Annotated in this window: 69 protein-coding genes, 1 tRNA gene and 1 pseudogene; 24 read left to right on the top strand and 47 right to left on the bottom strand. The window is 69.0% G+C overall.

All coding sequences use genetic code 11. The features are described from left to right. The first annotated feature begins 146 nt into the window (after positions 1 to 146). A complete protein-coding gene (locus ACFXN1_RS00355) occupies positions 147 to 611 on the top strand; it encodes a hypothetical protein (RefSeq protein WP_379444761.1) in 465 nt (154 codons plus the stop codon). 81 nt (positions 612 to 692) lie between these two features. Here ACFXN1_RS00355 and ACFXN1_RS00350 read toward each other — a convergent pair whose 3' ends face one another. From ACFXN1_RS00350 to ACFXN1_RS00340, 3 genes are all read right to left on the bottom strand, one after another. After that, positions 693 to 2,429, bottom strand: coding sequence for an ABC transporter ATP-binding protein (locus ACFXN1_RS00350; RefSeq protein ID WP_379444763.1), 1,737 nt, complete (start codon positions 2,427 to 2,429; stop codon positions 693 to 695). Then, the gene (locus tag ACFXN1_RS00345) at positions 2,426 to 4,420 is read right to left on the bottom strand and encodes an ABC transporter ATP-binding protein (protein WP_379444765.1); all 1,995 of its coding nucleotides are present in this window, start codon (positions 4,418 to 4,420) and stop codon (positions 2,426 to 2,428) included. Before ACFXN1_RS00345 ends, ACFXN1_RS00350 begins: the two co-directional genes overlap by 4 nt. A 94-nt stretch (positions 4,421 to 4,514) precedes the next feature. Further along, positions 4,515 to 5,372 carry a DUF4190 domain-containing protein gene (locus tag ACFXN1_RS00340; protein ID WP_379463456.1) on the bottom strand — a complete coding sequence of 286 codons (858 nt, stop codon included), beginning with the start codon at positions 5,370 to 5,372 and terminating at the stop codon, positions 4,515 to 4,517. A gap of 94 nt (positions 5,373 to 5,466) precedes the next feature. Here ACFXN1_RS00340 and ACFXN1_RS00335 point away from each other — a divergent pair, with 94 nt between their 5' ends. Beyond that, positions 5,467 to 6,435 carry an RluA family pseudouridine synthase gene (locus ACFXN1_RS00335; RefSeq protein WP_379444768.1) on the top strand — a complete coding sequence of 323 codons (969 nt, stop codon included), beginning with the start codon at positions 5,467 to 5,469 and terminating at the stop codon, positions 6,433 to 6,435. A 46-nt stretch (positions 6,436 to 6,481) separates the two neighbouring features. Continuing rightward, on the top strand, positions 6,482 to 7,246 hold the full coding sequence (locus tag ACFXN1_RS00330) for a CPBP family intramembrane glutamic endopeptidase (protein ID WP_379394453.1): 765 nt from the start codon (positions 6,482 to 6,484) through the stop codon (positions 7,244 to 7,246). A gap of 132 nt (positions 7,247 to 7,378) precedes the next feature. Here the strand turns inward: ACFXN1_RS00330 and ACFXN1_RS00325 are convergent, their stop codons facing one another. From ACFXN1_RS00325 to ACFXN1_RS00310, 4 genes are all read right to left on the bottom strand, one after another. Then, positions 7,379 to 7,789, bottom strand: a complete 411-nt coding sequence (locus ACFXN1_RS00325; protein WP_379444770.1) for a hypothetical protein — start codon at positions 7,787 to 7,789, stop codon at positions 7,379 to 7,381. A gap of 211 nt (positions 7,790 to 8,000) precedes the next feature. Continuing rightward, entirely contained in the window at positions 8,001 to 10,163 is a 2,163-nt protein-coding gene (locus ACFXN1_RS00320) for an MMPL family transporter (RefSeq protein WP_379444772.1), read from the bottom strand. Positions 10,164 to 10,198: 35 nt separating this feature from the next. Continuing rightward, a complete protein-coding gene (locus tag ACFXN1_RS00315) occupies positions 10,199 to 10,756 on the bottom strand; it encodes an EXLDI protein (RefSeq protein WP_379394447.1) in 558 nt (185 codons plus the stop codon). Positions 10,757 to 11,025: 269 nt separating this feature from the next. Further along, on the bottom strand, positions 11,026 to 12,012 hold the full coding sequence (locus ACFXN1_RS00310; RefSeq protein ID WP_379444774.1) for a LysR family transcriptional regulator: 987 nt from the start codon (positions 12,010 to 12,012) through the stop codon (positions 11,026 to 11,028). 87 nt (positions 12,013 to 12,099) lie between these two features. Here ACFXN1_RS00310 and ACFXN1_RS00305 point away from each other — a divergent pair, with 87 nt between their 5' ends. Beyond that, positions 12,100 to 12,492 (top strand): DUF5997 family protein, encoded by a 393-nt coding sequence (locus ACFXN1_RS00305; protein ID WP_379463466.1) that lies wholly within the window; start codon positions 12,100 to 12,102, stop codon positions 12,490 to 12,492. Positions 12,493 to 12,551: 59 nt separating this feature from the next. Here the strand turns inward: ACFXN1_RS00305 and ACFXN1_RS00300 are convergent, their stop codons facing one another. Continuing rightward, positions 12,552 to 15,926, bottom strand: a complete 3,375-nt coding sequence (locus tag ACFXN1_RS00300; protein WP_379444775.1) for an FAD/NAD(P)-binding protein — start codon at positions 15,924 to 15,926, stop codon at positions 12,552 to 12,554. A 79-nt stretch (positions 15,927 to 16,005) separates the two neighbouring features. Continuing rightward, a complete protein-coding gene (locus ACFXN1_RS00295; RefSeq protein ID WP_379444776.1) occupies positions 16,006 to 17,205 on the bottom strand; it encodes an MFS transporter in 1,200 nt (399 codons plus the stop codon). Between the two features lie 139 nt (positions 17,206 to 17,344). On the opposite strand from ACFXN1_RS00295, the gene ACFXN1_RS00290 reads away from it, so the two are divergent. The 4 genes from ACFXN1_RS00290 (at position 17,345) to ACFXN1_RS00275 (ending at position 21,292) form a co-directional block, all read left to right on the top strand. Then, on the top strand, positions 17,345 to 17,803 hold the full coding sequence (locus ACFXN1_RS00290) for a MarR family winged helix-turn-helix transcriptional regulator (RefSeq protein WP_379444778.1): 459 nt from the start codon (positions 17,345 to 17,347) through the stop codon (positions 17,801 to 17,803). 311 nt (positions 17,804 to 18,114) lie between these two features. Continuing rightward, on the top strand, positions 18,115 to 18,531 hold the full coding sequence (locus ACFXN1_RS00285) for a hypothetical protein (RefSeq protein WP_379394435.1): 417 nt from the start codon (positions 18,115 to 18,117) through the stop codon (positions 18,529 to 18,531). A gap of 5 nt (positions 18,532 to 18,536) precedes the next feature. After that, on the top strand, positions 18,537 to 20,795 hold the full coding sequence (locus tag ACFXN1_RS00280) for a caspase domain-containing protein (RefSeq protein ID WP_379444779.1): 2,259 nt from the start codon (positions 18,537 to 18,539) through the stop codon (positions 20,793 to 20,795). Between the two features lie 101 nt (positions 20,796 to 20,896). Further along, entirely contained in the window at positions 20,897 to 21,292 is a 396-nt protein-coding gene (locus tag ACFXN1_RS00275) for an extradiol dioxygenase (RefSeq protein ID WP_379444780.1), read from the top strand. Positions 21,293 to 21,358: 66 nt separating this feature from the next. On the opposite strand, the gene ACFXN1_RS00270 is transcribed toward ACFXN1_RS00275, so the two are convergent. From ACFXN1_RS00270 to ACFXN1_RS00210, 13 genes are all read right to left on the bottom strand, one after another. Continuing rightward, the gene (locus tag ACFXN1_RS00270; RefSeq protein ID WP_379444782.1) at positions 21,359 to 21,949 is read right to left on the bottom strand and encodes a hypothetical protein; all 591 of its coding nucleotides are present in this window, start codon (positions 21,947 to 21,949) and stop codon (positions 21,359 to 21,361) included. Between the two features lie 249 nt (positions 21,950 to 22,198). Further along, a complete protein-coding gene (gene rpsQ, locus ACFXN1_RS00265; protein ID WP_354830578.1) occupies positions 22,199 to 22,495 on the bottom strand; it encodes a 30S ribosomal protein S17 in 297 nt (98 codons plus the stop codon). Further along, positions 22,492 to 22,731, bottom strand: coding sequence for a 50S ribosomal protein L29 (gene rpmC / locus ACFXN1_RS00260; protein ID WP_040855205.1), 240 nt, complete (start codon positions 22,729 to 22,731; stop codon positions 22,492 to 22,494). The genes rpsQ and rpmC overlap by 4 nt, the downstream gene beginning before the upstream one ends. Further along, entirely contained in the window at positions 22,731 to 23,147 is a 417-nt protein-coding gene (gene rplP / locus ACFXN1_RS00255; protein WP_040804212.1) for a 50S ribosomal protein L16, read from the bottom strand. Before rplP ends, rpmC begins: the two co-directional genes overlap by 1 nt. Positions 23,148 to 23,150: 3 nt before the next feature. Then, on the bottom strand, positions 23,151 to 23,957 hold the full coding sequence (rpsC, locus tag ACFXN1_RS00250; RefSeq protein WP_354830580.1) for a 30S ribosomal protein S3: 807 nt from the start codon (positions 23,955 to 23,957) through the stop codon (positions 23,151 to 23,153). Continuing rightward, the gene (gene rplV, locus ACFXN1_RS00245) at positions 23,958 to 24,359 is read right to left on the bottom strand and encodes a 50S ribosomal protein L22 (RefSeq protein WP_040855202.1); all 402 of its coding nucleotides are present in this window, start codon (positions 24,357 to 24,359) and stop codon (positions 23,958 to 23,960) included. Next, positions 24,356 to 24,637: a 30S ribosomal protein S19 gene (rpsS, locus tag ACFXN1_RS00240; protein ID WP_019931198.1), complete on the bottom strand. Its 282-nt coding sequence runs from the start codon at positions 24,635 to 24,637 to the stop codon at positions 24,356 to 24,358. Before rpsS ends, rplV begins: the two co-directional genes overlap by 4 nt. Positions 24,638 to 24,651: 14 nt before the next feature. Continuing rightward, positions 24,652 to 25,482: a 50S ribosomal protein L2 gene (rplB, locus tag ACFXN1_RS00235; RefSeq protein WP_379381512.1), complete on the bottom strand. Its 831-nt coding sequence runs from the start codon at positions 25,480 to 25,482 to the stop codon at positions 24,652 to 24,654. A gap of 33 nt (positions 25,483 to 25,515) precedes the next feature. Continuing rightward, entirely contained in the window at positions 25,516 to 25,821 is a 306-nt protein-coding gene (rplW, locus tag ACFXN1_RS00230; protein WP_014981657.1) for a 50S ribosomal protein L23, read from the bottom strand. Continuing rightward, the gene (gene rplD / locus ACFXN1_RS00225; protein ID WP_356996883.1) at positions 25,818 to 26,489 is read right to left on the bottom strand and encodes a 50S ribosomal protein L4; all 672 of its coding nucleotides are present in this window, start codon (positions 26,487 to 26,489) and stop codon (positions 25,818 to 25,820) included. Before rplD ends, rplW begins: the two co-directional genes overlap by 4 nt. Beyond that, positions 26,486 to 27,151 (bottom strand): 50S ribosomal protein L3, encoded by a 666-nt coding sequence (gene rplC / locus ACFXN1_RS00220; RefSeq protein ID WP_379394427.1) that lies wholly within the window; start codon positions 27,149 to 27,151, stop codon positions 26,486 to 26,488. The genes rplD and rplC overlap by 4 nt, the downstream gene beginning before the upstream one ends. 14 nt (positions 27,152 to 27,165) lie before the next feature. Beyond that, the gene (gene rpsJ / locus ACFXN1_RS00215) at positions 27,166 to 27,471 is read right to left on the bottom strand and encodes a 30S ribosomal protein S10 (RefSeq protein WP_003938093.1); all 306 of its coding nucleotides are present in this window, start codon (positions 27,469 to 27,471) and stop codon (positions 27,166 to 27,168) included. Between the two features lie 494 nt (positions 27,472 to 27,965). Continuing rightward, a complete protein-coding gene (locus ACFXN1_RS00210; protein WP_379394425.1) occupies positions 27,966 to 28,397 on the bottom strand; it encodes a hypothetical protein in 432 nt (143 codons plus the stop codon). Positions 28,398 to 28,609: 212 nt separating this feature from the next. Here ACFXN1_RS00210 and ACFXN1_RS00205 point away from each other — a divergent pair, with 212 nt between their 5' ends. Both ACFXN1_RS00205 and ACFXN1_RS00200 read left to right on the top strand, forming a co-directional pair. After that, complete coding sequence (locus tag ACFXN1_RS00205; RefSeq protein ID WP_379394423.1) at positions 28,610 to 29,086, top strand: hotdog fold domain-containing protein; 477 nt, start codon at positions 28,610 to 28,612, stop codon at positions 29,084 to 29,086. Between the two features lie 73 nt (positions 29,087 to 29,159). Then, positions 29,160 to 29,705, top strand: coding sequence for a DUF5666 domain-containing protein (locus tag ACFXN1_RS00200; RefSeq protein WP_379444553.1), 546 nt, complete (start codon positions 29,160 to 29,162; stop codon positions 29,703 to 29,705). Positions 29,706 to 29,784: 79 nt separating this feature from the next. On the opposite strand, the gene ACFXN1_RS00195 is transcribed toward ACFXN1_RS00200, so the two are convergent. Further along, the gene (locus ACFXN1_RS00195; RefSeq protein ID WP_379394419.1) at positions 29,785 to 30,108 is read right to left on the bottom strand and encodes a hypothetical protein; all 324 of its coding nucleotides are present in this window, start codon (positions 30,106 to 30,108) and stop codon (positions 29,785 to 29,787) included. Between the two features lie 172 nt (positions 30,109 to 30,280). On the opposite strand from ACFXN1_RS00195, the gene ACFXN1_RS00190 reads away from it, so the two are divergent. Beyond that, entirely contained in the window at positions 30,281 to 31,513 is a 1,233-nt protein-coding gene (locus ACFXN1_RS00190; protein WP_379444555.1) for a lycopene cyclase family protein, read from the top strand. A 21-nt stretch (positions 31,514 to 31,534) separates the two neighbouring features. Here the strand turns inward: ACFXN1_RS00190 and ACFXN1_RS00185 are convergent, their stop codons facing one another. The 4 genes from ACFXN1_RS00185 to ACFXN1_RS00170 form a co-directional block, all read right to left on the bottom strand. Beyond that, complete coding sequence (locus ACFXN1_RS00185) at positions 31,535 to 32,563, bottom strand: SDR family oxidoreductase (protein WP_379444556.1); 1,029 nt, start codon at positions 32,561 to 32,563, stop codon at positions 31,535 to 31,537. A 70-nt stretch (positions 32,564 to 32,633) separates the two neighbouring features. Continuing rightward, on the bottom strand, positions 32,634 to 33,533 hold the full coding sequence (locus tag ACFXN1_RS00180) for an ABC transporter permease (RefSeq protein ID WP_379381494.1): 900 nt from the start codon (positions 33,531 to 33,533) through the stop codon (positions 32,634 to 32,636). Beyond that, positions 33,530 to 34,339: an ABC transporter permease gene (locus ACFXN1_RS00175; protein WP_354830636.1), complete on the bottom strand. Its 810-nt coding sequence runs from the start codon at positions 34,337 to 34,339 to the stop codon at positions 33,530 to 33,532. The genes ACFXN1_RS00180 and ACFXN1_RS00175 overlap by 4 nt, the downstream gene beginning before the upstream one ends. Continuing rightward, the gene (locus ACFXN1_RS00170) at positions 34,336 to 35,358 is read right to left on the bottom strand and encodes an ATP-binding cassette domain-containing protein (RefSeq protein ID WP_379394413.1); all 1,023 of its coding nucleotides are present in this window, start codon (positions 35,356 to 35,358) and stop codon (positions 34,336 to 34,338) included. The genes ACFXN1_RS00175 and ACFXN1_RS00170 overlap by 4 nt, the downstream gene beginning before the upstream one ends. A gap of 332 nt (positions 35,359 to 35,690) precedes the next feature. On the opposite strand from ACFXN1_RS00170, the gene ACFXN1_RS00165 reads away from it, so the two are divergent. Beyond that, entirely contained in the window at positions 35,691 to 37,172 is a 1,482-nt protein-coding gene (locus tag ACFXN1_RS00165; protein ID WP_379394411.1) for an aldehyde dehydrogenase family protein, read from the top strand. A 25-nt stretch (positions 37,173 to 37,197) separates the two neighbouring features. Here the strand turns inward: ACFXN1_RS00165 and ACFXN1_RS00160 are convergent, their stop codons facing one another. Then, entirely contained in the window at positions 37,198 to 38,448 is a 1,251-nt protein-coding gene (locus tag ACFXN1_RS00160) for a TetR/AcrR family transcriptional regulator (RefSeq protein WP_379394409.1), read from the bottom strand. A gap of 129 nt (positions 38,449 to 38,577) precedes the next feature. Here ACFXN1_RS00160 and ACFXN1_RS00155 point away from each other — a divergent pair, with 129 nt between their 5' ends. Then, on the top strand, positions 38,578 to 39,372 hold the full coding sequence (locus ACFXN1_RS00155) for an enoyl-CoA hydratase-related protein (RefSeq protein ID WP_379444557.1): 795 nt from the start codon (positions 38,578 to 38,580) through the stop codon (positions 39,370 to 39,372). Between the two features lie 9 nt (positions 39,373 to 39,381). Here the strand turns inward: ACFXN1_RS00155 and ACFXN1_RS00150 are convergent, their stop codons facing one another. From ACFXN1_RS00150 to ACFXN1_RS00120, 7 genes and pseudogenes are all read right to left on the bottom strand, one after another. Next, positions 39,382 to 40,632: an Nramp family divalent metal transporter gene (locus ACFXN1_RS00150; RefSeq protein ID WP_379444558.1), complete on the bottom strand. Its 1,251-nt coding sequence runs from the start codon at positions 40,630 to 40,632 to the stop codon at positions 39,382 to 39,384. Between the two features lie 131 nt (positions 40,633 to 40,763). Then, entirely contained in the window at positions 40,764 to 41,756 is a 993-nt protein-coding gene (locus ACFXN1_RS00145) for an alpha/beta hydrolase (protein WP_379382087.1), read from the bottom strand. A 147-nt stretch (positions 41,757 to 41,903) separates the two neighbouring features. Then, positions 41,904 to 56,768 (bottom strand): annotated as a pseudogene (locus ACFXN1_RS00140) (amino acid adenylation domain-containing protein); the annotation flags it as partial. Between the two features lie 325 nt (positions 56,769 to 57,093). Further along, positions 57,094 to 64,443 (bottom strand): amino acid adenylation domain-containing protein, encoded by a 7,350-nt coding sequence (locus ACFXN1_RS00135; protein ID WP_379443693.1) that lies wholly within the window; start codon positions 64,441 to 64,443, stop codon positions 57,094 to 57,096. A gap of 261 nt (positions 64,444 to 64,704) precedes the next feature. Continuing rightward, positions 64,705 to 72,030 (bottom strand): amino acid adenylation domain-containing protein, encoded by a 7,326-nt coding sequence (locus ACFXN1_RS00130; protein ID WP_379443694.1) that lies wholly within the window; start codon positions 72,028 to 72,030, stop codon positions 64,705 to 64,707. Positions 72,031 to 72,246: 216 nt separating this feature from the next. Next, positions 72,247 to 73,227 carry a LuxR C-terminal-related transcriptional regulator gene (locus ACFXN1_RS00125; protein WP_379394399.1) on the bottom strand — a complete coding sequence of 327 codons (981 nt, stop codon included), beginning with the start codon at positions 73,225 to 73,227 and terminating at the stop codon, positions 72,247 to 72,249. Between the two features lie 59 nt (positions 73,228 to 73,286). Next, the gene (locus ACFXN1_RS00120; protein WP_379394397.1) at positions 73,287 to 74,126 is read right to left on the bottom strand and encodes a M23 family metallopeptidase; all 840 of its coding nucleotides are present in this window, start codon (positions 74,124 to 74,126) and stop codon (positions 73,287 to 73,289) included. A 197-nt stretch (positions 74,127 to 74,323) separates the two neighbouring features. On the opposite strand from ACFXN1_RS00120, the gene ACFXN1_RS00115 reads away from it, so the two are divergent. Together ACFXN1_RS00115 and ACFXN1_RS00110 are read left to right on the top strand one after the other, a co-directional pair. Further along, the gene (locus ACFXN1_RS00115) at positions 74,324 to 75,367 is read left to right on the top strand and encodes a nitronate monooxygenase (protein WP_379443695.1); all 1,044 of its coding nucleotides are present in this window, start codon (positions 74,324 to 74,326) and stop codon (positions 75,365 to 75,367) included. 57 nt (positions 75,368 to 75,424) lie between these two features. Then, positions 75,425 to 75,817 (top strand): SCO5389 family protein, encoded by a 393-nt coding sequence (locus tag ACFXN1_RS00110; RefSeq protein ID WP_354830660.1) that lies wholly within the window; start codon positions 75,425 to 75,427, stop codon positions 75,815 to 75,817. Between the two features lie 81 nt (positions 75,818 to 75,898). Here ACFXN1_RS00110 and ACFXN1_RS00105 read toward each other — a convergent pair whose 3' ends face one another. Both ACFXN1_RS00105 and ACFXN1_RS00100 read right to left on the bottom strand, forming a co-directional pair. After that, positions 75,899 to 77,464 (bottom strand): protein kinase, encoded by a 1,566-nt coding sequence (locus ACFXN1_RS00105; protein ID WP_379443696.1) that lies wholly within the window; start codon positions 77,462 to 77,464, stop codon positions 75,899 to 75,901. A 98-nt stretch (positions 77,465 to 77,562) separates the two neighbouring features. Further along, positions 77,563 to 79,182: an acyl-CoA synthetase gene (locus ACFXN1_RS00100; RefSeq protein ID WP_379443697.1), complete on the bottom strand. Its 1,620-nt coding sequence runs from the start codon at positions 79,180 to 79,182 to the stop codon at positions 77,563 to 77,565. 218 nt (positions 79,183 to 79,400) lie between these two features. On the opposite strand from ACFXN1_RS00100, the gene ACFXN1_RS00095 reads away from it, so the two are divergent. Beyond that, the gene (locus tag ACFXN1_RS00095) at positions 79,401 to 80,210 is read left to right on the top strand and encodes a class I SAM-dependent methyltransferase (protein WP_379394389.1); all 810 of its coding nucleotides are present in this window, start codon (positions 79,401 to 79,403) and stop codon (positions 80,208 to 80,210) included. Between the two features lie 20 nt (positions 80,211 to 80,230). Here ACFXN1_RS00095 and ACFXN1_RS00090 read toward each other — a convergent pair whose 3' ends face one another. Continuing rightward, positions 80,231 to 81,166, bottom strand: a complete 936-nt coding sequence (locus tag ACFXN1_RS00090; protein ID WP_379443698.1) for a helix-turn-helix domain-containing protein — start codon at positions 81,164 to 81,166, stop codon at positions 80,231 to 80,233. 71 nt (positions 81,167 to 81,237) lie between these two features. Here ACFXN1_RS00090 and ACFXN1_RS00085 point away from each other — a divergent pair, with 71 nt between their 5' ends. Next, positions 81,238 to 81,573, top strand: a complete 336-nt coding sequence (locus ACFXN1_RS00085) for a cupin domain-containing protein (protein ID WP_379443699.1) — start codon at positions 81,238 to 81,240, stop codon at positions 81,571 to 81,573. 112 nt (positions 81,574 to 81,685) lie between these two features. After that, a complete protein-coding gene (locus tag ACFXN1_RS00080; RefSeq protein ID WP_379443700.1) occupies positions 81,686 to 82,066 on the top strand; it encodes a YybH family protein in 381 nt (126 codons plus the stop codon). Between the two features lie 69 nt (positions 82,067 to 82,135). Here ACFXN1_RS00080 and ACFXN1_RS00075 read toward each other — a convergent pair whose 3' ends face one another. Further along, positions 82,136 to 83,773, bottom strand: coding sequence for a long-chain fatty acid--CoA ligase (locus tag ACFXN1_RS00075; protein ID WP_379446305.1), 1,638 nt, complete (start codon positions 83,771 to 83,773; stop codon positions 82,136 to 82,138). A gap of 543 nt (positions 83,774 to 84,316) precedes the next feature. Between ACFXN1_RS00075 and ACFXN1_RS00070 the strand changes: the two genes are divergently transcribed. Both ACFXN1_RS00070 and ACFXN1_RS00065 read left to right on the top strand, forming a co-directional pair. Further along, positions 84,317 to 85,786, top strand: a complete 1,470-nt coding sequence (locus ACFXN1_RS00070) for a flavin-containing monooxygenase (RefSeq protein ID WP_379446304.1) — start codon at positions 84,317 to 84,319, stop codon at positions 85,784 to 85,786. A 139-nt stretch (positions 85,787 to 85,925) separates the two neighbouring features. Further along, positions 85,926 to 85,998, top strand: a tRNA-Arg gene (locus ACFXN1_RS00065). Positions 85,999 to 86,021: 23 nt separating this feature from the next. On the opposite strand, the gene ACFXN1_RS00060 is transcribed toward ACFXN1_RS00065, so the two are convergent. The 6 genes from ACFXN1_RS00060 to ACFXN1_RS00035 are packed head-to-tail and all read right to left on the bottom strand — an operon-like array spanning position 86,022 to position 90,632. Further along, the gene (locus ACFXN1_RS00060; RefSeq protein ID WP_379446303.1) at positions 86,022 to 87,224 is read right to left on the bottom strand and encodes a tyrosine-type recombinase/integrase; all 1,203 of its coding nucleotides are present in this window, start codon (positions 87,222 to 87,224) and stop codon (positions 86,022 to 86,024) included. Between the two features lie 4 nt (positions 87,225 to 87,228). Then, a complete protein-coding gene (locus ACFXN1_RS00055) occupies positions 87,229 to 87,582 on the bottom strand; it encodes a helix-turn-helix transcriptional regulator (RefSeq protein WP_379446301.1) in 354 nt (117 codons plus the stop codon). Next, a complete protein-coding gene (locus ACFXN1_RS00050; RefSeq protein WP_379446300.1) occupies positions 87,582 to 88,304 on the bottom strand; it encodes a hypothetical protein in 723 nt (240 codons plus the stop codon). The genes ACFXN1_RS00055 and ACFXN1_RS00050 overlap by 1 nt, the downstream gene beginning before the upstream one ends. Next, positions 88,301 to 89,302 carry a hypothetical protein gene (locus ACFXN1_RS00045; RefSeq protein WP_379446298.1) on the bottom strand — a complete coding sequence of 334 codons (1,002 nt, stop codon included), beginning with the start codon at positions 89,300 to 89,302 and terminating at the stop codon, positions 88,301 to 88,303. The genes ACFXN1_RS00050 and ACFXN1_RS00045 overlap by 4 nt, the downstream gene beginning before the upstream one ends. Then, positions 89,299 to 89,931, bottom strand: coding sequence for a hypothetical protein (locus tag ACFXN1_RS00040; RefSeq protein WP_379446297.1), 633 nt, complete (start codon positions 89,929 to 89,931; stop codon positions 89,299 to 89,301). The genes ACFXN1_RS00045 and ACFXN1_RS00040 overlap by 4 nt, the downstream gene beginning before the upstream one ends. After that, positions 89,928 to 90,632: a hypothetical protein gene (locus tag ACFXN1_RS00035; RefSeq protein WP_379446295.1), complete on the bottom strand. Its 705-nt coding sequence runs from the start codon at positions 90,630 to 90,632 to the stop codon at positions 89,928 to 89,930. The genes ACFXN1_RS00040 and ACFXN1_RS00035 overlap by 4 nt, the downstream gene beginning before the upstream one ends. A 326-nt stretch (positions 90,633 to 90,958) precedes the next feature. On the opposite strand from ACFXN1_RS00035, the gene ACFXN1_RS00030 reads away from it, so the two are divergent. From ACFXN1_RS00030 to ACFXN1_RS00015, 4 genes are all read left to right on the top strand, one after another. Then, a complete protein-coding gene (locus ACFXN1_RS00030; RefSeq protein WP_379446509.1) occupies positions 90,959 to 91,804 on the top strand; it encodes a GntR family transcriptional regulator in 846 nt (281 codons plus the stop codon). Next, a complete protein-coding gene (locus tag ACFXN1_RS00025) occupies positions 91,801 to 92,454 on the top strand; it encodes an HAD family hydrolase (RefSeq protein ID WP_379446510.1) in 654 nt (217 codons plus the stop codon). Before ACFXN1_RS00030 ends, ACFXN1_RS00025 begins: the two co-directional genes overlap by 4 nt. Positions 92,455 to 92,997: 543 nt before the next feature. Beyond that, positions 92,998 to 93,309 carry a PadR family transcriptional regulator gene (locus ACFXN1_RS00020; protein WP_379446511.1) on the top strand — a complete coding sequence of 104 codons (312 nt, stop codon included), beginning with the start codon at positions 92,998 to 93,000 and terminating at the stop codon, positions 93,307 to 93,309. After that, positions 93,306 to 93,920 carry a hypothetical protein gene (locus tag ACFXN1_RS00015; RefSeq protein WP_379446512.1) on the top strand — a complete coding sequence of 205 codons (615 nt, stop codon included), beginning with the start codon at positions 93,306 to 93,308 and terminating at the stop codon, positions 93,918 to 93,920. Before ACFXN1_RS00020 ends, ACFXN1_RS00015 begins: the two co-directional genes overlap by 4 nt. Before the next feature lie 268 nt (positions 93,921 to 94,188). Here ACFXN1_RS00015 and ACFXN1_RS00010 read toward each other — a convergent pair whose 3' ends face one another. Then, the gene (locus tag ACFXN1_RS00010) at positions 94,189 to 94,881 is read right to left on the bottom strand and encodes a hypothetical protein (protein WP_379446513.1); all 693 of its coding nucleotides are present in this window, start codon (positions 94,879 to 94,881) and stop codon (positions 94,189 to 94,191) included. A gap of 1,892 nt (positions 94,882 to 96,773) precedes the next feature. Continuing rightward, the coding region (locus tag ACFXN1_RS00005; protein ID WP_379463455.1) for a hypothetical protein at positions 96,774 to 97,052 on the bottom strand (279 nt) is incomplete at its 5' end.

Below are 97,052 nucleotides of genomic sequence, written 5' to 3'. Positions count from 1 at the left end.
GTGTCTCCACCGCTTCTCCGTCCCAGTTGCTCACTGTTGTCTGCCTCGCACAACCCACCAACCACTTTAGGTTTGCATAGCCTTACCTTATATTGCTTGGCAGCGCTTGCGAAGCGCTCGTGACGAAAACGATTGGACTGGAAACCATGCCCCGTACCTCGCGCCTCCTCGGTGCCGCCCTCGCCACCGCCGCCCTGCTCGCCGGAACCGGCGTCAGCGCCGTCACCGCCACGGCCGCACCGGCTTTCGCCCCCGTGCGCACCGCCGCCCCGAGCACCGGCGACCTGAAGGCCAAGCTGCAGACCGCCCTCAACACCGGCGCCCCGGCCTCCACCCGGGCCGCCGAGCTCGAGGCCGGCGAGGCCGGACTGCCGCTGCTGGACCAGATCGGCACCGCCATGAACGCCGCCCCGCCGAGCTTCCGCTGGACCATCCTGGGCCCGGTCACCGAGAACGGCGACACCCTCTCGGCCACGCTGCAGACGGCCGTGGACGGTTTCGATCCGTTCACCTTCCCGCTGACCTGGAAGCTCGTCGACGGCGACTGGAAGCTGTCCCGCGAGGGCGAGTGCACCGTCGCGAGCGTCGCCATGCTGCCCTGCAGCCTCTGACCCGTCGACAATGACTCCGACAATTCGAGAGTGACCCACCCCGAACGGCCCCGGACTCGCGCGGAATCCGGGGCCGTCCGGCTACGCGGGCACCGGCGCCAGACGCCAGCCGGAGGCACGGGTGCGCTCGGTCCAGAAGGCGGCATAGCGGCCGCCGAGCGCGAGCAGCTCGGCGTGCGTACCGCGCTCGACGATGCGACCGCCGTCCATGAACAGGATCTGATCGGCGTGCGCGATGGTCGCGAGACGATGCGCCACCACGAGAACGGTTCTGCCACGGGTGAGTTCGTGCACACCGCGCACCACCGCCGCCTCGTTGTGCGGGTCGAGGGCGCTCGTGGCCTCGTCCAGCAGCACGATCGGAGCAGCCTTGACCAGGGCGCGGGCAATCGAAACACGCTGGCGCTCACCACCGGACAGCGCGGAGCCGCCCTCGCCGACCGCGGTCTGCCAGCCGTCGGGCAGCCGGTCGGCGATCTCGTCCACCCGCGCTACCCGGGCGGCCGCGAGGACCTCGGCATCGGTCGCGTCCGGACGGCCCGCCCGGATGTTCTCCAGCACAGAGCGATCGAAGAGGTAGACGTTCTGGAAGACCAGCGCCAGCCGGTTCAGCAGGGTCGCCGCCGGCTGCTCACGAACATCGTGACCGCCGACCACGACACGACCGGAATCGGTGTCGTGGAAGCGGGCGGCCAGGCGCAGCAGCGTGGATTTGCCCGCGCCGCTGGGGCCCACGATGGCGGTCGTGGTGCCGGGTGCCGCGGTGAACGAGATGTCCTGCAGCACCGTCCTGTCCGGGCCGTAGCCGAAGCTGACCCGATCGAACTCCACCTGCGGGGCACCCGGCGGCACCGGTGAATCCGGCTGCGGCAGTGCCGGTTCCGCCAGCAGCGCGCTCACCCGGTCAGCCGCTGCGGCGGCGGAGCGCAGGGCGCCACCCAGCTGCGCGGCCTGGGTCAGCGGCTCGATGAAACGGGAGCTCACCGCGATCAGGGCGATCGCCGCGGCGGCGGAGAGTGCGCCGTCGGTCGCCCGGCCTGCCACCAGGTAGACCAGCACCAGGAAGACGGCCTGCACCACCAGCGAGAACACGATCAGGCCGGGCACCGCGGCGATCAGCAGGCCATCGGCGGCCCGGCGCTGGCGGGCCAATGCCGCGTCCAGCGCGCGATTACCCGCGCCGACCGCGCCCAGCGAACGCAGCACCGGTTGCGCCTGCGCGAATTCCAGCACCCGGGCGTTCGCCTCGGCGGCGGCCTCGTGCATGCGCTCATCGGCGGCGACATAGGAGCGGTTGGCCCACAGATTCACCAGGAACAGCACCGGGGCCGTCACCAGCATGGCCAGCGAAATACGCCAGTCGACGACCAGCATGCCCACCGCCACACCGAGCGGAACCAGTACGCCGGTCAGCATTTTCGCCAGCAGATAGGCGATCAGGCCCTGCACCTCGCGGACGTTCTCGACCATCACCCGCGACAGCTCGCCCGCGTGCCGGTCGTCGAACCAGCCCAGTGGCAGGGCATTCAGGTGATCGCCGAGCCGGGTCTGCAATCCGTGCTGCATGCCCACACCGACGCGCAGGCCCAGCACCGACTGCAGGTAACCGAACACCACGACCCCGGCCACGGCCAGCGCCAGCCACAGCGTCCACCACCAGGCCCGGCCCAGATCCTTGTCGAACAAGGCCTGCAAGACCGGCACCAGCAGCACATAGGCGGCGGCCTGCGACAGCGCCTGGACCACGATGGCCAGCAGCAGTCGCGGTGTCAGCCGCGCGAACTCACCCGGCACGAGGCCGAGCACCTTGCGGATCATCGATTGCCCTCCTCAGCAACGGCGGACAGGCCGGCCTTCGTCCCGGCCCGGCCGTCCCCGAGATCGCCTGCCACCGGGTCGGTTCCGTCCGACCACGCGCCCGAAGGCCGATCGGCACTCCCGGCGGCGCGGTCGGCGCCGGCGACGGCCTCCAGGGCCGCCTCATTGATTTCCCAGAGCCGCTGGTAGACCCCGCCCGCGGTGTGCAGACTGGCGTGGTCACCCCGTTCGACCAGGGTTCCGTTCTCCAGCACCAGGATTCGGTCCACGCCGGTGATGGTGTGCAGCCGGTGCGCGATGACCAGCACGGTGCGACCGGCCACCAGTTCGGCCAGCGCGTCCTGCACCGCCGCCTCGGATTCGGGGTCGGCGAAGGCGGTGGCCTCGTCCAGCACCAGGATCGGGGTGTCGGCCAGCAGGGTGCGGGCGATCGAAAGCCGTTGCGCCTCACCACCGGACAGCACGGCGTCCACCCCGATCTCGGAGTCGTAGCCGCGCGGCAGCGCCAGGATGCGGTCGTGGATGCGGGCCGCGCGGGCCGCACGCTCCAGGGCCGCGGCATCGGCGCCAGGGCGGGCCAGCCGCAGATTGTCGGCGATGGTGCCGCGGATCAGGCGGACGTCCTGGAAGACGAATCCGACCGTGCGATAGAGCTCTTCGCTCGGGAAGTCGCGAATATCGCGGCCGCCGAGGGTGATCCGGCCCGCGTCCACGTCGTAGAAGCGCGGCAGCAGCTTGGCCAGCGTCGACTTGCCGGAACCGCTGGGGCCCACCAGGGCGGTCATGGTGCCGGGCGCCAGCTCGAGGTCGAGGTCGCGCAGCACCTGATGGTCGGCGCGGTAGCCGAAACTCACGCCCTCGAAACGGATCAGCCCGGCGGGAGCCTGCTGCGGTGCGGAATCGCCCGTGCCGGACGCCAATTCGGCGGTCTGCAGCAGATCGTGCAGCCGCAGCGCCGCGTCACCGGCCGTGCGCAGCGCCTGGGTGCCGTAGCCCAGACCCAGCAGCGAACTGCCCAGCCCGAGCCCGACCAGCAGGAACGGCAGCACATCCAGCGGCTCGATCCACTCGAGGCCCACGCCCGCGAGCCCGGCCACTACGACCAGCAGCATGACGAACACCGGCGAGACCACCGTGTCCGAGATCGACTGCACCGTCATCACCGGCAGTTTCAGCCGCCGCAGCCGCTCGGTCTGCTCCTCGACGGCGGCCCGGAACTCGCTGTGCGCCCTGCCCGCTCGCCCGAAGGCCCGCACCACCTGGATGCCGTCCACGAATTCGACGGTCGCGGCGCGGGTGCGCTGCTCGGCGGCGTTGTAGGCCAGCAGGCGTTCGCGGCCGGGCTCGTCCAGCATCGCGCGCATGCACAGCGCGTAGACGACCAGCGGCAGCAGCAGGATCAGCGTCAGCCGCCAGTCCACGGTCGCCAGGTAGACCAGGGTGACCAGCGGGACCGTCACCGAACCGACGAAGTCCAGCCGCGCATGCGCCACCAGATAGTGCAGCGCCTCGACATCGTCCTGGAGGTACTTCTTCACCTCGGTGGAGGTGCGGGCGCCGAACCAGCCCAGCGGCACCCGGGTCAGCTTGTCGGCCAGCAGCCGGCGCAGGGTCAGCTGGTAGCGGGCGTCCACGGCGTGCGACCAGGTCAGCGCGACCGCCTGCAGCACCGCCCGGACCACCAGCACCAGCACCGCGATCAACAGCAGCCGCCACACCCGGTCGGTGCCGGGCGCATCCCGCAGCAGCTCACGGCAGGCCGAGACGATCAGCAGGAACGGCAGCACCGAGCACACCGCGGCGACCGCCACGATCAGCCCGGCCACCGTGAGCGGGCCGCGCACCGGGGCGAGAATCTCCTTGCGCGCGGCGGCCTCTCGCCGCCGGCGCGCCTTCACCTCCGCTTTCGCGTCGGGCCCGCCCGGGTCGGCTGCCGCCGGGCCCGGATCGATGGCGTGCGCCTCGACCGCGGGCGGTGACTCGACCGTCATCAGTCCGCCTCCCACCTTCCTCGGTGCGGCGCTCCCACGAACACCGGCGAGAAGATAGGTTAGGCTAACTTTTCTTGAACGACCATACCGCCGGTCAGCGCGGCACCTTTCCGGTCAGCTTCTTGCCGCTCGCGTCGTGGACCATGCACGTCGCGCGGCCATTGAGCTTGTTCCACTGGGTCTCGTTGGCCGGGTAGAGAATGAAGGTCTCCAGCTGGTCGTACATCGAGCTCTTGCTCAGCTGCTTGTCGATCTCGTCCAGGCAGGCGTCATTGGCCTGCTGGAACGAGGCATCCAGCGAACCCGGCCAGGAACCGGTCAGATGCACCTGGGCGATCACCTCGGCATCGTGCGCGGCATCGCAGGGCAGCACCGTCACCTTGCGAATGTGGTTGTTCTCCTCGACGGTCTGCAGGCAGTCGCCGACCTTCACCTCGTCGACCGAGATGGAGGTGGGCGAATCCGGCAGGGCCGAGGTGCGGGTCGTATTGTCCTGTGACGCAGAGGTATCCGAGCTGTTCACCGCGCCCACGGCGAACAGGATCACGACGATCAGCGCCCACACGCCGGAGGCGACCAGGCCACCGATGGCCAGCCCCTTGCCGTTCTGATTGCGCTGCTTGATCTGGGTCAGCGCGATGATGCCGAACGGGATGGCGAGCAGACACGCGCCGAGCAGGCCGAGGATCAGGGCGGCGATGGCCAGGCCATTGGTGCCCTGCGGAGGCGGCGGAGCCATCGGATAGCCCGGCGGCATCGGCTGATACCCGGGCGGGTAGCCGGGCTGACCGCCCTGGCTGTAATCCCACTGACCCGGCTGGCCGTAGGCGGGCTGAGCGTATCCCGGCTGCGGCTGGCCGTATTCCGGTTGCGGGGGTTGTGGAATCTGGCCGTAGTCCGGCTGACCGGGCTGGCCCGGATACCCTTGCGGCTGTTGGTCGTTCGGGTACACGAGACCCCCGATCACTCGTTTCGACCCGGACATTCCGGGCGTTGGCCAACCGTACCCCCTGGTCCGGACAAACTCGGGGACTAGGGTTTGGCGAGTGAGACGCAGGCAGCAACCACCGCTACCCAAGCGGCACGGGCTGGACCCGGCCCGGTTGCGGCTACCCGAGGACGGCGACTGGGCGACCATTCGTGACCACCTCGTGGAGCGATTGCCGCGGGTACACCCCGAACGCATCGACGAACTGCTGTCCACTGGCGGCATCGTGGATCTGGACGGCCCGATCACCCTCGACACGCCGTACGCCCCCGGCGGCGCGGTGTGGTTCCACCGCGATCTGCCGGACGAGACCGAGGTTCCGTTCCCGATCGGCATCGTCTACCGCGACGACGACATCCTCGTCGCGGACAAGCCGCACTTCCTCTCGACCATCCCGCGCGGGCAGCACATTCTGCAGACCGCCCTGGTGAAACTGCGCCGCGACCTGGACCTGCCCGATCTGGTGCCCGCGCACCGGCTCGACCGGGTCACCGCCGGGCTGGTGCTGTTCATCGTGAATCCGGCCGTGCGCGGGGCATATCAGACCATGTTCCACAAGCGGCTGGTACACAAGGAGTACGAGGCCGTCGCGCGCTTCGATCCAGAGCTCGGACTGCCGCGCACGATCATCAGCCGGATCGTCAAGGAGCGGCAGGTGCTGCGCGCCTACGAGACCGCGGGCGAACCGAATGCGGAGACCCTCGTCGAATTGACCGAGCAGCGGGACGAATTGGGGCGCTACCGGCTCCGGCCGCGGACCGGGCGGACGCATCAGATCCGGCTGCACATGAACAGCCTCGGGGTCCCGATCCTCGGTGACGACTTCTATCCCGAACTCACCGACAAACCGGTCGACGACTACACCCGGCCACTGCAACTGCTGGCCTCGGCACTGGAATTCATCGATCCGATCACCCGGGAACCGCGCCGCTTCGACACCGCGCGCACGCTGCAGGCCTGGGACGATCCCGAGGGCTGGGCGAGCGGACGAGCGCCGGCCGCCGGGTATTCCGCACAGCGGGATTAACCACAATCGAAGGCCGTTCCAAGAATCCGCTCGTAGACTGGCCGGGATGTCGCGAAACGATAACGGCGCGGTCGCGGTGCTCCCTGACCCGCCCACGCTGCCCGGCCACAAGCTGCACGCCTACGTGGATGTGGCCGTCGTCGTTGTGGTCCTGATCTGCACGAATCTCATCGCGCACTTCACCAACCGGTGGGCCGGCATCTTCACGGTGCCGATTGCCGCACTGGTGCTGGTCGCCCTGGTACGCCGCCGCGGGTTGGGCTGGGAGGACCTCGGCCTGTCGCCGCGACAGTGGCGGCGCGGGTCGCTGTGGGCGCTGGCGGCGGTGGGCGTAGTGCTCGCGGCCGTGGTCATCGGCGCGGCGCTGCCGATCACCCGCCCCTTCTTCCTGAACGACCGCTACGCCGCGGTCTCGGGCGCGCTCATCGCGTCCATGATCGTGATCCCATTGCAGACCGCGATCCCGGAGGAGCTCGCCTTCCGCGGCGTGCTGCACGGCACCCTGGACCGGGTGGCCGGGGCACGCGGGGTATTCGCGGCGGGATCAATGCTGTTCGGGCTCTGGCACATTGCCTCATCGCTGGGATTGACCAGCGGGAACAAGGGACTGACCGGATTCCTCGGCGGCGGCCCGGCCGGACAGCTCCTCGGCATCGGGCTCGCGGTCCTCGCGACCGCCGGGGCGGGCGTGGTCTTCACCTGGCTGCGGCGCCGCAGCGGCAGCCTGCTCGCGCCCATCGCACTGCACTGGGCGGTGAACGGCGCGGGCGCGCTGGCCGCGGCCGTGGTCTGGCACGTGACCGTGCACTGACCGCGGCCGGGCGCGCGAACGCAGAGGGGGCCGGCTGACCTGGGAACAGAGGATTATGGTCAGCCGGCCCGGGACGGTTCGGCGGGTCGGGCCCACACCGAACCGAGTCTTTTACGAGCCGGGGAAGCTCTGCTACGAGCCCAGGAAACCGAGCGGGCCCGCGCCGCAGGTGGCGCTGCCGGTCAGGGTGGGCTCGAGGACGTTCACCTTCAGCTCCCAGGCCGAACCCTGCAGGGTCGACAGGGTGTGGGTGCCCGCGCTGTGCGGGGTCCACTGAATGGTGGCCTGCCCGTTGCTCGGGCTGATCGGGCTGCCCGAGATGATCGCGCCATTGTCGTAGAACCAGGCCTGGATCCAGTTGTCGTAGGTCGCGGTGATCTGGTACACGCAGCCCATGTAGATATTGCGGGCGTTCACCGACAGGCCGGTGGGTACGGCCGAGGCGGTGGAGGCGGTCAGGCCCACGGAACAGGCCATCGCGGCGACGGCGGTGAGGCCGACGCCGGCCCGCCGGGCGATGCGCTTGCTCAGGGACACTGTCATGTCTTCAACTCCTTGGTGCCAACCCGCTTCGATGCGGTCCGGCGAACTGTATCGGTTGTCCAGTTCATTGCGTGGCACTTTTGAGAAAATACTGAAACACGTTTCTGTCAGACGCGGTCTCATGCAGGTCAGCGGCATGATCGCAGCAACGAGATCGGCCCGCCTCCCCGGAGGAGAAGCGGGCCGAATCGTTCGGAGCAAACTCGGATCGTCAGCGGCGAGCGTCACTCACCACATCGGACGGCGTCCATTCCGCATCCCACTGCGGCTGCTGCTGTTCCGCATCACCGCCGTGGCCCGGCCACCAGGCGCGGCGGCCGATCAGCGCGGTCACCGCGGGGGTGAAGAACATCGCCATGACGAACGCGGCGATGGCGATGCCGACCGAGATGGCGAAGCCCATCTGCGACAGGGTGTCGTTGCCCGCCAGCATCATCGAGGCGAAGGTGCCCGCCAGGATGACACCGGCCGCCGCCACCGTCGGGCCGGTGTGACGCAGGGCCAGGGCGGCCGCGCGGTGCGGATCGTGGCCCTCTCGCGCCTCCTCCCGCAACCGGGCGACCATGAGGATGTTGTAGTCCGTCCCGAGGGCGACCACGAACAGGTACATGATCAGCGGCAGCGTGAAGATCAGACCCGAATCCCCCTGCAGATGCTGGAAGACCAGCACCGCCGAACCCAGCGTCGCGGCGAAGCCGAGGAACACCGAGGCCATCAGGTACCAGGGCGCCACCACGCTGCGCAGCAGCAGGGCCAGCACGATCATGATCAGGATGGCCGCCACCGGGAACACCACCATGTAGTCCCGGTTCATGGCGTGCTGGAAGTCGACGAACACCGAGGTCATGCCGCCCACCACCGCCGAGGTACCGACCGGGGCCGCCGCATGCGCGGCATCCCGGAGCGGACCCTTCACGGTCTTCAGGGCCGCATCGGATTCCGGCTTGTCGGACAGCGTCACCTGATATTCGGCGACCGTCTTGTCGGCCGACAGTGCCGGCTGCGGACCCACCTCGCCCACACCGTGGACGTGCAGTGCCGCTCCGAAGGCGTTCAGCTCGTCAGCGCTCAGCGCGCCGTGCTCGCTGCGCAGATACACCTGCGAGGGCTGGGTGCTGCCCGCGGGCATGCCCTTGAGCAATTCCTTGCCGTAGACCACGGATTCGGAGCTGCCCGAGGTCGAACCCGAGCTCAGGTCGAAGGTCGGATTGAAGCCGAAGGCGAAGACGCCCAGGGCGATCAGGACACCACCGGACGCCACGGCGAACAGGCCCGGCCGCTTGCCCAGCGCGCCACCCACGGCCGCGAACCGAGCCCCGGTCGGCTCCACCTGCCAGGCCTTCGAGGGCCAGAAAACCTTGGTGCCCAACAGGGAAACGATCGCGGGGATGAGCGTGAGCCCGGCCAGCAGCGCCACCGCGACCGCAATGGCCAGGGCGATACCCATGGACCGGAACATGCCCAGGGTGGACAGCGTCAGCGCGCCGAAGGCGATGATCACCGCCGCGGCCGCCGAGGTGATGGCCTCACCGACCCGGGTGACCGCGCTGACCACGGCCGTCTTGGCGTCCTCACCGGCGCGCAGGCGCTCCCGGAAGCGGAACATCAGGAAGAGGATGTAGTCCGTGCCGACGCCGAAGAGCACCACGACCAGCAGCGACTGCACCGAGCTGTCGATCTTGAGGTCGAAGGTGTTGCTGGCGATCGCGATCAGACCGCTGGCCAGCGGGGACACCGCGATGAAGATGACCAGGATGGGCAGCAGCGCGATGATCGGGCTGCGGAAGATGAGCAGCAGCAACACCAGGATCAGCACCACGGTCGCCACACCGATGATGATCAGGCCCTTGGTACTGGAATCCTGCTGATCCAGGGTCTGGGCGGCAGTGCCGGTGATGCCGGCCTTCAGGTCGGTGCCGTTCACCTGTTCCTTCAGTGCGTCCCGGAGGGACTTCACCGCGTCGGACTGGTGGGTGTCATTGGCGCTGGTGACCTTGGTCATCTGCACCGCGACCACCTCGACCGCCCGGTTCTCCGCCGGGGGTACCACCTGGATTCCGGTGACATCCTTGATGTTCCGTTCCGACAGCTTGGTCGCGGCGGCGGCCACCGCAGTCGAGTCGGCATCGGTCATCGGGGCTCCGTCGGAGCGTTCGAAGACGATGAGCGCAGCGGGAGTATTGCTGTTGGGAAATGCCTGCTGCTGCAACTTCGCTGCCTGGATGGATTCGTAATGCGAAGGCAGGAAGTCGGATTGGTCGGTGGTGGCGGTGAGCTTCGGCGCGGTGGCGACGACCGCGACAATGGCGATCAGCCACGCGGCGATCACCAGCCACGGGAATCGGACGACGAAGCGCCCCAAGCGGGAGAACATGCGGGAGAAGTCCTTTCCGGGTTCGGCCGCGTTATTCAGATGTCGAGGACCTGCGAGGAGGGGTTCTCCACCACGTCGGCGACGATGCGATAGACCTTCGCCGGAATACGGTCGCGCAGTTCCGTGAGCGAGTCCACGATCTCCAATGTGAAGTCGCCGTAGCCATCCTCGCCCAGGCCGAGGAATTCGCGCCAGTTCTTAAATCCCTTGGCCCAGTCCGTGAATACCGCAAGATCCGACTGGTCGGAACTGTGCCGGGCGGTGAGGAACTCCTCCTTCCGCTCGCGCGCGGCGTTCTTGGAGGCCTGGGCGAAATCCGACCACTCGACATAGTGCCGGTGGACGACCAGCTTGCCCTTGCGGCTCAGGAAGACCTGCACGGACTCGCTGCCCTCCTTGGTCACATGCTGGGCCTCGGCCAGCAACCGGCCGACGAAGCGCTGGGTGCGGCCACCGCCGGGGCCGACGCGCAGCGTGATCTCGCGCATGCCCTCGGGCAGCGGGTCCGGCACCAGATCGGTGCCGGTGGCGGCCGGGGCCTCCGGGGCGTCCTGCGGGTCGGCGTCGTTGGACTTGTCCATATCGAGGGCCATGGGGTGCTCCAAATCATCAGTGAATGCGCATATGGGCATGCATGTACAGCACGGCGCCGTGGGTCGATACCCGCTGTGCCGCTGCACTTCTCAGGGTTCCGGACGGTCATTCCCCGTCTTCAGCCACTATAAGTAGACGTATACGTATAGCGCAACCCTGACTCGACCCTGAACTTTCTCCAGATGCTTCCCTGAGCATCCGGACACGAAAGAGCCCGCCTCCCGAACGGGAGGCGGGCCCTCGCGTGTCGTCCGCGCGGAGCTGCGCGCTAGCGCCCACGCCGCTTGCCCGGCTTCTTCGCACCGCCCTGCTTCGGCTTCGCGGCGGTCTGCGGCTTCTTCCCCCCGGCCTGACTGCGCGTCCCGCCCGCCTTGGCCACACCCGTCCGCTTGGGCGAATTCTGTTGCCGCGCAGGCTTGTCCGGCTGCTGCCCGGACGGCGAACGGGAACTGCGCTGGGAGCGGCCGCGCACCACACCCACGAACTCCTCCACCAGCTCGGTGGTGCGGTCGGCGGGCCAGGCCAGCGCGATCTCGGTCTCGGGCACATCGGTGACGGTCCGGTAGACCAGGTCCTTGCGGTGGTGCAGGCGGGCGATCGAGTGCGGCACGATGGCCGCCCCGCTCACCGCGGCCACCAGCTCCATGGTCATGGCGGCGTCGTCCAGGTCGGCCGCGTCCTGCATGCGCTCATCGGCCAGATCGGCCGTGGCGACCTGATCGAACAGGGCGATCGGATGATCCTTGGGGACGACCACGACCGGGACCTCGCGGTAGAGCGGAATCGCGCTCACCCCATCGCGATCGATGGGCAGCCGCACGAAACACATGTCGACCGCGTCCGTGCGCAGGGCCTGCTCCTGCTCCTTCATCGGGATCGGCGTCAGCTCCAGCGCGACCTCGGGGAACCTCTGGCGCCAGATGCGCTCCCATTTGGTGACGGTCACGCCCGGGACGAAGCCGACGCGCAGGCGGTCCGCCGCGGCCGGTGCCGGCTCCGGCTCCGCGGCCGCGGCGGCCGCGATGAGGGCGCGGGCCTCGTCCAGCAGCACCCGCCCGTCCTCGCTCAGCTGGGTGGGCTGCGCGCCCGGCACGAACAGTCTGGTTTCGAGCTCTTCCTCCAGCTCGATGACCGTCCCGCTCAAGCGCTGCCGCGAAATACCGAGGCCACGCGCCGCCCGGGCGAAATGCAATTCCTCGGCAACCGCGACGAACCAGCGCAGGCGCGTCAGATCGATGGACTCCAACCGGCTCATGGCGTCCACGGTATTGCACCGGCCAGCAGGTTCACCCCACCCGCCCGATACCCTTGATCGGTGAGCCCGGACAAGAACCCCCAGACCATGAAGCCGCTCACCGCGGCGAACAAACTCGGCATCTACCTCCCGGCAACCCCCGCGGAGTTCCGGAACTCACCCGTCACCCGCGCCCAGCTCGAGGAACTGCGCACCGATCCCCCGCAGTGGCTGCTCGAGCTGCGGGCCAACGGCCCCTTCCCGCGCGATGTGGTGGCCCGCAAGCTGGGCATCTCCAACTCCGGTCTGGCCCGTGCCGGCGTCGCCGACGCCCTCACCGCGGACGAGATCGCGGCCCTGCTGGCCGACCCGCCCGAATGGCTGCTCCGCGAACGGGAGAATCTGGTCGCGGTCCGCAAGGAAGCCGAGCGCGTCAAGGAGAAGGAGGCCGCCCGCCGCGCCGCCTCCAACCGCCCGCCCAAGAACCGCTTCGGCAACTGAACACGACGCCCCGGCCCGGTCATCTGCGCTGAACTCCCTTCCGCCACCGCCGAATCGGATCAGATCCGGCGCAGCACCCGGTCGACCAGGTCGGGGGCCGCGCCGAGATAGTTCTCGGGGCGGAGGAGTTCGGCCAGTTCGGGTTTGGTCAGGTGCAGGGCGATATCGGGGCATTCGGCGAGGATGTCGGCCAGCGGCCGGGTGGTGGTCCGCGCCTCGAAGGAGGCCGCCTGCAGGGCCTTCTTGGCGATCGGCTTGCCGAGCAAGGGGGCCAGGCGAATCGAGAGGCGTTCGGCGACGATCTGACCCTCGGTGAGCGAGAGGTTCTCGGTCATGCGGTCGGCATCGGCCATCAGGCCCGCGGCGAGTTCGACCGCGGTGTGGGCGGCGCCGCCGACCAGGAGCAGGCATTCGCGCAGCGGCTGCCATTCGGCGTGCCAGGCGCCGGCGGGACGCTCGTCCTCGGCCAGCAGCGCGCCGAACAGCGTCGAGGCCAGCGCGGGGACCTGCAGCGCCGCCGCACGAATCATGGTGCTCAGCACCGGGTTTCGCTTCTGCGGTATGGCCGAGGATTCGCCGCGGCCCGGGGCGGCGGGCTCGAGCAGTTCGGCGGTCTCGTTGCGGGACTGGGAGATCACGTCCACGGCCAGCTTGCCCAGGGTGCCGGAGGTCAGGGCCAGCGCCGCGGCCAGATCGGCGATCGGGGTGCGCGCGGTGTGCCAGGGGGTGGCGCTCACGGTGAGGGAGAGTTCCGCGGCGAACTCGCGGGTGAGGCGCTCCATGATCTCGCCGGCGGGCGCCTGCGACAGTTCCGAATCCGCGCAGCGCGCGCATTCGATATAGGACGCCAAAGTGCCCGCCGCGCCGCCCAATTGGACCGGCAGCGTGCCGCGCACGCGGTCCAGGCGTTCACGGGCGTCGAGCAGGCCCTGCATCCACACCGCCACCTTCGCGCCGAAGGTCGTCGGCACCGCGTGCATGGCGAGGGTGCGGCCGGCGATCGGGGTGGTGCGGTGGCGGCGGGCCAGCTCGGCCAGGGAGCCGACCATGGTGTCCAGGTCCGCGATGAGCACGGACAGCACCCGGGCGGCGATCACCATGGTCGCGGTATCGAGAATGTCCTGGCTGGTGGAGCCGTAGTGCACGTAGTTCGCACTCACCGGATCCACATCCGCCACCGCGTCGTGCAGGCGCTCCACGAAGGTCACCACCGGATTCGCGGCGCCGCGCGAGGCCTGCGCGATCTCGCGGGCGTCGAACGCGTGCTCGCGCACCGCCACCGCCAGATGATCGGTGACGGTGTCGGGCACCATGCCCAGTCGGGCCTCGGCGCGCGCCAGCGCCAGCTCCACCTCCAGCATGGCGTCGATCCAGGCGTCGTCGCTCAGCAGGGACTCCACCGGCGTGCCCACCCCGACGGGGGCCAGCAGACCACATTCCAGCGCCATGTCATCGTGCCTTTCACTGTCGTGCTGGAGTTCGAAATGCCGCTGCACCCCATGCTGATCCGGCGGGATCGCCGGGCCCTCGTACCGGTGGGCGGTGAGGATCTCGCGGGCGATGGCATCGCCGTCGGCCAGCGTCACCGAATTGACCCCGGGGCGCGCGCCCGCCGCCGTCACCCAGCGCACCGCCTCGGTCGGCACTCCGAAGGCGTAGCGGCGCGGGTGGATTCGCCCGATCGTGTCCACTGGATGGAACGAACCCGGCGCGAGCGCCAAGCCGCCGGTGCGGTAGCGGCTGCCGTCCGGGGAGGCGATGACGTAGCCGCGCACCTCCTCGCGGTGCAACAGGTTGCGCAGCAACGGATCCGCGGTGCGATGCAGGTCCGGTGCGGGCATCCAGGCATCGATGAGAGTCTGTGCCGACGCCACCGAATCACCCACCAGGGGTGAATCGGCGACGAAGCACTCGTGCCTGGTGTCCGCCCGGACCCGCATGCCGGGACCGGCGACTCGCACCACACCCGCGCGAATCAGTGCCGCCAGTTCCGAAATCCGGTGCGCCGGTGGCCCGATGGACAGGAAGGCGTTCATCGGCGTGTACCAGCAATCCAGGTCGTCGCGGTAGGAGGAGCCCGTGATGCCGCCGTGGTCGACCACCAGCCGGACCTCATTGCGCAGGTCGCGCAGGACATCCAGCGCCGCCTTCACCGGGCCGTGCACATTGCCCAGGCGGGCCTGCTGCACATCGGCGTCGAGGTAGGCCAGCAGCCAGGCGTGGAAATCCGCGGGATCGGTGAAGCAGCGGCCGCCGGCGGGGTCGGCGAGTGCGCTCCAGTCCCAGCGGTCCTGCGGGGGCACGCCGAAGCGGTTCAGCAGTTCCTCGGCGTCCTCGGCCGTCGGGGCGATCAGGTAGCGGTCGCGGAAGGAGGCCAGGCGGTGCGGGCTCACCCGGTCCGCGATCAGGCGGGTGTAGTAGACCGATTCGACCTCGCGCGCGATATGCGGCCAGACGTCGCGGCGGAAGGAGACGTCGCCGAATTTCCGTGCGCGGTGGCGTAATCGGGCGATGCGGTCGGCGTTGAGCAGCAGCGGCCCGTAGCGGCCGGCCACCCCCTTCTGATGCTCGCCGCGCGCGTGATGCGGGACGCCGCGGCGGCAGCCGGTGACGATGAGCGGCTCCCGGCCCGAGGCGACGTACTCCAGCCCGGCCTCGGACTCCTTGAACCGGCCGCCGCGACCCACCGTCAGCAGGGCGAGGTAGTCGAAGAAGGTCAGGCCCAGGCCGCGGATGATGACCGGGTCCCCCTCGGGAATGCGGTCCAGATCCACATCGGCGGCATTGCCGGGCGGAATGTAGGTGAGGCCCAGGCGATCCGCGGTGTCGGCGAGCGAACCGCACGTGCCGGGCGGCGATTCGGCCAGGTGGCCCTGGGTGAGCACCACCGCGTGCAATCCGTGCACGTGTTCGCCGGTATCGAGTTCCAGTTCCTGGAATCCGCCGGGGCCGTCGCGCATATCCACCACGGTTGCCACGATTTCGCTCACCCGCACCCAATCGGCGTATCTGTCGCGGGTGCGCTCGAAGGCCCAGCGCAGGTAATGGCCGTAGAAGGCGCGTGGCGGATAGCTCTCCGGGGAAATCCGCAGGGCCGCACCGAAAGCATCGCTGGGCAGGCTCGCGAAATTGCCGATCTTCGCCAGAAAGTTCGACCATTCGTAGAGGCTGGGGCCGCGTTCCACCGGGCCCGCCATCTCGACGGTGTCGTCGGTGAATATGGTGACCTGCTCGGCGACCGTGTTCATGAGCAGGTGCGCGGGCTGGCCGGTGCGCCAGACCGCGCCGGTACCGACCCGCGTCGCATCGATGAGCACCAGTTCGACGCCGGCCGAGATGCCTAACTGCCGAGCGTTGGCGCAAATGCGTTCGAAAACATTCAGACCTCGCGGTCCCACTCCAACAATGGCGATCCGTAAAACATTGTCGAGCATGCAAACTCACCGATCGCGCTCGATTAGCCGCGCCCGAATCCGGACACGTCGGCGAGGTTAGCGCGGCGCGGACAAGCGCTCAAGAATGGACGGTACGGTACGCCTGGTTCGTCTGGAATGTCGAAAACTGCTGTGCGGCACGGCGCTCCAGCGCCTCCGACAGGCAGGCCAGCAGCAGCGCCGAAACCGCCAGCGCGGCACCGACCCAGTTCGGGGCGGTGTAACCGAATCCGGCCGCGATCACCAGCCCGCCCAGCCACGCCGAGATGGCATTGCCCAGGTTGAACGCACCGATATTCATGGCCGAGGCCAGCGTCGGCGCCGCGTGCGCCTGATCGAGCACCCGCTTCTGCAACGACGGCACGGTCGCGAAGCCGAGCACGCCGATCACGAAGATCGTCACGGCGGCCCCGATCCTGTCGTGCGCGGTCACCGTGAACAGACCCAGCGCCACCGCGAGCCCCGCCAGCGGCGCGACCAGCATGAGCATCGGCGCCCGGTCGGCGAACCTGCCGCCCACCAGGTTTCCGGCGAACATGCCGAGGCCGAACAGCACCAGGAGCCAGGTCACCGACCCGTCGGCGAAACCGGTCACCTCGGTCATCATCGGGGCGATATAGGTGATGGCCGCGAACACGCCACCGAAACCCAGCACCGTCATGGCCATGGCCAGCAGCACCTGAATGTTCCTGAAGGCGGCCAATTCGTGCCGCAGGTGCACGCCCTCCGGCCTGGGCAGGTCCGGCACCAGCTTGGCCACGCCCACCAGCCCGGCCACGCCCAGCGCGGCGACCACCGTGAACGTGCTGCGCCAGCCGACGGTCTGGCCCACCAGGGTGCCCAGCGGCACGCCCACCACATTGGCGACGGTGAGGCCGGTGAACATCAGGGCGATAGCCCTGGCCTTCTTGTCCGGCGCCACCAGATCGGCGGCCACCACCGAGCCGATGCCGAAGAACGCGCCGTGCGCCAGCGAGGCGACCACCCGGCCCAGCAGCATGACCCCGAAGACCGGGGCGATGGCGGACAACAGGTTTCCGGCGATGAACAATCCCATCAGCAGCATGAGCATGCGCTTGCGGGAGATCTTGGTGCCGAGCGCGGTCATCACCGGCGCACCGAGCATGACGCCCAGCGCATAGCCGGTGACCAGCCAGCCGGCGGCCGGGATGGAGACGCCGAAGTCCGCGGCGACCTCGGGCAGCAGGCCCATGATCACGAATTCTGTGGTGCCGATCCCGAAGGCCCCGATAGCGAGGGCGAGCAGCGCGAGTGGCATGGACACACCTTCCGAGCAAAGAGTTGCAAGAGCACTTTACGTGCGCCAACAATAGTTGCAGACGCACATTACTTGCAAACGCTGGCTATTGCAGAGTTGGTCTATCCTGGTGGGAGCCCCTCCGACCCGAGGAAACGCGATGACAGCCACCGATCCCGCCATGACCGCCCTGGCCCAGGGCTGGTGTGCCCTCTCCCTGCTGCACGGCACGATCGAGGCCCACATCGAACGCGCCCTCCAGTCGGCCCACGACCTCAGCGTCCGCGAGTACTCCCTGCTCGACGTCCTCTCCCGCCAGCACGACGGCGACGGCGGCATGCTGCAGATGAAACAGGTGGCCGACGCCGTCGTCCTCTCCCAATCCGCCACCACCCGTTTGGTCACCCGACTCGAGGACCGCGGCCTCCTCACGCGTTACCTCTGCCCCCACGACCGCCGCGGCATCTACACCAAGGTCACCGACGCCGGCCACGAGCTCCTGGAGGCGGCCCGCCCCACCAATGCCACCGCCCTCCGGGAGGCGCTCACCACGGCCTCCCGCAATCCCGAACTGGCGCCGCTCGTCCACACCCTCGAATCCCTCCGCACCCCAGCCTGATTCCCGGGACCGACCCGCGTCGCGGAAGCCTGCGATAGCTGTCCGCAAGTAGTCGGCTACCTACATCACGCAGCGAAGGGTCGACTCGTGGGTTGTCGATCTTGTTGTGCCACAACGGACTCGGTCCGCCGCGCGGGCGATGGCCAGCACCATCCCGCTGCGGGCGATGGCATTGCGCGAGCCGCATTGCCCGTTTTGCCAGGTTCGGGTAGTCGCGTACCCGTGAGACGCCGGATACGAGCGATGAGAATCGGTCTTGTCGATTCACATCCTGGTCGGCGTCGGCCGTCCAGGCGGGAAAGAGGTTTCCGATGGGTATCGCGCAGAACGACCACCGCGGCGTGACAGTTCGAGTATCGATGGCCGCCACGGAGATCGACGACGAGCGCTTGGACCGGCAGACCCGGATGCTACGGGCGGAGCTGGCCGCGATGGACGGCGTCGAATCGGCCGCGCTGGCACGGGACAGCGCCGGAACGGCACCGGGTACGAAGGTGGCCGACCCCGTCACGATCGGCGCGATCGTGCTGGCGCTGAGTGCTTCCGGCGGGGTGTTCACCACCCTGATCGAGACGGTGCGGGACTGGCTGGGCCGCCACCCGGGCACCCACCGGGTGACGGTCACGATCGACGGCGAGAGCATCGAACTCGAGGCCGCGAGCGGTGACCAGCAGCGCGCACTGGTCGACGCCTATATTCGCCGCCACGGCGGCGTCGCGGCGGGGTGACGGCAATGACCGGCCGATTCGCCCTGGTAGTGGCGACCTACACGTTCCACGATCCCGGATTGCGGCAGTTGACCGCGCCCGCGCACGATGCCGAGGCACTCGCCGAGGTGCTGGCCGACCCCGCGATCGGCGGGTTCGAGGTCACCACGTTGATCAACGAGCCGCACCACGTGGTCGGTGCGGCGATCGGCGATTTCTTCTCGGACCGGCGGCGCGATGATCTGACGCTGTTGTACTTCAGCGGGCACGGACTCAAGGACGACGCCGGCAAGCTCTACCTCGCCATGACCGACACCCGCACGCTCAACCCCCTGTTCACCTCGGTCCCCGCGGATCAGATCGACTACGCCATGACCGGATGCGACTCCAACCATCAGGTGCTGATCCTGGACTGCTGCTACAGCGGCGCCTTCCCCGTCGGCACCATCGCCAAGGCCGACGACCAGGTCCATGCCCTGGAAACCTTCAGCGGCCGCGGCCGGACCGTGCTCACCGCCTCCGACGCCACCCAGTTCGCCTTCGAGGGCAACACTCCGCACGGACAGGCGACGCAGTCGGTGTTCACCCGGCACCTCGTCGCCGGTCTGCGCGACGGCGGCGCCGACCTCGACCAGGACGGCGACATCACCGTCGACGAGCTCTACAGCTACGTACACGACCATGTCGTCGCCGAACGCCCCCGCCAGCGGCCCAAGAAACAAGACAATATCGAAGGCCGCACCCTCCTGGCCCGCAACCGCAATTGGCAAGTACCGCAACATATTCGAACCGCACTCGACAGTCCGGCCGTCCGCGATCGGCGCAACGCGCTCGATGACCTGGACCAGCTGCACCGCACCGGCGGCGCCATTGTCCGGTCCCGCGTCCGCGACGCCATCACCCGACTCCTGGACGATGACAGCCGCGCCATCGCCGCCGCGGCCGCCCACTGGCTCGACACCAACCCCACCGGCACGGCAACGCCGCCGGCCGGTGACGGCACCGACACAGCCATGCAACCCGCCCCCGACCCGGTCGGCGAGACCACCCCGGCAACGACGCCGGGGCGCGGCACCGACGCCGCGGAACACGAAGACGCGCCGACCATCGCCCAGGTGTTCAGTGAACCCGGGCCGCCTCTCTCACCGGAACACCGGACAATCGAACGCTGCGACAGCAGTGCCCGACGCAGGCTCCGCGACCGGAAATGGGTCATACCCCGGAAATGGGCCATACCGATGACAGCCGCCGCTGCGACGATCGCTTGTGTAGTCGCGGTGGGCGGCTGGCACCTCGCCCAAACCGGCGTGGCCGGGCACCCCATCGCCGGACAAACAGCACTCCGAGGGCCCGACATCGACTTGCTCAAACTGATCGGCTCGAACGGCAGTCACCGCCGCAACTGCTTCCACATCGACCCGGACCCGGGCCAGATCGCGCATATCGCCTGTGAAACCACCAAGGCAGCGGGCGCGCCCTTTACGCAGTTCTACCGATTCTCCAACGCCGACAAACTCACCGACTTCTTCCAAACGATCGGTCGGACATTGCATACCAGCAACTGCCCGGGCGACCCGCCAGGACCGGACGCGCCCGTCTTCGACAATCTGCACAAACTGGTAGGGCGCAAGACCTGCGGCCTCGATCATTCGGTCAGCCCGGCCGCGTCGGTGCTGAACGTGACGGACGAACCCGACCTCGCGATCGCCATTTTCGCCTACCTGCCTACCGACTGGACATCACCTCTCGCCGAACAATTACGCGACTACGAGGCGGCCCGGGGCTACCGACAGTTCCTGGCGCCGGACGTGGCGAACGACCCGGACGTATTCACCGACGCCGACAGAAACCTGCTGCCGCTTCTCGGGCAGGACTTCACCCCCACGAACTGCCGGCACGCAGACCCATCACAACCCGCGAACGCGGAAATCGACTGTGACACACCGGTGAACTACCCCAGCGCAGGGTTCCTGAGCTATCCCACCGCCAACGCAGCGAGAACGCTGTACCAAACCGTGGTCAACCTGCATTCGGGCCACGCCTGTGACGGTCGGCCGGGACAGGACAGCATCTGGACCCGAAACAACCAACCGATCGGCCGGTTTACCTGTTATCCGTTCCCCGGCGACCCGATCCACCCCGACGACCACCAGCCCTGCCTGCTCGCGACCCTCGACGGCCACCCCGTCGTGGCCCTGTACTGCGCCAAGGCCACGGGAGCACCCCCGACCGCGATCACCACCGAACCAGAGCTGCTCGCCTGGTTCCAGAAAGAGGCAGGCTAGTACCGCAACGGCACCGGGACTCATATGAGTCGGTATCTGCAGCGGCGGTAGTACGACCAATTCGGCACGCCCGCAACAAGTTCCGGACGTAGGTTCGGGGCATGCCTCTTGGACATCTCGGGATCAATGTCAGCGATCTGGCGGGTGCGCGGATGTACTACGACGAGCTGATGCCGCTGCTGGACTATGAACCGCTGCTCGCCGACGACACCCAGTTCGCCTACTGGCCCGCGGCGCAGAAGATCGGTACCTACGTGTTCTTCTACCCGGCGGCGCCGGGCGAGTATTCGCGGGCGCTGCCGGGACTTCAGCACCTGGCGTTCATGGTGCCCACGCGCGCGGCGGTACGGCGAGTGCACGAGTGGGCGGCCGGGCGCGGAGACGAAATCCTGCACGCGCCACAGGAATTCCCGCAGTACCCGCCGCCCTATTACGCGACGTTATGGACCGGCTTCGACGGGATCATGCTGGAGGCGGTCTGCCACAAGGACGCGTGAGGGCTCTGGAGACGCGTAGGCCCGCTCCGGGGGAAGCGGGCCTACGAGTTTCGGTTCGACCGCGCATCAGCAGTAGTAGCAGACGCCGTTGGCCGGGAGTTCGGTGAAGCAGGAGTTGCAGACCGCCTTGCGGGCCTCGGGTTCCGGCTTCGGGGTGAAGACCGGGCCGGCGGGAGTGACCCGGCGGGGCGCGCCGCCATTGCGCGGAATCAGGGGCGGGATGCCGCCGTCGGAGGGGATGTCCGCGCCGTAGGCGGCGTAGCACTGCCAGCGGGCGTAGGCGGCATGCACCTCGAGGTCGGCCGGGACGGGCAGGTGGGCCAGTTCCAGCACGTACTTGTAGCTGTCGCTCACCTTGTGGTTCTGCTTGACGCACAACGCCGTCAGCGGCGGCTCGCCGGCATTGTGGCAGCGGCGCGCGACCTTGCGCAGGATCGCGTCCATCCAGGTGCGGGTGGGGGCGTCGGTACGGATGCCCGACATCTCCTGCGCACGTTCGGCCAGCTCATTGATCGTGACGAAATGTCCGTAGCCGGAAGCACACTCGGCCAGTACCTCGTGGGCGGCCAGCGCCCACGCCACCGCCGCGTCGCGGAATGTCACCGCGGTCCGGTCGTCGATCCGCCAAGCCCCGGAAGTTGTTGCAGCATCCCTCATAGCCACACAAAAATAGCGCTTCACCGTGGCGACACGCCAATTCCGTTCGGATATATAGGGTTTCAGTTTGATCACACTACCGGCCGGTCACGCATAGGACTTCTCGACCCGCAGAAAAATACTCACAAGAGATGGACTCGGTCCTCCCGATAAGAAGCGGAGTCCACTTCACCCACCAAACACACCGGCCCGCTTCCCTATTGGGAAGCGGGCCGGTGTTCTATGACTCGATCAAGTCATGGAGCAGGCTTACTTGGCCTTCTCCAGGACCTCGACCAGACGCCACCGCTTGGTGGCGGACAGCGGACGGGTCTCCATCAGCTGCACGCGGTCGCCGACACCGGCGATCTCGTTCTCGTCGTGGGCCTTCACCTTCGAGGTGGTGCGGATGATCTTCCCGTAAAGCTTGTGCTTCACGCGATCTTCCAGCTCGACCACGATGGTCTTGGTCATCTTGTCGGAGACGACGTAGCCGATGCGCACCTTGCGCTGGCCCCGCTCCTCCTGCTTGGCCGGCGTCTTGGCCGGGCCCTTGGCGTCACTCATGCCGCGTCTCCCTTGCCTTCAGGACCGGAGGCCAGGCCGAGCTCGCGCTCACGCATGACCGTGTAGATGCGCGCGATCTCGTGGCGGACCACACGCAGGCGCCGGTTGTTCTGCAACTGGCCGGTCGCCATCTGGAAGCGCAGGTTGAACAGCTCTTCCTTGGATTCGCGCAGTTTCGCGACGAGCGCGTCATTGTCGAGCTCGCGGAGCTCTGCGGCCGGATTGGCAGTAGCCATCAGAACTGCTCCTCTCGGGTCACGATCCTGCACTTCATCGGGAGCTTGTGCATCGCGCGGCGCAGGGCCTCACGAGCGGTCTCCTCGTTCGGGTAAGAAAGCTCGAACATGACCCGACCGGGCTTCACGTTCGCGATCCACCACTCCGGCGAACCCTTACCGGAACCCATTCGGGTTTCGGCCGGCTTCTTGGTGAGCGGGCGGTCCGGGTAGATGTTGATCCAGACCTTGCCGCCACGCTTGATGTGGCGGGTCATCGCGATACGAGCGGACTCGATCTGACGGTTGGTCACGTAGGCGGGCTCCAGGGCCTGGATGCCGAACTCGCCGAACGAAACCGCGGTGCCGCCCTTGGCCATACCGGAGCGCTTCGGGTGGTGCTGCTTACGGTGCTTGACCTTGCGGGGCATCAACATAGGTCAGCCCTCCTGGTTCTCTGCCGGAGCCTCCGCGACAGCAGTCGCGGCACGCCCGGCCTCAGTGCTGGTCGCGGTGGTGCCCTGGGCGCCGCTGCGACGGGGACGGCTCGGACGCTCGCGACGCGGGCGGTCGTCACGCTCGCGGCCGGACGGGGCCACCGCGGTGACCTCACGCTTGCCGCCGACGATGTCGCCCTTGTAGATCCAGACCTTCACGCCGATGCGGCCGAAGGTGGTCTTCGCCTCGTACAGGCCGTAGTCGATGTCGGCGCGCAGCGTGTGCAGCGGCACCCGACCCTCACGGTAGAACTCCGAGCGCGACATTTCCGCGCCGCCGAGACGGCCGGAGCACTGCACACGGATGCCCTTGACGTTCGGCGAACGCATGGCCGACTGGATGGCCTTGCGCATCGCGCGACGGAACGCCACACGGTTCGAGAGCTGCTCGGCCACACCCTGAGCAACCAGCTGCGCATCCGACTCGGGGTTCTTGACCTCGAGGATGTTCAGCTGAACCTGCTTCTTGGTGAGCTTCTCCAGCTCGGCGCGAATGCGGTCGGCCTCGGCGCCACGACGGCCGATCACGATGCCCGGACGCGCGGTGTGGATGTCCACACGCACGCGGTCACGGGTGCGCTCGATCTCGACCTTCGAGATGCCGGCCCGCTCCATGCCGGTGGCGAGGAGCTTGCGGATCGCGACGTCTTCCTTCACGTAGTCCGCGTACTGCTTGTCCGCGTACCAACGCGACTTCCAGTCGGTGGTGATACCGAGGCGGAAGCCATGGGGATTGATCTTCTGTCCCATTTACTTTGCCCCTCCCTTCCGGCGGCTACGAGTGGCAGCGCCGGCGGTGGGCACGCTCTCGACCTCGATGGTGATGTGGCTGGTGCGCTTGCGGATCCGGAACGCGCGGCCCTGGGCACGCGGCTGGAAACGCTTCATGGTCGCGCCCTCGTCGACGTACGCGGTCGAGATGACCAGCGTGGCCGGGTTCAGGCCGAGGTTGTTCTCCGCGTTGGCGGCGGCCGAGGCCACCACCTTGGCGACCGGCTCGCTCGCGGCCTGCGGCGCGAACTTCAGGATGTTCAGCGCATCCTCGACACGGCGGCCACGGACCAGGTCCACGACTCGGCGGGCCTTCATCGGCGTCACGCGAACGTGCTTGGCGGTCGCGCGCGCGGTCGGGTTCTGAGTTTCAGTGCTCATCGCCGCTTGCTCTTCCGATCTTCCTTGACGTGGCTCTTGAACGTGCGAGTCGGCGCGAATTCACCGAGCTTGTGTCCAACCATGTTCTCGGACACGAACACCGGCACGTGCTTGCGGCCGTCGTGGACCGAGAACGTGTGGCCGATGAAATCCGGGATGATGGTGGAACGACGCGACCAGGTCTTGATGACCTGCTTCGTGCCCTTCTCGTTCTGGACGTCCACCTTCTTGAGGAGGTGTTCGTCGACGAACGGGCCCTTCTTCAGGCTGCGTGGCATGTCTAACCTCCTCCTTAACGCTTCTTGCCGCGGCGGCGGACGATGAGCTTGTCGCTGGGACGGTTGGGCTTACGGGTGCGGCCCTCGGGCTTGCCCCACGGAGAGACCGGGTGGCGACCACCGGAGGTCTTACCCTCACCACCACCGTGCGGGTGGTCGACCGGGTTCATGACCACACCACGGACGGTCGGGCGGACGCCCTTCCACCGCATACGGCCGGCCTTACCCCAGTTGATGTTCGACTGCTCGGCGTTGCCGACCTCGCCGATGGTGGCGCGGCAGCGCACATCGACGCGACGGATCTCACCGGAGGGCATACGCAGGACGGCGTAGGCGCCTTCCTTACCCAGCAGCTGGATGGACATGCCCGCGGCACGAGCCAGCTTGGCGCCGCCGCCCGGACGCAGCTCCACCGCGTGGACGGTGGTACCGGTCGGGATGGAACGCAGCGGCAGGTTGTTGCCCGGCTTGATGTCCGCGCCGGCGCCCGACTCGATCTTCGTGCCCTGGGCGATGCCCTTGGGCGCGATGATGTAGCGCTTCTCGCCGTCGGCGAAGTGCAGCAGCGCGATGTTGGCGGTGCGGTTGGGGTCGTACTCGATGTGCGCGACCTTGGCCGGGATGCCGTCCTTGTCCAGTCGACGGAAGTCGATCAGACGGTAGGCGCGCTTGTGGCCGCCACCCTTGTGACGAGTGGTGATGCGGCCCTGCGCGTTACGGCCACCGGTCTTGGTGAGCGGACGCAGCAGCGACTTCTCGGGGGTCGTGCGGGTGATCTCGGCGAAGTCCGAGACCGAGGCACCGCGGCGACCCGGGGTTGTCGGCTTGTACTTACGGATTGCCATGAGTTCTTCTCTACTTTCTGGAGCTCCAGCCGCTTACGCGACCGGACCTCCGAAGATCTCGATGGGCTTGCTGTCGGCCGAGATGGTCACGAGCGCGCGCTTGGTGTCCTTGCGCTTGCCGTAACCGAAGCGGGTCCGCTTGCGCTTGCCCTGACGGTTGGCGGTGTTGACGCTCGTGACCTTCACACCGAAAACCTTCTCAACGGCGATCTTGATCTGCGTCTTGTTCGAGTCCGGGTGCACCAGGAAGGTGTAGGTGCCTTCTTCGATCAGTCCGTAGGACTTCTCGGAGATCACCGGCGCGAGCAGGATGTCGCGGGGATCGGCGATGGTGGTCACTTGCTCTCCTCCTGTGCAGCTTCGGCGGGGCCGTGCACGAAGGCGTTGAGCGCCTCGACCGAGAACACGATTTCGTCGCTCTTGAGAACGTCGTAGGTGTTCAGCTGGTCCGGGGCGATCGGGTGCACGCCCTGCAGGTTCGCCACGCTCTTCCACGCGGTGACATCTTCACGGCCGACGACGACCAGGATGTTCTTCCGCTCCGACAGCTCGGCGAGGAAGGACTTGGCCGACTTGGTCGACGGGGTCTGTCCCGAAACCAGTTCGGTGATCACGTGGATGCGCTCGTTGCGAGCCCGGTCCGACAGAGCGCCACGCAGCGCGGCGACCTTCATCTTCTTGGGCAGGCGCTGGGTGTAGTCACGCGGCTGCGGGCCGTGGACGGTGCCACCGCCGGCGAACTGCGGCGCACGGGTCGAACCCTGGCGCGCACGGCCGGTGCCCTTCTGGCGGTACGGCTTCTTGCCACCACCGCGGACCATGCCGCGGGTCTTGGTGGCGTGCGTGCCCTGGCGAGCCGCGGCCTGCTGGGCCACGACGACCTGGTGCATCAGCGCGATGTTCGCGGTCACGTCGAAGATCTCCGCGGGGAGCTCGACGGTGCCCTCGGTCTTGCCGCCAGCGGCCTTGACCGTGAGCGTCAGGTTGGTCTTGGTCTCGGTGCTCATGCCCGGGCACCACCCTTCACTGCACTCTTGACGATCACGATGCCGCCGGTGCGGCCCGGGATCGCGCCCTTGATCAGCAGCAGGCCGTTCTCGGCGTCCACCTTGTGGACCGAGAGGTTCTGCGTGGTGACGCGGTCGTTACCCATGCGGCCCGACATGCGCATGCCCTTGAAGACACGGCCCGGGGTGGAGCAACCACCGATGGAACCCGGACGGCGGTGCACAGCCTGCGCACCGTGCGAGGCACCCTGGCCACGGAAGCCGTGGCGCTTCATGGTGCCCGCGAAGCCCTTGCCCTTGGAGGTGCCGGTCACGTCGACATAGCCGCCTTCTTCGAAGACGTCAGCGTTGAGCTCCTGGCCGACCTCGAGGTTCGAGACATCGGCGAGGCGGAGCTCGGCGATGTGGCGGCGCGGGGTGACGTTGGCCTTGGCGAACTGTCCGGAGACCGGCTTGTTCACCTTGCGCGGGTCGATGGCGCCGTAGGCGACCTGGACGGCGGAGTAGCCGTCACGCTCGACCGTGCGGATCTGGGTAACGACGTTCGGGCCCGCCTTCACGACGGTCACGGGAACGACGCGGTTCTTCTCGTCGAAGACCTGGGTCATGCCGAGCTTGGTGCCCAGGATGCCCGCGGCCGGACGGCTCTTGTTGTCAGTCATATTCGAAGTCCCCGTCACTGAATGTTGACGTCGACGCTGGCCGGCAGGTCGATGCGCATCAGGGCGTCAACCGTCTTCGGCGTCGGGTCGAGGATGTCGATCAGCCGCTTGTGCGTACGCATCTCGAAGTGCTCGCGCGAGTCCTTGTACTTGTGCGGCGAGCGGATGACGCAGTACACGTTCTTCTCGGTGGGCAACGGCACCGGGCCGACGACGCGGGCACCGGTACGGGTCACCGTCTCGACGATCTTGCGCGCAGACGCGTCGATCGCCTCATGGTCGTAGGCCTTGAGCCTGATGCGGATCTTCTGTCCCGCCACGCTGAGTGTCCTTTTCTCCGCTTACGTTGTGGTCCAAGAGCTTTCGCTCTCACACCACCCTCATTTGCACAGCCCGAACACACGAAGACGCATCAGCCACCACACGACCGGCCACCTGGGCCCGATCCATCGCCGCTGTTCATCTGTCATGGTTCATCCGGTCCACGCGGTCGGGCGTGTCGCTCCGCCGCCCATTCCTCGGCCCGGACCAAAATCCTGTAAGCCTCGGAACATTGTTCCGGACGCACCCACGCCGCAATCCAGCGGGGTGCAAAATTGGGTCTTGCTCACCCACGACCAGCGCCGATCCAACGGAAAAGACGCAACCCGGTGTGGGCAACCCGAACAGTATGCCTCGAGTCCCCAGCCCACTTCAAATCGCCCCCTCCCCCACCCCGGACTCGATGGCCCTGGTCACACCGGGTCGAGCCGCCCGGCCCGGAGAGCGTGATGGCCGATGCGGAACTCTGCTCCCGCACCGGCCATTTCACACTTCAGCGGTCGCGAAGGTACTGGAGGTAGTAGTCCCAGCCGCCGAGGTCCTGAATCAACAGGAAGTTGCCACCGTGATGCACGGCGGGGTCGACCAGGGCCAGGCCGACCTGTCCTCCGGGAGTGTCGGCGGCCTCACCGACGACCTGGGTCAGGCTGCCGTACAGCTTGCCGTCGACCATCGGAATCTCCGAGTAGTACGGGTCGAGGGCGATCCGGTTGTTGGCCCGGTTGATCTGGTCGATCGCCGCCGGGATCCAGGTGTTGGACAGGGCCACGGTCTCGTCGTGGTCGAGGTCAACGCCGACGTAGATGCCGCCGCCCGGATTGATGTACGGCGTGAACGCCGCGGCCGAACCGGCGGATGCGGTGGCGGCGAGGGCCGCCCCCGCGAGTGCGATGCCAACGGTGGCCACCGCGGTGCGAATACGCATGATTTCGAGAACTCCTGATTTCCCCGATAGCCGACCCGTGTGGCGTCGGCTCCCAGCCGCACCTCCGGCGCGGCCAATCCAGATAACAAGCAACCAGTTGGTTTCGCGCGGCGAGGCAAGCCGCCTACCGATTCGCTGACCTATTCGCGGGAGTCCGAGAGCTGGACCGGAGGAAAGCTTCCCCATAACTTACTTTTGAGTAAGATACCGGTATGGCCAAAGAGACCGCTACATATCGCGGGTGGAAGAAGCTTCCCGACAATCGGATCGGGCACACGTTGTTCTCGCTCGGGATGGTGGCGCGGGTGCCGTATTTCGGGACCGTGCTGCCGAGCGTGGTGCGGCTGGAGCCGGGGCTGTGCGAGGTGACCGCACCCAAGTGGTTCGGGATTCACAATCATCTGGGGACGTTCCACGCGATCGCGGCGTGCAACCTGGCCGAGGTGGCGATGGGCATGCTGTCGGAGGCGACGGTGCCGGAGACCCATCGGTGGATCCCCAAGGCGATGAACGTGCAGTATCTGGCGAAGGCGAACTCGGGACTGCGGGCGGTCGCGAAGTTGCCGGAGGTTCCGGATTTCTCGCAGATCACCGAGGGGCGGGATCTGGTGGTGCCGGTGTCGATCTTCGACCGGTCGGGCCTGGAGGTCGTGCACGCCGACATCACCACCTGGGTGACGCCGAAGTAGTCACACCCGACTGGAAGTGACTCACCAGCCGACGCCGAGGAACCTCACAGCCACCATCAATAGCGTTGCGGCCATGACAGATTCAATTCCCGCCGCGGCCAGTTCCCACCCCCTTCCGGGACGACGCCGGCCCGGTCGTGTCACCCTCTCGGTGGCCGGCGCGGCGCTGGCCCTGGCGGCCACGCTGGGCCTGGCCGCCTGCGGGTCCAGCGATCACAACTCCGCGGGCGGCGGCAATCAGCAGCAGGAACCCGGCGGACACCACGGTGACGGCCAGGGTGGTCAGGGCGGCCGGGGCGTCGGCGGCAAGATCGCCAGCGAGGGCTCCGGATCCTGGGTGATCACCAAGCAGGACGGCAGCACCGAGACCGTGAACATCTCCTCCACCACGGAATTCGGCACCAAGGCGAAGAGCGAGACCGCCGCGCAGTTCGCGGTCGGCGATCAGATCATGGTGCAGGGTCAGGAATCCAACGGCACCATTGCCGCGACCCGCATCGCTCACGCCCGCGAGCACGCCAATATGAATGGGACGCCGCCGAATTCGCCCGGCGCCACCCCGCCGGCCGCACCCGGCGGTACCCCGCCCGCGGCGCCGTCGTCGACGCCGGCCAAGTGAGCCGCTCCGTCACACCGAACCTTCGATGGCCGGCAAGTCCGTTGTGCCGCAATGGACTTGCCGCCACTCCCCAGCTCTTTCATTCACCGACCGGGGTACTCATCAGCATGACCAGGGCCGCGAAACCCAGCCCGATCGGCACCACCGCCAGCACGATCCGCACCGCCCACGGCGCCCAGTAGGCGACGACCCATTGCGCGGTCACCGCGAGCAGCCCGAACAGCAGCAGCTGCTGCGCGTCGTGGAGGTGGCCGAAGGTATTCGGGCAGGAGTCACGGCCGTTGCACGAGTCGGTGGCGAACCCGCTGAGCACGAAGAGCGCGAAGTAGACGGGCAGGCCGAACCCGAACAGCACCGACGACGCGGTCGGCGGCACCCACCAGTACCGCTTGCCGGTGTTCATTCCGCTTCTCCCCCATCGCATCGCATCCGCCGGTCGGCCACGGCACGCACGATAGCAAGCGCCAATAACCGCCGAAGGGTGGCGCGCGCGGCGGCGATTCGGCCGCACAGCGCGGGGGTGCGAAGTCGGAGTCGGCCTGGCGGGGCCGGGACGCGACTGTTTGAATGCGGGTATGAGTGGCCGTGAGGTCGGCGGGGCGGCCGACGTGTGCGTGGTGGGGCTCGGTCCCACAGGGCGGGCGCTGGCGCATCGCGCCATGGCGGCGGGTATGCGGGTGGTCGCGGTGGATCCGCGGCCGGCACGGCTGTGGGCGCCGACCTTCTCGTGCTGGGTGGACGAGCTGCCGGAGTGGCTGGGGCACGGCGCGATTGCCAGCCGCATCGAGGCGCCCGCGGTGTGGACCACCACCGAGCACCGGATTCCCCGGCCCTACTGCGTGCTGTCCAAGCAGGGCCTGTTCGACGCGCTGCCGCTGGACGACGCGACGGTCATCGCGGGCCGCGCGCGCACGGTGGAGGCGCACCGGGTGGAGCTGGCCGACGGTACCGAGGTGCGCGCCGCCACCGTGTTCGATGCCCGCGGCCAGGCCGCGCCGGGCGCCCGGCGCACCGCCAGCGCGCACGGCATCTTCGTGGACGAGGACACCGCGGCCCCGATGGTGACCGCCGGTGAGGGCCTGCTGCTGGACTGGCGCGACGAGAACGGCGCGGGCCCGGACGAGCCACCGTCGTTCCTGTACTCGGTGCCGCTCGGCGACGGCACGGTGATCTTCGAGGAGACCAGCCTGGGCCTGCGCGGCGGCATGCCGCAGCACGAGCTGCGGCGGCGCACCCTGAATCGGCTGGCGGCGCACGGGATTCGGCTGCGCGGCGACGAGCCGACCGAGGCCGCCCACTATCCGCTCGACGAGCTGCCGCCGAAAGCCGGTCGCGGCCGGGTGATTCCGTTCGGCTCGCGCGGCGGCATGATGCATCCGATCACCGGTTACTGCGTGGCGGATTCGCTGGCGCTGGTGGACACCGCCCTGGCCGCGGTGCGCCGCGGCGACGATCCGGTCGAGGCGCTGTGGCCGTGGCAGGCGCGCCTGGTCTATTGGATGCGCATGCGGGGCGTGTACGGCCTGGGCCGGCTGACGACCGCGCAGTCCATCGCCATGTTCGACGCGTTCTTCACCCGCCCGCCCCGGCAGCAGCGCGCGCTGCTGTCGGCACACGCCGACTACTCGGCGCTGGGTACGGCGCTGTTCATGACGGTCGGCACCACCCGGCCGTTCCGCTGGCGCTACGACCTGGTCGGCTGGCGGAACCGGAACCGCTGGGTGGGTTGGGATTACGGCCGCCCGCGCCCCCTGGACGACCTGCTGCTACCCCGGGGGGATCTGCTACCCGGGGACACCGCGCAGTAGCACGCCGGACCGAGGTAGGGCTCAGACCCAGTTCTCGATCCAGTACTTCCAGACGATCGCGGCGTAGGCGGCCAGTGGCGGCACCTTGATATCGGTGCCGGCGAGCGCGGCCGCGGTGCGGCGGGAGTCGAAGCGGCAGGACAGTTCGGTGTCCTCGATGACGTCCATGGGGATGCCGACCTGGCGCAACACCCAGCCCATGCCGGGCACGCGCAGGGTGAGGTCGAGGGTCTGCTTGGGCATGACCTGGATGAGATGCGGCGCCCCGGCCTCGTCGGCGAAGAGGTTGAAGACGTCGGCGACGCTCTGCTCGCGCGGATCCGCCAGGTGGTAGGTGGTGGGTGTGTCGCCGGGCCGGTGCGCGATGTGGTCGAGGGCGCGGGCCACGAAATCGACGGGCACCAGATTGGTTTCGCCGAGTTCGGGCGCGATCACGGGCAGGATGCGGGGCAGCTGCGCGGCCATGCGCAGCAGCCGGAAGAAGTAGTAGGGACCGTCGACGCGGTCGATCTCGCCGGTGCGGGAATGGCCGATCACGATGGCGGGCCGGTAGATCCGCCACGGCACCGCGGTCTGCTCGCGCACGTCCTGTTCGGCCCGCAGCATGGCCCGCTGGGAGCGGGTGGGGAGCAGTTGCCCGACGTCGGTCATGTCCTCGGTGAACAGGCCCTCCCAGGCACCCGCGACGCGCACCGTCGAAACATGGTGCAGCCGTCCGGCTTCCAGCGCCGCCGCGAGTTCGGCGACCCGCCGGGTGCCGCCGCCCGCGCCGCGGGTGTCGAAGCCGGCGGCCAGGTGGAAGACGTGGTCGATCGAACCGCGGTGCGCCGCAATCCAGCCCGTGTCGATGCCGAGCCCGGGCGCGCCGAGGTCGCCGCGCACCGGGCGCACCCGGTCGGCGGCGCCCCAGTCGCGCAGGCAGCGGTTGAAACGCAGCACGGAGTCTTCGCCCGGGCGCACCAGGACGTGGACGTCCGCGCCGCGTTTCAGGAGTTCGGGAAGCAGAAATCGACCGATGAACCCAGTTGCCCCGGTAACCAGGTAAGTCATGGCGCCCACCTTAACGTGACGCACGCCACTCCAACTCCGGTGCGGCCCCGGGGAAACGGGTCGGGCGTGTCTAGGCTCCGGTCTCCGCCGCCCGCCGGTACCCGCGGATCGCGGGGTAGGCGCACACCACGATCATGCCGACCGACCACGCCACGGTCTTCCACAGCGGTGTCGCGATCGGCCCGTCGTAGGACAGTCCGCGCATGGCGTCGATGGCGGTGCTCATGGGCTGGTTCTCGACCGTCTTCTGCAGCCAGACCGGGTAGGCGAACACCGGCACGAAGCCGGAGTTGAAGAACATCAGCAGGGTGTTGACGATGCCGATCAGCGAGACCAGCAGCACGCCCTCGGTGAGCGTGGCGAGCGCCGTCACCAGCACCGCGAACCCGATGGCGAACAGGATCGGAATGCCCAGCATGGCAATCGAAGCCGCGGGCCCGTACCAGAACCGGAAGCCGATGCACACGCCCACGGCGAGCACGAACAGCGAGGTGATGAGCACCCGCAGCGCCTCGGCCAGCAGCCGCCCGGTGAGTCCGGCCGCGCGATGGATGGGCATGGTGTAGAACCGCCCGAGCAGTCCGGTGGCCTTCTCGGTCTTGAAGCCGAGCGCGCTCACCACCGAACCGGACATGGCCGCGACCAGCATGACCATCGGCACGGTGCCGTAGATGCTGGGCATGCCGGTGGCCTGGGTGATGGAGTCGCCCAGCACGATCCGGAACATGATCAGCGTGGCCGCCGGGTAGACGAGGGTCTGGATAGTGGTCGCGGGATCGCGCATCCAGCCGATGAGCAGGCGCTTGCACTGAATCAGGCTCTGTTCCAGCCAGATCGAGAGCGCGCGCTCCGACCGCGGTTTCACCACGGGCAGCGGCTGATGTCCCGCCCACGATTCCACTTCGACCGCCGAATCCTTTTCGACCACCGAATCCTGTTCGTCCACTCGGGCCGTCACCGCACTGCTCATGATCGCCTCACACTCGCCCAGATCGCCATCGGCGTGAAGACGACCGCGAGGCCGCCCAGCCACACCAGTGGCACCCACAACACCTGCCAGGTCACCCCGTGCTCGGCCATGTCGCGCAGCGCGAAGGAGAACTGCGAGATGGGCTGATTGCGCACGAACGGCCGCACCCAGGCGGGGAAGCCGGACTCGGGCACGAAGCCGCAGGACAGCATGCCGAAGATGAGGGTCGGCAGGGTCAGGGCCTGGCTCAGCGATTCGGGGCTCTTGGTCAGTGACCCGAGCCCGTCGGCGCCGATGGCCAGGATGGTGCCGACGGCGAGGGAGAACACGCAGAACAGCACGGCCTGTCCCCAGCCGGCGACGAATCGGAAGCCGATCAGGTGGCCCCAGCCCAGTGCCGCGATGAGCGAGACCACCGAGCGCACCAGGCCCGCGGACAGCCGGGACAGCAGCGGCACCAGCTTGCCGATGGGCATGGTCTGCATGCGGGTGTTGAGCCCGGTCATGGCCTCGAACGCGGCCAGCTGCGCGTTCGACATCATGGTGAAGGACATGGTCTGCAGCACGATGATCGGCATGACGAACTGCGCGTAGTGGATGCCGCGGACCTGCATGACGTACTTCAGCGGCAGGTAGAAGCCGAGGGTGAACACCAGCGGCACGATCACCGCGACGGCGAGTTCGCCCTTGGTGGCCATCACCCAGACGACGCGGCCGGTGAGCGCGCGCCACTGGGCGAAGCTGCTGGGCCGGGCGGGTGGTACGCCGGCGAACAGGTCGGCGGCGTCGGCCGCGGGGGCACTCATGCCACGCCCGCGGTGTCGGCCGTGTCGGCGGCGGCCTCGTGGCTGCCGGAGTGCCCGGTGAGCGAGAGGAAGACGTCGTCGAGGGAGGGCCGCCGCAGTCCGATGTCGGCGAGCTTGACGCCGACGGCGTCGAGCCGGCGCAGGGCCTCCGACAGGGTGGCCGCACCGTTCGGGGCGGGGATCGAAAGCCGGTCGCCGCCGGCCATATCCGCGCGGACCGCGTCGGGCACCAGATCGCCGAGCGCGTCGGCGACGGTGGTCAGCTGGGTCGGGTCCAGCGGCACGACCTCGCAGTAACTGCCGCCGGTCTTCTCCTTGAGGGCGTCGGCGGTGCCCTCGGCGATGACCGTGCCCTTGTCGATCACGATGATGTTGTCGCTGAGCACGTCGGCCTCTTCGAGGTACTGCGTGGTCAGCAGGACGGTGATGCCCTGGTTCTTGAGGGCGGTGACGAGATCCCAGACGCCCTGGCGGCTGCGCGGGTCCAGGCCGGTGGTGGGTTCGTCGAGGAACACCACCTCGGGCCGGACCACCAGGCCGCAGGCGATGTCGACGCGGCGGCGCATGCCGCCGGAGTAGTGGCGCACCGCGCGGCGGCCCGCGCCGGTGAGGTCGAATTCCTCGAGCAGGTTGTCGGCGCGCTGCCGGGCGGCCTTGCGCGGCAGGCCCATCAGGCGGCCGAAGAGCTCGAGGTTCTCGCGACCGGAGAGGTTCTCGTCGAGGGCCGCGTACTGGCCGGTCATCATGATCGATCGGCGCACCGCGGCGGGGTCCGAGCGCACGTCGTGCCCGGCGATGCGGGCGATGCCGGAGTCGGGGCGCAGCAGGGTGGACAGGATCTTGACCGTGGTGGTCTTGCCCGCCCCGTTGGGGCCGAGAATGCCGAGGACCTGTCCGCGGGCGGCGGTGAAGCTGATCCCCTGCAGCGCGTGCACCTCGCCGAAGGACTTACGGACGTCTTCGACGAAAACGGCCGGATCATCGGGTGCTCCGGGTTGCGGTCTGTCCAAGCTGGGCATCAACTCTCCACTATCGACTGGTCGGGCTGAACGATGTCGCCCCGTGCGGCGGGTCCCCACATCCCGCGGGGATAGGTCGTTACCGCCCGCCGGGATGATCCACACCGCCGGGCGTGATGTTACCGGCGCATCCCAAACAAGGCCGTTTCTTTGTCGAAGCAGCATTCTCCAAACTGTGTGCTTGGTCACAAACCGGAGGGTTCCGGCATAGCTGCTGATCCAGGCGCAGACCGGCCGGTATGCGGCAATTTCGCTACCTTGTCGCATCTGCGACTCGAACCATAGTCTGGCGTTGGCGGGGAGAGACATTCACAGGCCACGAGAGGTTGACCATGGCCGAGTCGGCGCAGCCGGCAACAGGGCGCGCCGGTGCGCGCCGATCCAAGGTGCTGACGTCCTTCGACCCACGGACCGGGGAGGTCGTCGGCGAATACGCCAGCATGGGCGCGGGCGAGCTCACCCGGACCGTCCGTTCGGCACGCAGTGCCGAACAATGGTGGGCGGCACTGGGATTCGACGCGCGCAAACGCTGGCTGCTGGACTGGAAACGCAGCCTGGCCCGCGGCACCCGCGATCTGGTCGAGCTGATCAGCAGCGAGACCGGCAAGCCGCGCATCGACGCGGCCATCGAGGTGACGCTGGCGGTGGAACATCTGGATTGGGTTGCGCGGCATGCGGAGAAGACGCTGGGCCGCAGCACCCGGCTGGGCGCCGCACTGCGCCGCGAGGCGGCCGGCACCGTCGGCTACCTGCCGCTGGGCGTGGTCGGTGTGCTCGGCCCCTGGCAGAATCCCGTTCTGACACCGATGAATTCGATCGCCGGTGCGATGGCGTCGGGCAATGCGGTGGTGTTCAAACCCAGTGAGCTGACCCCCGGTGTGGGCGCCTGGCTGGCCGACACCTGGAACCATCTCGCCCCGAATCAGCCTGTGCTGCAGGTGGTCACCGGTGACAGCGGCACCGCCGCCGCCCTGTGCCGCGCCCGCGTGGACAAGCTGGCCTACGCCGGATCCGGCGCGGGGGCCCGGGAGGTGGCCACGCTGGCCGCGCAGGCGTCCACCCCCCTGCTCGTCGAGCAGGGGGGACGCGGGTCGATGGTGGTCCAGGTCGACGCCAAGCTCGACACCGCCGCGGCGGCCGCGGTGTACGGCGCCATGGCCAATTCCGGTCAGCAGCCCGCGGGCGTGCAGTGCGTGTACGTGGCCGACTCGGTGTACGAACCGTTCCTGGAGCTGGTGGCCGATCAGGCCCGGCGGCTGCGCCCGGGCGCGGATCGCCGCGCCTCCTACGGCCCGATGATCCTGGACGCCCAGATCGACGTGGTGCGCCGCCAGGTGCGCGACGCCGTCACCCGGGGCGCGCGGCTGGTGGTCGGGAGCCTGGAGTCGATCCGCGAACCGTATATCGAGCCGATCGTGCTCACCGAGGTGCCCGAGGTGAGCACCGCGGTCACCGGGGACGCGGTCGGGCCGGTGCTGGTGGTGAATCGGGTGGCCACCATGGACGAGGCCGCCGATCGGGTGAACGCCGCCGAAAGGCCGCGCGCCGTCTCGGTTTTCACGCGTGACACCCGCAGCGTCCCGGAGTTCGCGGCCCGGCTGCGCAGCGAGCTCATCACGGTCAACGCGGCCCCGGTCTACGGGGTCAACGGGCCGGGCCGCATTCGCGATCCGCGCACGCTGCGGGAATTCGCGCGGCCGCAGACGATCACCGAGAAGCATCCGCCGGACCAGATCACCTCGGGCACCTTCGAGAAGCATCCGCGCCGTCTGCGGGTGGCCCGCGCGCTGTTCCGGATGCGGCACCGGGTCTGACGGTGGAAGTGGCTGCCGCCGGAGGCTATTCGGCGGCGGGCACGCCCAGCAGCACGGCGCGCATGAGCGCGCTCACCCGGGCCAGGTTCTCGGGTCGCCCGTCGAAGCGGATGCGCCGGCCCACATCGATGACCTGGGCGATGGCCGCGTGCACCCGGAAGCGCGCTTCGACCTGGTCGCCCTCGAGCAGGTTGGCCCATTCGAGCACGTTCTGCCGCTGCACCGAGCGCAGCCGATGCTGTTCGGAGGCGGGCAGATTCGAGAATTCGGAGAAGTAGACCGGCAGGATCTCGGGCATGGCGAAGGTCATGCGGGAGAACCGGTCGGCGATCCGCACGGCCGCGTCGGCGCGGCTGGTGGCCTCGGCCAGCGCCTCGTTGTTGCCGATGGCGACCCGTTCGCCGGTGCGGTGGAAGGCGGCGGCCAGCAGGTCGGCCTTGCTGGCGAAGTAGCGGTAGACGCTGGAGGCGTTGATGCCGGCGGCGGCGCCGATCTCCTCGATGCTGGCCTCGTGGTAGCCCTGCCGTCCGAAGATGCGGATGGCCTCGGTGAGCAGCTGCTCGCGTTTGGAGATGACGGGCAGGCCGCGCACCAGCGGGTCGCCGGTGGCCGGGGCGGGCGCGGGCGGCAGTTCGCAGCGCAGCAGGTCCCAGCAGATCTCGGTGATCAGGTTGACCAGGCGGGTGGTGGACAGCGCGGTGCGGTGCGCGGTGATGGAGCCGATGGCGCTCAGTACCGCGGCCGCGCGCAGCTCGATGTCGGCGGTGTCCGCGTCGGGGTACAGCTGGGCGATCGCGGCGGCCAGGGTGGCGCGCAGTTCGTCGTAGATGACGCGGATGCGGTCGCGGTCCGCGCGTTCCAGGTAGCGGCGCTCCCACCGGTACAGCCCGCCCTCGCGGCGCACGTCGATGGTGTACTCGGCGATGCCGCGGATCAGCGCGGTGAGTCGCGGTTCCGGTTCCAGCTCGGGATGGTCGGCGGCCTTGGCGGCGTCCAGCAATTGCTGTGCGCCCATTTCCGCGGCGGCCACCAGCAGCGCGTATTTATTGGTGAAGTGGCGGTACAGCGCTGGACCGGAGATGCCGACCTCGGCCGCGATCTCGTCCACGCCGACCGGATGGTAGCCACGTTCGGCGAACGCCCGGGCCGCTACCCGCACGATTTGGGCCTTGCGGTTCTTGGGACGGCGGCGGGGACCGGGTTCGCTGTCGGATGGCCCGGAGTTACTGTCCGGTCGCGCGGAAGCGAGGGTTGCCTCGCTGCGATCGGCGACCATACAGTTTCTCCTTCTCGACGAACACCGGCTGTTGACAGTGCCGGACGAACCCCCCTAAGTTAACCACAATTCGCAAAGCCGAACACAGTCTGCGGCATCGCCGCCGCATATATATCTGGGGAGCGCCCGATGACCGACATCGCGACCACGCCGGGGTACACAGCGGTTCAGGACGGGCGGGTACTGCATATCACCATCACCAATCCCAAGCGTAAGAACGCGCTCAGCTACGACACCATGGCCGGCCTGGGCAATACCGTGCTCGCGGCTGCGCAGGATCCGGCCGTGCGGGTCATCGTACTGACCGGCGCGGGCGGCGACTTCTGCACCGGCGCGGATCTGGCCGCCGCCCCGGGCGAGAAGGAACGCGGCATCACGCCCGAGATGACCATGGACGTGGCCAACCGGATGATCAAAGCGATCGTCGACTCCCCCGTTCCGGTCGTCGCCCGGGTCAAGGGCGCGGCGGCCGGGGTGGGCGTGGCCTTCGCGCTGGCCGCCGATCTGGCCTACGCGTCCGAGGACGCCTACCTGTTGCTGGCCTTCATCAATATCGGCCTGATGCCCGACGGCGGCGCGGCGGCCATGGTGGCGGCCGCGGCCGGTCGCCCGCTGGCCGCGGAGATGGCACTGCTCGGCGAGCGGCTCCCGGCACGAAAGGCCGTGGAGCACGGCCTGATCGCGGGCGTGTACGGCGACGAGGAGCTCGACGCCAAGGTGGAGGCGGCCGTCGCCAAGCTCGCTCACGGTCCGCGCCGCGCCCTGGAGCTCACCAAGCGCGCCCTCAATGCGGCGGCGCTGACCTCGCTCGACGCCGCCCTGGCCGCCGAGAAGGCCGGCCAGTGCGAACTGCTCGGCTCGGCCGACTTCGCCGAGGGCGCGGCCGCCATGCTGCAGAAGCGCCGGGCGGTCTTCGCCGAATAGCGCGGCGCGTCAGCCCTTTCCGGCGACGGTCAGGTAGATCAGCACCACGTTCAGGGCGGTGATGACCGCGGCCACCAGCCAGGCCAGGCCGGTGGTGACGCGGTGGTTGACGTTCGCGCCCATGAGCCCGGCATCGCTGGTGAGGCGCACCAGCGGGATGAGCGCGAACGGAATGCCGAACGACAGCACCACCTGCGAAATGATCAGGGCGCGAGTGGGATCGACCCCCAGCGCGAGCACCACCAGGGCGGGAATCAGCGTGATCACGCGGCGCACGGCCAGGGGAATGTGCCGGTCCAGCAGGCCCTGCATGATCATGGCCCCCGCATAGGCACCTACCGACGTGGACGCCAGTCCCGAGGCGAGCAGGCCGACCGCGAGCAACAGCCCGGCCACCGGGCCGAGCACCTGCTGGACCGCGGCGTGCGCGCCCTCGATGGTGTCCACCCCGTCGCGGCCGCGCAGCGTGCTCGCCGCCATCAGCAGCATGGCCAGGTTCACCGTGCCCGCCAGCAGCATGGCCAGGCCGACGTCGTACCGGGTGATGCGCAGCAACCGGTTTCGCGAGGCGCCCACCTCCGGATGCCCGTGCCGGTCGCGGGCCATGCCGGAGTGCAGGTAGACCACGTGCGGCATGACGGTCGCACCGATCATGGCCGCGGCCAGCAGCACGCTGCCGGAGCCGTCGAAGCGGGGCACCAGGCCACCCACGGTTTCCGAGGGCGACGGCGGCGAGAACACCAGGGAGGCAAGGAATCCGATCGCGATGATGCCGAGCAGGCCGGTGATGACGCGCTCGAAGGGCTGCTGCCCGTGGAGATTCTGGATCAGCAGCAGGATCATCGACACGATGCCGGTGATGATGCCGCCGATCATGAGCGGCAGTCCGAACAGCAGGTTCAGCGCGATCGCCCCGCCCACCACCTCGGCGAGGTCGGTGGCCACCGCCACGGTCTCGGCCTGCGCCCAGTACGCGAGCCGCACCGGACGGCCGGACTTCTCCCGCACCACCTCCGGCAGCGACTTGCCGGTCACCAGGCCGAGTTTCGCGGACAGGAACTGGACCAGCCCGGCCATCACATTGGCCATGACCACCACCCACACCAGCAGGTAGCCGTACTGCGCACCGGCGCTGATGTTGGAGGCGACATTGCCCGGATCGACGTACGCGATGGCGGCGACGAAGGCCGGACCGAGCAGCACCGCGGCCGACCGCGCTCGCTGGAACGGGCTGCGCTGATCGGCCAAGGTGGTACTCACACACCGAGTTTACGGGTACCCGAACTTTTTGTTTAGCCCTTCCTACCAAGCTGTGACCACAGCCATAACGCGCAACAGCCCGGCACCGTGTCGGTGCCGGGCTGTCTTGCGTTGTCCGCGTGGACTTTCGGTCAGATACCGAGGCCCTGGGCCAGGACCGGCCACGAGTTGATGAACTCGTCGTTCCAGTAGCCCCACGAGTGGGTGCCGGTGGCCCGGAAGTTGTAGGTGGCCGGGATGCCCAGCGAGTTCAGCTTGTTCGCCAGGTTGTGGCTGCAGAAGTTGGTGCCGGCCTCGATCACGCCACCGATGATGATCTGGTTGGCGAGGCCGTAGGCGCCGGGCAGCGCGTACGCGCCGTTGAGGGTGTCGTACACGCCGGGCAGACCGCTACCGGAGGAGATGTAGAGGTTGATGCCGCGCAGCTTGTCGGCGTTGATGACCGGATCGTGCTGGGCCCACTCGGGCGAATCCGCCGGGCCGTACATGTTCTCGAGCTTGCCGCCGCCCCAGGTCTCGACGGTCAGGCGCATGAACTCCTGGCCCTGCGGGTCGGCCATCTGGGCGCAGCCCGAGTAGGCGGCGACGGACTTGTACAGGTCCGGCTTGGCCTCGGCCAGGGTGAGCACGGTGGTGCCGGAGGTGGAGATGCCGGCGATGGCGTTGACGCCGTTGGTTCCGAGGGCAGCGTCGATCAGCGGGGGCAGTTCCTCGCTGAAGAAGGTGGTCCACTTGTTGCGGCCGAGGACCGGATCGTCGTTGTCCCAGTCCTGGTAGTAGGACCACTTGCCACCGATGGGCTGCACGACATTGACGTTCTTGTCGCCCAGGAAGCCGTTGACGATATTGGTCTTCTTGACCCAGGAGGCGTCGTCCTGACCGCCGCCCGCGCCATTGAGCAGGTACAGGGTCGGGCGCGGCACCGAGGTGTCCGCGGGCCGCTGCACGTCGACCGGGTAGGTGGCGCCCATGGCCGCGGAGTAGACATAGAGCCGGATGTTCCGGTCGTCCTTCATCTCGGCCTTGGTGATCTTCGAACCATCCGCCGAGACCGGATCGGCCAGCAGCTTCTTGCCGTCGATGATCGGGTCAGCGGAGGCGGTGCCGCCACCGACGCCGGTCATCAGACCGGTGAGAACCGCTGTGGCAGCAAGGAAGGCCGCGGCTCGCAGCCCGCGCCGCCCGTTCCGGACATGTCGACGAATCAATGTTTCGCACCTTCATCTCGTGTCGAATTCAGCTGATACTACGGGTCGGTCACACCGCGGGCGTCAGCGCCCGTGCTCGGCGAGTCCACCCAGCGCCTGCACCCAGCCCTCCACCAGTTGCTTGACCTGGTCCAGGCCGAGCACCGTGCCCACGAAATCGAAGCGGGCGATCAGGCCGTCCTGGCTGGTGTCGACGGTGACGTCCAGGTACAGGTCGTCGGCGACCGGTTCCGGGTAGACCCGGGCCGGGCGCAGGTCACGGTAGCGGAAGCCGATGCGGCCCACCGGAAGTACGGCGATCTCCGCCTCCGTCTCCGGGTTCAGGTGCCGCAGCAGCCCGAAACCGACTCCCCGCGAGGGTACTTCGCGGGCCCGGTCGCGGATCTGCTCGATCACCGCGCCCGCGGTCGGGCCGCCGGCCCGCACCTCGGCGAGGTCGACGCCGTCCAGGCGCAGCGGGAACGGGTAGGTGGTGCTGAACGCGCCGACCGTTCGCAGTCCGGCCGGATCGCCGGGGGTGCGGCCGTCGGCGATCAGCCGCACCACCGAACCCAGTGTGTCGCGCAGGGTTTCGGCACCCGGGTCGAGCAGGGTGGCGGCCAGGGCGGCCAGCAGCACGTCGTCGATGCTGGCGCCGTAGCGGCGCGCCACGCCGTCGACGGCCGCCGCGCCCTCGCCGGTGATGGACACCGAGACCCGGCCGCGGGCGCCGGAATCGGCGTCGCCGAGCACCAGCTCCGGCGACACGCCCTCCGCGACGTCGGCGAGCCGGCCGCGCCACCAGTCCAATTCGTCGATGGTGTCGGCGTCCAGGGCGCGTTCGGCCAGCGCGCGGGCGATGCCGAGCGGGTGGGCGTCCGCGCTGTGCGGGGTGGCGTGACCGCCGGACCAGGAGGCGGTGAGGTCCTCGATGACGGTGCGCCAGGAGGCGTCGTCCACGACCAGGCCGTTGGCGACCACGACGAGCACGGCGGCGGGCCGGTCCTGCGGGTCCTCCGCCGGGTCGGTCGCCACGTTCTCCACCAGCACGAAGCGCATGTTGTACCCCTTCTCGGGGTCCAATTCGGCGGCAGCGGCGTGGATCACGGCCTCGATGGGGTCACCGACGGCCTCCAGGTTGGGGTCGATCTGCCAGACCACCGCGGCGCCGCGCGGCTGGGCGGCCGGAATGTCGAGCGCCACCGCGTCGCCATTGCGGCGCAGTCGTGCCCACAGGCCCGGATGCCGGTCCAGCAGTCCGGCGACCGAGCGGCGTACCCGGGTGCCGGAGATGCCCGCGGCGATATCGAGGGTGATGGCCCGGACCCAGACCCCGGACGGCTCCACCTCGAGCAGGCCCATGGCGCCCGCGGGCAGCGGCGAAACCTCGCCCACCGCACTGAGTCTCGGCCCCATGACCGGGTTCTTGACGGCCACGCGCGGCAGCGCGGCCGGTGCGGTCTCCTCGGGCGCGGCCGTCACGTCGTTCTGCGGTGCGACGGCGGCGGCCGGACTCACCGGCTCGGGCTCGGCAACCGGCCGGAACGCGATATCGGGATCCGGCTCGGACTCCCGGACCGATTCGGGTTCGGCGGCCTGTTCCGGATCGCGCAGCTTCACCGACCGCTCGAGATCCTCGGGCCGGATCACCGGCAGCACCGCGGTGGTGGCCCAGTCGACCTCGAGCTCCTCGGAATGCCCTGCGGCGGACATGGATTCGTCTGTGGCGGACGCCGGCTCGCTTGGAGCGGACACGGCGTCGTCACGGGTGCCGGCCACGGGCCGGGCGCGCAGGTCCTCGGCGGCGATGATCCGTACATCCGCGGGGACCGCCGGGGACAGGGCGTCCCGCACCGGTTCGGCGAGGACCAGGTGGGTCACCGCCTCGCGGGTGAGCAGCTCGGTGAGTTCGCCCGGCTCGTAGGCGCGGTGCTGTGCGACCACCAGGGCGGCGGCGGCGCCGAGCGGCAGCAGCGGTTCCAGCGGCGACAGGCTCGACCCGGCCGCCGCGAGATAGATCGCCCGTGCCTCGCCGTGCAGGCCGAAGGACAGCGTCCGGGTGGCGATCGCGTGCAGGTCCGCCTGGGCGAGCACCACCTCGCCGGAGCCGTCGGCCGCGCGATCGACCCAGGCCGCGTCGCCGGGCGCGACCGGTGCGCGGCGGTCCGAGTCGGCGACCGGTGCGGGCGAACGGGATTCGACGTCCGCACCGACGCGCGGATCGTCGACCACGAGCCACTCCCCGGCGGCGGCCAGCGGAGGCAGCGCGGACGTCGCGGCGCTGAGAGTCAGGCCGTGCGTGGTCCGGTGGTCGATCGCACCCGTGTCACCGGTGGCCGGATCCACCGGCAGCACGGTCGCACCGGTTTTGGCGACCGCCCACACCGCGAGGATGAGCGCCACCGAGCGGGGCAGCGCCACGGCCACCCGGGTGCCCGGGCGCGCGCCCTGATCGATGAGAACCCGTGCCAGACGCGAGGATTCGGCGTCGAGCTGAGCGTAGGTGAAGGCACGACCGCGGATGATCACCGCCGCGCCGTCCGGATTCGCCTCGACGGCGGCGGCCATGAGCTCGGGCAGGGTGCCCACCGGCTCGGCGGCAGCGGCGGTATCGCCGGACAGCACAGCCGGTTCGGACCACACAGCCGGTTCGGACCGCACGACAGGTTCGGACACTACGGCCGGTTCGGTGTCGGCGCGATCGATGAGGCCGGCCAGCACCGGGCCGATCACGGCGAGGGCTTCCGCGGTGGTCATCAGCTGGTGGGTGCCGGGCACCGGGTGCTCGCCCACGGTCCCGCTGACGTAGGGCCGCCAGTCGGCGGACGACTTCGCCTGCGGGACACCGGCGCTCAGGAACTCGGCCCGGAACAGCTCGACACGGCCGTCGAAATGCCGCGGCCGGTACTGCGATTCGAGCTCCAGGCTGCGCACCGCGCCGCGGTAGATGCGGCGCAGGCGGTCCAGGGTGAGGACGCCGAGGTCCGGCGGCACCGCGCCGTGCAGCGCGGTGAGCGCCTCCTCGCTCAGGTTCAGCAGGTCGCCGTCGGGGAAGGCCTCGGGGCCGACGCCGATGGTGGCGAACTCGTCCAGGATCGAGGTCCGGAAGTCGGACTTCGACTCCGGGTAGGAGTCCAGGATGGCGACCAGGTCGACCTGCTGTCCGGCGGCCTGCAGCTCGGTGGCGATGGCGTAGGCCAGGATGCCGCCGAGCGAGTAGCCGAGCACCCGGTAGGGACCCTCCGGCTGGATGGCGCGCATTTCGGCGGCGTAGCGGCGGGCCACGTCGGCCAGGTCGGCCGGGTCGTAGTCGGCCTCGGTGAGGGCGGGCGACTGCAGGCCGAGCAGCGGCTGGTCCTCGGGGAGGAACCGCGCCAGCCCGGCGTAGCACCACGACATTCCGGACATGGGCGGGGCACAGAAGATCGGCGTCCGGGTGCCCGTGGCGCGAATCGGCAGCACGACCTGAAGTCCGGCTTCGGAATTCGAGTCGAAGTCGTGTTCGCCCTCGAGCGCGGCCAGGATCTGCGCGGCGAGTCCGGCCACGGTCGGCGCGGTGAAGAACCACGCCACCCGGACCTCGGCGCCGGTCAGCGTGCGCAGGCGGCTCGCCACCTGGGTGGCCAGCAGCGAGTTGCCGCCGAGGGTGAAGAAGTCGTCGTCCGCGCCGACCCGCTCCAGGCCGAGCACGTCGGCGAAGACCTCCGCGACGGTCTGTTCCAGGGCGGTGGCCGGGGCACGGAAGACGGCCGCCTCGAATTCGGGGTCGGGCAGCGCGGCGCGGTCCAGCTTGCCGTTCACGTTCAACGGCAGGGCGTCGAGGACCACGAAGGCGGCCGGGACCATGTACGACGGCAGCGCCGCCGACAGGGCCGACTTCACCTGCGGCACCTCGATATCCGAGCCGGACGGGACCAGGTAGGCGACCAGCCGGTCGCCGGTCTTGGCGTCGGTCTTGGCGAGCACCGCGGTTTGCGCGATCTCCGGCAGCGCCAGCAGCGCCGCCTCGATCTCGCCGAGCTCGATACGGAAACCACGGATCTTCACCTGGAAGTCGGTGCGGCCCCGGTACTCCAGCTCGCCGGTCGAGTTCCACGCGACCAGGTCACCGGTGCGGTACATGCGCTCGCCGGTCGCGAACGGGTCGGCCACGAAGCGATCCGCGGTCAGATCCGGACGCCCGAAGTAGCCGCGCGCCAATTGCGCACCGGCGAGATACAACTCGCCCGGCACCCCGGCGGGCACCGGCCGCAGCCTGGCGTCGAGCACGTAGACGCGGCTGTTCCATTCCGGTGCGCCGATCGGCACCGAGACGCGGTCGGCGGCGGTGACCTCGTGGTTGGTGATCGACACCGCGGCCTCGGTCGGGCCGTACAGGTTGTACAGGCCCACCGCCGGGAAGGCGGTGCGGAACCGCTGCGCGAGCGTCGCGGGCAGCGCCTCGCCGATGGCCAGCACGCGCCGCAGCGCGCCCAGTCCGACGGCCGAATTCGATTCGGCCAGCAGCGCATCCAGCATGGACGGCACCGTGTGCAGCACGGTCACAGCCGTGCGGGCCATGAGCGCGTTGAGATACAGCGGGTCGCGGTGGCCGTCGGGCTCGGCGATGACCAGGCGGCCGCCCGAGACGGCGGCGGACCAGAATTCCCATACCGACAGGTCGAAGGTGGACGCCGTCTTCAGCAGTACCGCGTCGTCGACACCGAGATCGAATTCCGCTGTCTTCCACTGCAACTGGTTGACGATCGCCGCGTGCGGCACGGCCACGCCCTTGGGGCGGCCGGTCGATCCCGAGGTGAAGATGACGTAGGCGGTGTTCGCCGGCCGCAGTGGCGCGACCCGCTCGGCGTCGGTGATCGGCCCGGCCGGCACCGAATCCGTCGGGAGCTCGTCCATGCGGACCATCGGTGCGAGACCGGTCACGAAGCCGGTCGCGCTCGTGGTGAGGACGCACACCGGCGCGGCCGATTCCAGGATGTGGCCGGTGCGCTCGGCGGGCTGATCCGGATCGACGGGCACGTACGCGCCGCCCGCCGCGGTGACCGCGTACATGGCCACCACCAGGTCGGTCGAGCGCCGCAGGGCCAGCGCCACCCGGGACTCGGGGCCGACGCCCAGCGAGATCAGGTGGCGCGCCAGGCGGTTGACCCGCTGCGCGAGTTCGGCGTAGGTCAGCTCGCCCTCGCCGTCGGCGACCAGGGCGGTCCGCCCGGAGTGGGCGATCACGGTCCGGTCGAGCAGGGACGCCAGCGTGGCGCGGGTGTCGACCTCGTGCCGGGTGTCGTTCCAGCCCTGCAGGATTCGGGCCCGCTCCGCGGTGGCGAGCAGCTCCACCTCGCCCACGGGGGTGGCCGGTTCGGCCACCACGCTGGTCAGCAGCCGCACGAAACGCTCGGCGAACCCTTCCACGGTGGCCTGGTCGAACAGGGCGGTCGCGTAGGTGAAGTGGCCGAGAATGCCTGCGGGCTCACCGGTTTCGCTGTAGCGGTCCGCGGCGATCAGGTGCAGGTCGAACTGCGACAGCTCGGTGTCGATGTCGAGGCCCGCGACGGTCAGCTCCGGCAGTTCCAGACCGGCCTGGCTGTGGTTCTGGAAGGACAGGCCCACCTGGAACAGCGGGTGCCGGGCGGTGGAGCGCACCGGGTTGAGCACCTCCACCAGGCGCTCGAACGGGACGTCGGCGTGCGCGAAGGCGGCGAGGTCGGTTTCGCGCTGCCGCGCCAGCAGTTCGGTGAAGCTCGCGCCCGCGTCCACCCGGGTGCGGAAGACCAGGGTGTTGACGAACATGCCGATCAGATCGTCGAGCGCCTCCTCGCCGCGGCCCGCGATCGGGGTGCCGATGGCGATGTCGCCGGTGCCCGAGAGCCGGGCCAGCAGCACGGCCAGCGCGGTGTGCACGACCATGAACAGCGTCGCGCCCTCGGCGCGCGCCAGCTCCACCAGTGCGCGGTGGGCGGCGGCGTCGATATCGAGCTCGACCTTTCCGCCGTGGAAGGACTGCACGGCCGGGCGCGGCCGGTCCGAGGGCAGGTCGAGCTGGTCGGGCAGTCCGGCCAGGGCCTGCTGCCAGTAGCCGATCTGGGCGGCGGCCACCGACTGCGGATCGTGCTCGTCGCCCAGCAGTTCGCGCTGCCAGATGGCGTAGTCGGCGTACTGCACCGGCAGCGGCTGCCAGGCCGGTTCCAGATCCATGGACCGGGCGGCGTAGGCCACCATGAGGTCCCGGGTCAGCGGGGTCACCGACGAGCCGTCGCCGGAGATGTGGTGGATCACCAGGGCCAGCACGTATTCGCCCGGGGCGTCGGTGATCTCGAACAGCGCGATGCGCAGCGGCACCTCGGTGGTGACGTCGAACAGGTGCGAGGCCACCGCGAGCACCGCGTCGGGAACCTCGCCGGAGGCGACGGAGCGGACCTCGAGGACGGGCGTCGCCTGCGCGACCGGAAGCACCACCTGCACGGGGCCGTTGTCGGTCTCGGGGTAGATGGTGCGCAGGATCTCGTGGCGCGCAACCACATCCGCGACGGCCGCGCGCAGCGCAGCCACATCCAGGGCACCGGTGAGCCGGACCGCGGCGGGGATGTTGTAGGCGGCGGACTCGGTGTCGAAGCGGTTGAGGAACCACATGCGCTGCTGCGCCGGGGACAGCGGAATGCGCTCCGGGCGCGGACCGGCCACCAGGGCGCGGCGGCCGGTGCCGGTGGCCGATTCGAGGGCGGCGGCCAGCGCCGCCACCGAGGGCGCGTCGAAGAGAATGCGGACCGGGACGCGGGTGTCGAGGGCCGCGCCGAGACGGGCCACCACCTGGGTGGCGACCAGGGAGTTGCCGCCGAGGGCGAAGAAGTCGTCGTCGCGGCCGACCGGGTGGCCGAGGCCGAGGGTCTCGGCGAAGACGGTGGCGACGGTCTGCTCGACCGGGGAGACCGGGGCGCGGAACTCGCGGGCCTCGAATTCCGGTGCGGGCAGCGCCTTCCGGTCCAGCTTGCCGTTGGCGTTGACCGGCATGGCGTCCAGCACCACCAGGGCGGCGGGCACCATGTAGGACGGCAGCCGGCCGGCCAGGTGCGCCTTCAGCGCTGTGCTTAATTTGCCTCCGCTGCGCTCCGGCGGGTTCGCGGCGCTGGAGGTCTCGATTCTTCCCTCCTCCGCTCCTCCGCTTCGCTCCCCCGCTCCGTCAGTCCAGAATCGAGACGCGCCGCGAACCTGTGTGTTCGACCTCTCGGGGACGACGTAGGCCACGAGCTGGTCGCCGAGGTCCGAGTCGGAACGCATGACGACGACGGCCTGGTCCACGGAGGCGTGCGAGGTGAGGGCGGCCTCGATCTCGCCGAGCTCGATGCGCAGGCCGCGCAGCTTCACCTGGAAGTCGGTGCGGCCCAGGTAGACCAGGTTGCCGTCGGTGTTCCACCGGACCAGGTCGCCGGTGCGGTACAGGCGCTCACCGCGGCGGAAGGGGCTGGCCACGAAGCGATCCGCGGTCAGGTCGGCGCGGCCGACGTAACCACGGGCCAGTTGCGCGCCCGCCAGGTAGAGCTCACCCACCAGGCCGGGGGCGACCGGGTGCAGGCGCGAGTCCAGCACGTAGGCGCGGGCGTTCCAGACCGGGCCGCCGATCGGCACGGCGCCGGAGACGCCGGCGACCGGCGCGTAGGTGGCGTGCACGGTGAATTCGGTGGGGCCGTACAGGTTGTGCAGCTCCGCCGGGCTGATCGCGCGGAAGGCGTCGACCGCGTCGGAGGTGAACGCCTCACCGGCCACCAGCAGCGCCCGCAGCGACGTCAGCAGCGCGGGATCGGCGGCCGCCGAGAAGGCGCGCAGCATGGACGGCACGAACGAGGTGAGGGTGACCCGTTCGGCGGCGATGACATCGGCCAGGTACAGCGGGTCGCGGTGCCCGTCGGGCGTGGCGACGACCATGCGGCCGCCGGTGGCCAAGGGGCCGAACAGTTCCCACACCGACACGTCGAAGGTGGCCGGGGTCTTGAACAGCACGATGTCGTCGCCGTCGAGCGCGTATTCGGCGGTGATCCAGCGGATCTGGTTCACGGCGGCGGCGTGCGGCACGGCCACGCCCTTGGGGCGGCCGGTGGAGCCGGAGGTGAAGATGACGTACGCGGTGTTCTCCGCGCGCAGCGGCGCACGGCGTTCCACGTCGATGACCGGGTGGTCGGCGTATCCCGCGAGGATGGCGGTGTCGACCTCGATCACCGGGTGCGCACCCGCGTCGAAGGCGTCGCGGGAGGTGGTGAGCACGCACACCGGTTCGGCGGTGTCGAGCACGTGCGCGATGCGCTCGGCGGGCTGGTCCGGGTCCAGCGGCACGTACGCGCCACCCGCGGCCAGCACGGCATAGACGGCCGTCACGAAGTCCAGCGAGCGCCGGATGTGCAGGGCCACCAGCGATTCCGGTCCGACGCCCTCGGCGATGAGGCGCCGGGCCAGGCGGTGGACGCGGGCCGAGAACTCGGCGTAGGTGAGCTGCTCGCCCTCATGCACCAGGGCGATGGCGTCGGGGGTGCGCAGCGCCTGGGTCTCGAACAGCGACACCAGGGTCGCGGTGGCCGCGCGGGGCAGCCCGGCCGCGACGTCGACGGCGGTGGCGTTCCAGTCCGACAGCACCCGCTGCCGTTCGTCCACGGCCAGCAGGTCGAAGTCGCCGACGGCCCGCTCCGGGTGGGTGGCCACCGCGACCAGGGTGCGGCGCAGCCGCTCGGCCAGCCGATCCAGGGATTCCGGATCGAACAGGTCGGTGGCATAGGTGGACGCGGCCGAAATGCCCTGTGCCACACCGTCGGCGGTGGTCCGCTCGACCAGTGTCAGGTCCAGGTCGAACTTGGCGACCGGCACGGTCAGGTCGACGTCGGAGACGGTGACGCCGGGCAGTTCGAACACGGCCGGGGTCATGTTCTGCACGGTCAGCGACACCTGGAACAGCGGGTGCCGGGCCTGCGAGCGCGGCGGATCCAGTAGCTCCACAATGCGTTCGAACGGCGCGTCGGCGTGCTCGAAGGCGGCCAGGTCGGTCTGCCGCACGGCGGCGAGCAGTTCGGCGAAGCTGGCGTTGGGGTCGACCTCGGTGCGCAGCACCAGGGTGTTGACGAACATGCCGATCAGGTTGTCCAGCTCGGCCTCGCCGCGGCCCGCGATGGGCGCGCCGATCGCGATGTCGCGGGTGCCGGACACCCGCGCCAGCAGCACCGCGAAGGCGGCGTGCAGCACCATGAACAGCGTCGTATTGTGCTGCTGCGCAACCCGGTTCAGGGCGCCGTGCACATGCGGATCGATATCGAAGGCGTGCACCGCGCCGCGCCCGGAGGCCACCACCGGCCGGGGCCGGTCGGTGGGCAGCTCCAGCTGATCGGGCAGTCCGGTCAGGGCGGAGCGCCAGTAGTCGAACTGGCGGGCCAGCAGCGAGCCGGAATCGTGTTCGTCGCCGAGGCTTTCGCGCTGCCACAGCGCGTAGTCGGCGTACTGCACCGGCAGCGGGGTCCAGGACGGTTCCTGCCCCTGCATGCGGCCGAAGTAGGCGGTCATCAAGTCGCGGGTGAGCGGGCCGCCGGAGAAGCCGTCGCCGGCGATGTGGTGGACCACGCAGACCAGCACGTGGTCCTCGGCGTCCAGGCGCAGCAGCCGCAGCCGCAGCGGCGGGGCGGTGGTCACATCGAAGGGCGCGAAGGCGGCCTCCGAGACCACCTGCGCCACCTCGGCTTCGGTGACCGGGACGACCGGCAGCGACGGCATGGCGTCGGGCTCGTGGACGTCCAGGATCACCTGGTGGCCGACGCCCTCGTGCTCGGGATAGTAGGTGCGCAGCACCTCGTGCCGGGCGACCAGGTCGGCCACGGCGGCGCGCAGCGCGGGCACGTCGAGTGGGCCGGTGACGCGCAGCGCGATCGGCAGGTTGTAGGTGGCGGCATCGGTGTCGAGGCGGTTGAGGAACCACATGCGCTGCTGCGCGTAGGACAGCGGCACCAGCTCCGGCCGCGGCATCGGCCGCAGCGGCGCGACGGCCGAATCGTCCAGTGCGCCCAGCGAATTCGCGAGTTCCGCGACGGTGGGCGCCTCGAACAGGGCACGTACCGGCACCCGGGTGCCGACCGCGGCGCCCAGCCGCGCCACCACCCGGGTGGCGTTCAGCGAGTTGCCGCCCAGCTCGAAGAAGTCGTCGTCCGCGCCCACCCGGTCCAGGTGCAGCACGGTCGCGAACACCTCGGCCACCGTGCGCTCGGCGGCGGTGGCGGGCTCGCGGTATTCGCGGGCCTGGAACTGCGGCACCGGCAGTGCCTTGCGGTCCAGCTTGCCGGAGGCGTTGAGCGGCATGGCGTCCAGCCGCACCACGGCGGAGGGCACCATGTAGGACGGCACGGATTCTCGGGTGTGCGAGAGCAGTTCGGCGTCGGTGACCTGCGCGCCGTCCTCGAGCACCACGTACGCGACGAGGCGGTCGCCGCTCGCGCCGCGCACCAGCGACACCGCGGCCCGGTGCACGGCCGGGTGGCCGAGCAGCACGGTCTCGATCTCACCGAGCTCGATGCGCTGGCCGCGCAGCTTGACCTGGAAGTCGCTGCGGCCCAGGTACTCCAGGGCATGCGAGGCGCCGTCGTGGATCCAGCGGACCACGTCACCGGTGCGGTAGAGCCGCTGCCCGTCCTCGTGGGCGACGAAGCGTTCGGCGGTGAGCGCGGGCGCGCCGAGGTAGCCGCGCGCCAATTGCACGCCGGCGACATAGAGTTCACCGGCCGCACCGAAGGGCACCGGCCGCAGCTGCCGATCCAGCACCAGCACCCGGGTATTGGCGACGGGGCTGCCGATCGGCACGGCGACGCCGTGGGTGCGCTCGGCCGGATGCGCGGTGACCACGGTCGCCTCGGCCGGGCCGTACCAGTTCACCAGCTCGGTATCCGGCAGCGCGGCAGCGAATTTCGTGGCGCTCTCCGCCGTGAGGGCCTCACCGGCGGCGAACACCCAGCGCAGCGAGGGGTGCCGCCGGGCCGCGCCGTCGAGGTAGGCGTCGAGCATGGACGGCACGAAATGCACGGAGGTGACGGCGTATTCGTCGATCGTGCGCGCGATGTAGGCCGGGTCGCGGTGCCCGTCCGGTTCGGCCACCACCACGGCCGCGCCGGTCTGCAACGGCCAGAACAGCTCCCAGGTGGAGATGTCGAAGGTGATGGGCGTCTTGTGCAGCACCACGTCGCCCGCGCGGTGCGGGTAGGTGCGCTGGGCCCAGCGGAACTGATTGGCCATCTGCCGGTGCGTGATGACCACGCCCTTGGGGCGGCCGGTGGAGCCGGAGGTGTAGATGACGTAGGCGGCATTGTCCGGGCCCACGCCCGCGGGCGCGACCTCAACGAACGGGTCCGCGCCCGCGAGCGCGTCCACGAAGAAGAGCGGTACGCCGGAGGCGGTTTCGAAGTCGTCGGCCGCGCGGGTGAGCACGCACACCGGCGCGGAACCCGCGAGGACGTACTCGTTGCGCTCGGCCGGGTGATCGGGATCCACCGGCACGTACGCGCCGCCGGCGCGCAGCACCGCGTAGACGGCGACCACCAGATCGATGCCGCGCCGCATGGCCACGGCCACCCGGGATTCCGCGCCGACACCGCGCAGGGTGAGCTCCTGCGCGAGACGGCGGGAGCGGGCGTCCAGCTCGGCGTAGGTCAGGGTGGTGCGGCCGAAGATCACGGCCGGGGCGTCCGGGGTCCGCGCCACCTGGGCGTCGAACAGGGTGAGCAACGTCGAATCGTCCAGCAGCTCGGGCACTTCGGTGGCATTGACGGCCGCCAGCTCGCGGCGCTCGCCGTCCAGCAGCGCGTCCACCGCGGCCACCTGCGCCCGCGGGTCGGCGGCGATCCGGGACAGCAGCGCCGAGAGCCGGTGCGCGATGGCCTGGGCCGCGTCCTCCTCGAAGAGGTCGCGCAGGTACTTCACGCCGAAGCCGAGGCCCTTGCCGCGCGGCTGCACCATGACGGTGAGCGGGTAGTGGGTGCCGTTCACCGCGGACGCGCCGAGAATGCCCGCGCCGTCGATGGGCGCGGCGGCGTCGTCGAGGGACTCCTCGTCCACCGGGAAGGAGGCGAACACCACGATGGAGTCGAAAAGCCCGTCGACTCCGGCGATCTCCTGGATCTCGCCCAGCCCGACATAGTGGTGGTCGAGCAGCGCGGCCTGCTCGTCCTGCAGCGCCCGCAGCACCTCGGTGAGCGTGCTGCCCGGGGTCAGCCGCACCCGTACCGGGATGGCGTTGAGGAACAGGCCGATCATGGTCTCGATGCCCGCCAGCTGCGGCGGACGGCCGGACACGGTGGCGCCGAAGACGACATCGTCGCGGTCGGTGCTGCGGCCGATGAGCAGACCCCACGCGGCCTGCACGACGGTATTGAGGGTGACGCCCGCCTCGTGCGCCACCCTGGTGAGCGCGGCGGTGTCGTCCCCGGACAGCTGGAAGGCGACTTCGCCGATGCCCGAGGTGATCTCACGCGAGGGATCGACGGCCGCGAGCGGCGTCGGCTCGGTGAACCCGTCGAGGGTCTCGCGCCACGCCTCCCGCGCCGCGGCGTGATCGCGCGCGGCCAGCCAGGCCAGGTAGTCACGGTAGGACCGCACCGCCGGGATCTGCGCCGCGTCGCCGCCCGCCGCGTACAGCAGCAGCATGTCCTGGATGAGCAGCGGCATGGACCAGCCGTCGATGAGGATGTGGTGGCTGGTGACGCACACCCGGTAGCGGTCGGCGGCCGTGCGGTACAGCGCCACGCGCAGCAGCGGCCCGGTGCTCATGTCGAAGTGGCGGGCCACGTCGAAGGCCATCAAGCGGTCGGTCTCGGCCAGCGCCTCGGCGGGCACCCGGTCACTGAGATCCAGGTACTGCCAGGGCAGTTCGACCTCGTCGAGAACGACCTGCAGCGGATTGCCCGCGCTGTCCTCGGCGAAGACCACCCGCAGGTTCACGTGCCGGTCCAGCATGGCGCGGGCGGCGGTGTGCACGCGCGCCACGTCGATCTCACCGGCCAGGTCGAGGGCGAACTGGACCATGTAGGCGTCGACGGAGGATTCGGCCAGCCGCGCGTGGAACAGCATGCCGGTCTGCAGCGGGGTGAGCGGCCACACCTCCGACAGGTTCGGGTAGCGCTCGCGCAGCCGCGCCTCGTCGTCGGCGCTCAGCTCGACCAGCGGTCCGGTGGCGAGTTCCTCGGTGGCGGCGGCGGTGTCGACCGGCACCGCGAGTTCGGCCAGCGCGGCCACGGTGCGGGCGGCGAACATCTCCTTGGGCTTGAAGCCCAGACCCCGGGCCCGGGCCCGGGACACGATCTGGATGGCGGTGATGGAATCCACGCCGAGGCTGAAGAAGTCGTCGTCGAGGCCGACCCGGTCCAGGCGTAGCACCTCGGCGATGACCTCGGCCACCGCCTGCTGCGCCGCCGTCTCCGGGGCCCGGTACTCGGTGACCTCGAGCTCCGGCTCCGGCAGCGCGCGGCGGTCCAGCTTGCCCGCGGGCGTCAACGGGATGGTGTCGAGGACGATGATGGCGGCCGGCACCATGTGCGCGGGTAGCGTCCGCTCGGCCAGCTCCGAGAGCACCGCGGTGTCCACCGGGAAGCCCGGGGCCGCATGCACATACGAGACCAGCGCGGTGGCGCGGCCGTTCACCTCGTGACCGACGGTGACCGCGAAGTCGACCGACTCGTGCCCGGCGAGCACCGAGTCGATCTCGCCCAGCTCGATGCGCAGGCCGCGGATCTTCACCTGGAAGTCGTTGCGGCCCACATACTCCAGCTCACCGGCGGCATTGGCGCGCACCAGGTCACCGGTGCGGTAGAGCCGGGCGCCCGCGCCCCCGTCGAACGGGTTCGCGACGAAGCGGGCCGCGGTCAGTTCCGGCCGCGCGTGATATCCGCGCGCCAGCAGCGCACCGGCGATGTACAGCTCGCCCGGGGTGCCGATCGGCACCGGCCGCAGCCATTCGTCCAGCACGTACGCGCCGGCGCCGCGAATGGGGGCGCCGATGGTCACCGGCCGGTCCGGGGACAGCGGATCGGAGATATTGGTCGCGATGGTCGCCTCGGTCGGGCCGTAGGCATTGTGGAAGCGGCGGCGACCGGACGGGTCGCCGGACCAGCGGCGCACCAGCTCGGCCGAAATGGCCTCGCCGCCACCGACGATGGCCTCCATGGTGGTGAGCTGATCCGGGTCCAGCGAGGCCAGTACCGACGGCGTGATCAGGCCGTGGGTGACCCGCTCCCGGGCGATCAGGCGGCCCAGTTCGTCACCGCCGTACACCTCGGGCACCGCGACCACCATGGTCGCGGCCGCGCCGATGGCCATCAGCAGTTCCATGATCGAGGCGTCGAAGGACGGGGTGGCGACCTGCAGCACCCGCGACTCGGGCCCGATGCCGAAGCGTTCGCGCATCTCCGCGGTCAGCGCGGCCAGACCGGTGTGGGTGACCACCACGCCCTTGGGCAGGCCCGTCGAACCCGAGGTGTAGATGGCGTAGGCCGGATGTTCGGCCCGCAGCGGGCGCGCCCGGTCGGCATTGGTGACCGGTTCGGCCGGATAGCCCTGGGCGGCGGCCGCGATCTCCTCGGTGTCCAGTTCCAGCCAGGGCAGCGTGGTCGGCAGGCTCGAGCGAGTGTCGGCCACGGTCAGGCCCAGCACCGCCCGCGAGTCCGAGATCATGTGCCGCACGCGGTCGGCCGGATAGTTGGGGTCCACGGGGACGAAGCCCGCGCCGGTCTTGGCGACCGCCCACACCGCCACCACCGACTCCAGCGAGCGGCGGATACCGACCGCGACCAGATCCTCCGGGCCGATGCCGCGGGTGATGAGCAGGCGTGCCAGCCGGTTCGAACGCTCGTCGAGTTCGGCGTAGCTCAGCGCGGCCAGGCCGCGGTCGGCGTCGGCGACCGTGACGGCGAGGCCGCCCGGATTGGCCTCGACCGCGGTCGCCAGCAGCTGCGGCAGTGTCGGAATGTGGGGTCCACGACGGGTCCGGGTGGGACGTACGCGAGCCGTGCGGGTCATGCCGCCACCGCCACGAGCTCGATCTTCCGGTCCCCGACCACCCGAATCATGCAGCCTGTCCTCATCCTGTCCGTCATTGCCCATACCGCCGCGTGCACCGACATTGTTCATCGGGCTCACGCAGGCCGCGTTACTCGACCCTGCTGGTGGCAGGGCTGTCGGCCCCCCGCCGAGGGACCGGTCACGCGCGCTTCCCCAAAGGAGTATTCAGTCCTGCGGGCGGGAGGGCCACTCCGGGCCGCTCACCAGGTGCTCATCGGGCGGTGGCGACCCCCGGGACGGCGACGACGGTCAGACCCGACCACCGCGCGGGGACGGGCAGCCCGTCCACCACGAGGGCGGTGAGATCGTCCAGTTCCGCGGGGTCCGGCCCGTCGAGCCGGGCCCGGTCGGCGAACAGGTGGGTGACCCATTCGTCGGCGAGGGTCTCGGTCAGATCGGCTCCCGGCTCAGCCAGGACCATTGACGCCCCGACGCCGCCGGCGGCGATCGGTTCGATGAGCGCGAGGGGGTGATCCGCCAAACCGGACCAGTAGGTGCGTGATTCGAAGGTGAGCTCGGACTCGGCCCGCACCCGATCCACCATGGCCGCGACCTCGTCGTAGCTCAGCGACGCCCGGCCCGGCGCCGCGAAGGCGGTGTCATCGCCGCGCAGTGCGCGAATGCGGTGCGCGTAGGTGACCGGCCGCGCCGATTCGGTGGCGACCTCGGCGGCCACCCCGGGATCGTCCAGGGCGAGCCAGTCGATGCCCGGCACGGCGACCGGTTTCCCGGCGGTCAGGCCCACCTTCACATCCAGTCCGCTGGGCGGCAGCCGGTCCAGACCGGCCAGCGGCACCACCGCCGCACCGGTCTTGAGCACGGCCCAGGTGGCCACGGCCAGGTCGGCTCCCCGGTCCAGCCGCACGGCGACGCCGGTGCCGGGTCCGCAGCCGCGCCCGATCAGGAACCGGGCCAGTCGCGAGGAGCGGGCGTCGAGGTCCCGGTAGGACACCGTCTCCTCACCCCGGACCAGGGCCGGGCCGTCGGGGTCGTCCTCGACCGCGGCGGACAGCGACTGCGGCAGCGCCGTACCGTGCGCGGTGGTGGTCACCGCCGGGGCGGGCGCGGGCAGCGCCCGGGCACGGGCGGCGCGCTCGGCCGGGCTCAGCAGGTCGATGTCGCCCACCGGCATGTGCGGGTCGGCGGCCACCGCGGCCAGGATGCGCACCAGGCGCGCGCCCAGGGCCTCGATGGTGGACTCGTCGAAAAGCTCGGTGGCATAGGAGAAGACGACGGCGAGGTCGCCGGGGGTGCCGTCCGCGGCGAGCGGTCCGGCCTCGACGCCGATCTGCAGGTCGAACTTGGCGGCCTCGAGCGCCGCGTCCACGCCGGAGACCGACAGGCCCGGTAGCTCGAGCTCGGCCACCTCGTTGTGCTGCAGCGCCAGCACCACCTGCAGCAGCGGATCGGCCTGGCCACGGCCGGGCGCGACCGCCTCCACCACACGCTCGAACGGCACGTCCGCGTGCGCGAAGGCCGACAGATCGGTTTCGCGGGCGGCGGCCACCAGATCGTCGAAGGAGGCGGCGGGATCGACCGTGCTGCGCAGGGTGAGGGTATTGACGAACATGCCGACCAGGCCGTCGAGCACCTGCTCGCCGCGCCCCGCGATCGGGGTGCCGACGAGAATGTCCGGGCTACCCGACTGCCGCGCCAGCAGGACCGCGACGGCCGCGTGCATCACCATGAACAGTGACGCATTATGGCGGCGCGCAATGCGATTCAGCTCGGCGTGGATCTCGGCGGGCACCACGTAGTCGACCAGCGCGCCCGCCATGGACGGCGCCGGCGGGCGGGGCCGGTCCAGCGGCAGCAGCGGCCGCGCGGGCAGACCGGCGAGCTGTCCGCGCCAGTAGTCCACCTGCGCCGCGGCGACGGAGTTCTCGTCGGTGTCCGAGCCGATCACCGCGTGCTGCCACAGTGCGAAGTCCGCGTATTGCACGGGCAGCGGCGCCCAGCCGGGCGTCTGGCCCGCGGCGCGCGCGGTGTAGGCGATCATGAGATCGCGGGCCAGCGGCGCGAAGGAGGCGCCGTCGGCGGCGATGTGATGGGCGACCAGGATCAGCAGGTAGTCGTCGGGCGCGTCCCCGGTGAGCAGTCGCATGCGCACCGGAACCTGGTGCGCGACATCGAATCCGGCGTAGATGAGCTCCTGCACCCGCGCGCCGATGTCGCGAGCGCGCTCCGTCTCGAGACCACCCGCCAGCGCCTCCGCGACCGAGAGCACCTCCTGATAGGGAGCGCCGCCGGGACCCGATTCCGGGTAGCGGGTGCGCAGCACCTCGTGCCGGGTCAGGACGTCCTCCGCGGCCCGTGCCAGCGCGGGCACGTCGAGGGTGCCGGTGAGGCGGATGACCATCGGGATGTTGTAGGCCGGGGATTCCGGGTCCAGCTGATTGAGCACCCACATGCGCTGCTGCGCCAGCGACAACGGCACCCGCGCCGGCCGCTCCCCCGCCACCAATGGCGGACGCGCACCGGTCGCGGTGCCCGGCACGATCCGGGCGGCCAGACCGGAAACCGTTGCGGTCTCGAAGAGTTCGCGCACCGAGACGGTGGCTTCCAGCGCTTCGTTGATCCGCGAGACCGCCCGGGTGGCGATCAGCGAGTTGCCGCCCAGCTCGAAGAAGTCGTCGTCCGCGCCCACCCGGTCCGCGCCGAGCAGATCCATGAAGACGCCCGCCACGATCTCTTCGATCGGGGTCGACGGCGCGCGGAAACGCCGGGGCTCGAACACCGGGGCGGGCAGTGCCCGGCGGTCCAGCTTGCCGGAGGCGTTGAGCGGGAAGGCGTCCATGACCGCGATCGAGGAGGGCACCATATAGGCCGGAAGCAGCTGCGCCAGAGCGGCTTTCACCAGCGTGGGATCGACCTCCGCGGCGTGGTCGCGGGCCACGTAGCCGACCAGCTGCTCACCGCCCTGCGCGTCGGCGCGCACCACCACGACCGACTGGGCCACCCCGGGCTGGGCCAGCAGGGCCGCCTCGATCTCGCCCAGTTCGATGCGCAGGCCGCGCAGTTTCACCTGGAAGTCGGTGCGGCCCAGGTATTCCAGTTCGCCGTCGGCACGCCACTTCACGAGATCGCCGGTGCGGTACATGCGCGCCCCGTGACCGAAGGGGTCGGCGACGAACCGGTCGGCGGTCAGGTCCGGGCGGGCCACATAGCCGATGGCCAGCTGGTCACCGGCCAGATACAGCTCGCCCGGGACGCCGGGGGCGACCGGTCGCAGCCGCGAATCCAGCACGTACAGTGCGGTATTGAAGACCGGCCGGCCGATCGGCACCGACACGGTGTCGGCATCGGTCACCTCGTGATAGGTGACGTCGACCGCGGCCTCGGTCGGACCGTAGAGGTTGTGCAGGCGGGCGGTGGTCAGCTCCCGTAGTCGCTGCGCCGTCGGCGCGGGTAGTGCCTCGCCGGAGGCGAACACCTGGCGGAGTTTGATTGCCCTCCGCTCCGCTCCGGGCGGGTTCGCGCCGGTCTCACCCAGTGCCGCGAGGAATACCGCGAGCATGGACGGCACGAAATGCACCGTGGTGACACCATGTTCGGCGATCACCTGGGCCAGGTACACCGGATCGCGGTGCCCGTCCGGGGTGGCGAGCACCAGCCGCGCGCCGGTCTGCAAGGGCCAGAAGAACTCCCACACCGAGACGTCGAAGGTGGCGGGAGTCTTCTGCAGCACCACATCCGCGTAGGTCAGGCGGTACTGCGCCTGCATCCAGACCAGCCGATTGACAATGGCGGCGTGACTGACGGCCACGCCCTTGGGCCGACCGGTCGAGCCCGAGGTGAACAGGACATAGGCCGGGTGCCCCGGCCGCAGCGGACGGGTCCGTTCGGCGTCCGAGATCGGTGTGCTCGGCCACCGGGTCCGCGCCCGTTCCTCGGCCTCCTCGACGAAGCGGGCGGGAGTGCCGCTCCCGCTGTCGAAGCCGTCCCGCCGGGTGGTCAGCACCAGGCGCGGCCCGGCGGTGCCGAGAATGTGCTCGTTGCGGTCGAGCGGCTGTTCGGGGTCCAGCGGCAGGTAGGCGGCGCCGGTCATGAGGACCGCGTACATGGCCACCACCAGCTCGGTGGAGCGCCGGATGGCCAGGGCCACCGAGGTTTCCGGCCCGACCCCGTAGCCGTCGATGAGTTCGCGGGCCAGCCGGCGGGCGCGGTCGGCCAGTTCCCGATAGGTGAGGCGCTCGTCCGCGCAGACCAGTGCCACGATGTCCGGAGTGTCGGCGACCTGCGCCTCGAACATCGAGATCAGGGTCGGCGCGACATCGTTCGGCAGGCCGGCCGCGGCGGTGACGTCGATGCCGGTGGCGTTCCAGTCGGTCAGGACGCGTTGGCGTTCCTCGGGCGCGAGCAGGTCGAGATCCCCGACGGGTGCACCCGGGTCGGCCGCGACCAGTTCCAGCACGCGGGCGAAGCGGCGGGCGAACGACGCGATGGTCGGCTCGTCGAAAAGGTCCAGCGCATAGGAGAATTCGGCCGCCATCCCGGTGCCGTCGCCGCGCTCGTCCACCGTCTCCTGCACGGTCAGCTGCAGGTCGAACTTGGCGAACGGCACCTCGAGGTCGGTGCCGGAGACGGTGAGCCCGGGTAGCCGGAATTCGGCGGGCGCCAGGTTCTGGAACGAGAGCATCACCTGGAACAGCGGATTGCGCGCCTGCGAGCGGGCCGGGTCGAGCAGGTCCACCAGTCGTTCGAAGGGCACGTCTGCGTGGCCGAAGGCGCGCACGTCGGTGTCGCGCACCAGGTCCAGCAGGTCAGCGAACCCGGCGGCGGGATCGACGTCGGTGCGCAGCACGAGGGTATTGACGAACATGCCGATGAGGTCGTCCAGTTCGACCTCGCCGCGCCCGGCCACCGGCGTGCCCACGGCGATGTCCCGGGTGCCGGACAGCCGAGCCAGCAGGACCGCGAGTGCCGTGTGCACGACCATGAAGGTGGTGCCGTTGTGGCCGCGGGCCAGCCGGCGCACGGCGGCGTACACGTCGTCGGCGAGTTCGAAGCGGTAGGTGCCGCCGCGATACGAGGCGACCGGCGGTCGCGGGCGATCCGACGGCAGCACCAGTTCGTCGGGTAGTTCGGCCAGTGTCTCGCGCCAGAAGGCGATCTGCCGTGCCAGCGTGGAGTTCTCGTCGTCCTCGGCGCCGAGTGCCGTGCGCTGCCACAGGGTGTAGTCGGCGTACTGCACCGGCAGCGGAGCCCAGTGCGGCGCGGCCCCGGAACTGCGGGATACGTACGCGGTCACCAGGTCCCGGGTGAGCGGGCCCATGGAGAAGCCGTCGGCGGCGATGTGGTGCACCACGCCGACCAGCACCTGCTCACCGGGTCCGAGGCGCAGCACCCGCAACCGGATGGGCGGGGTGGCGGTGACGTCGAAGCCCGTCCCGCCGAGTGCCATCACCCGGGTGGTCAGTTCCGCGGCATCGATGTCCTCGACCGGCAGGTCGGGTATCGCACGGGGATCGGTGAGCGGTAGCACCTGCTGATAGCCCTCGCCGTCCACCTCCGGGTAGACGGTGCGCAGCACCTCGTGCCGCTCGACCAGGTCCCGGACTGCGGCGCGCATGGCCTCGAGGTCGAGTTCGCCCGAGAGCCGCACCGCGAGCGGCACATTGTCGACCGCGCTGTCGGGTGCGAACCGATTGAGGAACCACATGCGCTGCTGCGCATAGGACAGCGGCACGCGATCGGGCCGCGGCCCGGATACCAGTGCGGGGGCGGTGTTCCCGGTCGCCTCCCCGGCCAGCAGCGCGGCCAGGTCGGCGACGGTGGACGCCTCGAACAGCACGCGCACCGGAACCCGCAGGCCCAGCGCGGTACCGATGCGGGCCACGGCCTGGGTGGCCAGCAGCGAGTTGCCGCCCAGCTCGAAGAAGTCGTCGTCGGAGCCGACGCGCAGCGGCTCGGCGCCGGGCGGGGTGAGCAGGCCGGAGAAGACCTCCGCGACAGCGGCTTCGGCGGCCGTGGCGGGGGCGCGGAAGGCCCGGGTGGTGAAGACCGGTTCCGGCAGCCGCTCGCGGTCGACCTTGCCGACGGGGGTCAGTGGGATCTCGTCGAGCACCATGATGGCGGCGGGAACCATGTACGCGGGCAGGGATTCTCCCGCGAAGGCCGCCAATTCCGCGGTGTCCAGAGCGGTTCCGGGGCTGGGCAGCACATAGGTGACCAGGGCGGCGGCGCCGGTGGGCAGGGTGGTGCCCAGGGTGACCGCGAAGTCCACGCCGGGGTGCGCGGTGAGCGCGCTGTCGATCTCGCCGAGTTCGATGCGCAGACCGCGGATCTTGACCTGGAAGTCGGTGCGGCCGTGGTGTTCGAAGTTCCCGTTCTCCAGGCGTTTGACCAGGTCGCCGGTCCGGTACAGCCGCTGCCCGGGTTCGCCGTAGGGTCCGGCGACGAAGCGTTCCGCGGTCAGCACGGGCCGATTCAGATAGCCCGCGGCCAGTGCCGATCCGGCCAGATAGAGTTCGCCGACCACCCCGGGCGGCACCGGCCGCAGGCCCGCGTCCAGCACGTACGCGCCGATGCCGGGCAGCAGGGTGCCGATGTGCGTGCCGCCGCCGGGCGGCAGCGCCGCGGTACCGGTGGACAGCGCGGTGACCTCGGTCGGGCCGTATTCGATATGGAAGTCGCGGTCGGGGGTGATCCAGCGGTCCACCAGGGCGGGCGGCACCCGCTCGCCGCCGCACATGATGGCGCGCAGGTCCTGCGGGACAGCCGGATCGAGCGATTCCAGCACCGCCGGCGTGATGCAGATGTGGGTGATGCGTTCGCGGCGGAGCAGCTCGGACAGCTCGTGGCCGCCGAATACGTCCGGCGGCACCACGACCAGGGTGGCGCCCGCGGTGAAGGCGTACAGCATCTCGACGATGGAGAAGTCGAAGCTCGGGGTGGTGAGCTGGGTGATGCGGGAATCCTCGGTCACCGCACGGCTTTCCCGGCGGGCGGCCAGCCCGGCCAGCCCGGAGTGGGTGATGGCCACGCCCTTGGGCTTGCCGGTCGAGCCCGAGGTGTAGATGACGTAGGCCAGATGCTGCTCGGTCAGCGGCCGGGTCCGGTCGGCGTAGGAGATCGGGTGCGCGGGCCGGGCCGCGATGCGCTCGGCCCGGGTGGGATCGTCGAGTTCGATCCAGTAGGCGGCGGTCCCCAGCCCGGCCCGGTGGGTCGCCAGGGTGACACCGAATTTCGCACCGGAGTCGGTGAGCATGTGCTCGATCCGGTCGCCCGGATAGGTCGGGTCCACCGGCAGATAGGTGGCGCCGGTCTTCACGATGGCCCACATGGCCAGCACCGATTCCACCGAGCGCGCGATGCCCATGGCCACCACGTCACCTGGGCCGATGCCCAGAGCGATGAGCTCGCGCGCCACCCGCGAGGACTGCTCGTCGAGCTCCCGGTAGGTGAGTTCACGCTGGTCGGAAGGGTTTCCGGTGGGATTGAAGCTGATAGCGACGGCATCGCCGGCGGATTCGACTGCCGCGGTGAGCAGTTGACCGAAGAAGGGGCTGCCGGACCGGCGGCGTCTGCTCCCACGGACTGATCTACGGGTTGTATCCATCCGTGTTGTCCACCTCACACGTCCAGCAATCACACGCGTCGAATTTCTTCGACAGCCCGGGCCGACGAAACCGACTCGCCCGGGCGAACCGGCACAGCATAGCCGCGCACAGCAGCTACGGCGGCTCGAACTGGAGGGACTATCGGCGGCCCGGCCCCGGCGTTGCACCATGTGACCTGCGCCATAGCGATTGCTGTTCGCTACTACTCGCGCCGCCGGGAGGTGGATCCGGCGGCGCGAGCAGGGCCCGCTAGCGCTCGGCTACTCGGGCAGGACGAGCACGGCGGCGTCCGTCCAGCGCGCGGCGGCCGTCGTCGGCGCATCGAGCACCACGGCCCGAAGATCCTCGAGCGGAACGGGATTCAGCTCACCGAGGCGATCGTGGTCGGCGAAGACATGGGTGACCCACTCGTCGCCCAGCGCCTCCGAGAGATCCGGTCCGGCCGAATCCACCAGGACCACAGCGGCTCCGACCGCGCCCGCCGCGACCACCTCGATCAGGGTCAGCGCCGAATCGGCCGCACCGTGGTGGAAGGTGCGCGACTCGAAGGTCAGGTCGAGGGCGCGGGCCCGGTCGACCGCGGCGGCCAGGCCGTCGTAGGTGAGGGTCCGGTCCGCCGCCGCGTAGGCGATATCGGTGCCGCTCAGTGCGCGAATCCGGTTGGCGTAGGTGACCGGTCGCGCCGATTCGGCGGCGATCTCGGCCGCAGTCTCGGAGTCGTCGAGCGACAGCCATTCGATGCCGCGCACACTGTCGGGCGCCGTGCCGACGGTGATGCCGACCTTCACATCCCGGCCCGGGACTTCCGCGGCGGCGAAGGGCACCACCATGGTGCCCGCCTTCAGCACCGCCCACACCGCGACCACCTGATCGACGCCGCGGTCCAGGCGCAGCACCACACCGGTACCGGGGCCGCTGCCCCGGGCGATGAGCACCCGGGCCAGCCGGGAGGAGCGGGCGTCGAGTTCCTGATAGGTGAGCGCCTCGTCGCCCCACACCAGCGCCGGGCCGTCCGGGTCGTCCTCGGCGGCGGTGGTGAGCACCTGGGCCAGGGCGGCACCGCGCACGCCGAGCCCGGCGGGTTCCGGCGCGGGCTGCGACAGTGCCTGCACCGCAGCGGATTCCGCGGCGTCCAGCAGCACGATGTCGCCGACCGGCAGCTGTGGATCCGTGGCGACCGAGGTGAGCACCCGCTCGAGGGCCCGGCCGAAGGACTCCATGGAGGATGCCTCGAACAGCTCGGTGTCGTAGTTGAGGATCACGGCCAGCTCACCCGCAGCGCCCGCCGCGCCGGGGCGCGGTTCGACGCTGATCTGCAGATCGAACTTGGCCGTCGCCAGGTCGGTGTCGACCGCCGCCACCGTCAGGCCCGGCAGCTCCAGCACCGGGGTTTCGGTGTTCTGCAGCGAAAGCACCACCTGCAGTAGCGGATTCGCCGCGGTCCGGCCGGGCGCGACGAGTTCGGCGACCCGTTCGAACGGCACGTCCGCGTGGGCGAAGGCCGACAGGTCGGTCTCGCGGGCCCGCTCGACCAGCTCGTCGAACGGCGCGGCCGCGTCGACCCGGGTGCGCAGGGTGAGGGTATTGACGAACATGCCGACCAGATCGTCGAGCGCGCGCTCGCCGCGCCCGGCGACCGCCGTGCCCAGGACGATGTCGGCGCTGCCCGACAGCCGCGACAGCCAGGCCGCCACCGCCGCGTGCACCACCATGAACAGCGACGCATTGTGGTTGCGCGCCAGGCGATTCAACCCCGCGTGCACCTCGGCGGGCAGGGTGAAGTCGAGCAGCGCGCCGCGCATGGCGGCCGCCGCCGGGCGCGGCCGGTCCAGCGGCAGGATCGGGCGGTCCGCCAGTCCGGCCAGCTGCTCACGCCAGAACGCGACCTGCGCGGCGGCGGGCGAGTCCGCGTCGTCCTCGACGCCGATGGCCGCCCGCTGCCACACCGCGTAGTCGGCGTACTGCACCGGCAGCGGCGCCCACGCCGGAGCCTCGCCGGCGGCGTGCGCGAGGTAGGCGGTCATCAGGTCGCGGGCCAGCGGGGCCATGGAGGCGCCGTCGGCGGCGATGTGGTGGGCCACCAGGACCAGCAGGTAGTCGTCCTGGTCGTCGCCGGTGATCAGGCGCACCCGCACCGGAACCCGCTGGGCCACATCGAATCCGGTGCCGACCAGCTCGGTGACCCGGCCGCCGATATAGCCGGACCGCTCCACCTCGAGGCCGTGCGGCAGCACATCGGCGACCGAGAGGATCTCCTGGTAGGCCGGTGCGCCCGGAGCCGATTCGGGATAGCGCGTACGCAGCACCTCGTGGCGGGTCAGCACATCCTCGACGGCGTGCCGCAGGGCGGGCACATCCAGTGCGCCGGTGAGGCGGATGACCATCGGAATGTTGTAGGCCGGGGACTCCGGATCCAGCTGATTGAGCACCCACATGCGCTGCTGCGCAAGGGAAAGCGGGACGCGCACCGGACGCTCCCCCGCCACCAGCGCCGGCCGCACGCCCGTCGCGGCGCCCGGCACGATACGCGCCGCCAGGCCGGAAACCGTTGCGGTCTCGAAGAGTTCGCGCACGGCCACATTGGCGTCGAGGGCGGCGTTGATGCGGGCCACCGCGCGGGTGGCGATGAGCGAGTTGCCGCCCAGCTCGAAGAAGTCGTCGTCCGCGCCCACCCGGTCCGCGCCGAGCAGTTCGGCGAAGACATCGGCCACGCTCTCCTCGATCGGGGTCGAGGGCGCGCGGAAGGTCTTGGCCTCGAACACCGGGGCCGGGAGCGCCTTGCGGTCCAGCTTCCCGGAGGCATTGAGCGGGAACGCGTCGAGCACCACGATGGCACTGGGCACCATGTAGGCCGGAAGCGCCCGGGCCAGACCGGCTTTCAGCTGCTCGGCAGTGGCCTCGGTGCTCACCACATAGCCGACCAGCTGGTCACCGGTGTGCGCGTCCGCACGCACCACCACGACCGACTGCGCGACGCCCGGCTGCGCCAGCAGCGCCGCCTCGATCTCACCGAGTTCGATGCGCAGACCACGCAGCTTCACCTGGAAGTCGGTGCGGCCCAGGTACTCCAGCTCACCCGCAGCATCCCACTTCACGAGATCGCCGGTGCGGTACAGCCGTTCACCCGCGCCGAAGGGATCGGCCACGAAGCGATCGGCGGTCAGGTCGGGCCGTTCGACATAGCCGCGCGCCAGCTGCACACCGGCGAGATACAGCTCGCCCGCGACGCCGACGGGCACCGGATTCAGGCGCGAATCCAGCACGTAGACACGGGTGTTGAAGACAGGGCGGCCGATCGGCACCGACACCGTGTCGGCCTCGGTCACCTCGTGATAGGTGACGTCGACCGCGGCCTCGGTCGGACCGTAGAGGTTGTGCAGCCGCGCACCGGTCAGCTCCCGCAGCTGCCGCGCGGTGGGCGCGGGCAGCGCCTCACCGGAGGCGAACACCTGACGCAGCGTGCGGCCCGCACTCGCCAGCTCGCTGTCGTTGTCCAGGGTGGCGACGAAGGCCGACAGCATGGAAGGCACGAAATGCGCTGTGGTGATGCGCTGTCCGGCGATGATCTGCGCCAGGTACACCGGATCGCGATGCCCGTCCGGCTTGGCGACCACCAGGCGCGCACCGGTCTGCAAGGGCCAGAAGAACTCCCACACCGACACATCGAAGGTGGCCGGAGTCTTCTGCAGCACCGCGTCTTCCGCGGTCAGCGCGTACTCGTGCTGCATCCACACCAGGCGGTTGACGATGGCCCGGTGCTCGACGGCGACGCCCTTGGGGCGGCCGGTCGAGCCGGAGGTGAAGATGACGTAGGCGGTGTGCTCCGGCCGCAGCGGCCGGACGCGCTCGGCATCGGTGATCGGCGCACCGCTGTGCGACCGCGCCGCGGCCTCCGCCCGCTCCACCGTGACCGTCACGACATCACGTGCACCGGCGTCGAATTCGTCCCGCTCGGCGGTGAGCAGCAGACGCGGGCGCGCGGTGTCGAGAATGTGGCCGATGCGGTCGAGCGGCTGGTCCGGGTCCAGCGGCACGTACGCGGCGCCGGCGTGCAGCACCGCGTACATGGCCACGACCAGTTCCGTCGAGCGCCGCAGGGCCAGCGCCACCAGCGATTCCGGGCCCACGCCCTCGGCGATGAGCACCCGCGCCAGGCGATTGGCCCGTTCGGACAGCTCGCGATAGGTGAGGGTCTCGTCCGCGAAGCTCAGCGCGACGGCGTCCGGGGTGGCCGCCACCTGCGCCTCGAATCGCGAAACCAGGGTCGCCGCAGCGCCTTCCGGCAGCGTCGCCGCCACGTCGAAGGTGGTGGCGTTCCAGTCGCCCAGCACCCGCTGCCGCTCCCCCGCGGAGAACAGCGCGAGATCGCCGACCGGGGCGGCCGGGGCCGTGGTCACCGCGGCGAGCACCCGCTGGAAGCGGGCGGCCAGCTCGGCGACCGTGGCGGCGTCGAACAGGTCCAGGGCGTAGGAGAATTCGGCGGCCAGGCCGGTGGCGTCGCCGTGCTCGTCGTGCGACTCCTGCATGGTGAGCTGCAGGTCGAACTTCGCGAACGGGATCTCCAGGTCCGCGCCGGCCACCGTGAGCCCGGGCAGTTCCAGGCGGGTGGGCGCCATGTTCTGGAAGGTCAGCATGACCTGGAACAGCGGATTGCGGGCCTGCGAGCGGGCCGGGTCCAGCAGTTCCACCAGGCGCTCGAACGGCACGTCGGCGTGACCGAAGGCGCGCACGTCGGTCTCGCGCACCCGTGCCACCAGGTCCGCGAAGGAGACGGCCGGGTCGATGTCGGTGCGCAGCACCAGGGTGTTGACGAACATGCCGATGAGGTCGTCGAGTTCGGCCTCACCGCGTCCGGCCACCGGCGTGCCGATGGCGATGTCGCGGGTACCGGAGAGCCGGGCCAGCAGCACGGCCAGCGCCGAGTGCACCACCATGAACAGGGTGGTGTTGTGCGTCTCGGCGAAATGCCGGGCGGCCGCGTAGATCTCGTCGTCGATGCGGAAGGCGTGGGTGCCGCCGCGGTAGGAGGCGACGGCGGGCCGCGGTCGATCCCAGGGCAGTACCAGCTCGTCGGGCAGGTCCGCGAGGGCCTCGCGCCAGTAGGCGATCTGGCGGGACAGCGCCGAGTCCGGATCGTCCTCGCTGCCCAGCGATTCCCGTTGCCACACCGCGTAATCGGCGTACTGCACCGCCAGCGGGGCCCACTGCGGAGCACCGCCGCGCATGCGCTCGGCGTAGGCGGAGACCAGATCGCGGGCCAGCACGCCGATCGAAACACCGTCGGCGGCAATATGATAGATCGCGGCCACCAGCACGTGCTCGTCGGGTGCGAGCCGCAGCAGGCGCAGCCGCAGCGGCGGCGCGGCGGTGACGTCGAAGCCGGCGCCGACCACCTCCGCCACCCGGGCCGGGATCTCGGCGGCGTCGATGTCGACGACCGGCAGTTCGGGCAGCGCCCGCGGATCGCCGGCGGGCAGCACCAGCTGGTAGCCCTCGCCGTCGACCTCCGGGTAGATGGTGCGCAGGACCTCGTGGCGCGCAACCAGATCCGCGGCCGCGGCGCGCATGGCGTCCACATCGAGGGCGCCGGACAGCCGCACCGCGAGCGGCATATTGTCGACCGCGCTGTTCGGGTCGAAGCGGTTGAGGAACCACATGCGCTGCTGCGCGAACGACAGCGGCACCCGGTTCGGGCGGGGCAGCGAGCCGAGCGCCGGTCCGGCGGCGGCCGGCGCCGATTCGCCGTCGAGCCGCCGCGCCAGCTCGGCCACGGTCGAGCCCTCGAACAGCACGTGGACCGGAACCCGCACACCGAGTGCGGTGCCGATGCGCGCGGCAGCCTGTGCGGCCAGCAGCGAGTTGCCGCCGAGTTCGAAGAAGTCGTCGTCCGCACCCACCCGCGCGTCCGGGTTGTCCGGAATCAGCAAGGCGGCGAACACTTCCGCGACGATCTCCTCGGCGCGGGTGGCGGGGGCCCGGAACTCGCGGGCCGCGAAAACCGGTTCCGGCAGGGCATTCCGGTCCAGCTTGCCGACCGGGGTCAGCGGAATCTCGTCCAGCACCAGCAGGGCGGCGGGCACCATGTAGGCGGGCAGCGATTCGCCGACGTGCGCCGCCAGCGCCGCGGTGTCCAGGGTCGCGCCCGGCCGCGGCAGCACGTACGACACCAGCGCGGTCGCGCCGGAGGGCAGCGTCTTGCCCAGTGTCGCAGCGAAATCCACGTCGGGGTGCGCGCTCAGCGCATTGTCGATCTCGCCGAGTTCGATGCGCAGGCCGCGGATCTTGACCTGGAAGTCGGAGCGGCCCAGGTACTCGATGACGCCCGGGTTATCCGATTCGGCGGGGGTGCGGCGCACCAGGTCGCCGGTGCGGTACAGGCGCGCGCCCGGCGTGCCCGCGGCCTCGCCGAAGGGACTCGCCACGAAGCGTTCCGAGGTCAGCCCCGGCCGACCCTTGTAGCCCTGCGCCAGCGCCGGACCCGACAGGTACAGCTCGCCGACCACGCCGTCCGGCACCGGCCGCAGGCGCGAATCCAGTACGTACGCACCGACACCCGGGATGGCCGAGCCGATGGTGATCGGCTCGCCGGGCAGCAGCGGGGCGCTCGAGGTGGCGAGAATGGTTGCCTCGGTGGGGCCGTAGCCGTTGTAGAAGGAGCGGTCGGCGGTTGCCCAGCGCGACACCAGTTCCGGGCCGAACTTGTCACCGGCCACCACCACGGTGGTCAGCTCGGTCAGCCCGGACGGATCCACCGATTCCAGTGCGCCCGGGGTGATCAGCACATGGGTGACGGCCTCGCGGCCCAGCAGCTCGGCCAGTTCCACGCCGCCGAAAACCCCGGCCGGTGCGATGACGAGGGTCGCACCGGCGGTGAAGGTCAGCAGCAGTTCCAGCACCGAGACGTCGAAGCTCGGCGAGCAGACGTGCAGCACACGCGAATCCGCGGTGACCGCGTAGTGCTCCCGCTCGGCGGCCACCAGTCCGGCCAGGCCGGTGTGGGTGACCACCACGCCCTTGGGCTTTCCGGTCGACCCGGAGGTGTAGATGACATAGGCCGGATGCTGCTCGGTGAGCGTGCCCGGCCGGTCGGCATAGGAGATGGGGTGATCCGGGTGCGCAGCGATGCGCTGCGCGTGCGCCGGATCGTCCAGTTCGATCCACTCGGCGGCGGTGCCCAGCGCGGCGCGGTACTCCCGCGTCGTCAGGCCCAGCACCGCGCCGGAGTCGGTGAGCAGGTGTTCGATGCGATCGGGCGGATAGGCCGGATCGACCGGCACGTAGGCGGCGCCCGTCTTGGCGATGGCCCAGACCGACAGCACCGATTCGATGGAGCGGGTGATGCCGATCGCGACCATGTCGCCGGGGCCTACGCCGCGGCCGATCAGTTCCCGGGCGAGCTGCGAGGACCCGGCATCGAGTTCGCGGTAGCTGATCTCGCGCTGGTCGGCCGGGTTTCCAGTGGGATTGAACCGGATGGCGATGTCGTCGGCGGCGGACTCGACCGCGGCGGTGAGCAACTGCCCGAAGAGTGGGCTGCCGGACCGACGCCGACGATTTCCGCGAGCTGTACGGCGGGCAGTATCCATTCGCGTGCATTCACCTCTCGGGTTCATCTTTTCCGCAGGCCGAAGACACTCGGCCCGACCCACGAAAAATGGCGTCTTGTTCCCTATGGATCGCCAACGGGTGAGCGGATCAAACAATCATATCGATGCTCGCGCGCGGCCTCGAGCGGCCCGAGCACAGTGACTATCGCTGAGCAGCAATGATTGTTGCTATGAAGTGACTTGCACCACAGTGGATCAGAGCCAGCCGCGGCGTGTCGCCTGCACGCCGGCCTGGAACCGCGTGCTGGCGCCCAGGCGCTCGAGCAGACTCGCGGTGCGGCGCACCACCGTTCGGCGTGAGAGACCGAGCCGGCGGGCGATGGTGTCGTCGGTGGCGCCCATGCTCATCAGCGTCAGGATGGCCTTGTCGCGCTCGTCGAGGGCTTCGGCCGGGTTCACCGAGATCGGCGTGGCCAGCAGCCACAGCGAGTCGAAGGTCTTGACCAGCAGGTCCAATGTGGGCGACGGACCGACGCGCACGCCCATGGGGTCGCCGCGGCGCTCGTCGGTGTGCAGCACCAGCACCGCGCGCCGGTCGTCGGCGACGATCAGCTTCATGGGCGGGTCGGGCAGCGTACGCGCTTGCGCCCCAATCGCATTGGTGGCCAGGACGTGGCGCAGCCGCTCCGGGTCCTGGTAGATGGTCTCCTGGTACAGGGTGCGGTAGGCGATGCCCGCGGTGATGCGCGAAGACTTCAGCTCGAACATCCGCTCCTCGGTCTCCACATCGGAGAGGAACGGGCCGCGCTCCACCACCTTCACGCAGGCGTGCGCGGTGTGCTGCAGGTCCTCGAAATCGGCCAGCAGCTGGCGGCGTTCATAGACCGCCACCACCGCGCCGTCGGCATCGGTGGTGCGGCGCACCGAGCGGAAGGTCTCGCCCAGGCGCGCGGCGGCCGACTGCATGCGCAGCATGTCCTGATTGCGCCGGCGAGTCTCGGCCTCCGACAAGGCTTCCGGCGCGTGCGCGTCGAAACGCACCACGCCCTTGCCGTCGGTGAGGCGCACCGCGGCCTCGAGCTGGCACAGCGCCTCCAGCGCGGCCTCGGCCACGCGCGGCGGGATGGTCAGCCGCTCGGCCACCTCGAGCACGGTCGAGCGCGGGTGCTGCACGAGCACCGCGTAGGAGCGGCCGGGCACGGAGGCCGGGTCGAAGAGGTCGTCCAGTGTCGTCACCGCACCCACCGGTGGGCGCCGGTCCGGAAAGCGTCCGGTCGAGGGCAGCGGTGAACGGTCTACTGGTCCGGTCCCCACTGCTGCTGCATGAGAACGCCCTTGCTGGCTAGCCATGGCAGCGGATCCATCTTGTTGTCGGCGGCGTCCCAGATCTCGAGGTGCAGATGGGGACCTGTGGAGTTTCCGCGGTTTCCCACGGAGGCGATGACATCGCCGGTGTTCACCCGCTGGCCGACGGTCACGTACATGTCGTTGACGTGGCCATAGACCGCGGTGGTGCCGTCGTCCTGCTTGACGCGCACCCAGAGGCCGAAGCCCGAGGCGGGGCCGGCGGAGATGACCTCGCCGCCCATGACCGAGTGGATCGGCGTGCCGATCGGGTCGGCGAAGTCGATGCCGTAATGCATTGCGCCCCAGCGCATGCCGAAGCCGGAGGTGAGCTGGCCGTCGACCGGCTTGACAACGTTCGGGCCCGGGTTCAGCTGCTGCTGGAGGTTCTTGAGGGTCTGCTCGGCCTGCTGCAGCGGCGCGGAGACCTCCGGCGGCAGGTTCTGCAGGCCGAACGGGGCCGGGTCGGGCGTGGTGGCCGCGATCGGCTGGGCCTGCGGGGTCTGCGCCGCGGGGGCGGAGTCCCTGGCCTGCTTCAGATCGAGGTCGGCCTGCTCGACCGGGGCGACGTCCTCGCCGATGGTGGCGGGCTGCTCGTCGTGCGTGGGTAGCAGCGGCGCGGCGTGCGCCAGGGCCGGGACCAGCTGCGTTCCGGTGCCGATCAGGGCGCCGGCGGCGACGGCCACACCCGCGGCGGTCTTCACGCGCTCGGCGGTGGAGGGTTCGGCCCGGTGGCGTCGGCGCGACATGGTGACAGTGGTGCCCGCACCGGAATCACCGAGCAGATCCATGACTGTGACAGAGTTCGCGGTCGTTCGATGGTGCGGCACTGCAAGTCCTAGCGTTCGGGGGTCCGGTAACGATTCGGCATCGCTGTGACGGAAACAGTACTCGCTCGTGACCAATTCGCAACCTTTTGTGCGATAACGCCAGGTCGAGTGCTCGAACCCTTGGTCACAAACCGTAACCGAAGGCGCACACTTGCGAGATGGTTCTCGACGAGTTGGATACGCCGATCGTTCTTGCCCCCATGGCGGGCGGACCGTCCACCCCCGATCTGGCCGCGGCCGTGACCGAGGCCGGTGGGCTGGGCTTCGTGGCCGCCGGATACCTGCCCGCGAGTGAATTGGCCGCCCGGATCAAGGCCACGCGGGCGCTGACCTCCGGGGCGTTCGGGGTCAATCTGTTCTATCCGTCCGAACCGAGTCCGACCGATCGGTTCGATACATATATAAGGACGCTGGCGGCCGAGTTCCCGGTCGGCGAGGCCCGCTACGACAGCGACGACTGGGCCGCAAAGCTGGACCTGCTGATCGCCGATCCGGTTCCGGTGGTGTCCAGCACCTTCGGCTGCCCGACCGCCGGGGAGATCGCGCGCCTGCACGCGGCCGGGTCCGAGGTGTGGGTGACGGTCACGACCGTGGCCGAGGCCCGGCAAGCGGTCGCCGCGGGCGCGGACGTGCTGATCGCACAGGGCGCGGAGGCGGGCGGGCACCGCGGCGTCTTCGTCGACGATCCGGCCGACGACCTCACCGACCCGCTGGGGCTGCTGACGCTGCTGCAACTGCTGCGCGCCGAGGTGGACACACCGATCGTGGCGGCGGGCGGCATCGCGACCGGGGCGGCGGTCGCGGGGGTGTTGTGCGCGGGCGCGGCGGCGGCGCAGCTCGGCACCGCGTTCCTGCGCTGCCCCGAGGCCGGGACCGCGCCGGTTGTCCGGAAGGCCATCGCCGAGCCGATACCGACCATGCTGACCCGCGCCTTCACCGGGCGGCGGGCGCGCGGGCTGCGCAACCGGTTCATGGTGGAACACCCCGACGCTCCGGTCGCCTACCCCGAGATCCATTACGCCACCGGGCCTTTGCGAGCGGCCGCGCGGGCGGCGGGCAACGCCGACGAGGTGAATCTCTGGGCTGGTCAGGCACATTCGCTGGCGCCCGAGCTACCGGCGGGCGAGCTGGTGCGCACACTGTCGGCGGATGCGAAAAATGCTCTGGAACGGGTACTTTCGCTGCGAATTCAGAGTTATTGACAACGTTTTTCATCTACAATCGGCTGACACCTTCCGCCATCCCATGAGGAGAGCGATATGTCACTCGACGTACCTACCGCACTACTCGAGCGCGCCGAACGCGGCGAAGTCAGCGACGCAGAGTTCGTCGAATGCGTCCGTAATTCGCTGCCCTACGCCTACGAGGTCGTCAGCCGGGTAGCCGCCGACCTGCGTTCCGGCACGGCGGAATACGCCGACAACACCATTCCCCCGCCGGACGAGACCGCCCGTGGCCAGCTGTTGCGCGCCATGGCCTCGGACGCCATCCGCGGCGGCCTGGAACGCCACTTCGGCATCAAGCTCGCCTTCCAGAACTGTCACCGGGTGGCGGCCTTCCCACTCACCTCGGTCGGCGGCGACACCTACACCACCTTCATCTCCACCCGCGCCCAGCTGCTCAACCAGAGCCCGGAACTCCGCAACTGCTGAGCGCACCTCGCTGATTCGGCGCGACCGGCCAACCCGGCCGCGCCGATCCGCGTTCGCACCCGGCACACCCGCGATCCGGTTTCAGCGGCGGCGCGAACGAAACCTCTTGACCTCACGCCACCCCAGCCACACGAACACCGCCAGCGGTGCGACGAATACCACCAGCGCGACGATGGTCGCGACGAAATCCGTCACACCGCCCTTGGTCTCGGTGACCAGCACGTCGATACCCGCCGCGGTGAAGAGCCCGAAGAACGCGATGAGCAGCACCAGCAGGATCCACCACAACACCCGACCGGCGCTGATCCGCACGGGCCGTACCGAATTCCCCGCGCCGTAGGCCGGCATGCCGTCACCGGGCAATCGTGCGACGACTCCCGGATGAGCCGTTGCGCCCCAGGACATTCCGGCGGAGGCGACCGGCGGCTGTCCAGAATGGGGTCGAGGCACACGTTCGGAGACCGGCCCGACCATCGATCCCGGCATACCGCCGGGCGGCGGCGTTGCGCCCCAGACCAGGTCACCGGAACCGCCCGGAATCGGTGCGCGGTCTTGGGGTTGCGACGGATAGCCGGCTCCGGCCGTTCCGCTCCCCGGCCGCCCGGGCGGTGGCGGCATCGCACCGCCTGGGATTCCGCCGTACGGGGTCGCGCCCGCGGCCAACCCACCCGGCGGAGGTGTCAGCGCGGTCGGGATGCGGTTGCCGGGCGACGATGCGGGAGCCCCTGGCGGCGTCGGATATTGCCGCCCGCCCGCCGCGCCATAGCTCGGAAACGGTTCCGGGCTATCCCATTTGGCAGTCGGCGGGGCCGGGCCGGTGCGCGGGGCGGGCCGGGAGTCCAGAGCGGCGCGGGCGGCCGCTGCCAGGGCTCCGGCGCTCTGGAAGCGGCGGTCCGGGTCCTTGGCCAGGCCGCGCGCGATGACGGCGTCGAGGGCGGCGGGGATCAGCGAGTTGTGGTCGCTGGCGCGGGGCGGGTCGGTGGTGAGGTGGGCGGCCATCTGCTGGACGGGATCTGCCTGGGTGAAAGGCTTGGTGCCGACCAGGGTTTCGTAGAGCAGGCAGGCCAGCGAGTACACGTCGGAGCGGAGGTCCTCGGTGCCGGAGTAGCGCTCGGGGGCCATGTAGGCCCAGGTGCCCACTGCCACACCGGTACTGGTGATGGTGGCCTGGCCGACGCCGCGGGCGATGCCGAAGTCGATGAGGTAGGCGAAGCCGTTGGGGAGGGTGAGGACGTTGGAGGGCTTCACATCCCGGTGCACCAGGCCCGCCCGGTGCGCGATGTCGAGGGCTTCGGCGATCTGGGTGATGAGGTCGACCGCGCGGTCGGGTGGGAGCGATCCCACCTCGCGCAGGGTCTTGCTCAGATCGGCGCCTTCGATCAACTCCATGTCGATGTACAGGCGGCCGTCGAGTTCGCCGAAAGCGTGGATGGGCACCACATGCGGTCCGCGCAGTCGCGCGGCCAGCCGGGCCTCGCGTTCGAACCGCCGCCGGTAGTCCTGGTCGGTGGCGAGCTCAACGGGGAGCAGCTTCAGTGCGACTTCCCGTTCGAGGTGCGTGTCCTCGGCCAGCCACACCTGGCCCATGCCGCCCCGCCCGATCAGCTCGACGAGTCGATAGTGGCCGAGATTGCCTGCCCCCGGCACCTGCCCTCCCCCATGCTCTACCGCGTACTGCGAGGTGCCCAGCATACGACCCCGGGCAGGGAATCACACGGTTCCGAATCCCCCGAATCGCTGTCGGCTCAGGCCTCCCGGAGCTTGCGCTTGAGCACCTTGCCGGTGGGGTTGCGGGGCAGTTCGGCCAGGAAGACCACCTCGCGGGGGACCTTGTAGCGGGCCAGATTGGCCTTCACGAAGTCCTTGATCTCGAGCTCGCTGAGCTGGTGACCGTCGTGCACGACCACGAAAGCCTCGAGGCGCGCGCCGAATTGCTCGTCGGGGACGCCGAGAACGGCCGCCTCCCGTACCGACGGGTGAGTGTAGAGCAGTTCCTCGACCTCCACCGGGAAGACGTTCTCACCACCGGAGACGATCATGTCGTCGTCGCGGCCGTCGATGAAAAGCCTGCCCGCGCTGTCGAAGTGGCCGACATCGCCGGAGGACATGAGGCCGCGGATGACCTCCTTGTGGCCGCCGCCGGTGTAGCCCTCGAACTGGATGGTGTTCCCGACGAAGATGCGGCCGGTGGCGCCGGCCGGCACCCGGCGGCCCCGATCGTCGAGGATCTCCACCCGCGCCCCCAGCACCGGCCGGCCCACACAACCGGGCTCCTCGGCCAGGTCCTCGGGCGTGGCGATGGTGGCGTAGGCGACCTCCGTCGACCCGTACAGGTTGTAGACGACCGGCCCGAAGGCCGCCGTCACCTCCCGGCACAGGTGCGCGCCCAGCTGGGAGCCCGCGACGAAAATGATGCGCAGCGCGGACAAATCGTGCCCGGTGAGCGCGCGGCCGCCCAGGTCGATCATGCGGGCCAGCATGACCGGGACGACGATCGCCGTGGTGGCCCCGTGTCGCGCCATGGAGTCGATGGCGGCCTGCGGGTCGAAGCGGCGGCGGATCACCAGGGTGGAGCCGAAGCCGAGAGTCAGCATGGCGCAGGCGAATCCGAGCGTATGGAACATGGGGGCGCAGCACTCGGTCACCTCGTTCACCCGGAACGGGACCTTGGACAGCAGACCGCCCAGCGGCAGCAGCGATTTCGGCTCGGGGCGCGGCGCGCCCTTGGGGGTGCCGGTGGTCCCGCTGGTCAGCAGGATGATCTTCGGTTCCGCGCCGGGCGCGGGCGGCGCGTCGGGCGAGCCGGTCTCGATGAGGAATCCGAGGCTGTCCTCGCGTGGCTGCTCGGTCCAGGCCCGGTAGCTTCCGCGCCGCGGGCTCACCTCGTCGAGCATGGGCGCGTACTCGTCGTCGTAGACGAGCAGGTCGGTGCCCTCGCGGGTGGCGACGTCGCGAATCTGCGGGCCCGCGAAATCGGTATTGAGCAGGATGATCCGGGCCCCGCACTTGGCGGCGGCGAAGATCGCGTCCAGCAGGCCGCGGTGATTGCGGGCCAGGATCGCCACGCCCTCATGGGGTTTCAGGCCGCGCTCGCGCCAGGCGTTGGCCAGCCGATTCGACCGGTCCTCCAGTTCGGCGAAGGTCAGCTCGCCCAGCTCGTCGATGACCGCGACCCGCCCGCCGTACCGGGCCGCCGACAACCGCAGCCCGGCCGCCAGCGTGCCGTAGCGCAGCATGGCCGTGGCCGCCGACAGCAGCACCGCCGGCGATTCCAGCCGGGCCAGCCCGGCCTCCAGCGCCAGCCGCGCCGATTCTGCCTCCAGGTAGGCCCGCTCCCCCACCGACCTGATCAGCCCGAGCGTCATGCGCGGCCACCCCCGGCCTGCGTGATCGGCGGTACCTTCCTCGCCGTGACCGGCCGTGCGGCCTGCGCGCGTGTCGATTCCACCCGGACCTCCTCGTCCACCCCTGCAGATTGCGGGCATCTGCCCTCAAACTAACGGTACGGACCCGGAGCCGCGACCGGAACCTCTCTGCCGCAGGCTCCGGTCCTGGCGTCCGGGTCGTGCCTATAGTGGCGACCGTGACAGATCCGTTGTCGGCGAACCGGCGGAACTGGGATGCCCGGGCGGGCATTCACGCCGCCAGCAGCTTCTACCGCGACCGGGATTCCAGCTACTGGTTCGCGCCGTTCGAGTGGGACGCCCTCGGCGACGTGCGCGACCTCGACGTGGTGCATCTGCAATGCCATCTCGGCACGGAGACAATCGAATTCGCGCGGCGGGGAGCCCGCGCGGTGGGCCTGGACTTCTCGGCCGAATCGGTGCGCCACGCCCGCGAACTGGCCGGGGGCGCGGTCGACTACGTCTGCGCGGACGTCTACCACGCGCGGGAAGCCCTGGGCGAGCGCACCTTCGACATCGCCTACACCGGCAAGGGCGCGCTCTGCTATCTCCCCGACCTGCCCCGCTGGGCGCGCGAAATCGCCGGCCTGCTGCGGCCGGGCGGCCTGCTCTACCTGGTGGAATTCCACCCGCTGCTGCACGCCCTCGGCCCCACCCCGCCGCCGGGTGTCGACCCGGGACAGCTTGTGCTGCACGACGATTACCTCGCCGGCCGCGGCGCCCAGCGCCGCGACAGCGCCCACACCTATACCGACGGCCCCGACCTCAGCACCGACACCACCGCCTACGAATGGCGTCACGGCCTCGGCGAAGTCATCAACGCCCTGCTGGCGGCGGGCCTGCGCATCACCGGCCTCACCGAGACCCACACCCTCCCGTGGCCCCGCTGGCCCCAGATGATCCGGACCGAAACCGGCTGGTGGCGACTCCCTCCCACCGACCCCATCATCCCGGTGCTCTACGGCCTGTCCGCGGTCAGGGACGCCTAGCCCGCGGCGGTACCGGCCGCTCACGAGATCCGGAAGGCCCGGCGGTACGCGCCCGGAGTCGTCCCCACCTGTGCGCGGAAACGACGGCGCAGGTTCACCGCCGAGACGAGACCGACGCGAGTCGCGATGGCGTCCACCGGCAGGTCCGTGTCCTCCAGCAGCGTGCGGGCCGCCGCCACCCGGCGCGCGAGCAACCATGCACCGGGACTCGTGCCGAGCCGATCGTCGAAGCTGCGGGCCAGCGTGCGGGGCGAGACATTGAGGTGAGCGGCCATGTCGCGCACCGAGAGTGGGGATCCGAGCCGGCCCTCCACCCAGTCGAGCAGGCCGTCCAGCAGGTCGGAGGGCGGGGGCGTCGGCGCGTATTGGGTCTGGCCGCCTTCACGGTGCGGCGGCATCACCATGTGCCGGGCGAGCAGTGCGGCGTGGGCGGCACCGTGATCGCGGCGGACCAGGTGCAGGCACAGATCGATGCCCGCGCCCGCGCCGGCGCTGGTGGCGACGTCGCCATGGTCGACGTAGAGGACGTCCGGTTGCACGCGAATCCGGGGAAACTCCGCCTGCAGCCTGTCGGCGCGCGCCCAGTGCGTGGTGGCGGCCCTGCCGTCGAGTAATCCCGTGCGCGCCAGGGCGAATACCCCCTGGCAGATCGTGACGATTCGAGCACCGCGGCCGTGCGCCCGCAGCAGCGCGCGATGCACAGTGTCGGAGAGCGGCGCCTCCACCGGCGTCCAGCCCGGAATTATCACAGTGTCGGCGGAGGCCAGCGCCGCAAGCCCGTCCGCCACATCCAGCGAGTACCCGGCCGTCGTGGGCACCGGTCCCGGCGTCTCGGTGCACACCCCGAATTCGTAGTAGTTCGGCACACCTTCCCGTTTGGTGCCGAATACCTCTGCGGCACAGCCGAGCTCGAAGGTCGACTGGACCGGCCGCACCAGAGCCGTCACGCGATGCATGGCAGAAAAGTACCCTATAATGTCTTTTCTGACACTGTGCCGCCCATGCTGCGCACGGCACCGTGGTCGGCATGACTTCCGAAATCCTCACCCAGCCCGGCTACATCTCGGCCTCCGTCACGGAATCCCCTGTGCGCGAGATCTTCCCGGGCATCCGGGTGCGTGCCCTCTGGACGGGACCGAACGGCGCGAGCGCCAATGTCGTCGAGCTGGACCCGAACGCCTCCTGGCACGGTCGCGACGTCCATGAGCCCGGACCCGAAGAGGTGTACGTGGTTTCGGGCGTCTTCAACGACGGCGCGCGCGACTACCCCGCCGGAACCTTCCTGCACGCCCCTGCCGGTTCCTGGCACGTCCCCTCGACGGTCACCGGCTGCACCCTGTTCGTCTTCTACCCGGAGGGCTAGCCGAACCACGATTGTCCACTTTTGACCATGACGCGTCCCCTTTCGACCTCGCCCGGGCCGCCGCCGCAGACCAGCATGGAAAGCGTCGATCCGACCACGAAAGGACCAGGTCATGGCCACCCAGATCACCGATCCCGCCCAGCTGCCAAGGGTTTTCGAGGAGCGCCTGAACGCGGGCGACGTGGCGGGGGTGCTCTCGCTCTTCGCCCCGGGCGCGACCATGCGCACCACCACCGGAGCCGTCATTTCCGGCTCGGACGCCCTGCGTCAGGAGATCAGCGGCACGGTCGCCGCCCACGGACAGCTCACCAACAACAGCAAGCATCTGCTGATCGGCGGCGACGCAGCCCTGCTGGTCACCAACTGGACCCTGGAGATCGACGCGCCCGACGGCACGCGAGTCTCGCCCACCGGCACCACCGCGAATATCGCCCGGCAGCTCGAGAACGGGGAATGGCGATTCGCCGTCCTGAATCCGCTCGGGACGGCGTGAAGCGCTGCGACACAGCGCATTCGGCCGACCGGCGGGTGCCCCCTCGTGCCGAGGGCCCACCCGGGTGGGTCAGGACAGCGTGACGACGGTCAGCGAGCCGTCGGCGTGCTGGGCACGCAGGCGCTTCTTGTCGAACTTGCCGACACTGGTCTTGGGGACCTCGGCGATGAAGCACCAGTGCTCGGGCAGCTGCCACTTGGCGAACTTGGGGGCCAGGAAGTCGCGCAGCTCTTCGGGTTTGGCCTCGGTGCCCTCGACCAGGACGATGGCGACCAGGGGGCGCTCGTCCCACCTCGCGTCCGGGATGCCGATGACGGCGGCCTCGGCCACGGCCGGGTGACCCATGACGGCGTTCTCCAGGTCCACCGACGAAATCCATTCGCCGCCGGACTTGATGACGTCCTTGGAGCGGTCGACCAGGGTGAGGTAGCCATTGGGGCTGATCTTGCCGACGTCGCCGGTGCGCAGCCAGCCGTCGTGGAACTTGTCGGGATCGACCTCGCCGCCCGACGGCGCGTAGTAGGCGCCGGTGATCCACGGGCCGCGAACTTCCAACTCGCCCAGGGCCTCTCCGTCGTTCGGCAGCACCGAACCGTCATCGCCGACCAGGCGCGCCTGCACGCCGGCCGGGAAGCGGCCCTGGGTGTAGCGGTAGCTCCAGGCCTCCTCGCCCTCGGCGCCGGCGGGCGGGTGCGCCACCGAACCCAGCGGCGAGGTCTCGGTCATGCCCCAGGCGTGCAGCAGCTTCACGCCGTGCCGCTCCTCGAAGGCCCGCATCATCGACGGCGGGACCGCCGCGCCGCCGACCACACAGGTACGCAGGTGCGAGATGTCCTGCGGCTGCGCCTGCAGCCCGGCCAGCACGCCGCCCCAGATGGTCGGGACCGCGGCGGCGAAGGTCGGCTTCGCCTCGGCCATCATCTCCAGCAGCGGTGCGGGCTGCAGGAAACGGTCCGGCATCAGCACATTCGCGCCCGACATGAGCGCGGCGTACGGAATGCCCCAGGCATTGGCGTGGAACAGCGGCACGATGGCCAGCACGGTGTCGGCCGCGGTGAAGCCCATGCCGTTGGGTGAGATCACCTGCATGGCGTGCAGCCAGTTCGACCGGTGCGAGTAGACGACGCCCTTGGGGTCGCCGGTGGTGCCGGAGGTGTAGCACATGCCGGCGGCGGAACGCTCGTCGATGACCGGGTAGTCGTAGGTGTCGGGCTGGGCGTCGAGCAGCTCCCGGTAGGAGTGCACGGTGACGCCCTCGGGGGCCTGCAGCGCGGCGGCATCGCCATTGGCGACGATGACGTGGCGCACCGTCTTCAGGTTCGGCAGGTACTGCGCGAACATCGGCAGCAGCGAGCCGTCCACGATGACGACCTGATCCTCGGCGTGGTTGGCCACGTACACCAGCTGCTCGGGGAAGAGCCGGATGTTCAGCGCGTGCAGCACCGCGCCCATGGCGGGCACCGCGATGTAGGCGACCATGTGCTCGTTGTTGTTCCACATGAACGTGCCGACCCGGTCACCGACGCCGATACCCAGGTCACGCAGGGCATTGGCGAGCCGGGCCGCATCCTGGCCGACCTCGCGATAGGTCTGGGTGCGTAAGCCGTCACCGGTCCAGGTGGAGACGTGGCTGTCGCCCTGGAAGGTGGAGGCATAGCGCAGCAGCGTCGCGAGTGACAGCTGCTCGTCCTGCATGGTGCTCAACATTTCCCAACCGCTCCTTGCATGTACCTACTGGAGAGTGAACTGAGTCACTTGCGGCGAGCCTAGCCGATTCGGACATACACAGGTCAGGGCCCGAACTGACGGCATGGCGACCTCAGTCCGGGGCCGGTGAGCTGGCGAAATATTCGAGCTGCGGGCGGCGAACCCCACCCTCGCCGCCCGCAGCCCGTAGCCGACCCGCCGCCGCCCAACACGACGACCAGCCGGCTCCGCAATCCTGATCAGCGTCACGACCTGCTGACGACGCCCCCTGCGGCGGCGCAGAATAGCCAATCACTAACCAGGACAAGTAAATTGGAGCAAGAACTTCCGTGAATATATTGAGTGTGACACCGGGCTGTCCAGTCGAGGACAGCGTCGCAGGTCAGACGGCGCTCACTGACCCGGACAGCGGGCCGTGAGAGCGGCCTTCCCATGATTGCCAGGGGTGAATCCGGACTCACCCGCCCGACATGACCGAAAATACGGATTCACTGTCCGGCGATGTCTGCAGGACCAGCGGGAATACGCCCTACCGTTGCTGATATGCAGCGAGAGCCCTCCATTCTGATCATCGGTGCCGGATTCGCCGGGCTGGGCATGGCGCTGGAATTGCAACGCCACGGCCTGACCAACTTCACCATCCTGGAGCAGGCCGCCGACCTCGGCGGCGTCTGGCGCGAGAACACCTACCCGGGCGCCGCCTGCGATGTGCCCTCGCCGCTGTACTCGTGGTCGTTCGAGCCGAAATCCGATTGGCCGCGCCGGTTCTCGCAGCAGGCCGACATCCACGCGTACATGCGCACCGTCGCGGAGAAGCACGACCTGCCGGCCAAGATCGAGTTCGGCACCGAGGTGGTGGACGCCGAATTCGACGAGCAGGGCGGCCGGTGGCGGGTCCGCACCGCCGACGGCGTCACCCACCTCGCCGACGTCCTCATCCCCGCCGTCGGGCAGCTCTCCCGCCCCGCGATGCCGAATCTCCCCGGCATCGACACCTTCACCGGCGCGGCCTTCCACTCCGCCGAGTGGGATCACTCGGTCGATCTGACGGGCAAGCGGGTGGCGTGCATCGGCACGGGAGCCAGTGCCATCCAATACATTCCGGCCATCCAGCCGAGGGTCGAACACCTCACGCTGTTCCAGCGCTCGGCCGCCTGGGTAATGCCGAAGTTCGACACCGAGTACACCCCGCTGCACCACGCGCTGTTCAAGTACGTGCCCGGGACGCGGCTGGCCGAGCGATTCGCCATCTGGACCTTCTTCGAGGTGATGGCGCTGGCGCTCACCGACATTCCCGCCATCAAGCATCCGGTGATCGCCGTCGCGGACCGGCATCGCAACCAGCAGGTGACCGATGAGGCGCTGCGCGCCAAGCTGACTCCGGACTACGCCGCCGGCTGCAAGCGCGGCCTGTTCTCCAACGAGTACTTCCCCGCACTGACCCAGGACAATGTCACCGTGGAGACCACCGCCATCGAAGCGGTGACGCCCAACGGAATTCGCACGGCCGACGGCGTCGAGCATCCCGTCGACGTCATCGTCTACGGCACCGGCTTCAAGGGCACCGAGTTCCTCGCCCCCATGAATATCTATGGCCTGCAAGGCCGCAAACTCGCCGACGAATGGTCCCCCGAGGGCGCCCGCGCCTTCCTCGGCATGTCGGTCCCCGGCTTCCCCAACCTGTTCATGATGTACGGCCCGAACACCAACGTCGGCTCCGGCTCCATCATCTACATGCTGGAGTCCCAGGCCCGCTATATCCGCCAGGTCATCGACTACCTCTCCGCCCGCCCCGGCCACGTCCTCTCGCCCCGCCCCGACGCCGAAAAGTCCTGGGACGACTGGCTGCAGCGCCGGCTGAAGGACACCCCCTGGAACTTCTGCTCCAGCTGGTACCGAAATGCCTCCGGCCGCATCACCAACAACTGGCCCGGTGCCACCCTCCTCTTCCGCTGGAAGACAAGCAGATTCGCACCGTCGGACTACGACGAGAGCCGACCCGCGGGCCGCTAGCGACTCCAGGCCGGGCTCGCCGCGCCCACCACCCCGCCGATCAGCCGACTCCACCATCCCGACCACGAATGCGACCCCCGGCCCCCCGACCAGGTAGACTCCCCGACGTCCCGGACGGGCCTCCCGCCCGGCACGTCCAGCCCTCGTAGCTCAGGGGATAGAGCACCGCTCTCCTAAAGCGGGTGTCGCAGGTTCGAATCCTGCCGAGGGCACACTTACGGCGCAGGTCAGAGCCCTAAATCCCGCCAGTCGAGCGGAGAGTTTCCCCTTGGGTACGCAGAGAGTACGCAGCGGCGAACTCGATACGGGCGGTGTCCAGTCGGCTCGCGACTTCGTCCAGGTCGTCATCGAACAAGTCCGCGTACACGTCGAGAGTTGTGCTCGGCTTGTCGTGACCGAGCATCCGCTGTACCGCGAGCACCGACGCGCCCTGAGAGACCGCCAGCGAGGCTGCGGTATGACGCATTTCGTGAGGGGTAAGGCCAGGTAGCCCAGCCTTTGTCGCGGCCTTCTCCCACCAATCCCGGCGCATATTCCGCACCCTAAGCACGGCACCGTGCGGCGAGGTGAAGACCTCGGCATCCGGGCGCTTGCCCTCCAGGTGCAGCCCGAGTGGTTCGGCCAGGAATGCCGGAAACGGCACGCTCCGGCGCTGATGATCTTTTGGGGCCTTGGTGACGAGTACGCCGTCGACTTCGGTGATCGTGCGTTCAATCTGGAACCGGCGGCGCAGCATGTGCACGTTGCTCGCCTGCAACCCCGCCAACTCAGCGAACCGAAGCCCGCAGTACGCAAGCACCATCACCGCGAGCCAGTTCCGGCCGGCGCATTCGGCGAGCCGTTCGACCTCCAGGCCGGATAGGTAGCGACGGGAGGCGAGGCGCTGCTTCGGACGGTTCACGGTCACACATGGGTTGATCGCGATCCGCCGCGTGACGACCGCGTAGTCGCAGATCTGGGACAGCACCCCGAGGTTCTTGCGGACCGTGCCTCCGGCGACACCGGTATCGGTCTGGGAGGAGACCCAGTCTTGGATGGCTTCGTGAGTCAGGTCCAGCAATCGCGTCTGGCCCCAAGTCGGTTTGATGTGCTTTCGGACGATGGACTCATATCGGGAGCGAGTCGAGGTTTCCCAGTCAGGGTTGCTCGCCAACCATGCGTCCGCCAGGGTCGTGACCGTGACCCGCCCGGCGGATGGAGGCGCGTGGACGCCGGTGACGACCGCGGCCGTTTGGCCGTCGAGCCAGCCTTGTGCGTCGGCCTTCCGGGCGAACCGCTTCGAGTGTTCCTTGCCGTTGGCGTCGACGTAGCGGGCGCGCCACCGTTTGCCCTTGCCGTACAGCAATGACGGAACGCGCCGCGTCTGGCCGTCCTGGTCGCGCTTGGTCTTGTACCAGAGGTCTTCGACCCCGGCGCGGCGGTTCCGTCGTGCTGTCATGGGACTACGCCACCCCGCCGGTCGCGGATTCCTGTTCGGCGATCCAGGCCAGGATCACGCTCTTGCGCCACACGCGGCGGCGGCCGAGCTTGAAACTCACGGGGCCCGAACCGATGTGCGCCCAGTAGCGCCACGTGGACGCGGGGATGCCGGTGAGTTCTTCGCAGTCTTTTGCCTGGAGGTAGCGGTCGTCGTTCATGAAATGTCCTCGGGGAGTAGTGGTCTGGGCGGTTGTGTTGGAGGTGGTGCGCAGGGTGTCGCGCGGTGCGTAGGAGCTGTCGCGCGCGGTGCGCAAGCTGTCGCGGTGTGCGCTATCGGTGCGACGCGTGTCGCACGGGGTGTCGCGGGGCTGTCGCATCAGTGCGCACCACCTGTCGCACGGTGTCGCAGTGGGAAGACGACGCCCTTGCCGGAGCGCTTCGGCGCACGGTGCTTCGCGATCAGCGAACCCAGGTCTATCGCCATGAAGTCCAGGTCAGACTCATAACGCAGGACCTGTCGCGCGATGGCGACAGCAGTGTCGGGGCGGATGTAGCCGCCGCACACGTACAGGACTTCGGCGCACTGGTCGCGTCGCGCTTGGTCGCGCATCGTGTGGAGGCGGTGCGAGAATTCTTCCGGTGTCAGATACCGGGTGGTATCGACTTTGACCGCTACGCACTGCCAGTCCGGCCGCATCAGCCGACCGTCATAGGGATACGGGCCGCGTCCGGGTGTGTCGTGTCGCATGATGCGCTCGGACATCCACTCATGCGACGCGCACGCATCCAATGCGACGCGGGTTTGGGCAACCGCGCGGCAATGCTCGGCCCACATCGGTGAGGGCTGCCAGTCGCCGGTCCGCCAGCCCAACGCCCACGTCGATGCAGCGGGCTTGAGGACCACCCATTTCGGTCCGGCGTCCACTTCTACCAGTGGGTGAATCAGGTTGGCGTCGAGCAGCTTGCCGACCAGGTCGTAGGTTTGGGTGCGGCCCAACTTGAGGTAGTGGCCGAGTACGTCGAGTTGCATGGCGCGCATTTCGGCCAGGGCGACCACCGCGCGCACGTCGCGGTGGGTGAGGGTTTCAGTGTTGATCATGATGCATCCTTGGAAGTTCGAGTTTTGGTGCGGCGCTTGCGTTTCGTGGCGCGCCGGATGAGGAAGTCGGCCCATTCGTCGTCGAAGTCACCGATGGCCAATGCCAGCTCCTTGCGGTTGCTCAACTCGGCCGGCAGGCGTTTCACGGCCGCGTGGACGCCGTCGAGGACCCCCGCGGAGCGGCACAGGTAGAGCAGGCCGACGACCTTCTCCGGGGTGGCGTCGCGGGCAGCCCGCAGCGCTCCGCGCAGGGCGGTGTCCATGACGTCGGCAGACTTGCGGGTGAGTTCGACTTCGAGGGCCCACCACCCGTGCAGACCGTCGAGTTCCCCGAGGAACCGCCCGTCATGGACATGGGAGACACCGCCGCGCGGGTTGCGGCTGGTGCTGAATTCCTTGTGCTTGGAACTGGATTCGCGGGCAGCGATCTCGGCGCGATGCCACAGGACCCGCTCGGGAATCCAGCGTTCGAGATCGTCACCGACGAGCATGATCCGGGCTTGGGCGACCGCGCGATGGTGTTCGGCCTGCTTCACCGAGGGCCGGAACTCCCGCACCGGGAACCCCAGGATCCGGGACTCGGTGCCCCTGGTGAGCAGCACCCACTTTTCCCCCGCCCGGATCTTCTCCAGATCGCGGACGATCTTCTCCTCGCGCAGTTCCTTGACCAGTACGTAGGTGTGGTTCTTGTCTAGGTCCAGGAACCAGCCCAGGACATCGAGCTGCATGCCGCCCTGCTCTGCGAGCGCGGTCACCGCCGCGGACTTCCGCATCGTCGATCGCGGAGACCGTTCCTTCCGCAGCAGGTCTTGCACGGTGCTGCGGGCCAGACCGACACGGCGCCCGATCTCGCTGTGGCCGAGGCCGGCCGCCCGCAAGGCCGCGATTTCGCCCAGGACGTTTTCGACCTGGCGGGCGGTGATCCCCAACGTGTTGGCGATGTCGCGGTAGCCTCGCCCGTCTGAGCGCAGGCCCAGAATGATCGCATCGTCTGTCACCGCGACCGCCTCCGATCCACCGCCGGACGCGCCGGCGCCTCCACCGAAGGGTCGCGAACGTTGTCGCGGTGGATGTCGCGTTCCTTCAGGGGCGCGGTGTCCGCGCCGATCCAGGACATCAGTGACCGCACCCGCGCATCGATCGCGGCCGTCACTTCCCGCTGATCCCGGACACGACCAGAACCGACCACCGAGTCAGGTGATCCATTTGGAACATCTACGTGAGCCGCGACTCGCAGTTCTCGGTCCAAAGATCGTGCAGTAGCCGGTTTTTCGATCGATTCGACCGACACCGGGCGTTCCGGCGCGACAGGCAGGTGCTGTCCAGTTTTCTCCACAACGACCGGCGAGGTAGCGGGTGCGAACAGTTCGTCGGCGGTGTGGCCGGGCAGCATCGCTTCCAGAACCGCGCAGTGATCCGGCCGCGGCAGCCCTTTCAGGTCACCGGCGAGCCATTTGTAGAACTGCGCCTTCGCGGGACCGTCCAACCCACCCAAGTTGCGATTGATCTTCCGCGCAGCCCTGTTGTACTCGCGCTGAAACACCTTGTGGGTATCCCAATGCTTCTCCCGCAGAAGCCGTTTCAACTCCGTCCCGCCATCGAGATTGCGGGCAGCGTCGTCGTTCACCGTGACCGCCTCCGATCCACCGCCGGACGCGCCGGCGCTTCAACCGAAGGGCCGCGAACATTGTCACGGTGGATGTCGCGCTCCTTGATCGGCGCAGTATCACAACCGATCCAGCTCATGAGCGAACGCACCCGTGCATCGATGGCCTCAGTCACTTCCCGCTGATCACGAGGCTGCACGAAACCGACCACAGAGTCAGGTGATTCATGTGAATCACCTGCGTGATCCGCCCGCAGATTTCGGCCCGCGACATCCGCCGACGTACGGAAACCGACCCCCGAGTCACGTGAGTCAGATGGCTCAGGTGGTTCACTGTGAACCACCTGCTGCCGATCGTCGGACCGCGGCAGGTGCTGTCCAGTTTTCTGGACGCTGACCAACGGGGTGGCGGGTGCGAACAGCTCGTCCACGGTGTAGCCGGGCAACATCTCCTCCAGAACCCGGCAATGATCAGGGAACGGAAGGCTTTTCACCTCACCGGTCAGCCACCGATAGAACTGTGCCTTGGCCGGGGCATGCCCGACCATCTCCGAATCGATCCGGGCGGCCGCCTTGTCATACTCACGACAGAACGCGCTGTGAGTCTGCCAATGCCGTTTCCTCAGAAGCGCTCTCAGCTCCGTACCCGGACCCAATCGACGCGTCCGATCCGAAGCGTCCGCACTGACCCGGCCTTCGTTGTGGTTCATCACGACCGCCACCGATCCGCTGTCGGGCGCGTCGCTTCCCTCCGTTGTGGTCTGGGTTCCGATATCCCCGCTGATAGAGGCTGGTTCGGCACCAGCACACTGCGTTCTACACTGGACATGCTTCAGGGACCTTTCGTCCTTGAGGTGGGAAATTGCTGAAGCGGGTGCAACCGCTTTGGTGTTGGCTCCCCGGCAGCTGGACACTGCCGGGGAGTGTTCTTGGCCAAGCTTTCTAGCTTGCCTAGACAAGTTGATCGTAGCGCACCGCGCTGGCCAACGCAGCTGATTCATCTAGGTTGCCTAGAAAACTTCTGGCCCAAAGGACTAGGGTGTGTCGCATGGACGCACTTGATCCCGACGACCCTCGTCCGCCTTACCTTCAGGTGGCGAATGTGCTGCGCGCCGCGATCTTGACGCGGAAGCTGGCGCCCGGTGAAAAGCTTCCGTCCGGACCGCAGCTGGCGGAACGGTACGGCGTAGCCCGCATGACTGTTCAGCAGGCGATTCGAGTACTCCGAGACGAAGGTCTGGTTGTCTCTCGGCAGGGAAGTGGCGTATACGTCCGCGAGCGCACGGAACGTCCTGTTGGGCTCCGCCCGCACATTGAGCGGGCATTCGAAGAGGCCTCTGTGACAATAGATTTCGCCGGGTTTTCGGGTGAGACGCTGCATGGTGCGATTGCCGAACCGATCGATAAGATCCGTGACGGGCGTCTTCGGCCTGAGTCTCTGACTGTGCGGCTATTGGTTCCCGACACATCCTCACCCTGGTCGCTGCCATCGCGGGTTGATGACCTTGGGGACAGTCCGGCGTTCCGGAAGCGCGCGACCCGGATCATGGAGCGGCACGCACTCGCGGTGGTGGATGCCGTCAACGAACTCGCCGAGCTGGAGTTGGTCGCAAGTGCGTCTGCGCAGGTCCGCACCTATCCGGCGGTCCCGCTCTTCAAGCTGTACATCTTGAATGCTTCCCGAGCGTTCTACGGCTATTACCCAGTCCGCGAGCACAAGCTTCAGTTGGATGGTGAAGCCGAGGCGATTTGGGACCTCATGGGTAAGGACGCAACGCTTTTCGAGTTCGCGCAGGATGCCGACCCGGATGGCAAGGAGAGCCAGTTCGTGAAGCAGTCGCAGATGTGGTTCGACAGCATCTGGACCACTGTGGCCAGGGACTATCAGCGTTGACGACCGCCGCAGACCTTTCGAAAGGCCGCGGAATCCTGCTGCTCGACTTCGACGGGCCTATCTGTGCCGTGTTCTCCGGGATCTCCAACCGAGAAGCGGCGCAGCAGCTTTTGGCCGGCATCAATGCTTCAGCACCGGACCATGTTCAGAAGAGCAGCGATCCGTTCGACATCCTCTACTTCGCCGCAACACTCGGTGTGGTGGAGGCCGAAGCGACCGAACGCCGCTTCAGGGAGATTGAACTGGAGGCCGTCCGGCTTGCCCAACCCACGGATGGCGCGGCCGAAGTGATTGAACGGTTCGCGACGGATGGCCACCGCGTCGCGGTCGTCAGCAACAACTCATCGGCTGCCATTGAGGCGTTCATGATCCAGCACGATCTACGCGGCCTGGTCCGCGGTGTGTATGGCCGCGACAGCGCCGACCTGTCGCACTTGAAGCCCGATCCGTACCTACTGAATCAGGCCGTTGCGGGTCTCAGCGTCACCCCGGAGGACTGCGTGTTCGTGGGTGATTCAGTATCAGACGTCCTTGCGGCACAGGCTGCTGAGATCGCATGCATAGCCTTTGCGAACCGCCCGGAGAAGGTCGCCAGGCTCGCCGCGCACTCGCCAGCAGCCATGATCACGAGCATGGCGCAGCTGCTCTAGCTGCCGGAAGAGTGCCGGGACAGTGCCGGGACCAAGCCGGGACAGTGCCGGGACCAAACCATCCGGCATCAATCCGGGGAATCGCTCCCGCCCATGCCCTCTGATCTGCGCCTTCGGCGCAGGGCTCTTGTCTCTCGTGCTCCTGATTACCTCCCGCTTCGCTGAAGGTAATCAGGAGCACGAGAGACAAGAGCCAGTTTGGGTCCAGAGTGCATGGTCGGGAGCGATTGAGAGAGTGAGAGATTCAGACAGAAGGACCACAAGGGGGACCACAAAGGGAGAGTTGCGTTGGGCGTGGATGTCAGGTTGGCATGTGAGTTGCGTTGGGGGAGGACCACAAAAGAGAGGGCTTGGAAGCGAATCTTTGCGTTGATCGGTGGGGCGCGTCTCGGAGGATGACCACAACGAAGGGATCGCCTCTTACGCGGGCGAGTGAAGTCACCTCGTAATCGGTGTCCAGTTTTCTGAACACCGAGGCGACGGGGACCACCGCGAGGGAGTCCACCGCTTGTAGGTCATAAATGACCTATGTAAGATAAGGGTATGAGGAAGACGCGCAGCCTCGTCCAGGTGGCGGCCGTGCTGCTAGCGGAGCCCAACGGGCGACACTGGGGCTATGACCTAATCAAGCAGTCCGGGGAACGCTCGGCCGTCGTCTACCCGATGCTCACCAAGATGCTCAACGAGGGCTGGCTTACGGACGGCTGGGAGGATCCGGCCGCGATCACCGAGAAGCGCCCGCCGCGGCGGTACTACGAACTGACCGACGAGGGCAAGTATCAGCTCGGAGCCATGCTGCGCTCGGCTTACGCGGACAAGCGATTCTCTTCAATGAATCTGGGATGGGCCCAGTGATTGAACTTCTCGATGCCATCGCGTCGTGGCCAACGTTCGCCGCTGTCGTTGGCGTGTTCGGGTTCGCGCCGGGCTTTGTTCTCCGCTTGATTGTTCAGCTCTACCCAAAGGAGAGTCCCAGGCGGAGGGAGCTGGTAGCTGAACTTTACGCGGTACCTCGCTTGATGCGGCCCCTTTTCGTCGCTGAACAGATGGAAACCGCACTCTTTGAAGGTTTTTCAGAACGCTCGACGCTCCGTCTGGAACGGCGTGCGATGGAATGGCGGCGGCAGTGGCTAGCCTCTTGGATGCCAGTGCACCTCAAAAGTCTTGGATCTCTGCTTGCGCGAGACGAATACGCGGCCGCGGACGCGGACGCGGACGCGCGAGTTCTCATCCGGATTGCCACCAAGCCTAAAGTGATTGCACGTTACGGACGCTATCGCCGTGTCGACATGTCGTTCTCGTTGGAGGAAATCCGCAAGCTGGACTTAGAGGCGTTGATACTGAACGTTGTCGGCAACAGAACGTTCCAGATAGCGATGAGCTTTGAGCATGGCCGGACGAGATGCCAGATGTGGGCCAATTCTGGGGGCAAGCAACTGTACTTGGGCATAGAGCCAAGTCGGTAGAGGGGGATGCCCCCCAGGGACAGCGGGTACGCAGCACGTACGCAGCGGGAACAGCAGTAGCCCTAAGTCGTCAACGCCCCCAACGATCAGTTTGCAGGTCAGTCCAAGGTTTCAACGGCCACATAAACAGCAAGAACCGCTGGTGGCAGTACGGGCCCTACTTCGTCACAGGTTGTCTGCCAACGGCCGCACTAGCCTGCCCCCTGTACATCTCCGATGTGGTGAGCCGAAAGACCTCAGGCCCGTGAGAGGGACTCAAGGTCACCTCTTACGCGGGGAGCTCCTCAGGCAATGCCTTCAACTGCCCTTCGCGGAAGGCAACCAACTGCTCGTCGACTCGCTCACACAGTCTCGACACGAAGGATGCCCATGACCGAACACCAGAAAGATTGAGCGATCCCGGAGTCGTACCGCGATGGACGATCTCACCTCGGATCCGGACTAGCTCCGAGATGTCCTTCCGGACAGCGGTATTGGTCTTCTTCTGCCATCTGATGCCGTACAGAGGGCTGTAGCCCAGTACCTCGTTGAATAGGCTCTCCACGTTCGAAACACTCGCGGTATTGAACCCGTACCGCCCTTGAGCGTCGCCATAGATTCTCGCCTCGGCGAGTTGAATGACGGTGTCGCCCCATGCCTCACCAACGAATGCCCAGGGGCTAGGCTTCAGGCCAACCACCCACTGCTGCAAAGCTTCTGGAAGCTCTTCAGGGCTGCCGTGCCGGACGAAGTACCGAACAGACTCCAGGAGGCTTTCCTCGACGTACACCTCCCATGCCGTATAGCAGAGCGCGACACACGATCGGAGGAGAGGCCCGTAGCCGGCACCGGCGGGGCGGCCAGGCTTCGGATCCTTGTTGTTCGGGTGGTGATCCAGCAAGGAGTCAACGTCACTTAGCAGTGCCTTGGCTGCATCAAGCGCAGCCAGGGATGGCTCGGTCACTTCGTAGTGCCCTTCCATGCAGATTGCTTGAGTTACAAGTCTGACCCCTGCATGATCGACTTTGCAAGATCGTTACCGTCGCTCATCGAGCCTTGCCGAGGCCGGGCAACCCGCCCCCAACCGTCCGGACGGAATCGCCGCGGTCCGCAGTCCGAGACCGGCGATCGGCCACCTCACCAGCGCGGGCCCTCTCCCGCCGCCGAAGTTCCCTGGATTCGGCTTTCGCAGCCAGCTTCCGCGCAGATCTCCTAGCACGGCCTTCCTCTGCGTTCTTCTCGTTCCAACAGGTCCCGCACCGTGTGATGCCGGGAGGTCGCGGCCCTACTGAAAGGTCAGGTGCAATCGAGGCACCACACAAGGTCATCGCATCACGCCCATGACCCACGATGTGACCTCTATCGGCAAACACCACCCACTGCCACTCGGGCAACTCCGAGTCCGGACGTCCTCCCATGCCGCCGGATCGTATCGGCCATGTACCGAGCATCGGAAGCCGTTCGTCCGCAGTCGGTCCGCAGCAGCTTCAGACTCCCCCTGTTCGAACCCAACCTCACCAACGTCGGAACAGCTGGCCAGAGCCGCCCTGCCAACCAGCTCAACACCGACCGAACCCGACAAAGCACGCAAGATCCTCGTTCGGGACGAAGCGGTCGAGGGTCCGTCCCGATCAACCGCGCCGCCATATTTCGCGCGTCGGAAGGTCGGCGTCGTGGCGTCGAAGTCGAGGTACCAACGCGACTGCCCAAACAAATTCTGTTGGCTCGTGGGTGTCCAGTTTTCTGGACACCCACGGAGACGACAACGAAGGGGGGATCACGCCAGCATTGACGCTTACCGCTCAGGGCGCGATCTGAGGCCACAGTTCATCTGCGGTGGAGCCAGATTTTTAGCGTCACCACCACGAACCCGCCTCCCGCGGCCAGGACTGCTCCAGCTGCAGGCCCGACGAAGACCGCCAGGATTACGACGGTGGCAAGGATCGCCAGCAAAGCGACAAGGTCGACCACCGCCCTGTGGCCGGACCTCCGAAAGTTCGAAGAATCGGAGTGCTGGTCGCCGGAAAGATTGGTTACGCTCATAGATGCCTCAAGGTTCTGTTTCGCATACGGACGTGTTGACGGCAGAAGCTGCCCCTACCTGCTGGAACAGGTAGGGGCAGCACTCATTTGAGTGCGGAACAATTGGATCACGCCCCAGTCGGGGATGGATGCACTTACGCTTGCCTGGTGTCACGCGGCCTTGGAAGTCGACAACTTAAGCTGCTGCGTGACCTGGACTTCCACCTGAGAGTGTTCGGCCGTGGACGGAACCGTTTCATGTATCACGACCCACGTAGCGGGTACTGGGTCAAGGTCGCTGAGCTGCAGGACGGCAGTGGAGATCGCGCCGAGAGGTCGAGTAGCCGCCGCAGTGTTCGCAGCCTAGGGAACCGCGGATTGGTGGAATGGAAGCTAGTAGATGTACTCGTGCCCCAGTCAGATCCGCAGTACGCGAAGACGCACCATGTCCGGCGGAAACTCTTGGTTGCGAGAGTCACAGACGCCGGTTTGGAGGTTCTCGCGAACCAGCTCGAGCAGTCGTAAGGTTCGCAGCCCCATTCGCCCGCCAGTACGCCGCCGGTACGCAACGGCCCTCAATGCCGCCAACGTTCTCGATACCAACACCAAAATCGGCTGGTCAGAGCACCGACTCGTGCAACGTCAGCTTCCGTCATAATCATCAAACGTCGAGAAGGTCAACCTCGAAAACTGTTGTGCTGCAACGCTTCAAATCGCAACTTGCCGACTGGTCAGTGTTGCATCAGGACCGTGTTCAGCCATCTGCGTCCACCGTCGCACGCCCGGCGCCGCCGACGATCGATGCCGGTGATCGATTGTGTCTGAATCCCCCCGGTTTTGATGCCAATGCCGTTAACTTACGCGCCGATGTAGCAGGATCTCGGCAGGCTCTGGGTGATTGATGTTCTTGTGCTGCACTGTTTTTCGCGGGAATTTGTGGCGTCCGGCACGTTTGGTGACTCGGGGATAGCTGCGTTGGCGGCGGGGTGGGTTGGGGCGTTCGGCGATCTCGGCGACGGCGTCGGCGGTGGTGATGGCGAGCCGGTCAGGGGGAAAAACCCGCTTGCCCGCCGACGTGGCGGCGGACAACGCGCAGGGTGCGGACGAACGACAGCCGTAGCGGATCGACCG

The organism is Nocardia sp. NPDC059154, from assembly GCF_042755705.1.
Lineage (GTDB): Bacteria > Actinomycetota > Actinomycetes > Mycobacteriales > Mycobacteriaceae > Nocardia.
Note: the sequence above shows the minus strand (reverse complement) of the source record. Positions and strands in the feature narration are given on the sequence as shown.

Bases quoted from the DNA above. Each gene is read 5' to 3' on its own strand.
- ACFXN1_RS00355 (WP_379444761.1), top strand. From the start codon at position 147: ATGCCCCGTACCTCGCGCCTCCTCGGTGCCGCCCTCGCCACCGCCGCC.
- rpsQ (WP_354830578.1), bottom strand. From the start codon at position 22,495: ATGAGTGACGCCAAGGGCCCGGCCAAGACGCCGGCCAAGCAGGAGGAG.
- ACFXN1_RS00020 (WP_379446511.1), top strand. From the start codon at position 92,998: ATGAGGAAGACGCGCAGCCTCGTCCAGGTGGCGGCCGTGCTGCTAGCG.
- ACFXN1_RS00305 (WP_379463466.1), top strand. From the start codon at position 12,100: ATGAAGCCGCTCACCGCGGCGAACAAACTCGGCATCTACCTCCCGGCA.
- ACFXN1_RS00330 (WP_379394453.1), top strand. From the start codon at position 6,482: ATGTCGCGAAACGATAACGGCGCGGTCGCGGTGCTCCCTGACCCGCCC.
- ACFXN1_RS00350 (WP_379444763.1), bottom strand. From the start codon at position 2,429: ATGATCCGCAAGGTGCTCGGCCTCGTGCCGGGTGAGTTCGCGCGGCTG.
- rplC (WP_379394427.1), bottom strand. From the start codon at position 27,151: ATGACTGACAACAAGAGCCGTCCGGCCGCGGGCATCCTGGGCACCAAG.
- ACFXN1_RS00120 (WP_379394397.1), bottom strand. From the start codon at position 74,126: ATGGATCTGCTCGGTGATTCCGGTGCGGGCACCACTGTCACCATGTCG.
- ACFXN1_RS00165 (WP_379394411.1), top strand. From the start codon at position 35,691: ATGGCCGAGTCGGCGCAGCCGGCAACAGGGCGCGCCGGTGCGCGCCGA.
- ACFXN1_RS00275 (WP_379444780.1), top strand. From the start codon at position 20,897: ATGCCTCTTGGACATCTCGGGATCAATGTCAGCGATCTGGCGGGTGCG.
- ACFXN1_RS00130 (WP_379443694.1), bottom strand. From the start codon at position 72,030: ATGGATACTGCCCGCCGTACAGCTCGCGGAAATCGTCGGCGTCGGTCC.
- ACFXN1_RS00085 (WP_379443699.1), top strand. From the start codon at position 81,238: ATGACTTCCGAAATCCTCACCCAGCCCGGCTACATCTCGGCCTCCGTC.
- ACFXN1_RS00195 (WP_379394419.1), bottom strand. From the start codon at position 30,108: ATGAACACCGGCAAGCGGTACTGGTGGGTGCCGCCGACCGCGTCGTCG.
- rpsS (WP_019931198.1), bottom strand. From the start codon at position 24,637: ATGCCACGCAGCCTGAAGAAGGGCCCGTTCGTCGACGAACACCTCCTC.
- ACFXN1_RS00300 (WP_379444775.1), bottom strand. From the start codon at position 15,926: ATGCTCGACAATGTTTTACGGATCGCCATTGTTGGAGTGGGACCGCGA.
- ACFXN1_RS00070 (WP_379446304.1), top strand. From the start codon at position 84,317: ATGCAGCGAGAGCCCTCCATTCTGATCATCGGTGCCGGATTCGCCGGG.
- rplD (WP_356996883.1), bottom strand. From the start codon at position 26,489: ATGAGCACCGAGACCAAGACCAACCTGACGCTCACGGTCAAGGCCGCT.
- ACFXN1_RS00280 (WP_379444779.1), top strand. From the start codon at position 18,537: ATGACCGGCCGATTCGCCCTGGTAGTGGCGACCTACACGTTCCACGAT.
- ACFXN1_RS00090 (WP_379443698.1), bottom strand. From the start codon at position 81,166: ATGCATCGCGTGACGGCTCTGGTGCGGCCGGTCCAGTCGACCTTCGAG.
- ACFXN1_RS00185 (WP_379444556.1), bottom strand. From the start codon at position 32,563: ATGACTTACCTGGTTACCGGGGCAACTGGGTTCATCGGTCGATTTCTG.
- ACFXN1_RS00315 (WP_379394447.1), bottom strand. From the start codon at position 10,756: ATGGCCCTCGATATGGACAAGTCCAACGACGCCGACCCGCAGGACGCC.
- ACFXN1_RS00055 (WP_379446301.1), bottom strand. From the start codon at position 87,582: ATGCGACAGCCCCGCGACACCCCGTGCGACACGCGTCGCACCGATAGC.
- ACFXN1_RS00290 (WP_379444778.1), top strand. From the start codon at position 17,345: ATGACAGCCACCGATCCCGCCATGACCGCCCTGGCCCAGGGCTGGTGT.
- ACFXN1_RS00180 (WP_379381494.1), bottom strand. From the start codon at position 33,533: ATGAGCAGTGCGGTGACGGCCCGAGTGGACGAACAGGATTCGGTGGTC.
- ACFXN1_RS00080 (WP_379443700.1), top strand. From the start codon at position 81,686: ATGGCCACCCAGATCACCGATCCCGCCCAGCTGCCAAGGGTTTTCGAG.
- ACFXN1_RS00010 (WP_379446513.1), bottom strand. From the start codon at position 94,881: ATGGAAGGGCACTACGAAGTGACCGAGCCATCCCTGGCTGCGCTTGAT.
- ACFXN1_RS00155 (WP_379444557.1), top strand. From the start codon at position 38,578: ATGACCGACATCGCGACCACGCCGGGGTACACAGCGGTTCAGGACGGG.
- ACFXN1_RS00030 (WP_379446509.1), top strand. From the start codon at position 90,959: ATGGACGCACTTGATCCCGACGACCCTCGTCCGCCTTACCTTCAGGTG.
- ACFXN1_RS00270 (WP_379444782.1), bottom strand. From the start codon at position 21,949: ATGAGGGATGCTGCAACAACTTCCGGGGCTTGGCGGATCGACGACCGG.
- rplB (WP_379381512.1), bottom strand. From the start codon at position 25,482: ATGGCAATCCGTAAGTACAAGCCGACAACCCCGGGTCGCCGCGGTGCC.
- ACFXN1_RS00175 (WP_354830636.1), bottom strand. From the start codon at position 34,339: ATGAGTGCCCCCGCGGCCGACGCCGCCGACCTGTTCGCCGGCGTACCA.
- rplP (WP_040804212.1), bottom strand. From the start codon at position 23,147: ATGTTGATGCCCCGCAAGGTCAAGCACCGTAAGCAGCACCACCCGAAG.
- ACFXN1_RS00100 (WP_379443697.1), bottom strand. From the start codon at position 79,182: ATGACGCTCGGGCTGATCAGGTCGGTGGGGGAGCGGGCCTACCTGGAG.
- ACFXN1_RS00310 (WP_379444774.1), bottom strand. From the start codon at position 12,012: ATGAGCCGGTTGGAGTCCATCGATCTGACGCGCCTGCGCTGGTTCGTC.
- ACFXN1_RS00145 (WP_379382087.1), bottom strand. From the start codon at position 41,756: ATGACCGGCGTCGGTGGCGGCACCGCCTCCGCTGACCCGATCATCGAC.
- ACFXN1_RS00190 (WP_379444555.1), top strand. From the start codon at position 30,281: ATGAGTGGCCGTGAGGTCGGCGGGGCGGCCGACGTGTGCGTGGTGGGG.
- ACFXN1_RS00210 (WP_379394425.1), bottom strand. From the start codon at position 28,397: ATGCGTATTCGCACCGCGGTGGCCACCGTTGGCATCGCACTCGCGGGG.
- ACFXN1_RS00200 (WP_379444553.1), top strand. From the start codon at position 29,160: ATGACAGATTCAATTCCCGCCGCGGCCAGTTCCCACCCCCTTCCGGGA.
- ACFXN1_RS00295 (WP_379444776.1), bottom strand. From the start codon at position 17,205: ATGCCACTCGCGCTGCTCGCCCTCGCTATCGGGGCCTTCGGGATCGGC.
- ACFXN1_RS00345 (WP_379444765.1), bottom strand. From the start codon at position 4,420: ATGACGGTCGAGTCACCGCCCGCGGTCGAGGCGCACGCCATCGATCCG.
- rplV (WP_040855202.1), bottom strand. From the start codon at position 24,359: ATGAGCACTGAAACTCAGAACCCGACCGCGCGCGCGACCGCCAAGCAC.
- ACFXN1_RS00285 (WP_379394435.1), top strand. From the start codon at position 18,115: ATGGGTATCGCGCAGAACGACCACCGCGGCGTGACAGTTCGAGTATCG.
- ACFXN1_RS00075 (WP_379446305.1), bottom strand. From the start codon at position 83,773: ATGTTGAGCACCATGCAGGACGAGCAGCTGTCACTCGCGACGCTGCTG.
- ACFXN1_RS00160 (WP_379394409.1), bottom strand. From the start codon at position 38,448: ATGGTCGCCGATCGCAGCGAGGCAACCCTCGCTTCCGCGCGACCGGAC.
- ACFXN1_RS00135 (WP_379443693.1), bottom strand. From the start codon at position 64,443: ATGGATACAACCCGTAGATCAGTCCGTGGGAGCAGACGCCGCCGGTCC.
- ACFXN1_RS00325 (WP_379444770.1), bottom strand. From the start codon at position 7,789: ATGACAGTGTCCCTGAGCAAGCGCATCGCCCGGCGGGCCGGCGTCGGC.
- rpmC (WP_040855205.1), bottom strand. From the start codon at position 22,731: ATGGCTACTGCCAATCCGGCCGCAGAGCTCCGCGAGCTCGACAATGAC.
- ACFXN1_RS00205 (WP_379394423.1), top strand. From the start codon at position 28,610: ATGGCCAAAGAGACCGCTACATATCGCGGGTGGAAGAAGCTTCCCGAC.
- ACFXN1_RS00320 (WP_379444772.1), bottom strand. From the start codon at position 10,163: ATGTTCTCCCGCTTGGGGCGCTTCGTCGTCCGATTCCCGTGGCTGGTG.
- ACFXN1_RS00115 (WP_379443695.1), top strand. From the start codon at position 74,324: ATGGTTCTCGACGAGTTGGATACGCCGATCGTTCTTGCCCCCATGGCG.
- ACFXN1_RS00110 (WP_354830660.1), top strand. From the start codon at position 75,425: ATGTCACTCGACGTACCTACCGCACTACTCGAGCGCGCCGAACGCGGC.
- ACFXN1_RS00060 (WP_379446303.1), bottom strand. From the start codon at position 87,224: ATGACAGCACGACGGAACCGCCGCGCCGGGGTCGAAGACCTCTGGTAC.
- ACFXN1_RS00050 (WP_379446300.1), bottom strand. From the start codon at position 88,304: ATGATCAACACTGAAACCCTCACCCACCGCGACGTGCGCGCGGTGGTC.
- rpsC (WP_354830580.1), bottom strand. From the start codon at position 23,957: ATGGGACAGAAGATCAATCCCCATGGCTTCCGCCTCGGTATCACCACC.
- ACFXN1_RS00170 (WP_379394413.1), bottom strand. From the start codon at position 35,358: ATGCCCAGCTTGGACAGACCGCAACCCGGAGCACCCGATGATCCGGCC.